The organism is Rhodococcoides fascians A25f (assembly GCF_000760935.2).
Lineage (GTDB): Bacteria > Actinomycetota > Actinomycetes > Mycobacteriales > Mycobacteriaceae > Rhodococcoides.
This window is the reverse complement of the sequence record NZ_CP049744.1, coordinates 1,267,204-1,382,546: the sequence shown is the minus strand read 5'-3', so window position 1 is coordinate 1,382,546 and position 115,343 is coordinate 1,267,204. Positions and strand designations below refer to the sequence as shown.

The window sequence follows — 115,343 nt, the reverse complement described above, 5'->3', positions numbered from 1 at the left end:
CGTGCAGCGCCTCGATGATGGCGTTGGCCGATGCGAGCAGACTTTCGCCGAGCAGTATCAGCGTGAACAGCCCGTAGCGCTCGGTGATGTGATGCGGATGCCACGGCGTCGAGCCGCTGCGTTCGGCGATCACCGGAACCGACATCTCGGCAGCCGCCAGCACGAAGAACATGACGACAGCGGCCGTACCGTCGAGCAGCACCATCCAGAGAATCCACAGAACCTGCACTCCCGCAATGCCTATCGCGTACGACAGTGCGGTCTTCTTGTACTCACTCGAACGAGATGCTCGAACCCACTGCGTCACCATCGCCACGCGCATCACGACGTAGCCGAGTACCACGATCGCGAAATCCTTGTCCACGAACGCCGATTCGATCCCCGCGGCGAGCACCAGTACGCCGGCCATCTGCACGACGGTCAACGCGCGATACAGCCAGTCGTCGGTGTCGAACGACGTGGCGAACCAGGTGAAGTTCATCCACGCCCACCAGATCGCGAAGAACACGAGCGCATAGCTGAGAAGACCGTCGACAAGGTGGTTCTCGGTGAGCGCGTGATGGAGCTGCACCGCTGCGATACTCACGGCAACCACGAACACGAGGTCGAAGAACAACTCGAGCGGACTCGCGGCCCGGTGCGGCTCCTGGGGATCACGCGGTCGCATCGGCACCAGACGAGCAGTGGAGAGATTCACGCTCGCAGACTAAGTCATCCGATTCGCGAATGTTGTCTCGATTGTGTTGCTGCGGTTGTCTTTACGGACATTTCGGGCATGTTCGACGGTATGGCGCGACCATTTTCGGGGACCTCACACCCTTTTTGCCGACCGCGCGCCGGGATTCAGCGCATAACGGGGTGTGAGGTCGAGAGAAGGGGTGTGAGGTTGCGGACCTACTCCCCCAGACCTGCTCCGATACCGCCGATTCGAGCTCCCACACTTTGATCGACCGCTTCGGTGTCGACGAGATAGCGACGAAACACCGATCGCATCAATTCGATGACCTCGATGTGCTGCCTGATTACAGAAGCCGCCGAGCCTTCTTCGCCATCGGCCAGTCGCTTGAACTTCGCACCCAGCAATCGAGCCGACGGAAGGGTGCCATATGCGTCCGTGTCGACCAACCACTTCGTCTTCTCGAGCATCAATTCGAGGTGCAAGACGTAATCTGCGCACACTTTGTCGCACTGAAACCCGACGCCCTCCGGAATTTGCAGCTGCCCCGAGTCGGCCTGCGCAGCCAATCCCCGCCAGGTCAGCATCGCAGCCCCAAGTTCATTCGGCCCTGATTCCACAGCAGCTCCTCACTATCGGCTCGACGGTGGCAACGACGAGCGGAGCGCGCTTCCAACCCGCTCGACCTCGACACATGGATCGCCCTGCGGCTCGCGGGAAGCACGCCCGTCGAGAATGAAATAGACAATTCCCCCAACCACTTCATACGCGACACCACAGCTGACCTCGTCGTAATTCGCGGTTCGCCGAAACTGCACGGCACCAGCATTATCGACTTCGACAAACTCGCCGAACTGATCGTTACCTTTCAGGTAGGCGAGATCGTGGTCCGAGGAGAACACTCCGAGGAAGTACCAGGAGCCTGGATCGGGGTTCCTCCAGGAGCAGATCATCCAATCGGTGGAGATCGGCCTGTCTCCGACCAACGTCGACGTCTTGCTCCCCACATCCAATCCCGCGGCCTCGATGGCATTGTTCGGGATGCTGCATGGATCCCACGGCTCGGCTGCGCTCGGTGCTTCCGACGTCGTGGTCGGCGAATCCGCCACCGGCGCTCCCGACGTCGAATTGCCACATCCGGCGACCAGAACCATCACTCCGACCACGCCTGTCACCCACCACCGCGTCACGCCGCCACTCCCCTCGTCGAACCCACCCCACCCCTTGGACGCGGCGAACGTCGGCTCGGTTCCACAACGACCTCACACCCCTACCGACGACTGCGCGCCCCCGCTCACTTCAGAGCAAGGGCGCGCGGTCGTCAAAAGAGGTGTGAGGTCACTACCGAGACAAGATCAGGCGCAGTTCGACGGTGCCGGCTCACCTCGGAATCGTGCGTCCACGTAGGCGTAGGCCTCGGGCAGTCCGACGAGCGATCCGCTGAAGTGCTCCGCAAACGGGTACGCCCGGAACTGGACGGTGGCACCGGCTGCGCAGTAGCGATCCACGGTTTCTTTCACCGGCGCGAACGGGGTGATGAAGTCGTTGATTCCCTGCCACATGTACACCGGTGCCGTCGGAACGCCTTCGTAGTCGACGAGACTGTTCTTCTTCAACACGGCCTTCGCGGACGGCAGCGATGCGATGTCGACGTTCGACAGATCCCGAGCGCTCTTGAACGCTCCGCCGATGATGATGGGACGCCTGCACTGGTTACTCACCTGATCTCGCAACGCCAGGCCTGCCGCATTCAGGTTCTCCGAAACGGGGAACTCCGTCGGGTATTCACGTTCGAGTCCGAGCGATGCGGCCAGCGCCATTCCGAACGCGGGGTGCGGAATCGGGCTGTAGCCCAGGTTCTTTGCGATCAGTTCGAGGTCGGCAGGGATACCGCCCTGCACGGTGGCGACGATGTTCAGCTCGGGGGCGTAGGTGGGTGCCATGGCACCGGCCCACGATGTTGCCAGCGCACCACCGGAGTAGCCCAGCAGAGCGACCGGACTCTCCTTCAACGGCAGCTGCTCGAAGTTCTGCACGGCGCGAACCCCGTCGAGCGTCAAACGGCCCTCGTATTCGGCAGCGCCGTATGCACCGTTCGGTCCGAGGTAATCGGGCACCGCAACCGCCCAACCGCGGGCGACCATCCCGAGGTACAGACTCGGAGCTTCACCGATCTCGTACGTGAAAAGACCATGCGACGGTGCACATTTCACACCCAGAGCATTGATCACTGCCTGATACGACACGAGCGGCGTGCCCGCACCTCTACCTCGGGGCATCAGCACAGTGGTCACCGCGGCGACGGGAGCACCTGCGGAGTTGGTCGACCGGTACTTGAGTTGCCAGATGTCGGTGTTGGGATACATCCATGCGTCGGCCCGGCGGCTGGCGAGGATGTCACCCGGCGCGTGATCGGCTATGTCCGCCGGCGCCGCGTAGAAGATGTCCGGATCGGGGATCGTCGGCGCAGGAGCCGCCGAAGCTGTTGTCCCCGTGGCGAACAAGGACGCGCAGAGCGCCACCAGAATGGACCCCAGGGCAAAGAATTTTCGGATCACGGTGAGCCTTTCGGAGTAAGCAAATCGAAGTGTCACGGCACTATGGGTAGAGAGAACTGGTTGATCGGATCCGTCGAGGAGAAGGTGACGTCCGCTGGGCCGGGTCCACCGGCGAAGGACGGGTCGGAAGCGGTGATGTCGACTCCGATGCGGTGGCCGCGATCGAATCGATGGACGATGCTGGGCAGCGGGATCGTCACCGGGTCCGCGGATCCGGTGAGGACGGCGGGTGCGACGAGCCCGTGAATCGGACTCCTCACACCGTTCGGTGCGACGTCGAGCACGGTGACGAAGACCGTCGCAGGCCCGGACACCGTGGGACTGATGGACAGCTCCGGTGCGCCAACGACGTCGACCGGTTCGGCCAGCGGCGCGGTTGTCCAGGTCACGGCCGAACCGGGCAGCGAGACCCGAGGAACGGGAACCTCCGCGGCGATGTTCGGCAGCCCCAAGGTGGTGTGCATAGGCGATCCCGCATCCCGAATCGTCTGTGTCCATGCATTGTTCGAGGCGACATCCTCGGACAGCGTGCCGTCTGCCACGTCGAACGTGCGCCTGGTGCCGACAGGAAATGTGTCCGATTCCTCGTAGGCCGGCGACGCGACGCCGGTGTAGGGCACCCAATCCCGGAAGTAGGTGAATGCCGGCCCCGGGTCGACGTCACGATCCTTGAGGTGTCGGTCGAGCCAATTGCCCACCAGTGCCGCTTCGTGCTGATTGAACGGATCGGGGGCCTTGATGTCGAACTCCCCCGGATAGCCCTTGCGATCGTTGTGTCCCCACGAGTGCCAGACCATGGACGTTTCCACTCCGCGCGCCCGCAGAGTCTCGAACGTGGCTGCTGCCTCGTCGAGGCTGAACAGTGAATCCTTCTGGCCCTGCGTGAGCAGAACCGGGACATCGACTCGATCGAGATAGTCCACGGGCGAGACGTGACGCATCGCCGCCAGAGTTCCCGGGTCCGGTTCGCGATTGGCAGAGAAGGCGGACGCGGCGTCGCAGACCCACTGGGCATAGTTCGGGCATCCCTGTGCCCGCGCCGGATCGGCTGCGTACCCTCCGGGGCCGGTCAGGACGGCGCCGGCCGCCAGAAATGCCGAACCGAACACGCTCTTGACGGGGCCGACCGACCTGCGCCCGGCTCCATCCGGTGCCAGCGAGCGAGCCAGATCGTTCCACGTGATCATCGACGCGACTGTATCCAGTCGCGAATCCACCGATGCTGCCGCCAATCCCGTTGCACCGGCATAGGAACCACCGAGATAGCCGACGCGGGGATCCTGCGGAGCATCGAGGCGAACGACGTCCAGAACGGGGGCTTCGACGGAGAGAGCGGCGTCGGTGAACACGCCTTCGCTGTCACCGGCAAGGTAGCCGATGAGGTCCGAGGCAGCCATGCCGTCGTAGTCGGGATCGGCGAAATAGATCTTGCACGTCGAGCCACCGAAACCCAAGGCGGAGTATGACAGAACCACGTAGCCGTGGGTCGCGAATCTCACTGCGGCACCCGCTTGGTCGTCCTTGGATCCGCCGAAACCGTTGCTGGTCAGGATGGCCGGAGCCCGGTTGTCCGGTCCCAGACCATCGGGGACGTAGATGTCACCCACGACGGTGCAGTGCTGATCCCGCTCAGGACCCACCGCGACGTCGAAATATCGAGTCTGTACCGAGAAGTCGCCGAACGATTGCGGGGCCAGCACCGGAAGGTCCGCGGCATGAGCAGGCGCGGTGGCCACGACCAGAGCGGTCGCGGTGACACCGACCACGGTCGAGAACAGTTTCATCGGACGCAGTTCGTCGGCGGAGCGACACCCCGAAACCTGTTGTCCAGGAATGTGAGCGCAGCGGGAAGACCCTCGAAGGCTGCCTGAATGTGCTGCGGGGCATGAACGACGTCGAACTGCAGAGTCGCCCCGTTCGCGCAGTACCGTGCGGCAGTGTCGCGCAGGGCACCGATGGGGATCAAGGGGTCGTTGTCGCTTCCCCACAGCAGCGTGGGTGCGGTGGGAACTCCCGCATACTTCACCAAACTGTTTTCGTCGATGATCTGCTGCGCTTCGGGGCTGTCCACCAAGGACGTCGTGGTCGAGACCGCCAATGCGCTCTTGAAGGCTCCGGTAGCAAGGATCACCGGTGTGCACGCATTCGAGACCTGATCCTTCAACGCCAGACCGGTGGGATTGAGCTGAGCCGTGATCGGTAGACGGTCGGGGTACTCACGTTCGAGTCCGATGGCCGCGGCAAACGCGAGCCCGAATGCCTGATGCGGCTGGAAACCCAACGCGCGAGCGATGTTGTCCAGATCGGCCGGCACCCCTCCGGCTGCGGCACCGACGATGTTCAGCTCGGGTGCATAGCTCGGAGCGAGCGCTGCGGCCCATGCCGTCGCCATTCCACCACCCGAATATCCGGCCATTCCGACCGGACTGGCCGACAGTCCGAGCTCGGGAACCCGCTGCGCGGCGCGAATTCCGTCGAGAGTGATCTGACCGCCGAGCTTGGCTGCGCCATAAGCACTTTTGGGACCGAGGTGGTCCGGGACTGCGACGGACCAGCCACGCATCAGGGCCAGGTTGAGAAATTCACGCTCCTGAACACCGGTCGTCGGATCGGCCCCGAACAGCGATTCCGACGGCGCGCACTGCAACCCGAGCGCGTTGACGAACGGCTGATACGACAGCAGCGGCCCACCGGGTGCGCGGTTCGCCGGCGCGAGAACGGTTGTCACAGCAGCGATCGCGTCACCTCGGGAGTCGGACGATCGATACTGGATCTGCCAGATGTCGGCACCCGGGTACAGGGGGCTCGAGAACCGCCTGTTCGCCACGACGTCACCGTTGTTCTTACCGGTCAGGTCAGCCGCAGCCGCAGCCGCATAGAGCGTGCCGGGCACCGGTGTCGGATCGGTCGGCGCGGCCGACGCGTGTGGCGCAGTGACGAACAGCATCGACATCAGCCCGACGGCGGTCGTCAGGGTCAAGAGGGTGCGGCGCATGATGAAAGCTCTTCTCGATTTTCATTGGGCCCGGGCCATTCGTCGGACCGGGGAAGTCTCGGGTCGATTTTCGGATCGGCACTTGTCGTTCGGGGCCTGCCGGTCATGGTGACCGCTGGGGTGCCGTCAACGGCTCTCGCACGCATTCGGCGGCCGCTCGATCGCCTCGTGGCAGTGCCATCGCGACAGCGGTGGCCACGGCCATCGTCGCTGCCAGTCCGAACAGCACGTTCTGCTGCGAGGCCAGATGATCCGACGCCGCCGGCAGCGCGGGAAGCATCGCGAAATACACGGCACCGGCGGCCGCGGTACCCACCGCCGACCCGACTTGTTGGACCGTCGGGAGGATCCCCGACGCGGAGCCGATGGCATCCGGGTTCACACCGGCGACGATGGTGCTCTGCAGCGGCGCGATCACCGACCCCAGGCCGACCCCGACCAGAACCAGTGGGATGGTCATCGGCCACGGAAAGCCGGGCCGATCGAAGTGATCCACGGCGGCACCGAGGACGAACAGCGCCGCTCCCATCGTCGCCGCACCTACCGCCACCACGCGAGAGTCCCAGCGGTGGAATGCTATCGGCGCGGCCAGCGACGCGACAACAGCCCCGAGGGCGAAGGGGATCGTGATCACTCCCACCGTCGACGCGCTGTCGCCCAGTCCGGTCTGCAGCGTCACCGACATCGTCAGAACGAATGCAGTGAAGGTGCCGTACACCAGAGCCGAGACGACGCACCCACAGGTGAACCCACGCTCCACGAAAATGCGGGTGTCGACCATGACGTGTGCACCCGCCGCGCTCCGGCGCCGTTCCCACATCGCGAAGACGGCCAACAGAATCAGGCCGATGCCGAATGCGGGTACCGCGGCCGTCGGACTCGAGCTGGTCATGATGGGGTACACGATCGACACAGCACCGATCGACCACAGGGCAACCCCGATCGGATCGAACAACCCACCCGACAGCACGTGCCCCGAGCCGGCGGAGACATACCGCCGGGCGAGGACGACTGCCGCCACCGAGATCGGAACGTTGATCAGAAATATTGCACGCCAACCTGTTCCGAGGATATCGAGGTGAAGCAGGACCGCGCCGATGACCGGGCCGGCCAGACCTGCGAGCCCTGCCGTACCGCCGTACAAGGCGAACGCAGTGGTGCGCCGCGCCCCGGAGTAGGTCGCGGTCACGATGGCCACGGTCTGAGCGGACATGGCGGCACCCGCGATTCCCTGCAGGACGCGACAGAGGATCAGTAGTTCGATGGTGGGCGCGTACGCGCACAACACCGACGTCGACGCGAACATCGCAGTGCCGACGACGAACGTGTTTCTACGCCCGAATACCTCACCTGCTCTTGCCATCGTGAGGAGCGCGCACGCAAATGCCAGTAAATACGCCGCTGGTACCCAGACTTGCTGTGCACCTGTCCCGTCGAGGTCCAGGGCGATCGTGGGCAGCGCAACGGTCACGGCCGTGACGTCGATCATCTGCATCGTCACCGCCAGCAAACAGGCGCACAGCGTCATCCACGAGCCGCTGCGTCGGCGTGTCATACCCTGCTGACGTCCGGAAGCTCGTGCGCGAACGTACTCGCGTCGGGGAGCTGCGGTACGTAATCGCCCGATTCGACCACGGCAGTGAAGATCTCGGAGATCTTGGCGAAGTAGAGATCGATCGAGCGATCGGCCTCGTCCGTTCCCGGGTACAGAAATTCCACGCCGGTGTGATCTTCGAATCGGTTGACCCACATGAAGACTTCCTCCGAGCTACCTCGGTTGCCGTACAGCCCGGCCCCGGCCGCGTCGAGTTCGGCTTCACCGGGCAGCTTTCGGACGTCGACGTACGAGATCATCGGCGCGGTCCAACCCGGTTGCGTGGTGATTCCGTGTTCCGGGCCGACCAGTTCGAGGACTCGGTGGTAGGACGTGTTCGCCAGCAGCTTCCCGGAATCGAATGCCTGCTGAGCAAGGACGGCCAAGGTGAGAAACGTCGGCTGCGTGCCCAACTCGAACTGCACGGGAACGAGGCTGGAGAACCAACCGATCGAGGCGAATTCGCCCGGCAGAGTTCGAGTGCTCTTGGGCGTCAGGCCCAGGTAGCTGCTTCGGCCGGCCAGTTCGTATTCCGCCAGGGCTGCCGCGGCGAAGATGCCTCCGATGAATTTTGCTCCCACTCCGGCACATGCGTCGTCGACGGCCCGCGCCTTCGCGCCGTCGAACAGCGGAAACGAATTGTGCGACGTTCGGGTGTAGTCGATACTGTTGCGTCCCAGCGGAAGTGGGAATGTCGGAAGATCGCCACCGTTGTCCGTCACCAGATCGATCCAGGTCCGGACGGCCGCGGACTCCAGAGTCGTGGTGTCGCTCTCGCTGCGCTCGCGCCGGCAGTACTCGATGTAGCTGCCCGGGGTGAACAGTCCATCGGACTCCCCCGTCACCGCGTTGCGATAGAGCTGCCGCAACTCGTAGTACGTCAATGCCTGCGAAATGCCGTCGGTGTCGAGGTGATCGACTGCCGCGTACACCACAAAATGGTCGTCGTGCTCGATCGTCCCGAAGGAGAAGCAGTCCCAACTCTCCGGCCCCGGGGTGGTGTCCTGCACGTGCCGTCGGATATCGGCCGCACTCGAGGGCACACCGTAGGAAGTCGGCTCGAGCACGATGTCGTCGACGTCGACGACGTGGCGCACCGATCCGACCGACGTGGTCTCGAACCAGCTCGAGAACGAATCATGGCGCTTGACAAACGTATTGAACGCTTGCCCCATTGCCGCGCTGTCCAACTTTCCTTCGATGCGGAACGTGACGAGGCACAGTCTGGAGAAGCGAAAGGACGATCCTCGGTTGCGGAATGCGGCCTCGAGGTACGCCTGCTGGATGTGGGACGGACGTGCCGGATGGACGGGTGCCGCTGCAGCCGCGCCCCGTGAGGCGTCGGTAGGCGACCACGTGGTGAGTGGTCCCGGAGCAGGCTTCCACTCGTCGATGAGTCCGAATGCAACCACGACACAACCTTTCGGAGGGGAGAGATACGACGCAGCACAGTGAGGTGCGTCGGAGGGGCCAGTGCATCATTCGAGCGAGACGGAGAACACCCCACGGCCCGGCATTTTGGAAAATCGACAACGATGCGCGAGATATCTGTGTCAGAACTGAAGGATCGTCAAGATTGTGGTGGAGGCCAGACATTCGATCTAACGTCGGACACTCATCGCGCTGACCGACAACCAGGCTCCGCGCTGCCCCCACGATGTCAGGAACGGTAGATGATCGACCGATACCGCCTGCGTGATGCGACCGTTTCGGCTCTGAGTGTGCTCGCGACCGTCGTTGTTCTCACGTCGGGCACAGCAGCAATGGCAACTGCCGAGACAGCATCGTCGGTCGTCGGAGTAGAAGGCATCGGGGAACGCCGCGACGTCGTGCACGTGCATTCCGCGGCGATGGACCGCGACGTCGTCGTCGACATCTTTCGGGCGGAGGAACCCGGTGCGCCCACCCTCTATCTGCTCAACGGCGCAGCCGGCGGAGACGGCGGCAGCAGCTGGTTCGATCAGACCGACATCGCCGGTTTCTTCGGTGACAAGAACGTCAACGTGGTGGTCCCACGGGGTGGCGCTGCGAGTTACTACACCGACTGGTTGCACGACGACCCGGTGCTGGGCCGCAACAAGTGGTCCACGTTTCTCGGTCTCGAACTGCCGCCGTTGATGAACGCACTGCTCGACAGCAACGGCGTCAATTCCGTCGCCGGTATCTCGATGGCCGGGACGTCCGTTCTGCAACTGGCCATCGCCCACCCCTCCGTCTACCGATCCGTGGCCTCGTACAGCGGATGCGCCCGTACCAGCGACCCGGTGGGCGAGATGTACGTCAGATCCGTGGTCGAAGCGCGCGGCGGTGGATCCACCACGAACATGTGGGGGCCTGCAGGCAGTGCCGACTGGATTGCCAACGACCCGTACGTCAACGCCGAAGGCCTGCGTGGTGTCGCGGTGTACATCTCGAGCGGAACGGGAGCGCCAGGCGCGTTCGATGTGCCAGGCGGACCCGGCATCGGTAGCGACTACAGCAAGCTCGCCCAGCAGCTCGCCGTCGGTGCCGTCATCGAGGCGACCACCGATTCGTGCTCGCACCAGATGCAGCAGCGCCTGCAGGAGTTGAACATCCCCGCCACCTACAACTTCCGACCCAACGGAACCCATTCGTGGGCCTATTGGCAACAAGACCTACACGACTCGTGGTCGGTGATCGCGCCGTCGATGGGACTGCCGACCACCTCCTGAGCCGTGACTTCCAGCGATGACGAAGGAAACTCGATGAGCCGAACCGACACCGTGGGCACTCCTGCTCTTGCCGCCACCTGGGCCCGTTCACCCTGGCCGCTCGCCGACATCATCGCGGCCAAACGCGGCCGAACGGTCTCGGTCGTCCTCCCTGCCCTCGACGAGGAAGACACCGTCGCGGACGTCATTGCCTCCATGACTCCCCATCTGGGAAGTCTCGTCGACGAACTGATCGTGCTCGATTCGGGATCGACCGACCGCACGGCTGTCCGGGCGCGCGCCGCCGGGGCCACCGTCGTCTCCAGGGAAGAGGTACTACCAGGCCTGCCCGTCGTCGGCGGAAAGGGCGAGGTCCTGTGGCGAGGTGTAGCAGCCACCTCGGGCGACATCGTGGTGTTCGTCGACTCGGATCTGGTCGATCCGGGGACGCATTTCGTGCCGTCGCTCGTCGGCCCACTGCTCATGCACGAGGGCGTGGAACTGGTCAAAGGCTTCTACCGTCGGCCGCTGACGATCGGTGACAGCACCGACGAGGATGGTGGCGGACGCGTAACTCAGTTGACGGTACGGCCCCTGTTGACCGCACTCCGTCCCGAACTGGCCGGCGTCTTTCAGCCGCTGGGCGGCGAGTACGCCGCCACTCGCCAGTTGCTCGAAACTGTGCCCTTCGCCCCCGGCTACGGAGTCGAGATCGGACTGCTGCTCGACACGTATCACCGCTCGGGTGCGGGCACGATCGGGCAGGTCGGACTCGGAACGCGACGCCATCGAAATCGGCCGACCTCCGAGTTGGCCGTCATGAGTCGACAGATCGTCGCCACCATGTTCTCGCGGCTCGGTCTCGGCGATTCCGGTGCCGGGTTCACCACCTTCTCGACCACGGGGCCTCAGCTCTCGATGAGTGTGGCACCGCTGTCCTTGGTCGACCGTCCCCCGCTGATCACCGTCGACGACTACCTACGTGCCCATCGCCGGCACTCGATGAGCGCGCCGGTCTGACCCGAATACAGACGCACCCTCCACCGTCGAGCACGGTGAAGGGTGCGCTGAGTCGTGCCGAAGAACGAACTACTTGCCTGCAGCTTCCGACGCCCGAAGATCCTTACGGAGAATCTTGCCTGCCGCGGACTTCGGCACTGTGTCGATGAATTCGACGCGTCGAACCTTCTTGTGCGGGGAGACACGCTCGGCGACGAACGCGATGATGCCGTCCTCGTCGATCGTGGCACCCTGCTGCCGGACGACGAATGCCTTGGGGATTTCCTCGCCCTCGTCGTCGAGAACACCGATCACGGCGGCGTCGGCGATCTCCTCGTGAGTGAGCAGCAGGGCCTCGAGCTCGGCCGGCGGCACCTGGTAGCCCTTGTACTTGATCAGTTCCTTGAGGCGGTCGACGATGTAGACGACGCCTTCGTGGTCCGCGACAGCGATGTCACCGGTGTGCAGGTAACCGTCGGAGTCGAGGGTCTCGGCGGTGGCGGAGGGGTTGTTCAGGTACCCGACCATGACGTTCGGTCCCTTGACCCACAGCTCGCCCGGCTTGCTCAATCCCTCTGCGGGAAGCTCGATTTCGTCGCCGGTGGCCGGGTCGACGAGCTTGTTCTCGGTGTTGGCCAGCGGCTGACCAACCGAGCTGAGCGGCATGTCGTCGCGGTCGAACGGGATGGCGTGGCTGACCGGGCTGAGCTCACTCATGCCGTAGCCCTGGCGCACTCGCGTGTTCAAGCGCTTGGCGACGGCCTTGCCGAGCTCCTCGTCCAGCGGTGCGGCGCCGGAGAAGATGGTGTGCACGCTGGAGAGGTCGTACTGATCGATCATCGGGTGCTTGGCGAGGGCGACGGCCACCGGCGGTGCGATGAACAGGTACGTCAGCTTCTGATCCTGAATGATGCGCAGGAATTCGACGAGGTCGAACTTCGGCATCGTCACCAGATGCGCGCGCAGCTTGAGGGCGATGTTGAGCAGCACCGTCAGGCCGTAGATGTGGAAGAACGGCAGCAGCGCCAGGATCGCATCGTCGCTGTCGATGCCCACCCGCGGTTCCATCTGGGCGACGTTCGCGACGAGGTTGCGGTGGGTGAGGATGACGCCCTTCGGGACACCGGTCGTGCCCGAGGAATACGGCAGCACCGCGACGTGCGTGGCCGGATCGAACGAAACCTCGGGAGCAGGCGCGCCCTGGGTGAGTAGATCGCGCAGATTCGGGTGCCCCTCGGCACCGTCGAGCACGATCACGTGATCGGCGTCGATGCCCACCTTGTCCGCGGCCGCCTTCGCCTGCGGGTACAGCGGGGAGACGGTGAACAGGAACTTCGCGCCGGAACCGGTGAGCTGCTTGGCGATGTCCTCGGCGGTGTACAGCGCGTTGATCGTCGTCGCAGTTCCGCCGGCACGCAGAATGCCGTGCAGCACCGACGCGAACGCGGGCACGTTGGGCGAGTGCAGTCCGACGACATCGCCGACCTCGAGCCCGCGAGCCGCGAGTGCCCCGGCGATCGCGTCGACCTGGCCGATCAGGCTCTTGTAGGTGGTGACGTCACCCGAAGTGCCGTCGATGAGAGCTGGCTTGTCCAGATCGGACTCGGCGATGGACCCGAACAAGAAGTCGTAGACGCTCAGATTCGGGATCTCGACGTCGGGAAAGGGACTGCGGAAGCTCATGGCTCTCCTTCGAAGAACTGCGGCAACAATGATCGAACCTTACCGTGAAAGCGGTCACATCGGACAGCGACCCTACCGCTGAGTCAGGTAGGGCGGGCGCTAACTTCGCGACGCGTACGGTTTGCCCGCTGCTGCCGGTCCTCGCACGTGGCCCACCAGCCCTGCGACGGCGAAGATGGTCACCACGTAGGGCAGCATCAACATGAATTCGCTCGGCACCGGAGACCCGATGATGCCCAGCACGTTCTGCAGGTTCGACGCGAATCCGAACAGCAGTGCAGCCAACGTCGCGCGCACCGGATCCCAGCGCCCGAAGATGACTGCAGCGAGTGCGATGTAGCCGGCACCGGCAGTCATTTCCTTGCCGAAGGCTCCGACGGAACCGAGCGTGAAGTACGCACCGCCGAGTCCCGCGATGGCACCGGCGAGGCAGACGTTCCAGAATCGCGTTCGAGCCACGTTGATTCCAACGGTGTCGGCGGCTTGCGGATGCTCACCGACGGCGCGCAGCCGCAGACCCCACTTGGTGTGGAACAGGCCGAAGAACACCAGCGCCACGGCGATGTACATCAGGTACACGATCAGCGTCTGTCGAAACAGCACCGGACCGACGATCGGAATCTGCGAGAGCACCGGAATGTCGATGCGCGCGAAACGCGGTGGCGAATTGAGCGTCTCGGCGTTCTTGGTGAGCACCACCGAGTACAGGAAGCTGGTCAGTCCGACGACCAGGACGTTGAGCACTACACCCACGATGACCTGATTGACGAAGTAGCGAATCGAGAACACTGCCAGCAGCGACGCGGTCAGTGCACCGGCCACCAGAGCGGCGAGCAACGCCACGTAGGTCGACCCGGTGATCGACGCGACGACGGCACTGACGAAAGCGCCTGCGAGCAACTGACCTTCGATGGCGATGTTGATGACACCGACCCGCTCGGAGATCACCCCGCCCATCGCGCCGAAGATCAGGGGTGTGCTCAGAGCGACTGCGCCGATGAGCAATCCGGGCACCGGGATGGTCTCACCGTCGGCTGCCCACGCGAGAAAACCGAACACGAACAACACCGCGAACACGGCGAGCAACCACAGCGGCGTCGAGCGGTAGCGCGAGGCCAGCAGCGCCGCGTAGCCGGTGATGACGGCCAGCAACACGACCACGATCAGACCGGTGCCGTACGACGGCACACCCACGGCCGGAAGTGCGAAGAAGTCGCCCTCCGATGCCAATGCGAATGTGCTTGTGCCCGAACCTTTCTTGACAACGAACAGCGCCAGAGCGAGCAACGTCACGACCCCGAGGATCGACGGCACCTTCCAGCTGCGACCGAGTACTGCCTCGGCGGGGGCGACGACGGGGGCGGTCACAGTGCACCCACCTTCGCGGTCTCGGCCTTCGCCAGTTTCTCTTCGCCTGGTTTGGGCAATCGGAACACCGCTCGCACCAGTGGTGGCGCAGCGATGAACAGCACGATCACCGATTGCACGACGAGCACGATGTCGATGGGTACGCCCTCGGCCGCCTGCATGGCGAACCCGCCGGCTTTGAACGCGCCGAACAGGATTCCCGCGAAGAACACGCCCCACGGTTTCGATCGGCCGAGCAGTGCGACTGTGATGGCGTCGAATCCGATTCCGGCATCGATGTCGGCGCTGAAGCCTGTGGTAACGGTGCCCAGTACTTGGGCAACTCCGGCAAGGCCGACGAGCGCACCGGACATGATCATGGCGTAGAGGTAGATCCGGTTGACGTTCATACCGGCCACCCGTGAGGCGTGTGGGTTCTCGCCCACTGCCCGGAATCGGAATCCGAGGCTGGATCGCTCGAGCAGCCACCACACCGCGACGGTCACGAGGATCACCAGCACGAAACCGAGGTGCAGGCTGTACCGGTCGCCGAACAGCTTGGGGAACACCGCTGTCGACGCGATAGGAGCGGTCTTGGGATTGTTCGATCCCGGAGCCTGCAGCGCTCCAGGGGTTCGCAGAAGGTACGAGATCAGGTAGAACGCGATGTAGTTGAGCATGATGGTGACGATCACCTCGTGAGCACCGGTGCGCGCCTTGAGGAATCCGGCGATACCGCCCCACACCGCGCCGCCGAGAACTCCGGCGACGACGGCCACCAGCAGGTGGATTCCGGCCGGCAGGTTCACTCCGAACCCCACCCAGCCTGCGCATGCCGATGCGATGAGCATCTGGCCTCGACCACCGATGTTGAACATGCCGACACGGAAGGCTAGTGCCACACCGAGTCCCGCGACGATCAGCGGAGTGGCGAAAGTCAGCGTCTCGAGCAGAGGCCGGATGCCGTTCTCGAATCCGGGACGCCGAAAGTTGTACACCGAGCCCTGGAACAACGACGAGTACGCCCCGGCAACGGAATCCCAGATGGCCTTCAGCATGTCCGAGGGACGCGAGAAGAAGTAGCCTGCCGACTCCTGGACGCCGGTGTTGGTGGCGGCGATGAGCACGGCACCGACGATCAGCGCGAGCAGTACGGCGAGAACCGAGATGATGGCACTGCCGGTGAAGATCTGCCGGAGTACTACATGCGAAGCGGACGGCTGCGGAGGTGTCGGGGGCGGCTCAGCGGCCGGGGGCTGCTGGGTCTCACTCACCACGCTCACCGCCCATCATCAATCCGAGTGTTTCGCGGGACGTATCCCCGGGGACGATTCCCACGATTGCTCCTCGATACATGACGGCGATGCGGTCGGCCAGTGCGGCGACCTCATCCAGTTCGCTCGAGACCACGATGACCGGGATCCCCGAATCCCGAGTGGCGACGATGCGCTTGTGCACGAATTCGATGGACCCGACGTCGATTCCGCGAGTCGGCTGGGCCGCGACGAACAGCCGCAGATCGCGGCTCAGTTCGCGTGCGAGCACCACTTTCTGCTGGTTACCACCGGACAGGCGTCCGACGGCGGTCCCGATTCCCGGTGCCCGCACATCGAATTCGCTCAGCTTCTCCGAGGCGAACTTCTCCAGATAGTCGCGCTGCACCGCGCCGCGACGCACGAACGGCATGCTGTTCGAGCGATCGAGCATCAGATTCTCCGCAATCGAGAACTCGCCCACCAAACCGTCGACGGTACGGTCCTCCGGCACGAAGCCGACTCCGGCGTCGAGCACGTCCTGCACCGTCGATCCGACCAGCGAACGGCCGTCAAGGCTGATCTTTCCGGACACGTTGTCCTGCAACCCGAGTAGAGCCTCGACGAATTCGGTCTGCCCGTTGCCCTGCACTCCGGCGACGGCGAGTATCTCCCCCGCCGCGACCTCGAGGCTGACGTCGTCGACGGTCTTGTTGCCCTGGGCGTCGAACACCGACAGATTCTCGATGACCAGCGCCGGCTCTCCAGGAGAGGCGGGATCCTTTGAGACCGTCAGCTGCACATCGCGTCCCACCATCATGGCCGCGAGTTCGGTGTTGGAGGCGGTCGGTTTCGCTTCGCCGACCACCTTGCCGAGCCGGATGACGGTGATCTTGTCTGCCACTTCGCGTACTTCGCGCAACTTGTGGGTGATGAAGACGATGGTGGTGCCCGACGCCGCGAGCTCGCGCATGATCCGCATCAGATCGTCGGTTTCCTGCGGCGTCAGGACGGCCGTCGGCTCGTCGAACACGAGCACCTTGGCCTCACGAGAGAGCGCTTTGACGATCTCCACCCGCTGCTGCACGCCGACGGGTAGGTCGTCGACGAGAGCATCGGGATCGAGATCGAAGCCGAACCTCGCGGAGATCTCTCGTACCAGCTTTCGTGCTGCCACGAGATCGAGTCGTCCACCGAGCGAGGTGGTTTCGTTACCGAGGACGATGTTCTCGGCGACGGTGAACACCGGAATCAGCATGAAGTGCTGATGCACCATGCCGATCCCGGCAGTCATTGCCTCGCCCGGACCGCCGAAATTCTGCTCGACGTCGTCGAGCAGAATCTGGCCCTCCTCGGCGCGATACAGGCCACTGAGCACGTTCATCAACGTGGACTTGCCTGCACCGTTCTCGCCGAGGAGGCAGTGGATCTCGCCGGATTCGACACTCAGATCGATATGGTCGTTGGCGATCAACGAGCCGAATCGTTTGGTGATACCGCGAAGTTCGAGCTTCATATCCCTTTACGACCGCTTGGTGCTACTTGGGTGCCGACGGCGACTCGACGGTGATGGACCCGTCGACGATGCCGGCCTTGATCGTGTCCAGCTCGCCCTGCAGTGCGGGGTCGACCTTGGACTCGAAGTCGTGGAACGGCGCGATGCCGACGCCGTCGTTCTCCAGGGTGCCCACGTAGGGAGCGTTGTCGAACTTGTCGGCACCGGAGTTGGCCACGACCTCGTCGACGCTGGTCTTGAGGCCCTTGGTCACCGAGGTGAGCAGCAGGTCGCCGACCGACGGGTCGGATTCGAAGACGTCGGCGTCCGCACCGATGAGGGCGACCGGACGCGAGGAGTCCCGAATGGCCTGCGCCGCACTCTGATAGATGGGCCCACCGACCGGGAAGATGACGTCGGCGTTCTGGTCGATCAGACCCTGAGCGGTGTTCTTGGCAACTTCGTTGGCAGTGAATCCGCCGGTGAACGAGCCGTTCTGCGAGGGCACGTCCCAGCCGATCACGCGGACTGCCTTGCCCTTCTGCTCGTTGAAGTAGTTCACACCGTCGGCGAAACCGTCCATGAAGATGGTGACGGTCGGCAGCTGGGAGCCGCCGAACGTGCCGACCACTCCGGTGGTGCTGTAGCTCGCGGCCGCGTAACCGGCGAGGAAAGCCGACTGCGAGGCGTCGTACGTCAGCGGCTTGACGTTCGGCAGGTCGATCGTCGAGTCGTCGATGATCGCGAAGTCGATGTCGGAGTTGGCCTCGGCTGCCACCTTGGTGGCGTCGGCCAGATCGAATCCGACGGTGACGATGAGGTTGCAGCCCTGATCGACGAGGTTGTTGATGTTGGGGGCGTAGTCGGTGGGCGACGCGGACTCGACGGTGCGCGGCTCGACGCCGAGCTCCTGGGAGGCTTCGGTCAAACCCTCGAACCCGAGCTGGTTGAACGACTTGTCGTCGAATCCGCCGCTGTCGGAAACCATGCAGGGCAGGAAGTCACTGGATCCGCCTCCACTCGATCCTTCGTCCTCGGGAGCGGATCCACAGCCTGCGATCAGGGCGATGGCACCGAGCGACGCGACGCCGCCGAGTGCTGCCTTCCGCGTACTCGTGCGGGTAACGAATGACAAGATGTCCTCCAATTTAGATGTGCTTCGTCTGGGTCGGGACGCTACTCGCGCGGGCGAGGGTGCGCAGGATTTCACTCAGGAGTCCTTATCGGATGCAGCCTTGTTCGGCACAGCCTTGTTGGGCTCGGCCTTCTCGGGCAAGCTGCCGCCTTCACGGAGTATTCGTGCTTCGTCCTCACGCACCATCACTGCCGGCCCCGCTGCCACCACCGATGGGTTCGGCGGCGTACCGGGTCTGAATACGTTGAAGAATACGTTGAGGACCACTGCCACGATGCTGGCGGCACTGATTCCGGAATGGAAGATGGTGACGAACCAGTCCGGAAATTCGTCCCAGAAGTCGCTCGCGACAACGGGAATGAGGCCGAACGCCAAGGTCACCGCCACGATGACCACATTGGAGTTGTTGTCGTAGTTCACCTTGCCGAGGGTCCGGATGCCGCTGGCGGCGACGGTTCCGAACAGAGCGATGCCTGCCCCGCCGAGTACCGGCAGCGGGACGACACCGACGACTGCGGCAAGAACCGGCGAAAGGCCCAGCAGCGCAAGCACGCCGCCACCCACCGCCACGACGAAGCGGCTCTTGATGCCGGTCATCGCCACCAGACCGACGTTCTGCGCGAAGGCCGTCGCCGGGAAGGTGTTGAAGATCGGGGCGACGGCAGAGGACACCATGTCTGCGCGCAGGCCGTCACCGACGCGCTTGGAGTCGACATCGGTTCCGACGACCTCTCCGACGGCGAGGATGTCGGCCGTGGTCTCGACCATGATCACCAGGATCACGATGGTCATCGAGACGATCGCACCGACGGCGAAGATCGGTGACCCGAACGCGAACGGGGTCGGTACGGCCACCACGGACGCGTCACCGACACCGTCGAAGTCGGTTTTGCCGACGATCAGTGCTGCGATGGTGCCGACGACGAGTCCGAGCAGAATCGACAGCCTCGACAGGCCAGGAATCTTGGTCATCACCAGCACAGCGAGGAGGGTGAACATCGCCAGCCCGATATTGGCGGGATCGAGATAGTTCGGGTTCGGGGCACCGCCCACCATCTCCTGGCCGGTGATCCACCGCGCGGCGACCGGCATCAGCGACAGACCGATGACGGTGATGATGCTGCCGGTCACCAGCGGCGGAAAGAAACGAATGATCTTCGAGAAGAACGGCGCGATGGCCAACCCGATCAGTGCGGCCACCAACACGGCACCGAGGACCGTGCGCAATCCCGTTCGGCCGTCTTCCGCACTGCCGATGATCGTCAGCACCGTCGAGACCGAAGCAAACGAAATGCCCTGCACCAGCGGCAGTTGCGAGCCGAAGAACGGGATACCGATGGTCTGCAGGACGGTGGCCACGCCACTGACGAACAGCGCGCACGAAATCAGCAGGGCTTGGTCGGCGCCGGACAGCCCGGCCGCTCCACCGACGATGATCGGTACGGCGATGACGCCACCGAACATCGAGAGAATGTGTTGCAGACCGTAACCGAACATCTGCAGCACCGGCGGGCGGGCGTCCTCGGGCCTGGTCATGAGAGTCAGGCTATGAACCGGACGTTACGGGCAGCGACACCGACCCATTTCGAGCGAGTTACGCTTGCTCGGCCTTGTCTGCTCCCACCAGATGCTCGAACGCCTTCAGATTCGCCAACGATTCGCCACGCGAGACCCGCCATGCCCATTCACGTTTGATGGACTCCGCGAATCCCAGTTCGAGCAGCACGTTGAAGTCTCCGTCGGCTGCCTCGAGGGTCTGACCGAAGATCCGATCGAGTTCGTCACCGTCGACAGCCCGCAACGACATTCGGCCCACGAGATAGATATCGCCGACCTTGTCGATGGTGTAATGCACCCCGTACAGCCGACGGTTACGACGCAGCAGGTACTTGTACACGCCCTCGAAGTTCTCGTCGGGCTTGCGGCATACGAACGCCTCGATGCGCACCCCGTGATGTCCGACGGTCAACATCGTCGTCGTCTTCAGTTTGCGTTCCCCGGGCAGTTCGACGGTGAACACCTCGCCGCGCCGCGTGTAGTCCAGTTCGCGATCCTTCAGGACCCGGTCGATCAGTTCGGCGGTCTCGCTCATGCAGTCACAGCTCCTGATCTGCGTAGTTTCGACAATCCTCGGACCCGTCGCGGCGAGAACTCGCTCGGTGCCTCACCGCGGTCGAAATGGAATTTGGCCTGTCGGTAACTCTCGATGAGACCGTCCGCAGTGTGCTCCCACGAGAAGTTTTTGGCATGCCGAGGTGCCGCACTTGCCATGTCCGCCAAAGCAGTTCGATCCGAGAGCATCGACGCGAGCGCATCGGCCCAATCCTCGGTGCGGTGCCCCTGCACCAGCCGACCGGTCTCGCCCGATCGCACGGCCACACCGAGACCGCCCACATCGGCTGCCAACACCGGCGTTCCGCACGCCTGAGCTTCGATCGCGACCAGGCCGAACGATTCGTTGTAACTCGGCACCGCAACGACATCCGCGGCGCGGTAGATCTGGGCCAGACGCGACGACGGTTGCGGCGGCAGGAACGTCACCCGCGAGGTGATCCCGAGACTCTCGGCCAGATCGATGAGGCTGTCTGGCCGATCCAACCCGCTGCCCGACGGCCCGCCGACGATGAGGACCCGTAGCGGCGACGACGGATCTCGCTGCAGCACTTCGGCGGCCGCGGCGATGAGCACGTCCGGAGCCTTGAGCGGTTGGATGCGTCCGACGAATGCGACGATCGACTCGTCGGGGTTCAGACCCAGCTCGATGCGGGCCGCGAGCTTGTCCCCCGGATTGTATTGCGCCAGATCGGCTCCCGGCGCAACCACGTCGATCGAGTCCTGCGAGGCCCCGTAGATCTCCACGAGGGACTTCGCTTCCTCGGTCGTGTTGGCGATCAGCCGGTCTGCCTCGGCCACCACTTGCTGCTCGCCGATCTGGCGCGCCGCAGGCTCAGGTGAATCACCATGCGCCAACGAGGCGTTCTTGACAGCGGCGAGGGTGTGCGCGGTGTGTACCAGCGGCACTCCCCAGCGATCGCGCGCGAGCCAGCCCACCTGACCCGAGAGCCAGTAGTGCGAGTGCACCAGATCGTAGTAACCGGGCTCGTGCCGGGCTTCCTCACGCAGTACCCCGGCCGCGAACGCGCACAGCTGGGTGGGCAGGTCGTGTTTGTCCAGCCCCTCGAACGGGCCGGCGACGATGTTGCGGACCAGCACTCCGGGTGCTGCCTCGACGACGGGAGCATCGGTGGACGCCGTGGCCCGGGTGAAGATCTCGACCTCCACACCCCGCTTGGCCAGCTCCTTGGCGCTCTGCAACACGTAGACGTTCATGCCACCCGCGTCACCCGTTCCGGGCTGCGCCAGTGGGGACGTATGCAAGGACAACACAGCGACCCTGCTCAGCTGGTGTCCAGTCACTCCCTCAGTGTGCACGCCTCCACATTACGTCTCGATAACTACCTCTTCAGACGACCGGGCAGACTCAGACCATCCACGAACTCGGTCACCTCGGCGAAGAACCTCTCGGGATCGGCCATGAACGGTCCGTGATCCACGCCCTCCCAATACGACGCCACGGCCGTGGGAATCAACTCCGCTGCGTGACGCCCGGCGGAGACGTCGACGACGGTGTCCTCGGTGCCGTGCAGCACGAATGCCGGCACATCGAGGCTGCGGAGCAGGTCGTCATGCCCGACGGCACGATCGAACAGGGCGGCGCGCACTCGCGGCCGGGTGGACAGGGTCAACCCGAACAGCGCCTGCGCTTCCGTGCCCTTGCCTTCTGTGGGCCCGGTCAACGCGTTGCCGAAGCTACCGAGCGCCTTGATGGCTACGCGGGGCTCCTCGGCCATCGCACCGGGGATCGCCGCCCGCATGGCCGTCCCCACGCGTCCGCCTGCTTCTCCCCTGCCGATGCTGGTGATCGCGCCGACGAGCACGATGCCCGCCACCGCGCCCGTGCCGTGTTCGGCGAGGTAGTCACAGATCACCAGACCACCGTAGGACCAGCCCAGGAGCACCGCGTCGGCGTTGATGCCCTCTGCAGCGAGCACCGCCTCGACGTCCCCGGCCCAGATCTCGGAGTCGGCGTACCCCGTCGCAGGGGCATCGGAGTAGCCGTGACCCCGCAGGTCGACGGCGACAACGCGGTACCGCTCGGCCAAGTTCGCCAACAGTCCCTCGCCCCAGCACGCCGAGCTCTGCGCCCACCCGTGCAGCAGAACCAGTGGCCTCGCCTCGGGGTCACCGCTGACGCGGTAGACGATGTTGGCTCCGTCGATCCCGGTGGCCTGGCGAACCGGTCCTGCTGCAGGGGTGCTCATAGTGGGTGAACCTACGCGGCGGCCCTGCGCATCGACGCCAGCGGATCGGAGTACAGGGAGCTGAGAGAGACCACCGTCGCGGCGTATTCCTGCACCCGGTCGCCGAATCCGGTGACGCGAATATCCCGGCGTGCCAGCGTCGAATGCGCGGTGAATGCCTCGCCCACGTGCGGGATTCCGGCCGGGTACGCAGTGAACGCCTGGCCCCCGAGTACGACGCGATCCGGATTGAACATGTCGCGCAGCAGCGCCACCGTCCGACCCAGTATCCGAGCGCGCTCGACCAGCAGTTCGCGCGCCGCCTCCGAACCGCCCTGCGCTGCCTGGTACACCGCGGCGATACTCGGACGTGGCTGCGCCGCAAGAACTTTACGGTCGACGGCAGCAGCGACCACTGCTCGATCACTGACGGAGGCCTCGAGGCAGCCCCGATTACCGCATCCGCACAGCGCCGATGATCCGGTGGGCAGGTGGGCGATGGACCCGGGGCCGCTCGCCGGGGTGTGGACGCGGCCGTCGATCGTCAGAGCCATGCCTGCGGTCTCGCGAGCGTAGAAGTAGAGGGAGGTTCCGCTCGAGCTCTGCGCTGCCGCGGTGTCCGACAGTCGAGGTGCGAGCAACAATTCCGAGGCTGCCATCGCCTCGACGTGCCCGGAGACCGAGATGGGAAGGCCGAGTCCGCCGCCGATGATGCCGGCGACGCGGCCGTTCTCCCACCCCAGTCGCGGGTGGTCGACGGTGCCGTTCGCGGTGTCGACACGGCCGCCGATGGCTACGCCGACCCACAGCGGTGTGCGGCGGTGCCAGCGTCCGGCAAAGGCACCGGCACTGCGGGTGACGGAAGCCAGCGCCGCGTCGGGGGATCCACCTGGCGTGGGGATCTCGACGGCGCCGAGGATGCGCCCGCGCAGGTCGCTGACGGTGATGCCGGTGACGACGGCACCGATGTGGATGCCGATCGTCGAAAACGGTTCGTGGTTGACCTCGAACGGCACCCGGGGCCGTCCGATCGCGCCCGATGCCGTCAGGTCCGCACGCTCGCGCAACAGCCCGACACCGAGCAGAGCCGATACCTGACGATTGACGGTGGCGATGCTCAATCCTGTTGTGCGAGCTGCGCTGTCGCGTGAGATGGGGCCTTCGACGCAGGCCACTCGCAGCACCGACGCCACGGGGCTGTCGACGATCCGCAGATCGGGTGCAACGAGTTGGACGCGGGATGCGGGAGCGGTGACCCGTCCGGGCGAGCGCAGAGCGGGGCGAACGTGGTGGTGGTGCAGCGTGGTTACGGACATCCGTCGTGGATCCTCAGCAGTGGAGACCTTCGTCGCGAATGAACAGCGACGACGGTGCGAAGTGATGCAGGTCAAGGGGCGAGCACGGTGGTCACGAAAGACCACGACACGCGAATCGACTGCCCGTAGCGCATAAAGGCTAGAGACAGGTTCCTTGGCCGAGACAACACAGTTCCCGAGGGAGCGGCAGGCGAGAACCGAGGGACGCGGTCACATAGGTGACCCGCATCGCGGTGGTCTCGCTGGCGGACATGAGTCCAAAATTAGCACTCGAAGCCCGATTGTCCAATCGGGCCCGTCCAGAAGCGCTGTTTCTCCCGAACTAGAATTTCCCCATGACCTCGCCCGAACACATCGCACCCGATACCCGAATCGCCGTCGTCACCGGAGCGAGTTCCGGCATCGGCGCGGCCACCGCACGCCAACTCGCCGCCGATGGATTCCACGTGGTGATCGGAGCCCGCAGACTCGACCGGCTCGAGGAGTTGGCGTCGGACATCGGCGGTACGGCCCTGGAACTCGATGTCACGGACGAGGATTCGGTAGCGGCCTTCGCCGCGGTGATCCCCCGCGTCGACGTCCTGGTCAACAATGCAGGCGGCGCAAAGGGACTGGCTCCGGTGATCGACGCCGACCTCGACGACTGGCGCTGGATGTGGGAGACCAACGTCCTCGGCACGCTACGTGTCACGAAGTCGTTGCTGCCCAAGCTGATCGACTCCGGCGACGGCCTCATCGTCACGATCACCTCGGTTGCTGCGTTCGAGGCGTACGACAACGGCTCGGGGTACACCTCCGCCAAACACGCGCAGGCCGTGCTGCATCGGACGCTACGCGGCGAACTGCTGGGTAAGCCGGTGCGGTTGACCGAGGTTGCGCCCGGTGCCGTGGAGACCGAATTCTCGCTCGTCCGCTTCGACGGTGACGCCGCCAAGGCCGACGCCGTCTACCAGGGCATCACACCACTGGTGGCGAGCGACATCGCGGAGGTGATCGGCTTCGTGGCCTCCCGCCCGTCGCACGTCAACCTCGATCAGATCATCATCAAGCCGCGCGATCAGGCCGGCCCGGGGCGCTTTTCCCGTAAGTAGCCCATGTGCATGGAACTCGTAGTGCGCTACGAGTTTCCATGCACATGCGCGTAGCGCTCTACCCAGCGGGCGCAGGGGCCGTCGTCGTTGCAGGTGCCGAGGTCGCAGGGGTCGTGGTTGCGGTTGCTCCGCCGGCGGGAAGCGCCGACATCGACTCCCAGGTCGGCCAGTCGATGGCCCAGTCGTACAGGTCACCGTCTGCTGCGGACAGGTCGATACGGGTGCCGGTGACCTCCACCGGGTCGCCGTACATCGCCGTACCGAAATACTGCTGTGCGTCCTCGGTGGAGAGGTTGATACACCCGTTGGTGACGTTGGACGCACCCTGCACGCCGGTGGTCAGCGGATTGGCGTGGATGAACTCACCGTTGTTGGAGATGCGCACGGCCCAGCGTTCGCGCACGTTCTCGTAGAACGGCGGGTTGGACATCAGAAAATCCTCGTGCTTCTCGGTGACGACGTGGATGCCGCTGCGAGTGACGTTGCGGTCCTCGTTACCCTCGCCGTAGCTGACGGGGATGTCCATGATCGTCGCGCCGTCGCGGACCACCTGCATGCGGTGGCTGGTGGCGTCGGCGACGACCACCTGGCTGCGTCCGATACTGAAATTCAAGGTGACGTCGTCGGCTCCGTACGCGCCGTCGCCGTAGTTCACGCCGTAGAGCTTCGCGACCACCGACACCGTCGTACCGGGAGCCCAGTAGTTGGTGGGACGCCAGTGGATGCGTGAGCCGTTGTCGTCGGGGAACCAGGCCCATGCGCCGGGAGTGGGCGGGTTGGTGGTCACCGTCAACGCTTTCTCGACGGCCGCCTTGTCCTCGATCGCCGAGTCGAACTGCAGGATGATCGGCGCGGCGATGCCGACTTCCTGGCCGTCGCCGATGTTGGTGCTCACCGAGGTTCGGCTGTCCGGTTCGACGGTGGTGAACGCACCCTCGATGGGCACGGTCTTGTTGTCGCCGCCGACAGCCGAGCCGGACCACGTGTACTCGACGCCGTACCCCAACGGTTCGGTGACGGCGTACGAGGTCTTGTCCGGTGAGAGTGCGCCCTGGACGACCTTGCCCTCGGGGTTCGTCAGCGCAACGTCGGTGAGCGTTCCGTCGGTCACGGAGACCGAGATGGGCGCGACGGGGCTGATGTCGACGGCACCGTCGGCCGGGTTCGCGGTGACCTTCGCAACGGGCGCGGCCTCGGTGGTGGGGGCTGCAGCTCCCGAGCCTCCGTCGCCGGATCCGACGGTGCAACCTGCCACCAACGCCACCAAGGCGACGAGCACGGCGATCAACCACACCGCGCGCGTCCGTTTTGTCTGTTCTACCTGCTCATGCACGTTATCCAACGTACCTGCGTCTGCGAACTGCCCCACTTTTCCGGGTCATTTTGGGGGCAGTCTCACAGCAGAGTCAGAGCTTCTGCGTGCGGAGCTCGTGGCCCTTCGACGTCAGGCAGCGGCCGGTTTCGAGGTTCCAGTCCCAACCGTGCAGGTTGCAGGTGAGCTTCTTGCCCTCGACGATGCCGAACTTCGTCAGGTCCGCTTTCAGGTGCGGGCAGCGGCGTTGGATCTCGTAGCCGCCCATCGTGATCGTGGCGGTGTCGTCGTGTGCCTCGGAGAACCAGCCGTCGGCGTAGGCGATGCGTTCGTCGGTGAGGCATTTGAAGAACGTGTACAGGAATTCGTTGTAACCGCCGACGCGTCGGGCCCGGAAACGGGTGGACAGGAAGATCGAGTTCACCCAATCGGGCTCCTCATCACGCACTGCGGTGCGGACCAGTTCCGGCGGAATGGTGAAGCTGTAGCGGAACTTCTCGTCCGAGATCGGCTCTCGCACAATTCTTTTCGGAAAGTCCAGCACGACGGTTTCGTCGCCCATCGTGATCCCGACGGGGTAGCCGATGCCGTCGCAGATCAGGTCCGTCTGCGCCATGATCGGCTCGAACAGTCCCCGCAACGGCTCGAGCAGCGGCTCGCCCTCGGCCGTAGCCCAGCCGGCTTTCTCGGCCGCGATGACCGATGCCTGACGCTGGGCGTAGGCCTCGATGTACTCGGCCTTGCCGGTGGTGAAGATGGCCTCCGCCTCGGCGGTGGGAATGGGGTGCTCGTGCGAGAGCAGCTCGGAACCGTCGAACGTTGCGGCGGTGCCCGGCATCATCAACAGACCCTTGTCGTGCCCGTGCAGGCGCATCTGCTCGAGAAACACCATCTGGTCCGGGAACACGTTGGCCGGGTCGCCGTAGACGTCGTTGAGGAAGCGCAGATCGTCGTCGAGGAAACACGGCGGGCCGGCCGACGGAATCACCCAGGTGGAGCCGACCTGTTCGATGTACTGGCGCGCTCGATCCATCTGCCGCTGACGCTTCTGGATGCCGAAGTTCTTCTTGGCCCGCGAGACCATGTCGTAGACCATCGGGTACCAGATCGCGCCCGAGTACTGCAGCATGTGCACATCGACGGGGCCGAAGTTCTCGGTCATCACGTCCAGGTCCACCGGCCGTGCGTCGTTCATGTTGAACGCCACGGTCTTTCCGTCGGAGACGACCAAGCCCGAGTCACCGATCGGACCGTCCGCAGGTGCACGCAGCGCGATGATCATGATGTCGAGATCGCCCTTGGGACCGGAGATCGTGTGTTTGACCGAGTCCGTCGTCTCGTAGAACTTGTGGAAGCCGAGTTTCTCGAGCTCGTGCTTGAGGTCGAGCACCGGGTAGTCCGGCAGCAGCACCGTCGCGTCCTTGTTGACGTGCTCGGCCAGGTTGCGTGGATCGAAGTGGTCCTTGTGCAGGTGCGAGACGTACAGGTAATCGCAATCACCCAACTCGTCCCAGTCCAGGCCCGAGTTGTCGGGGAACGGGAACCACGAGGCGTAGAACGACGGGTTCACCCACGGATCGCACAGGATGCTCCCGGCGTCGGTCCGAATATGGAATCCCGCATGTCCCACGCTGGTGACCTGCACTGATTTACCTCCTACGAGCCGGGCTTTTCAAAGCTCCATCGTATGCGCCGTTTCGGGCGGCTCTAACCCAGCGCGCAGTTGACGAGGTCACACTCGGGCGTGAGCGTGACGCCGAACTTCTCCTGCACACCGTCTCGGACGTGCGCGGCGAGCGCCATGATGTCCGACGCGGTCGCCCCGCCTCTGTTGGTGATGGCCAACACGTGTTTCGACGACAATGCCGCGGTGCCGCGTCCGAATTCGGTGCCGTAGCCGCGCGGGAAGCCTGCGTTCTGGATCAGCCAGGCAGCCGGGATCTTGGTTCCCGCGGGGTCGGGGAAGTTGGGCGCGTGCGCAGCGGCCTCGGGCACCTCGGGCAGTACCGGGTTGAGGAAGAACGATCCGACACTCCACGTGTCGTGATCGCTCGCGTCGAGCACCATCCCCCGCTCGCCGCGCAGAGCCAGTACGGCTGCACGTACGTCCGGCACCGGTACGACGTCGCCGATCTGCACATCGAGACGCTCCGACAGTGCCGCGTAGCGCACCGGTAGCGACTCGGTCGTCTTCTTCAGCGCGAACGTCACGTCCAGAATCACGTACCGCGAGGATCGCTTGAACACCGACGACCGGTGCGTACCGAAACCGCACTGCTCCGGCGTCCATACCGACGTCTCCTGCGTCTGCCGGTCGTACACGGTGAGACTGTGCAACAGCTCCGACGTCGACGCCCCGTACGCACCCACGTTCTGGATCGGCGTCGCGCCGGTGGTGCCGGGAATGCCCGAGAGCGCTTCCATCCCGGACAGACCTGCATCGATCGTCGCCTGCACGACGGCATCCCACTCGACGCCCGCATCGACGGTCACGATCTCGCCGTCGATGTCCAGCCGCGAGCCGGTCACCTGAATCACCCGACCGTCGAACCCGTCATCGCCGACGACCAGGTTGGATCCACCGCCGACGACCAACACGTCGGTTCCGGCCCGATCCGCGTCGCGCACCAGCGAAACCAACTCGTCACCGGTCGTCGCGACACAGAATTCACGGGCCGGGCCACCCACTCGAATAGTGGTGAGCTCCGAAATTGCAGTAGACACGGACTCTCACGCTACCGGTCGCGCATGGCGTGAAGAGTCACCCGGTAACCTGCGGGGATGCCTCGCCCTATTGAGCACAGCTCGACTGTGCCCGCCTCCGCCGACAAGGTCCACGCTGCGCTGACATCCGAGCAGTACTGGAAGGACCGCATCGAGCAGATCGGCGGCCCCGGTGCCAGCTTGAAGAGCGTCACCGTCGGCGACGGCACCATCGACGTCGTCATGACCCAGTCCGTCCCCGAAGAGGAGTTGCCGTCCGCGGTGACCGCCTTCAAGAAGGGCGACCTCATCATCGAACGCACCGAGAGCTGGGGACCGTTCGACGGCACCCACGCCGACGGCACATTCGGAGCCACCGTCGAAGGGGCACCGGCTCGTATCACCGGCACCACCACGCTCGACGGCAAAGGCGATACGACGACCGTCGCACTGGCCGGCACCACCGAGGTCAAGGTCCCCATCTTCGGCGGCAAGATCGAATCGATGATCAGCGAGCAGGTGCTCTCGCTCATCGACAACGAGCAGGACTTCACCGGTAACTGGATCGCCGCACAGGCGAACAGCTAGCCTGGCGCACTATGGCTCGCCGAATGAACTACTCCGCCCGGTTCACCCACTCGACGCAGCAGGTCTATGCAGCGCTGTCCAGTCGCGATCACTGGGACGCGCGCATCGAGGAGATGCGTAAGTACTCGGAGAACGAGCTGAAGAGCTTCGAGGTGTCCGACGCCGGAATCGACATCGTGATGCACCACGTCATCCCGCGTACCGAACTGCCCGACATCGCGCAGACGGTGATGAAGAAAGACATGGTCATCACCCGCAACGTGCACTTCGACGCCTACGAGGAAGTCACCGCGGGCCACTACGACGCGTCGATTCCGGCCGGCCCGGGTTCGTTGAAGGGCACCACGTCGCTCTTCCCCACCAACGGCGGTTCGACGCTGCGCACCTCCTCGGAGGCCAAGGTGTTCCTGCCGTTCATCGGCGGCAAGCTCGAGCAGCTCATGCTGGTCAACCTCATCGACCTGTGGCGCGGTGAAGGCGAAGTGACCGCCGACTGGCTCGAGAAGAACGCCTAGCCCACTGAAGGGGCCTGAAGGCGTCATCACCCGCGGCACCACCGGCATCAATCGGTTGCGTCGTAGCGACCGGTGGCTGATGCACAACCCCGATGTTCGACGCGTCCTGCGCGACTCACCGGATCCCCTCGTCGTCGACCTCGGGTACGGGGCGATGCCGAACACGACTCTCGAACTCGCGGGCCGACTGCGCACCGTCAGGCCCGATATTCGCGTGACGGGCCTCGAGATCGACCCCGCCCGCGTCGTTCCCGGGAGTGACGGCGTGGAGTTCGCCCGTGGCGGATTCGAGTTGGCCGGTCTGCGCCCGAACCTGGTGCGTGCGTTCAACGTACTACGGCAATATCCTGAGGACGCGGTTCCTGCTGCCTGGCAACGCATTCAGTCTCGCCTGGCACCCGGCGGCCTGCTGGTGGACGGTACCTGCGACGAGTTGGGTCGACGCTGCGCGTGGGTATTGCTCGACGCCGACGGCCCGCGGTCACTGACTCTGGCCTGGGATCCGTTCGATGTCGAGATGCCGTCGGACATCGCGGAGCGACTCCCGAAGGTGTTGATACACCGCAACATCGAGGGCGAGCTGATCCATGATCTGCTGCAGCGCGCCGATCGGGCGTGGTCGGTCTCGGCACCACTGGCCCCTTTCGGCCCCCGCCTGCGCTGGCGCGCGGCTCTGAGAATACTTGCCGAACAGGGGCTTCCGATCACTCTCCCCCGCCGCCGCATGCGAGACAACGTGCTCACGGTGCCCTGGGCGACGGTTGCACCGAGATGAACGATCTACCCCTCACGGTCAGACCGTGCGTGCCCGAAGACCTTTCGATACTCGAGCGATGGTCGAGTGCAGATCCGGTCGACTGGGTAGATCGCGCTCGTCTCCACGAGGACATGGCGTCGGGCAATTACCGATACGAGTGGATCTGGCTTGCCGAACGCGCGAGTCGTCCGGTCGGGCGCGCTGTGTGGTGGGGCCGTCCGGGCGCAACCAGCCCCGTCACCCTCGACTGCTTGTCGGTCGTGCCTGCCGAGAAGCGACCGGCCGACGTCGGCGCTGCCCTGATCAGCAGCGCTCGTGCGGCCTTCGCGCATACCGCCGATCTCGAATTCAATGTCGATGTGGCGGTGAACAATTGGAGAGCGGCCTCGTTACCGTCGGCATTGGCGTGGCGCGAATCGGCCGCGCACCGGGGTGGTTTCACCCGCACGACCGAACGCGTTTCTTTCGCCCGGACAGCTGACGATCCGGTGCCCGCGGCCTCGACTCGTCTGCACTTCTCGGCGGGCACCGATGCGCAATTCCTCGCAGTGTTCGAGGCCGTCGCAACCGGAAGCCTCGACTCCCATACCCGCGCCATGGTTGCCGAACACGGAGTAGCCGCACTCGCGGAAGACGATCTTGCCTTTTACGGTTCCCTACCGGGGCGGCGCGAGGCCTGGCAGATCGCGAGCCGACCCGATGGCACGACTGTCGGATTCATCGTGCCGACGAGAAATGCCTACGACGCGGCCATCAGCTATCTCGGAGTGCTTCCCGAGCATCGCGGTCAGGGGTATGTCGACGATCTGCTGTCACAGATGGTCCGGATGCACCACGACGACGGGCAATCACGCATCGTCGGAACCACCGATGCGGTCAATGCCCCCATGCGTTCTGCCTTCGATCGCGCAGGTTTTGCCGTCACCCGTACCCGGATCGTGCACGCGGGCCGGTGATCACGTGCAGGCAGACAAGGCCAGTTCGACGCGTTCGGCCACTCGATCGGTGCTGCTGCCGGCCTCGGAGTACAGCGCCTGCGGGTCGACGCGACCGATCGCCACGGCGTCGCACACCACCTCGTCGAGGGTCAGTTGCGAGATTCCGCCGGCGGCGAGATCGAGCACCGTCCGCACCGGCGTGGTGATGTTGAACGTGCCGGCCGATTCGACGTCACGAGGCTCGAGCCGCAGACGGTGAACCGCAAGTCGGGTATCGCTCAGGCGTAGGTCCCCGAACGCGCACAGGTGCACGAACTGCGGGTGCAGGTGACCGAATCCGTGCAACTCCGCGGCGCTCTGGTGCGAGATCACTGCCTCGCCGCCGAACCAGGCGCACCACATCGCGAACACCTCGAGCTCGCTGTGCGGCCATTGGCCCAGTCGGAACAAGTTGCGCTCGACGCGGGTCCACGTGTTCGTCGCCAGGTTGACGCGCACCATTGCCGAATCGAAGCCGAGCTCCCCGGCCTGCTCGGCGGTGAAATAGCCGTCTTGACGAGTGGCGAGCGAGTGCAGTTCCTGCACACTCGGTCCTGTCGTACCCATGTCGCAAGCGTACGGCAAAATGTGTTACAGATCACAAACTTTGGTACCGGAGACATCTCTTCGGCGAGTTTCACAGAGCTTGCTCAGAATCATCGGGAAGACTGCCGGGAATGTCCTCCACAGCCAAGCGCAGCAGCGTGCCGTTGATTGCAGTCTCCGTCGTTGTAGTCCTCCTCGTCGCCGTCATCGGTGGCGAGTTGTTCGTGCGTCAACAGATCAAATCGTGCCTCGCCGGCCAGCTCGAATCCGAGCTCGGCAGCCAGGTCGAGGTCGGTCTCGGCCTCAAGCCGGTTCTGCTCTCCTTGGTGGACAAAAAGGTCTCATCGGTCACCGTCGACAGCGACGACGCGCGATTCGGGCCGGCCGAGGGCATGGTCGTCCACGCCGAGGCACGGGATCTGAACCTCACCCAGTCCGCGGATTCCGGCGGCACCATCGGCAGCTCGAGTGCCGACATTTCGTGGTCCACCGACGGCATCACCCGCACCCTGCAGAGCCAGGGCATCGGCGCGATCGTCTCGGGCGTCACCTCGGATGCATCGGCGGGCACCCTCGAATTCGCCGTCGGTGCGCTCGCAAAGCTGACCGTCAAGCCGCAGGTCGCCGACGGCAGGGTCGATTTTCAGACCGTCGACGCGTCGATCCTGGGTCTCGGTATCCCCACCGACCTGGTCGACTCCGTCGTCGGGGTGCTGACCGACAGCCTGCAGGCGTATCCGTTGGACATGACCCCGACGTCGCTGACCGTCACCGACTCCGGCATCGAGCTCACTCTCGAAGGCGGGCAGTACACGATTCCCGCGACCCAGGAGAACCAGAATCAGCAGACCCCCGAGGGCTGCTCACTCGTCGCGTAATCCATGTGCGCGGAAACTCGTAGCCCACTACGAGTTTCCGTGCACATGCGACGCAGTCGCTCTAGCCCAATCCGTCGAGCACCGCACGGGTACCCGACAGCCCCAATCGTGTTGCGCCCGCGTCGATCATCGCCAGGGCGGCCTCCGTCGTACGGATGCCGCCGCTGGCCTTGACGCCCAGTCGACCGCCGACGGTCTCCGCCATCAATCGCACGGCTTCGACGCTCGCGCCGCCGGCCGGATGGAAACCGGTGGAGGTCTTGACGAAGTTCGCGCCGGCGGTTTCTGCTGCGCGGCACACCTCGACGATCGCTTCGTCGGACAGCGCTGCCGATTCGATGATCACCTTGAGTACGGCATTGCCGATGCCTTCACGGACGGTCACGATGTCGGCCAGAACGGCGTTGTAGTCACCCGCAATGGCGGCTCCGACATCGATCACCATGTCGACCTCGTCGGCACCCTGCTGCACCGCGAGGCGCGCCTCGGATCCCTTGATCAACGAATGATGCTTGCCCGACGGGAATCCGGCGACGACCGCGGTGAGCATTCCCTCGGCGCGAATCGGCAGCATCGACGGCGAGACGCACACGGCGAGCACTCCGAGCTCACGGCCCTCCTCGATGAGCGCGGTCACGTCGGCGGTCGTGGCTTCGGGCTTGAGCAGCGTGTGATCGACCATTCCGGCGAGGGCGGCGCGGGTGAGTGTCATGTGGTCCAGCTTTTCACAGCTCTGCCATTCGCAGCCCTGTCGGTCTACGATTTGCGGTCATGACCGCAGCGTCGCTCGCCGCCACCTTCAATGCCACCAGCAGGGAGTTCGACGCTGTGACGCCGCAGGTCTGGGGACCTGCCGGGCAGTCGCTCGCCTTCGCACTCGAGCTGGCACCCGGCGACGCCGTTCTGGACGTGTGCTCGGGCACCGGGGCATCGGCAATTCCTGCGGCGGCCGCCGTTGGACCCGACGGCATCGTGCATGCCATCGACCTCGCCGACGATCTGTTGGAAGTGGGCCGGGTGAAGGCCACCGATCGGGCACTGCGCAACATCGACTTCGTCGTCGCCGACGCCACCGAGTGGCAATCCCCGTCGACCGTTCCCGCCGCCGGATACGACGCCCTGGCCTGCTCGTACGGCATCTTCTTCCTTCCCGATCCAGAGCAGGATTTTGCGCGACTCGTCTCGTTGGTTCGCCCAGGCGGACGCGTCGGAGTGACGGTGTGGCGCAAGGGCTCGGTCAGGGAGTACTCGGGTGCGTTCTTCGACGTGATCGGCAGACACTGGCCGCCGAGCGCGGGCCCGGCTCCCGACCCGACGGCCGAAGTCGACGATCACCCGATCCGCAGGATGGAGACAGCGGATCTCCTCGGTGCCTGGCTCACCGCCGCCGGCACCTCGGACGTCCGGGTCGTCGCGCTGTCCAATCATGTTCCGGCGACACAGTCGTTCGTCTGGGATTTTGTGCTGGGCAGTGCACTGCGCGGTGCGTTGACTCCGTTCGACGACGCAACCCGCGCGCAGATCCGGGCCGAGTTCTCGGCTCTGTTGACCGAGCGCGGGATCGATTCGATCGATCTCGGGACACTGGTGGCAACCGGGGTCCACACGCCCTGAGAGAATCGTCGGCATGAGTTCTTCCGTATCCGAGGACCGCCGCTACGTTCTGTCTCTCGGTTGCCCCGACAAGACGGGCATCGTCGCCCGCATCTCGACCTTCCTCGCCGACGTCGGTGGTTGGATCGTCGAGGCCGCGTATCACGCCGATCCCGACACCGGTTGGTTCTTCACCCGGCAGGCCGTGCGGGCGTCGTCGGTGGACATGAGCATCGATGATCTACGCACCCGCTTCGCTGCGGTGGCCGCCGAGCTCGGTCCGGAAACCGAATGGGCACTGCATGATTCGGGCGAACCCAAGCGCGTGGTACTGCTCGTCAGCAAAGAAGCGCACTGCCTGCACGATCTGCTCGGACGGGCGGCGGGCGGCGAACTGCCCGCGCAGATCTCCGCGGTGATCGGCAATCACAAGTCGCTCGAGCCGATTGCCGCCGCGCACGGCACACCGTTCCATCACGTGGAGTTCGCGAAGGATCCGGCCGAGCGCGGGCCCGCCTTCGAGAAGGTGCGCTCGCTGGTCGATTCCTACGACCCCCACGCAGTGGTGCTGGCGCGCTTCATGCAGGTTCTGCCGGAATCGCTGTGCGCACATTGGGCGGGCCGGGCCATCAACATCCACCACAGCTTCCTGCCGTCGTTCGTCGGTGCCCGGCCCTACCACCAGGCCTTCGCGCGGGGCGTCAAACTGATCGGTGCGACGTGCCATTACGTCACCGCCGAGCTCGACGCGGGTCCCATCATCGAGCAGGACGTCATCCGCGTCGACCATTCCGACGAGGTCACCGACATGGTGCGTCAGGGCCGCGACATCGAGAAGCTGGTGCTCTCCCGTGGTCTGCGTTGGCACCTGGAGGATCGGGTGTTGGTGCACGGCCGCAAGACCGTGGTGTTCAGCTAAAGATTTCTCAGCCGAACCACTTCGGTGTTGAATTCGTCGATTGCTTCCACCGAGCTCATGTGTCCGATGCCGGGGATCACGATCAATCGGCTCAGATGGTCGTGATCGTCCAGGGCGCGGGCGAGTTTGCGGGCGTGCACCGGCGGGGTCAGTCGGTCGGCAGATCCGACCAGGACGCTGGTGGGGACGGACATGTTCGCCAGTGCCTCGCGGATGTCGAGGTCGCTGATGGCCGCGCCCCAGATGCCGCGAGTGCGCGGGGCGCATTCGAGCACGATCTTCTCGCAGAAGGCCACCTCGGCTGCGGTGGCTCCGGGAGCCATCGAGATGTATTTGATGGCTTGGCGCGTGACCGGCGACGGCCGCAAGGGTAGCGCCGAGCTCAGCACGGCTCGACCGACCGGTGCCGGAACGCGTGGGAAGCGCTGCGGCAACGGGATGACGGTGGTCTCTCGGACGAGAGAGTCGGTCGCGGTGCTGGCGAGGAGCACAGCGCTGACGAGTCGATCGACCTGGTCGGGGTAGTTACCGGCCCACGCCATGATCGACATACCGCCCATGCTGTGCCCCACCAGGACGGCCTTGTTGTCTTCGACGACAGTCGCGGCGAGCACCGCAGCGAGGTCGTCGGCCAGCACGTCCGGGCTCAGAGGCCGCGTTCCGACGTCGCTGCGGCCGTGGCCGCGCTGGTCGTACGCGATGACGCGGTATCGGCCGGCGAGGGCGTTGATCTGCGGAAACCAGTAGTCGGCCGAGCAGGTCCACCCGTGGCTGAAGACGATCGGTTCTGCATCGGGATCACCGTAGCTACGGACGTGCAGGTGAGCGCCGTCGTCGGTGACCACCTCGGTGATGTGCGGCTCGATCGTGGGGGGCTGCAGAAGCTCGTCCGGCCGAACGTCCGTCGTCTTGGTGAACGAATGCAGGCGACGCCGGCGGACGACGAATGCACCGACCGATGCCGCCGCGGCCGCGCCGCCGATTCCGAACAGCACACGTTCGACTACCTTGCGTGAAACCACAGAAAATCCCCTCTACCTCGACCCCCTGGCGGGTTCGGTAGACGGTACGCCCACAATCCCGTGGGCGTCGATGCTGCCTGCCTACCAGCGGGGTCCGCGCTGAATGCTGTCGATCTTGGGTCGGACGTCGACAAGGTAAACGCACACCGCGACGACGCCGATGATGCCCAGGAATCCGATCACTCCGGAGACCAGGATAAGGAGCAGACCCACGAACAGGATGGCCAGCCAGGCGGTCTTGGTGAGCTTGTCCACGGCAGGAAAGGCGTCGGCGCGCTGACGCAGCGCGTGGAAGATCGCGAATCCTGCGCCTACCACTCCGAGGATCTGCAGAAAGGTAAGGATGTAGTAGCTGAAGCTGCCGGCGATGCTCACGCGGTCAGTGTACGAGAAACGACCCCCGCACCGCGCGGCGCAGGGGTCGTTTTCTTTACGAATGCTTTAGCGAGTGGTCTTCTTCGCCGGAGCCTTCTTGGCCGGAGCCGGGGTGGCCTTCTTCGCAGCCGGTGCCGGTGCCGTCTTCTTGGCCGGTGCCGGGGTCTTCTTGATGGGCGAGCTCGCGCTGCTGCGGGTCTTGGCCTCGACCTTGCCCGCCACGCCGCTCACCTTGTCGGAAGCCTCGACGGCCTTGTCCTTGGCCTCGTCGCCTGCTTCGTCGATGTTCTCGGCGAGCTCGTCGGCTGCGTCGGAGATTTCTTCGGCACCCTCACGAACCTTGTCCGACGCGATGCCGGCCAGAGCTGCGGCGCGCTCGCCCACTGCGCGAGTCTGCGAAGCAACGGTTCCGAGAGCCTGCTCGGTGAGGTCGACGACGTCGTTGGCTGCCGAGTTGGCGCGCTCGAGGCCCTCTTCGACGGCAGGCGTACGGCGGATGCGCTCGACGGCCTCTTCGCCGCGCTCGGCGAGGGAGGTGTACAGATCGGAGGCAACCTTGAGGTACGCCTCGGCAACCTTGCGCAGCTCTTCCGGGGTGAAGCGCTCACGCAGTTCGGCGATCTCGTCGGGGAGTTCCGCAGGCAGGGCAGCGAGGCGCTCGCGCAGGTTCTCCACGCCCTCGGTGACCTCTTCGGAGATGTCGGCGAGCCGAGCGTTGACCTCGCTGGTGCGGCTCTCGGCGCGCGAGCGCACCTGAGCGACGACGTCGGCTACGGCCTGGACGACAGCGTCGCCGGCACCGACGGCTGCGAAGATGGGGGTCTTGACGTTCTCGAAGTTCTTGGAATCAGACATCGGGTGTCTCCTGTTCGTCGGGTTCGGGCTCTTGCGTCGACTCGTTCTCACGACAGAACGAGTCGTAGATCTCGATCAGCACTTGCTTCTGCCGTTCGGTGATGTGCTCATCGCCGAGCAGAGCTTCGCGCACCGGACCGTGGGGACGCGCTTCCAAGATCCCGGCCCGGACGTACAGCACCTCCGAGGAGACGCGCAGACCCTTGGCTATCTGCGCTAGTACTTCTGCGGACGGGTTGCGCAGTCCGCGTTCGATCTGGCTCAGGTAGGGGTTGCTCACTCCGGCCCGACTGGCGAGTTGCCGCATGGATACCTGAGCGGCTTCCCGCTGCGACCGGATGTAGCTCCCGATGTCCTGCGCTGCAGTCGTTACGACTGAAGCGACAAGATCCCCCGCCTCGGCGACAACCTGCGTCGCCTCGGTCGCCTTGGCGACCAGATCCCCCTCGTTCTCGGCCATCTCGGCCTCCTGTTTTCGGTGTCCTACTGGACGGTACCGAAGGGTGCTAACTATTGCAAGCACTCTGCTAGCACTAGTGCCCGAAGATCAGATCCGAGATCGTGTAGATGGCCAGTCCGGCGATGGATCCGACGACGGTTCCGTTGATTCGAATGAACTGAAGATCACGTCCGACCTGCAGTTCGATCTTCTTGCTCGCTTCCTCTGCATCCCACCGAGCAACGGTGTCGCCGATGATCGTGGTGATCTCGTCCGCATAGTTCGCAGCGATGTACCGCGCTCCGCCGAGCAGCCAACCGTCGGCCTTCCCGCGCAATTCGTCATCATCACGGAGACGAATTCCGAAGTTGACGGTGTTCTCCTTGATCTTGGTGCGCAACGTACTCGTGGGATCGTCGACCGACTCGGTGATCAGACGCTTGGCGACCTTCCAGGTGGCCGCAGCCAGACCGGTGATCTCCTCGCGGCCCATGATCTGCGCCTTGAGCTTCTCGGCCTTCTCGATGGTGGTCGGGTCGTGCTGCAGATCGTTGGCGTAGTCGATCAGGAACTTGTTGGCGGCAAGACGCACGTCGTGCTCGGGGTTGGACCTGATCTTCCAGGTGAACTCGACGAGCTCCTTGTAGACCTTCTCGCCGAGCAAGGTGTCGACGAACTTCGGCGACCAGTTCGGGGAGTCCCGGGCCACGACGCGATCGATCATTTCCTGGCTGCCCAGAGCCCACTGATGAGCCCGCTCGGCCAGCATGTCGATCAGCGGCAATTGGCGGTTCTCGCGGAGCAACTCGTCGAGAATGCGGCCGATGGGCGGCCCCCACTGCGGATCGGCGAGTCGGCGCACGATGGTGCTGTCGATCACCGCGGTGATGTCCTCGTCGTTGAGCACGTCGACCACACCGTGCAGCACCGTCGCCGCCTCCGCCGCAACACGTTCGGCATTGTCGGGCTGGGCGAGCCAGGTACCCAACCGCAACGGAACCTGCGCCGACGCAACCTTCTCCGACACCACCTCGGGCGCAAGGAAATTACTGCCGACGAACGAGCTCAGGCTTGCACCCAGCTGGTCCTTCTTCTTCTTGATCAACGCCGTGTGGGGAATCGGGATGCCCAGCGGATGCTTGAACAGTGCGGTCACCGCGAACCAGTCCGCGAGCGCGCCCACCATTCCCGCCTCGGACGCCGCGCGTACGTACCCCACCCACGCGCCCGCACCCGTCGACTCCTGCCACCGACAGAACAGGTAGACGATGGATGCGAAGACGAGAAAGCCCGTCGCGACCGTTTTCATCTTGCGGAGGTCGCGACGCTTGGTGTCGTCATCGAAGTTCATGAGCTGCACAACCGACATTGTGCCCAGAAATGTGTCGGATCAACCGGACACGGCCTGCAATGGTGTCGGAGAAGGCGCATAGGGTGGAGTTGTGGCGAGAAATACGACGGAGGCAAAGCTGGGCGAGTCCGAGCCGAACGAGGAGAAGCCCAAGGCCGAGAAGCCGGACGGCCGCAAACGTCGGTGGCGCGAACACAAGATCGCTCGACGCGAGGAACTCGTCGACGGCACGTTGGCCGCGATCCGGTTGCGCGGCCGCGAGATCGGAATGGACGAGATCGCGTCGGAGATCGGTATCTCGAAGACGGTGCTCTACCGGTACTTCACCGACAAGAACGATCTGACCAGCGCCACCATGTCGCGGTACGTCGAGACGACGCTCGCCCCGCGGATCTACGCCGCCATCTCGCACGAACTCGACGAGTACGAGCTCACCCGTGTGGTGGTGACCGCCTACGTCGAGACCGTCGCCACCGATCCCGAGGTGTACCTCTACGTCATGGCGAACAACGCGGGCAACAACCGCGACGTCGTCGCCGAGTCCGAGCGGATGATCGCCGAACTGCTCTCCACCGTCCTCGGTGAGCGACTCCGTCAGCGCGAGATGGATTCCGGCGGATCGGTGCCGTGGGCCTTCGCCATCGTCGGCGCGGTCCAGTTGGCAACACACTGGTGGATTTCCAACAAATCCATGTCGGCGGACGATCTGATCGATTACCTCTGCATGATGATGTGGGGCGGAATCCACGGGGTCGCGATGGCCGACGGCTCCCCCGCCAAATTCAAATCACAACCGCACCCGCTGGTCGACGAGCCGAACGAGTCCTGACGCTCGTCAGTTTGAGAATCGGCTCGGTCGGACATTCGAACAGATATGACTACCGATACCTTGACCGGACGCCGCATCGCCATTCTCGCTACCGACGGCGTCGAGCAAGTCGAGCTGGTGCAGCCGCGTGAAGCCGTCGAAAATGCCGGAGCCACAGTCACATTGGTTTCACTGGACCACGGCGACATCCAAGCGATGGAGAGCGACGTCCATGCCGCCGACACCTTCACGGTCGATCGCGTCGTCGCCGACGTCTCGGCCAATGACTTCGATGCGCTGATCCTGCCCGGCGGAACCACCAACCCCGATCAACTCCGCGTCGACGCCGAGGCGGTTGCCTTCGTGCGTGATCTCGTCGCCGCAGGCAAGCCGGTGGGCGTGATCTGCCACGGAGCCTGGACGCTCGTCGAAGCCGACGTGCTGAAGGGACGAACGTTGACGTCCTACCCGAGCATCCGCACCGACATCCGCAACGCAGGCGGGACGGTCGTCGACGAGGAAGTAGTCGTGGACGGCAACCTGGTCTCGAGCCGGAACCCGGACGACCTACCGGCCTTCTGCGCGAAGATTGTGGAGCATTTCGCCGCTTGATAGGTTAGCGTGCCCTATGCGCATTTCTCGTTCGTTGGCTCTGCCTGCGGCAGCCCTCGCCTTCGCTCTCGCCCTGACCGCATGCAGCTCCGACGCCGGTGACGGCGACAGCGCCGATCCCTCCGAGGCCGGCGGAATCGTCGTCACCGACATGTTCGGCGACGTCGAAGTGCCGGCAAACCCCCAGCGCGTGGTGGCGCTCGGTTGGTCCGATGCCGAAACAGCTCTGGCTCTGGGTGTACAACCTGTCGGAGCCAGCGACTGGCTCGGCGTCGGCGGAAACGGCTTGGGCCCGTGGGTCGACGAGTCCTACGACACCGACCCCACGATCGTCGGCACCTTCGACGTCGACATGGAATCGGTCGCGGCTCTGGCACCGGACCTGATCCTCTGGACGCGCAGCACCAACGACAAGGCCGTGTACGACCAGCTGTCCGACATCGCACCCACCGTCGCGGCACCACCGGGAACCGACGTCGCCTACGGCACCACCTGGGACGGGCAGACCGACATCGTCGCCCAAGCGCTCGGCAAGGTCGACGAGGGCAAGAAACTCGTCGACGACACCAAGGCGCTCTTCGACGACACCGTGTCCGCCAACCCGGAGTTCGCGAACAAGACCGTCGCCGTGGGCACGCTCTACAGCGGACAGATCGGTGCCTACGTGCGCGGCGACACCCGCGTCGACTTCCTCGAGTCCCTCGGCCTGACGAACACCCCGGCCGTCCAGGATCTCGCCAAGCCGGGAGCGTTCAGCATCGAACTGTCCGAGGAGAACGTCGCCGCCCTCGACGCCGACCTCACCGTCATGTTCCCCATCGGCACCGGACCCGAGGTGATCACCGACAACCCGTCCATCCAGGGCCTGCCGTCCGCACGCGACGGACGCCTCGTCGTACTCGGCGACCAGAACCTGTCCAACGCATTCTCGGCCGCCTCGGTCGCGGGCACCCGATACGCACTGGAAAACGCCGTACCACTGTTCGCAGCACCACTGAAGGGCTAGATCACAAGCCCCCGGGGATCGTCACACCCTCCCCGGGGGGGTGCTTGTCACACCCTCCCTGGCGGGCTTGTCACACTCTTCCCGGGGGCTTGTCACACTCTCCCTGGCGGGAAGCCACCCGCGGCGATCGGGCCCCAGGTGTCGATCACGATGCGTATCAACGACTTTCCCTGCTTCACCATCGCCGCGCGGTACTCGTCCCAATCCGAGTGCTCGCCGGCGATGCTGCGGAAGTACTCCACCAGTGGCTCGACGGCGTCGGGTAGATCGATGATCTCGGCCGTACCGTCGACCTGCACGTAGTCGCCGTTCCAATCGTCGCTGTGCACCAACACCGTGACGGCCGAATTGCGGCGAATGTTCAGCACTTTCGCACGCTCGGGATACGTGGCGATCACTATGCGGCCCTCGGAGTCCACTCCCGCGGACACCGGTGAGACCTGCAGACCGTCGTCGCGTTTGCGGGTGATCAACGTGTGGTGATGACGCGGAGAGACGAACTCGAGTAGCTGCTCACGCGTTGCGGATTCAGCTTTTGCAATCGTAGGGGCCATGCATTCCATCGTAGAGAAGTAGTCTCATCGGTCATGGCCGACAAGTCGAAATTGTGGACGCAATCTCCCGTCGATGTGCTGCGCGCCAGTGCCTCTCCACGCGTGGAGGACATCGATTTCACGGCTACACCGGGTTTCGACGGCAAGAAGGCACACGGCAACGACGTCCTCGAAGAGCGCGGCGCGGTCCTGGCCGCGCTGCAGGAGAAGCTCTACGCACACGGCCGAACCGGTGACAGTCGATCGGTTCTGTTGGTGCTGCAGGGCATGGATACCGCGGGCAAGGGCGGGATGGTCAAGCACGTCATCGGAATGGTCGATCCGCAAGGCGTGGACCTGGCGTCGTTCGGAGTTCCGACGCAGCAGGAGAAGCAACACCATTACCTGTGGCGCATCCGAAAGGCACTGCCGCGGGCCGGACGGATCGGGGTGTTCGATCGCTCCCACTACGAGGACGTACTCGTCGTCGCGGTCCACGATCTGGTGCCACGAGAGGTGTGGGAGAAGCGGTTCGACGAGATCAACGCTTTCGAGAAAGAGTTGACCGACGAGGGGACCATCGTGGTCAAGGTCGCGTTGTTCGTCTCGGCGGACGAGCAGAAGAAGCGTTTGCAAGAACGGCTCGATCGGCCGGACAAGTACTGGAAGTACAACCCGGGTGACGTCACCGAGCGTGGTTTCCTACCGCAGTACCGGACGGCGTATCAGCGGGTTCTCGATCGCACGGATACCGATCACGCACCCTGGTATGTCGTGCCGGCCGACCGTAAGTGGTACAGCCGCTTGGCTGTCACCGAGATCTTGATCGACGCACTCGAGCAGCTCGATCTCGATTGGCCCGCACCCGATTTCGACGTCGAGCTCGAGAAGAAGCGTCTCGCCGAGAGCTGAAAGAGAAGGGCCCGCGACGTATGGTCGCGGGCCCTTCTTTTCATGCTCGGTAGAACGTGACGTGGATCAGAACGTCGCTGCGTCGATCACGAAGCGGTAGCGCACGTCGGACTTGACGACGCGGTCGTATGCCTCGTTGATCTTCTCGGCCGGAATGACCTCGATCTCGGCACCGATGTGGTGCTCGGCGCAGAAGTCCAGCATTTCCTGGGTCTCGGCGATGCCGCCGACCATGGAGCCTGCGAACGACCGGCGGTTGGCCAGCAGGTTGAATGCGGGCACCTCGAGGGGCTTCTCGGGAACGCCGAGCTCGACGAGGGTGCCGTTGCGGGCCAGCAGTCCCAGGTACTTGCCCATGGGCAGGTTCGCGGACACGGTGTTGAGGATCAGGTCGAACTTGCCCTGCAGATCCTTGAGCGCGGAGGTGTCCTTGGTGGCGTAGTACTCGTCGGCACCGTAGGCCTTGCCGTCGGCTTCCTTCGCGTCCGTCTGGCTCAGCACGGTGACGTGTGCACCCATGGCGTGGGCGATCTTGACGCCGATGTGTCCGAGGCCGCCCATGCCGATGATGGCGACCTTCTTGTCGGGGCCCGCTCCCCAGTGCTTGAGCGGCGAGTACAGCGTGATGCCTGCGCACAGCAGTGGTGCCGCGACATCGAGCTCGACGCCCTCGGGGATGCCGAGCACGAACTTCTCCGTGACGACGATCTGGGTGGAGTAACCACCGTTGGTGAACTCACCCTCGTAGGTCGTCGAGTTGTAGGTCTGGACGACGCCCTTGGTGCAGTACTGCTCGTCGCCGTCCTTGCATGCCTCGCACTCGCCGCAGGAGTCCACGAAACAGCCGACGCCGACGCGGTCGCCCACCTTGCGGCTGGTCACATCGGTGCCGACCTCGGCAACGATGCCGGCGATCTCGTGCCCGGGAACGACCGGGTACGTGGTGCCGCCCCACTCGTTGCGAGCGGTGTGGATGTCGGAGTGGCAGATGCCGGCGAACTTGACGTCGATGAGGATGTCGTTGGGGCCGAGAGCGCGTCGCTCGATCGTCGCCTTCTCGAGCGGAGCGTCAGGAGCGGTGGCCTGGTAAGCGGTAGCTGAAGTCATAACTACATTGCTACCTACGCATCTGTGTAAGCGCAACACAGCTACCGCTTCGACCAGGCTATTCCTGGGCTAAACGAGTCGTTCGCAACAGTAACGTCAGCCGTTCTTGGCGATGTTCGCTCCGAGCCACAGACCGTAAGCACCCAGACCGATCAGTCCGATCTTGCGAGTCTTGGGGTACGCGATCGCGACGCCGACTGCCAATTCGGTGGCACCGTTGCGACTGATCCAGGTTCGCGTGTCCTTCGGGAACGGGAGCTTGGTGATTCCCTCGAAGGCCTCGGGGACCACGAAGTGGGCGGCGCCGGTGGCGGCCAATCCGATTCCGAATGCCTTGGTGACCAGACCGTTCGACTTCTTGGACTTGCTCACTGACGCGCTCCCTGCGATCGACGTGGTTGAACTGGCAAAACGACAATAGCGCTACGAGACGGCGGCTACTTTGCGACCCGGCCGTTCTCGTAGCGATAGAACCCGGCTCCGGACTTCTTGCCCACCTGCCCTGCCTCCACCATGCGCAACAGCAGCGAAGGGGCGGCGAACAACGGCTCCGCGAACTCGGAGTGCATCGAATCTGCAATGGCTTTCACGGTGTCGAGGCCGATCAGATCGGCGAGTGCAAGCGGCCCCATCGGGTGTGCGAGTCCCAGCACGGTTGCCTTGTCGACGTCTTCTTTGGTGGCGAATCCGGATTCGACCATCCGAATGGCCGAGAGCAGATACGGCACGAGCAGTGCATTGACGACAAAGCCCGAGCGGTCTGCGGAGCGCACCACCTGCTTGCCGAGGATGTCGCCGGCGAACCTTTCGGCGCGGTCGGCAACTGCCTCGGAGGTCGCATCGGTGGTGACGAGCTCGACGAGCGGCAGTACCGGTACCGGGTTGAAGAAATGCAGTCCGACGATTCGGTTCGGGGCCGTGGTGGCAGATCCGAGCGTCGTGATGGGAATGGAGGAGGTGTTCGAGGCAAGTACGGCACCGGGATCAATCACCACGGCGTCGAGCTCGGCGAAAATGTCGGCCTTGATCTTCTCGTCCTCGAGTACCGCTTCGACGACGAGTTGACGGTCGGCGAAGTCTGCGAGATCGGAGGTGAAACGCAGGCTGCAAGCTGCTTGCTCACGTTCACGTTCGGTGATCTTGCCGCTGCTGACACCACGGTCGAGCGATTGCAGGATGCGGCTGCGACCGGCCGACGCGAGTTCGCGAGTCTGCTCGTACACCAACACGTCGACGTGTGCGCGGGCGCAGACCTCCGCGATTCCTGCCCCCATCTGCCCGGCTCCGACGATCCCCACCCTCTCGACCGTCACAGCAAACTCCTAGCCAATAATGTTGCAGCACAACAGCTTTTAGTGAGATGAGGGTAACTCTGATCGGGTACGCCCAAAACCTTCGTTGTACAGAACAGGCGGCCCGCAACGAAAGTTGCGGACCGCCTGACTAGTGCGCTGAAGATCCGGGGAGGCGGTACCTCTAGTGGAACTGGCCTTCTTCGGTCGAGCCCTTCAGTGCAGCCGTCGAGGTGTTGGGGTCGACGGTGGTGGCGATGCGGTCGAAGTAGCCTGCGCCGACCTCACGCTGGTGCTTGATGGCGGTGAAGCCGCGCTCTTCGGCAGCCTTGAACTCGCGCTCCTGCAGGTCGACGAACGCGGTCATGCCTTCGCGGGCGTAGCCGTGAGCCAGGTCGAACATGCCGTAGTTGAGCGAGTGGAAGCCTGCAAGGGTGATGAACTGGAACTTGAAGCCCATCGCGCCGAGCTCCTTCTGGAACTTCGCGATGGTGGCGTCGTCCAGGTGTGCCTTCCAGTTGAACGAAGGCGAGCAGTTGTAGGCGAGGAGCTGGTCCGGGAACTCGCTGCGAACCGACTCGGAGAACTTCTTGGCGACCTCGAGGTCCGGCACGCCGGTCTCCATCCAGATGAGGTCTGCGTACGGTGCGTAGGCCTTGGCGCGAGCGATGCAGGGCTCGATGCCGTTCTTGACGCCGAAGAAGCCTTCTGCGGTGCGGGTTCCGTCGAGGAACTCACGGTCGCGCTCGTCGACGTCGGAGGTGATCAGCGTGGCTGCCTCGGCGTCGGTGCGGGCGATGATGACCGACGGCACGTCGGCGACGTCCGATGCCAGACGTGCGGAGGTCAGGGTGCGGATGTGCTGCTGGGTGGGGATGAGCACCTTGCCACCGAGGTGGCCGCACTTCTTCTCCGACGCGAGCTGATCTTCCCAGTGCACACCTGCGGCGCCGGCCACGATCATGGCCTTCTGCAGCTCGTAGGCGTTCAGTGCGCCACCGAAGCCGGCTTCGGCGTCGGCGACGATCGGTGCGACCCAGTTCTTGACGGACGTGTCGCCCTCGATCTTGGCGATCTCGTCGGCGCGCAGGAGTGCGTTGTTGATGCGACGGACGACCGACGGCACCGAGTTGGCCGGGTAGAGGCTCTGGTCCGGGTACGTGTGGCCCGAGAGGTTCGCGTCGCCGGCAACCTGCCAGCCGGAGAGGTAGATCGCCTGGAGGCCGGCGCGAATCTGCTGCACGGCCTGGTTGCCGGTGAGGGCACCGAGCGAGTTGATGTAGTCCTCGTTGTTCACGAGGTCCCAGAGGATCTCGCTGCCGCGGCGAGCGAGTGTCGCTTCTTCGACGACGGTGCCCTGGAGGTCGGAGACCTGCTGTGCGGTGAAGTTACGGGTGACGCCCTTCCAGCGGGGGTTGGTGTCCCAATCCTGCTGGATCTCGGCGGTGGTCTTCGGGGTGCCGGTGGTCGACATCTTCAGCTCCAGTCTCTTCTGCTTCTCGGCCTGCCTCGAGACGAATCTTCACATCGTTGCCAGGCCCTTCTGGTGTACTCCAAAACAATGGCACAACCGAAAACATGCGTCTACCAGTTGTTAGTGCCAATCTTGGCTAGCTTTCCCGGCACCCTTGCTAAGTTTGCAAATTTTCGACTGCCACAAACCTCGCCGATCGGACGGCCGTGTTACTCGCCGGTAGCGACGAATCCCCAGTTGATGAACGCAATGCACAAAAACTCATACAGGACGCTTGTACGGTTTGGCGACGGCGTCTGAATCGAGTCAGAACTGCAGCGTGATGTGATCGACATCACAGCTGCTTCATCCCACGATGTGAGCATGGCACGGGTTGCTCCCCTCGACACCACTTTCGCTGGGATCCCCCGACCGAGGCCACCGAGTGGAGTAGAAGTTGCACTCATCCACAGGCAGGCACGTGTCCACAGGGCATTCGATCTCCCCAGGTCGAGCATCGGAGACCACCCACGCCATCGCCGACGCTGCACCCATGGCAACCAACTCCACTCCCGGCCAATCTGGTCATTCCGCAGGCTCCACTCCCGTTACCCTCCGAGAGCTCGTCTCCTCCGGACTCCATCCCAGCACCGTCTCGCGTCGCTTCACTCGTGTTCTGCCGACGGTCCACATTCGCGGGGAACCGTCGACGATGGATCGGTGTCGGGCCATCTCGCTGTGGCGACCCGACGCCGTGCTCAGTCACCGATCGGCCGCGTACCTGCGCGGTTGGACGACCGAGCCGTCCACTCTCGATGCAACCGTCCCTCGCACTGCCCGGTTGCGACCGCCGCCGTGGCTTCGGCTGCACCGTCGCGCACTCGATTCCCGGCTCGTCGACGAGGTCGAGTCTCTGCCCTGCACCTCGCCCGCCCAGACGATGCTCGATTGCCTGGCGGTACTCCCCCGCGAAGAGGCCGAGTTGCTGATCGACGAGCGTCTGAAGTTCGGACTCGACCCTGCGTCGCTCTTCTGCCTACTCGAGCGATTCCCGGGTCGGCGCGGCAACGCAGAGTTGGCCCGTCAGGTCCGGTTGGCAGTGACGAGGTTCGCCTCGGAACCGGAGCGGGCCCTCGGGCGGGCATTGCATCGGATCGGCCTGTATCTGGAGATGAATGCGGCGGTCGGCTCGTTCGTCTGCGACCTCGTCGACCGTCGCAGCCGAACGATCATCGAGGTGGACGGACGCGAATTCCACAGTGCAGCAGAGGTGTTCAGCAAGGATCGACGTAGACAGAACGCCCTGGTACTCGGTGGCTGGCTGGTGCTGCGCTACTCGGCGTTCGATGTGCTCGCCGCGCCGGACGTCGTGGCAGCCGAAATCGCGTCGGTTGTCAGGCGGCGTCGGGAATCGCGGCGATGAGAGCACACACTGCTCCACTCGCCGGGCCGCACGAGGGATTTACCGGATCCACCGCGCCGAGTGGAGCACCCATTGCATCAGGTGCCGCGATGAACCCACAGAGCAGAAAATGCTCCACTCCCGTGCCCGCGTACGAGATTCATCGCACGCGCCCACGGGAGTGGAGCATCAGTTGCAGGGAAGGATCAGATGCGGACGCCGGCGTGCTCGTCGCTGGACGCGACCACCCGCGAGGTGATCGGGGCCCGACGCGACGCAACTACTCCGAGCGCGCCCATGGCTGCGATCACGAGTCCGCCGACGATGGCGAACAGGTCCGCTGCCAACAGTCCGGACGGGAACACCATCAATGCGGGAGACACCGCGAGCAGCAGACCGAGGCCCACGTGAGTCCAGTGGCTCTGCCTCGACGAGGATCCGATGGCCCACAGAGCCGATGATGCCGCGAGTATGCCGAGTACGAGGATGGCACCGGTGACTTCTTGGTCTCCCTGAACCGGGAGCCAGACGGTGGATGCGACGAGAACTGCTCCGGTGACGAAGACGACGACGTCCCTGACGATTTCCGATGTGCGTTGACGGTTGGACATGACCGCTCCTCGAGGTGCGTGGTGAATAGCTCGTATACCGGTATACGCCTTTACTTCGGCTAATGTTCCCGATGATCACCGAATTGTGATCCAGCAGCTAGTTGCGAACGGTGTTAAGGCCTTTCTTCGCAGGCGTAGCCTGGCGATGTGTCCAAGACCTTCGTCGGCGTGCGGCTACGGCAGCTCCGCAGCGAACGCAGCATGAGCCAGGTATCGCTTGCACAGAAGCTGGGGATCTCCGCCAGTTACCTCAACCAGATCGAGCACGATGTGCGTCCACTGACGGTGCCGGTGCTACTCCGGATCTCCGAAGTGTTCGGCGTCGACACGTCGTTCTTCTCCTCCGAGGACGACACCAGGTTGGTCGCCGAACTCCGTGAAGTAGCGCTCGATCAGGACATGGGCATCGACGCCGACGCACACGAGATCGCCCAGATGGTCAGCTCGCACCCACAGTTGGCGCGGGCCATGGTCAACATGCACCGCCGATACCGCAATACGACGGCTCAGCTGCTGGCCGCGACCGAGGAACGCTTCTCCGACGGCAGTGGCAGTGGTTCGATCAGCAAGCCTCACGAGGAAGTGCGCGACTACTTCTATCAGCGACAGAACTATCTTCACGATCTGGACACTGCGGCGGAGGCACTGACCTCGCGGATCCGATTCCATCGCGCCGACGTGGGCGGTGAGATCGCCAAGCGGCTCCGAACGGTGCACGACGTGCAGATAGTCAATCGCATCGACCTCGGCGAGAACGTGCTGCACCGTTTCGACCCGCAGACCAGAGTGTTGGAGATTTCACCACACCTGTCCGGTGGGCAGAAGGTGTTCAGGTACGCCGCCGAACTGGCCTACCTCGAATGCGGAGATCTGCTGAACAAGATGGCCGAGGAAGGCAATTTCTCGAGCGAGTCGTCGAAGAAGCTGGCGGTGCTCGGTTTTGCGAACTACTTCGCTGCCGCGACGGTGTTGCCGTATCACCACTTCCACGACGTAGCCGAGGATTTCCGATACGACATCGAGCGACTCTCGGCCTTTTTCTCGGTCAGTTACGAGACCATCTGCCATCGACTCTCCACCCTCCAGAGACCGGAGTTGCGGGGCGTGCCGTTCTCGTTCGTCCGGGTGGATCGCGCGGGCAATATGTCGAAACGGCAGTCCGCCACCGGCTTTCACTTCTCCTCGAGCGGCGGCACGTGCCCACTGTGGAATGTGTACGAGACATTCGCGTATCCCGGCAAGATCATGACGCAGATCGCCGAGATGCCCGACGGCCGCAGCTATTTGTGGATCGCACGCACCGTGGAGCGTCGAGCCGCGCGTTACGGCCAGCCGGGCAAGACCTTCGCCATCGGCCTCGGTTGCGAACTCCGCCACGCCGGGAGGCTGGTGTACGCCGACGGGCTGGACGTGCAGGGCTCGGCGGCGGCCACACCGATCGGAGCGGGCTGCCGGGTCTGCGAACGCTCGAACTGCCCACAACGCGCCTTCCCACCACTGGGCAAGGACCTCGACATCGACGAGCACCGAAGTTCGGTGTCCCCGTACCTCGTTCGCTGAGAAGAAGGAGAATTCCAATGACGCGAATCGGCGTTGTAATCAGACCGGAAATTGCTCCGGAGGCATTGGTCGAAGCGGCCCGCGCAGCCGACGCCGCGGGCGTCGACGAAGTGTGGTTGTGGGAGGACTGCTTCTTCTCCGGCGGACTGTCCACTGCTGCACTGATTCTCGCGAACACCGATCGCGTGAACGTCGGCATCGGAGTGTTGCCCACTCCGATGCGGAACGTGGCGTCGACAGCGATGGAGATTGCCACCATTGCTCGGGTCCACCCGGGTCGGCTCCGTGTGGGACTCGGCCACGGCGTCCAGTCGTGGATGGGCCAGATCGGCGCGCGGGTGCAGTCTCCTCTGACGTTGCTGAGCGAGCAGATGGCCGCGCTGACGAGTCTGCTGGCGGGCGACATGGTCACTGTGCAGGGCCGTTATGTCTCGCTCGACGAGGTGAAGTTGAACTGGCCGCCGCTGCAACCACCGCCCCTTCTCGTCGGTGCGACCGGGCCGAAGACGCTCGCCCTGAGCGGTCGACACAGTGTTGGAACAATTCTCACCAGCGAGACCACACCGGAACAGCTTCGTACAGCCATCGACCACATCGACGGTGGGCCCGACCACGACGTGGTCGTCTACGTGTCGGTCGGATCCGATTCGGATGCAGCCACGATCGATATCCAACGCTGGATCGATGCCGGTGCCACCACCGTCGTACTCGAACCCTCTGCGGACGCAGCCGATCCGACCACGTTGTTCGCACACGCGGCGTCTGCGACGGCGCGGTTCAGCTCGCAGTGAATCCCCGGGCGCGGTCCTTGTCCTCGGTCGTCCACAGCGTGGTCGTCACCTCGGCCCGCACCAAGGGAATCACTTCCTCGGCGAACTGTCGTAACGTGTCCTTCTGACGCTCGAAGTCCAGGACGTGGTTGATCGAAACCGACTGCAGATCATGCCCGTACGCATCGTGATAATCGAGGATCTTCGCTGCGACCCGTTCCGAGGAACCCACCAGGGCCGGCCCCCGCGCGACGGCGTCGTCGATGGTCCGAAAGCTCGTGACCTTGCCCTTGGCCGACGGGTCGTGGGTGCGTTTGTCCTGCTGCGCGACGATGCCCTCGTAGATCGGCCGATATTCGGCAACGGCAGCCTCGGTCGTCGTACCGAGGAACAGTCCTCCGGAGCCCGAACCCACGTAGGCCTTGTCCGGGTCGTGCCCGTGACGAAGGTACTGCTCGCGGTAGCGGTCGATCAGAACCTTGTAGTTCTCCCTGGGCTGCAATGCATTTGCCGTGAAGATGGGATCCCCCCACTCGGCGGCCAGATCGACCGCCTCCACCGAGGTGGCCGAGCCGTGCCAGATCCGGAAGGGGCCGTCGAAAGGTCTGGGCAGTGTCGTGGCGTCGGACAGCGGATGTCGATGCCGGCCGGTCCAATCCACGTGCTCCTCGCGGATGAGTCTGCGGAGCAGTTCGTAGTTTTCGGTGAGATACTCGTACTGGCGCGCGATGTCGAGTCCGAACAGCGGGTATTGCAGGACTTCGTTGCCTTTGCCGATCACGACTTCGAGGCGACCTCGACTCAGTTGGTCGATGGTACCGAGGTCTTCGGCAACGCGGATCGGATCCAACACCGACAGTACGGTGACGCCGGTGGACAACAGGATGCGTTGCGTGGCCTGGGCGAGCGCGCCGAGAATGACCGTCGGGGAGGACGAGAGCACGTCTCCCGCGTGCCGTTCTCCCACGGAAAACGAATCGATGCCCAGTTCTTCTGCGAGAACGGCAAGTTCGATCAACCGGTCGAATCTGTCGGCCGGAGTCACCACTGCACCGGTGACCGGATGGGGAGGGTTGAACACGATGTCGAGGACCTGAAAGCGCACAGTGCTACCGAGACTTCCAGCCGAGGGATTCGAACGACTTTCTGAGTGTCACGCGCGGGCCGATTGCCTCGCCGCTCCGCAAGCGGGACAACACCGACGCGGTCCAGGATGCCGTACGGCCCTGCGTTGCATAGTATTCCGCAAGTCGTTGCTCGTAGACGGACACGGCCGCGTCCGCTGCCTGAGGGTCGTACAGTTCGTGGTGGAGCACCGAGGAGATGGGCAACCGCGGCTTCACCCCGGCGGTCTCGTCGGCCGCCCGGCCGATGGCCAAGCCCACCACCGGGATCGACTGTTCGGCCAGCCCCAACTCAGCAGCAATCTCGTCGGGTGCATTGCGCACCGCCCCGACGTAGACGGTGCCCCATCCGAGCGACTCCGCGGCGACGACGGCGTTCTGCGCGGCAAGCGCTGCATCGATGGCACCGAGAATCGTACTGTCGAAGTAATCGGCACCACCGAGCTCGGCGTCGTGCCCGGCGGCGAGGCGTCGGGCACGCCCGAGATCGGCCACGAACACCAGGAACACCGCGGCATCGGCGATGAACGCCTGATTCGCGGCCAGCGCCGCAAGGCGCTTCTTGCGCGCCGGGTTCTGTACCGCGATCACACTCCAGGCCTGCAGGTTCGACGACGTCGGCGCGGATTGGGCTGCAGCGACGATTGTCTCGATCGTCGCGTTGTCGATCGGATCCCCGGTGAACGTCCGCACCGAATGATGCGACAGCAGAACGTCGATGGTCTCGTTCGTGTGCGCCAACGCAGTCAGAGCAGGATCGCGGTAGCGCTGCTGAACCCACGAGGCCGAAGAGGAGGTCACGTGCTCAAGAGTGGCCCTGCCATCGCCGACGCGCCACAGTTGCGCTCGGCATGATTCGAAAGCTAATGCTCTCGCAAGAACCGCCCCGCATCCGCGAACGCCCGTGCTCGACGCGTCAGCGTGGGTGGCGCTGGCGGCTCGCCTCGCCACAGGCGGTAGAGGGTGCTCATGCTCAAGATGAGTCGTTCCGGTGAGTCCCAGTGGGCGTACTGCCCGAATTCGCCTGATTTCAGCAGGTTCAGAGCGGCCTCGGTCGATCCGAGCCCGGCGTCGAAGCAGCGGCGTCCGGCCTCCCCCACCCAACTCCAGTAGTTCCGCACGGCGCGTATCTCGTCGATGCCGCACAGAGGGCCGTGGCCGGGAACGTAGACGGCTGCATCGAGTTCGAGGAGGTGGTCGAGGGCATCGATCCAGTTCTGCAGCGGTCCGTGCCAGAGCACCGGTGTGGCGTCGATGAACAGCAGATCGCCGGCGAACACGACTCCCACATCGGGTAGGTGAGCAATGAGGTCGCCCTCGGTGTGCGCCGGTCCCAGGTAGCGCAGGTGGACGGATCGCCCTGCGACGTCGATGGTTTCGGTGGTTTCGAAGGTGTGGTCGGGCAGCCGCGGCAGTGCGCTGGGGAAGGTGGCATCACCCCGGACCCGGTTCATGTACGAGCCCATTGCTCCGACCGGTCCCGGTATCCACCCGATCTTGCCACCGAAGGAGGCGAACGCGTCCACCCCTTTGGGTGGTGTCTCTTCCTTCATCGCGTGCAACGACGCGGCGCTGGTGGTGATGCGCGCAGAGGTGGGAACCGAATCGTTTCCCCACCAGTGATCGCCGTCGGAATGGGTGTTGAGCACTTCGGTGATCGGCGCATCGACGATCAGTTCGGCAGTATCGGCGGCAACGCGCGCTGCCCAATTAGTGTCCCAGACGGTGTCGATCAACATCGACGCGCCACCGGGCCCCACGATCAGTCCGGTGTTGGTCTGTCCCCAACTGCCGGGCGGCCGCATGAAAGCCCAGGTCCCGTCGGCGATCTGCCGGTATCCCACCTCTGTGTCCGTCACCGCCTCAGGCTAGCCGGTGAGCAGCTCCCGCACGTGAGAGTCCCACTGTCGTTCGGGGAAGCATCTGTTCAGCACCTCGATCATGATGGGTACGGCCGTCGATGCGCCCGGTGACGCACCGAGTACAGATGCGATCGTGCCGTCCTGCGAGGCGACCACTTCGGTGCCGAACCGCAGTTCGCCGTTCTTTACGATCTGGGCACGCTGACCGGCACTGACGATCGACCAGTCTGCCGAATCGGCACTCGGCACGAACTCGCGTAACGCGGCAATCTTCTTCCCTCGGGTGGCGGTCAACTCGGAGAGCAGCAGCCTGATCAGCGGCGTGTTGGCCCAGGCCATCGACAACAGCGATCCAACATTGTCTCGGCTGATCGAACGCGGAAGGTCCAGCACCGATCCGTGTTTCAGTAATTTCGGGTTCGCGCCTGCGTACGGGCCGAAAAGGATGGAGCGCTGCCCGTCGACGATGCGAGTGTCCAGGTGTGGAACCGACATCGGTGGCGCGCCGATGGGCGGCGTCCCGTACACCTTGGCGTCGTGGCGATCGACCACCTCGCTCCGGTCGCAGCGCAGAAATTGTCCGCTGATCGGCAACAGCCCGAAGCCACGCGCATCGGGAATTCCGGCTCTGCGCAGTAACTTCAGGGCCCAACCCCCGGCACCGAGGAACACGAATCGGGCGCGCTCCACCGGTCGACCACCTCGGACGTCGAGTCGCCAGGATCCATCCCGATCCTGCGAAAGCCCACGTACTTCCCGTCCGGTCTCCACGCTGGCCCCTGCCGAAGTCATGGCGTCGAACAGCTGCCGCGTCGCTGCGCCGAAGTCCACGTCGGTACCCGTCACGTCTCGGGTCGCAGCCCAGCTGCCGGTGCGGCCCTCGGCAACCAGCGGTGACCACTGCTGCAGCACCGCAGCGTCTTCGGTGTACTCCATCGCCTCGAACATCGGGTGACCGCTCAGCGCGTGATGCCGAGCGCGGAGAAACTCGACGTTGTCGGAACCCTGGACCAGAGTCATGTGCGGCACGGGGCGCACGAAGTCGGCCTGGGGCAACGTCGCCCAGAAACGCCGAGTCGTTGCGAACTGCTCGGCGATCCGCACGGCACGGTCGATGTCGACGGAACCGTCGGATCGCATTGTCGTGTAGTTGGTTTCGCACAGACCGGCATGTCCGGTCCCGGCGTTGTTCCACCCGTCGGATGCTTCCGCGGCCACCCGAGGAAGGCGCTCGAGCACCCGAATGGACCAGGTTGGTTCCAGTTTCTGCAGCAGCGTCCCGAGCGTTGCGCTCATGATTCCGCCGCCGACAAGAATGACGTCGTCCACCGTCCACCCCCTTCTCGTACTAAGTACAAGCCACGCTAGCACCGACTCGTACACCTGTATAGTTCGATCGATGCCGCGCCTGAGCAGGACTGCCGTCGTCGACGCCGCTCTCGACGTCGCATATCGCCACGGATTGGACTCGCTCACCATCCGCAAGATCGCGACCGAACTCGGCGTCTCCCCCATGGCGATCTACTGGCATGTCAAGAACAAGGACGAGCTACTCGATGCCATGGGCGACCGCGTCTGCCAGGACCTCGAGCTCACCGTTGATCCCGCCGCCCCGTGGTGGCAGCAGCTACGCACGGTGCTCGAGGACTTCATGCGCGCCTTGCGCGCCCACCCGGGCGCAGCCGACATCGTTGTTCCTCGAATGTTGTTCTCTCCCAACAGTAGGGAGGCCATGGAGTTGGCACTGAAGGCTCTCGGCGAGGCCGGCTTCACCCTTCCCGACGCCACCCAACTCGCCCGCCATGGCGTCCGGGTCGCCATCTCGCTCATCACCGAGCCCTTGTTCACCGGTGTCGAGGTCGAGCCGGAGCGTCGGGCACACGTCGAGCGGGAGGTGGCATCGACGATGGAATCTCTCGATCCCGAGGAGTTCCCACACATCCTGGCCTCGGCCCACCATCTCGGCGATCCCACCTCCCGTCCGGCGTTCGAGAAGCTCGGTCTCGAGACGTATATCGCCGGCGTCAGAGCTCTTGCCGACAACCGTGACATTTCGTCCTGATCCTTCGCCGGATGTTGGACATGTTGTCGGGTGGCGAAGTCTCGTCCGTAGGTGCAGGCTTTGCAGAACCGAAATATTGGTGGAGTGACGACGCTAGGGGTTGTGAGATGACGGTGCCTGTCCTGCAGAACTACATCGACGGGGCGTTCGTCACGCCCTCGGGCACCGAGATGCTCGAGGTGATCAGCCCGGTGGACGAGACGGTCGTCGCCCACTCACCCATCTCCGACGCGGCCGACGTCGAGGCCGCAATGTCGGCTGCCGCCAGCGCATTCGAGACCTGGGGCAAAACGACGCCGAGTGAGCGACAGAAGGTGTTGCTGAAGCTCGCCGACGCCATCGAGGCGCACAGCGACGAGATCGTCGAAGCGCAGAGCCGCAACACCGGCCAGCCCAAGGCCACCATCGCCGCCGAGGAGGTGACGGTCGGAGCGGATCAGATCCGATTCTTCGCCGGCGCCGCCCGGATGCTCGAGGGCAAGTCCGCAGGTGAGTACATGGACGGCTTCACCTCGTACGTGCGCCGCGAACCGATCGGCGTCGTCGGCCAGGTGACCCCGTGGAACTACCCGTTCATGATGGCGATCTGGAAGATCGGGCCCGCACTGGCCGCCGGCAACACGATCGTGCTCAAGCCCAGTGACACCACCCCCGAGAGCACGTTGGTGTTGGCGAAGCTCTCCAAGGGCATTGTTCCGGACGGCGTTCTCAACGTCGTCCTCGGCAACGGCGGCACCGGTGCGGCGATCGTCGAGCACAAGATGCCCGGCCTGGTGTCGATCACCGGATCCGTGCGCGCCGGCATCGCGGTGGCGGTGGCCGCCGCCAAGCAGCTCAAGCGCGCGCACCTCGAACTCGGCGGTAAGGCACCGGCGATCGTCTTCGACGACGTCGACATCGCCAAGGCAGCCGACGGCATCGCGGAGGCCGCGTTCTTCAACGCCGGTCAGGACTGCACCGCTGTCACCCGCGTACTGGTGCACGAGTCGGTACACGACACCCTCGTCGATGCCCTTGTGGCCAAGGCGAAGACACTGAAAGTCGGCCTCCCCGACGACCCCGATACCTTCCTCGGGCCACTGAACAACGTCAACCACTTCGGTCAGGTCAGCGCCAAGGTCGACGGAATCGGCGCACATGCCACCATCGTCACCGGCGGCAAGCGCATCGGCGACAAGGGTTTCTTCTTCGAGCCCACCATCATCACGGGCGTGCAGCAGTCCGATCCCATCGTGCAGGAGGAGACGTTCGGCCCGGTGCTCACGGTGCAGAAGTTCACCGACGAGGCCGAGGCGATCGCTCTCGCCAACGATGTGGACTTCGGCCTTGCATCGAGCGTGTGGACCTCTGATCACGCACGCACACTACGCATCTCGGCAGCTCTGGACTTCGGTGCCGTCTGGGTCAACTGCCACATCCCGTTGGTCGCGGAAATGCCGCACGGCGGATTCAAATACTCCGGCTACGGCAAGGACCTCTCGGCCTATGGTGTCGAGGACTACACCCGCATCAAGCACGTCATGAGCTCGACGGAGACCATCGCATGACCTCTCATCCCCTCGATCCCCTGTCCAGCGACGAATTCGCCACCGTAGCCGAGATTCTCGGCCGCGATCACGGCGTCGGCGACGGTTGGCGTTACGCCTCCATCGAAATGATCGAACCGGCCAAGCCCGAGATCGCCGCATTCGACGCGGACGGGACCGTGCCTGCACGTCGGGCGGTGTCAGTGGTGCTGAACCGCAACGAGAACACGACCTTCAAGGCCGTGGTGTCGCTGGACGATCGCACCACCGAATCGTGGACGCATATCCCGGACGTGCAGCCCAACTTCACCGTCGACGAGTGGGAGGAGGCCGACGAGGCCCTACGCGCCCACCCCGATGTGATTGCCGCCCTTGCCGATAGAGGCATCACCGATCTGAATCTGGTGTTCATGGACACCTGGACCTACGGCGAGGCGGTGACGCCGGAGAAGTACAAGGGTCGACGCCTCGGCTGGTCGGATACCTGGGTGAAGGCCGCGGCGGGTGCCAATCCCTACGCCGGACCGGTCGGTGGGTTCCACTGCGTCATCGACGTGAACACGATGGAATTGCTCGAGATCGAGGACACGTATCGCGTCGAGCGGCCGGAGATCATGGGCGAGTACGTCCCTCGCCACATCCCGGAGCGAATCAGGAACGCCAGCACGCGTCCGCCGCTGAAGCCCCTCGAGATCACTCAATCCGACGGGCCGTCGTTCGAGCTCGACGGCAACAAGTTGACGTGGCAGAACTGGTCGCTGCGCGTGGGATTCAACTACCGCGAGGGCATGACACTGCATGCCGTCAGCTACAACGACAACGGAAATGTGCGCTCCGTTGCGAATCGAATGTCGTTCGCGGAGATGGTCGTTCCCTATCGCGATCACACCGAGGATCACTATCGGCGCACCGCGTTCGACATCGGCGAGTGGGGCCTGGGTTTCATGACCACCTCGCTCGAGCTCGGTTGCGACTGCCTGGGCGAGATCCGCTACCTCGACGCGGTGCTGCACAACAGCAAGGGTGAGCCGTACACGATCACCAACGCGATCTGCATCCACGAGGAAGACAACGCCGTGCTGTGGAAGCACGTCGATCACGACGCCGGAGCCGAGGTACGGCGTATGCGCCGGCTCACGGTCAGCTTCCACGCAACGGTCGCCAACTACGAGTACCTCGTCTACTGGCGGTTCTACCAGGACGGCAACATCGAGTGCGAGGTGCGCGCAACGGGCATCATGGTCGTCACGCACTTCGACGAGGGTGGCACGCACCCGTCGGGCACGCTGGTCGACAACCGTACGTACGCGCCGTATCACCAGCACTTTCTCGTCGCCCGGCTCGATCTGGACATCGACGGCACGGAGAACACCGTGTATGCCAGTGAGACTCAACGGGTTCCGATGGGCCCCGACAATCCGTACGGCCTCGCCCTCACTCAGGTCAACACTCCCCTGACCACCGAGTCGGAGGGCAGACAGGATTACGACTGGAACACCCAGAAGGCATGGAAGGTCGTCAACGACAACGTCACCAACGGTCTCGGCACCCGTCCCGCCTACAAGTTGGTTCCGGGCGCGGCGATTCCGTCGATGTTCGATCCGGCGTCGCCGATCTTCCAGCGCGCCCAGGTGATCGGCCACACCGTGTGGGTCACCCCCAACTCGCCCGACGAGCGTTGGCCCAGTGGTGAATTCGTCAACCAGAGCGGTATCGATCACGGCCTGCCGGAGTGGACCGAAAAGGATCGCAGCATCGAGAACACCGATGTCGTCGTCTGGTACACCTTCGGGATCCACCACATCACTCGCCCGGAGGACTGGCCGGTGATGCCCGCGGACACGGTCTCGTTCTGGCTCAAGCCGTTCGGGTTCTTCGATCGCAATCCCTCGCTCGACGTCGTGGCGTCGGAGCAGAAGTCGTGCCATACCGATCCCGGTAGCACCTGTCATTAGCTCGCCCGAACTCAGGGAAGGTCCGCCCATGCGTCTGATCGTGGGGTACCAGGCAACACCGAGTGGCGCGGACGGAATCGCCCTGGGCGCAACGCTCGCGCGTTCGCTGCAGGCCTCGCTGGACATCTGTCTGGTGCTGCCTCAGGAGCGTCCGGTGCCGTCCAAGGCACCGGTCGAGGCGGCCTACGACGACATCTTGATCGACCAGGCCACCGAGTGGCTGGACGAGGCCCTGAAATTGGTGCCCGAGGACGTCGAGGCTCGTACTCACCTGCTGTTCGACGAGTCGTTCGCACAGGGCCTGCTCGACTGTGTGGACGAGTGTGACGCCTACATGATCGTCGTCGGCGCGGCCGGTGACGGTTTGCTCGGACGCCACTCGATCGGCACCGTCACCAGCGATTTGTTGCACGTCGCGCACGTGCCCCTCGCGCTGGCTCCACGCGGGTATCGGCACTCTCCCCCGCAGCGCATTCGCGAGATCACCTGCGCCATCGGAAATCGTCCGGGGGCAGCCGAACTTGTCGAGGCGGCCACCGACCTCTCTGCCACCGCCGAGTTGCCACTGCGCCTGCTCTCCCTCGTTTCCGCAGATGAGCGATCAGCACCGGGGCCAGGAGGTCTCGCCAAGGCCGAGGACGTGCTGCGCACCGTACAAGCCGGACTGCCCGACGGTTCGGAGGTGCAGTTGACGGTGGCCGAGGGTTCCGGCATCGAGAAGGCCGCCTCCTCCCTGGACTGGCACGGCGGTGACGTGTTGATGGTGGGCTCGTCTCGACTCGCGCAGCCTCACCGGCTCTTCCTGGGATCGGTTGCCGCCAAGATGCTTCGGGTCGTCCCCGTTCCGATGATCGTTGTTCCGAGAGAGGCCGGCGATGAATGAGCACAAGGTAGTGGACGTCGAGTCCAAGGGCCTGTCGGCCGGCCAGCTCGGGCTGCTCGCGAGTGTCGTGCTGGGCATTTCGACCATCGCGCCCGCGTACGCGCTGACGGCATCGCTCGGGCCGACGGTCACCGAGGTCGGGGTGCACCTGCCGGCGATTTTCATCGTGGGCTTCATCCCGATGTTGTTGGTGGCGTTGGGCTATCGCGAGCTCAACGCGGCCGAACCCGACAGCGGTACGTCCTTCACGTGGGCGTCCAAGGCCTTCGGCCCCTACGTCGGCTGGATGGGCGGGTGGGGTCTGATCGCGGCCACCATCATCGTGCTCTCCAACCTCGCCGGAGTGGCCGTCGACTTCTTCTATCTCTTTCTCGCGCAGGTCACCAGCAACGATTCGGTGGCCGACCTCACCGGCAACAAGCTCGTCAACATCGTCACCTGCCTGGTGTTCATGGCGCTGTCGGCGTGGCTGTGTTATCGCGGTATGCAGGAGACAAAGCGCGTTCAATACACGATGCTCGGCTTCCAGTTGCTGGTGATGGCCTGGTTCATCGTTGCCGCGTTCGTCAAGGTCGGGGCAGGCGACGGGGCCGACGACATCTCGTTCAGCCTGGATTGGTTCGATCCGTTCGGCATTCCGAGCTTCTCGGCATTCACGGCCGGCCTGTCGCTGTCGATCTTCATGTACTGGGGCTGGGACGTCTGTCTGACGGTCAACGAGGAAACGTCCGGTAGCGCAAAGATTCCCGGCCGCGCCGCTCTGGTGACGGTGTTCTTCATCATCGTGTTGTACTTGCTCACCGCGGTCGCCACGCTGCTGTTCGCCGGCACCGGGGACACCGGGAACGGACTGCAGAATCCCGACACCACCGACAACGTGTTCGCGGCTCTCGCCGGGCCGGTGATGGGACCGTTCGCGGTTCTGCTCTCGCTCGCCGTGCTGAGCAGCTCGGCCAGTTCGTTGCAGGCCACGTTCATCTCACCGGCGCGCACTCTGCTGGCGATGGGCCACTATCAGGCACTGCCGAAGCGGTTCGCTTCCATCACACCGCGATTCAGCACTCCAGGCTTCGCGACGCTGGTGGCGGGCGGCGCGTCGGCCGGCTTCTACGCCGTGATGCGAGTGGTGAGCGACAACGTACTCACCGACACCATCGCCGCACTCGGACTGATGATCTGCTTCTATTACGGCATCACGGCGTTCGCCTGCGTCTGGTACTTCCGCGAGGAATTGTTCACCAGCACCCGCAACGTGTTCTTCAAGTTCCTCGCGCCGCTACTCGGCGGGGTCGGGATGGCCGTGGTGTTCGTGCAGACCTCGGTCGATGCGTGGGATCCCGAGTTCGGTAGCGGCTCATCATTGTTCGGTATCGGGATGGTCTTCCTCATCGGCGTGGGGATCATCGTTCTCGGCATCGTCATCATGTTGGTGGTGGCACTGCGCAAGCCGGAGTTCTTCAAGGGCGACATTCTCCGCCGCGATACTCCGTCACTGATCGTCGAAGACTGACGATCCCTCTGGCCTTCGTCAGGGTGGGGAATGCTCGATGCCGCGCTCCTGCAGACCTTGCATGATCAGCTCGGTGACGCGCACCCAGGCAGGCCGGTCGGCCCACTGCTCCGCGAGTAGTGCGTTGGCCGCAGGGTCGTCGAGACCGCGCTCGAACGACCATTCGCGGGCGTCACTGGCCCAGGTGTCGATCATCCATTCGACCGTGTCGTCCGCGAGCTCCTGGATCCGTGGGTCCTCGGGTTCGAGCTCGGCTGCTCGAAAAGAGCGCACCATGAGTGCCAGATAGCCCGGGTCCCTGAGCATGACGGCACCGAACTCCTTCAGCCAGGGATCGAGCCGGGGCCGGTAGACGGCATACGTCAGTATCCAGGCGTCGCGATAGTGATCGACCACTCCGGTATCGATGCCCGCGTCGCGCAGGTGCTGGATCAGGCCGACGATCAGATCGGGAAGGACCAGCGCGTCGCCCGCGCGCAACAGCCCCAGTCTGTCGCGATCTTTCTCCAGACGTTCGATCCTGCTGTTCAGGTCGGCGTGGATCTCGAGCAAGGCGAGGTCGAGTGTTTCCTGCGAGGCGTCGAGTAGCTCGTGGACGCGCGCCAGTGGCACACCGGCCGAGGCAAGAGCAACAACACGTGACAGCCGCAGCACGGCCTCCCCGTCGTAGAGACGGTAACCCGACGTGTCGCGTCGTGGCTCGTCCAACAGCCCCTGCTGGTGGTAGAACCGCACGGTTCGGGTCGTCACTCCCACATAGGAAGCCAGCTCACCGATACGAAGCATGGCGACCATTGTTGCCGATCAACCGTCCACTCCGGCAGAGTGCTGCACCGGTTCGGTCAGCTCACGCGCACCCGGACTCAGCACCGCATAGGCAGCAACAGCTGTCCATCCGACTCCCATGACGACGGCCCCGAGACCGAGATCGCCGCCGAGGAGCACCACCGACATCAGTCCCAACCCCATCGGACCGGCCACGAGCCCGCTCATGTTCAACCAGCCGAGGACGCGCCCCCGAACATCTGCGGGGACCTGTTCGGCCACGTAGACATTCCAGATCGGACCGAACAGCCCGGATCCGAGACCCATCACGAGCATCCCGGCCGCGACGATCCAGAACCCCTGCAGCTGTGCGAACAGCCAGATACCGATCGTCATCGCAGCCATTCCCGTCACGAACGTGGCCCGTCGCGATCGGGCGGCCACAAGAGCGAACAAGGCCGACCCCGCCAAGGCACCGACGGCGTACGCCGACATGGCCAGGCCGAGCTGCCCGGGTTCGCCGATCTCGTTGAAGTGACCGGGCAACAGCAGGCTGATCATCGGCGGGGTGACCAGACTCGCGAGAAACGCGAACAACAGCATCGCGCGCAGCGCGGGCGTGCGACGGATCAGGTCCAGCGCACTCCCCGACCCCGCGGCACCGGCCGCGAACGCCTGCCCCACAACCGGAACCAACGCAGTCAGCACCGCAGCGGCCGCCGACGAGGCGGCCGTGACGGCCACGACGTCGATCGGATCCAGCATGCTCAACAGCAGACCCGCCAGAGCCGGTCCGGCCAGGAACGCCAGCGAGAAACCGGTCTGAAAGAACCCGGCCACCGCCGTGACCGACGTCCCCGAGATCGACGCGACGTCGGCGAGCATCGCCTGACGAGCCGTCATCCCCGGCACATCGAAGACAGCGCCTGCCACTCCGAGCACCACGAACCAAGGCACCGACAACCCAACCGTCGCACTCACCACGATCAGGCCGAATACCGCAGTCGCGCTACCGAGGTCGGAGACGACGGCCACGTTGCGTGCCCCGAATCGGTCGATCAGTCGACCACCGGCGAACGTTGCCGGCACCGCTGCGATGCCCGCTGCCGCAGCGATCAGACCTGCCGACGCCAGGCTTCCTGTCGTGGCCAGCACCAACCAGGGCAGGACGATAGTGATGGCCGAGTTGCCGAAAAGCGACAACGACGCGCCACCGATGTACAGCGGAACAGCAAGACGGATGCGACTCATGCTTCGATGATCTGCATTGACGTTGCGTCAAGGTCAAGCTGTGCGTGCACACCGGGCCACGATGCCGACACGAGGGCAGCACGTGACGGACCTCGACGCTGAGTCGCGACCCGTCGACGACCGACCCAGGACTGCTGCTCAGATTTCCTCGGCCTCGAATCGCGCGTTGCGCTTACGCATCTGCCAGATGATCAGTGCGACGACGCCGCCCCCGACCACCGCACCCACGGCTGCGCCTGCCCACGAGCTCACCTGCGAGTAGACGTCCGGCTGCAGTCTGACGAGGACTCCGACGTAGCCGACTGCTGCGATCACACCGACAATGATCCCTCGGAGCCGTCCGGCCTTTGCTGCGGTGTAGATGTTCACCCCGCGGACCGCCGAATAGCCGATCGTGGCGAAGCTGATCAGCGTGGAGACGACGAGAATCCCGAGCGCAATCCACGCTCCGGTCGTGTTCGCCGCCCATGGCAGAATTGCACCGCCGATGAGGCCGGCCCAGAGGAACAGTTGAAACCCTATGGCGGAGGCCTCGTTCCACACATCGCGCTGGCGTTCGTCGTCGTAGAATTCGTCGTCCAGATCGCCTACGATTCGCATGGTCTTGATGAATGTGCTCATGTCACTCCTCGTTTCCGAACAATGTTTCGACAGTGGTGTTCAGTGCCCCGGCCAGCTTCAGTGCCAGGTAGACGCTCGGTGCGTAGTCGCCGCCTTCGACGGAGACGATGCTCTGCCGGGAAACACCGCAGGCTTTACCGAGCTCCGCCTGGGTCAGCCGCGCAGCTTTGCGGTGTTCACGCACCGCATTGGTTCTCAGCGCGTTGTTCATACCAAAAGTCAAGCCGACTTGTCAGAAAATGTCAAGCCTTCTTGTCATCGACAATGGTGCGGCGTCGCTACCGCGGCTCGAGGCCCATCAGGAGAGCCTGCAGCCCGAACTCGAAGGCATCCTCGGACCGCTCGTGCAGTTCCCCCGCAGCGTCCAGTGCAGCTTTCAGTTCCGGTTCCACGTCGCGGCTACTGAGCCACGGTGCTTCGGGAGCTGCCAGATCCAAGGCCGAACCCAACACGAAACTGTCGAGCACGGTGATGATGCGGAGCACGTCGGCGGGCGCGAAGCCGGCATCTGTCAGCACCCGCGCCAACGTGTTGTACATCCCGAACGCAGCGCTGCTGTTCACGGCCTGAGCCGTCAGCAGTGGGATCAACCGTGGGTAGCGCCCGTAGCTGTTTCGGTACCCGCGCGCGATCCAGGCGAGCGCCTCACGCCACGGCGTACCGGCCTCCGGCATCTCCACCTCGGACATCGCCCGACCCCGCAGCAACTCGATGATCTCGTCACGTCCGGACACGTGGTTGTAGAGCGAGGACGGACTGACCTTCAGCTTCTTGGCCAGCTGAGGCATGGTGAATCCACCCGACTCTTCGACGAGAGTCAGGGCCGCCGTCGTGATGCGATCGACGTCGAGAAGGGGTGCCGACGGTCTTCCCACAGCATTTCTCCCGTATCCGTTGCGTTCGGGGCAGACATCAACGATACTTAACGAATCACATTCGTTTTAACAGGAGATCGGCATGCTGACCCTCACGAACCTCACGCCACCCGAGGCGCTGACCCGGACCACCCCGACCGATCGGCCGCCACTGCGGGTCGGCCTGGTGCAGCATCGCTGGAATCCCGATGCAGCCGCATCGAAAGGCGAACTGCTCGAGGCCATTTCCACAGCCGCAGGCCTCGGGGCGCAGGTCGTCTTCCTGCCCGAGATCACCCTGCTGCGCTACCCGGCCGACACCCCCGCCGGTGCGAACCCCGGCAGCGCGGCCGAGGATCTGACGACCGGGCCCACATTCGGTATGGCCGCCGAGGCCGCCGCCGCCAACGGCATCGTGGTCCATGCCTCGCTGTACGAGAAGTCCGAGGCAGCAGACGGATTGGGCTTCAACACCTCCATCATGGTCTCCCCTTCCGGCGAACTTCTGGCCAGAACCCGCAAGCTGCACATCCCCATCTCGGCCGGCTACTACGAAGACACCTACTTCCGCCCCGGCCCGGCCGACGACCCGTACCCCGTCTACTCACCGGAGCAACTCGGTGGTGCCCGGGTGGGTCTACCCACCTGCTGGGACGAGTGGTTTCCCGAGGTCGCACGCAGCTACGCACTCGGCGGCGCCGAGATACTCGCGTATCCGACGGCCATCGGGTCCGAGCCGTCGTTCCCGGCGTTCGACACCCAACCGCTGTGGCAGCACGTCATCGTCGGACACGGAATTTCCAACGGCCTGTTCATGGTGGTGCCCAACCGGTGCGGCGACGAGGGCGAGATCACGTTCTACGGATCGTCGTTCATCTCCGATCCCTACGGCCGCATCCTGGTACAGGCACCGCGCGACGAACCAGCCGTGCTCGTCGCAGATCTCGACCTCGATCAGCGTCGAGAATGGTTGGAGCTCTTTCCTTTTCTGCTCACCCGCAGACCGGACACCTACTCACGCCTGACCGAGCCGGTGCGCTCGGACGCCCCCTACGGCGACGGACACGCTGCGACGCCGGTGATCAAGTGAGCACGGCCGCAACGCAATACACGATGCCGTCCGAGACGGCACCGCAGGACAAGGTATGGATGGCGTTCCCGTGCGAGGGCTACTCCCTCGGCGACGATCCGGAAGCCAAGCACGAGGCCCGCTCCACCTGGGCTGCCGTCGCGCATGCGGTAGCGGAGTTCGAGCCGGTGACCGTCGTCGTCGATCCAGCCGAGCGCGCGGTGGCCGCGACGTACCTCTCTCGCGATATCGACATCGTCGAGGCACCGCTGAACGACGCATGGATGCGCGACATCGGCCCTACATTCGTTCATGCGGACGACGGTTCGGTTGCTGCCGTCGACTGGATCTTCAACGGTTGGGGCGCACAGGACTGGGCGCAGTGGGACAAGGACTGCCGCATCGGCGAGTTCGTCGCCGATCAGGCTGCAGTACAGAGGATTACGTCACCCATCGTCAACGAGGGCGGCGGCATTGCGGTCGACGGCGCGGGCACGGTACTGGTCACCGAAACCGTGCAACTCGATCCCGGTCGCAATCCGAGCCTGACGAAAGCCGACATCGAGGCGGAGCTGGCGCGGACCATCGGTGCGCAGCACGTCATCTGGCTGCCACGCGGATTGACGCGTGATTCCATGCGGTTCGGCACCCGTGGCCACGTCGACATCGTCGCGGCCATCCCGTCTCCTGGAACCGTTCTGGTGCACAGTCAACGAGACCGGGCTCACCCCGATCACGAGGTCAGCGCGCTGATCATCGACACTCTGCGCGCCACGCACAGTGGCTCGGGTGAAGAGTGGAACATCGTCGAGGTGCCGGCTCCGCAGACGTTGCGGGATGCGGATGGATTCGTCGACTACAGCTACATCAATCATCTCGTCGTCAACGGCGGCGTGATCGCCTGCAGCTACGACGACCCGGCCGACGTTGAGGCAGCGGCGGTATTGCGAGACGCCTATCCGGGAAGGAAGGTGGTGAGCGTGGACGCGAGGTTACTGTTCGAGAGAGGCGGTGGCATCCACTGCATCACCCAGCACCAACCGTCGGCGCGCGATCGCGGCTGACGGTCGGCGTTCGGAACTCCTACGAGCTGCGTCGAACTTCCAACTGCTCGCCGACGACGACGGTCTGCGCCTCGGTCACGCAGTCCAAGCGTCCGTCGAGACGGAGTGACACGTTGTATTCGCCCGGCTTGAGGGCGAACGTGGTGATGTCGATGCTCGAGATGTTGTCACCGACGGTGACGCGGTGGCTCAGCGACAGCATGCCGTTGTGCAGGATCTCGCACATCTGACCCGGCAGAACGTTGTCGACGTGAACGGTGATGGTCTTGGGTCCGCCGTGAACCTCGATGGTGGGCTGCGGCGTGCTCGATCCAACGAGTCTGAGGTAGCTCTTGTCTCTGCGCACGGCCTCGACTTCCCTGTTAGCGTGCTCCACCGTGAGGTGAACGTCCGACGTGGTCTCGTTGGTACTTCGTGGCACGACGAAGGGCGGATTGGTAGTGCACATCGTCATCGGCCTCGAACCGAGCCTCTCTTATCATCGGGCGCACGCTCGGCCACGTTACGAACCCGCGTCCGACCAGCCCTGCAACAGCCGCTGACACCGAACGATCGTGATGTCATCGGACAGAACATACCTCCCGGACGGCAGATCTGCGAACGGACTGATCGAAACCGATACCTTTACGTATCCTTACGCCCTGTAACCCCAGGTCTAGGGACGATTCACAGTATCGACGTCACTTGTTCGGGTCGAACCCGAGCAGTTCGGCCTTCTCGGCGGCGCACTCGGCCTCCTGCACCCGACGCCGCCGATTCTTGATACCCACCACTCCAGCCGCGAGCCCCACCGGCGCACCGATCGCAGCCCCGATCCACAAGGACTGAAGATTGCCGCCTCCGTAGTGAGCCAGGAGGCGAAGCGCCGCTCCTGCACCGGCGAGAAAGAAGAGCAGTCCGGCGAACGCTATCCGCGAGCGTCGAAGTTTCTGCGAGGCGTACATGTCGATCCCTCGCTGCCTGGCGTATCCCAACACCGCGAAGGACACGGAGATCAGCACGAAGAACAGGCCGAGCGCCATCCACGCTCCGGTGACACCCGCCGCGTAGGGCAGGACCGCGCCACTGATCAGTCCGATCCACAGCAGAGACTGAAATCCGACGGCCGAGGCCTCGTTCCAGATGTCGCGTTGCAGCTCGTCGGCATAGAACTCGTCGTCGAGGTCTCCGACGAATCGGGCTGCTGTGACGAATGCACTCATGATCGACCCATTCTTTGGGCTACGGATTACCCAAAAGTCAACTCCGCTTGTCAAAAAATGTCAAGGATGATTGTCACTTGGCTGCTTTTACGTCGACGTAACGCGGGAAACAGACTCGTCACCGCGCAACATACCGGCGCAATAACTTCCCTTTACTGTTCGCAATCGCGAATACACCTCTGTATACAAACTCCGAAAGGGCCGTAGATGCCTGCTGTCTCGAAGCGCATGTCCGTCAAGCGCGTCATGGTCGTTCCCGCGGCTCTGGCTGCATTGAGCCTGGTCGCCACCGCCTGCGGCAGCAAGGCGAGCGACACCACCTCCGCGGACGGCGGCGGCAGTACCGCCACCTCGTGCGTGGACACCTCGGGTGACACCATCAAGGTGGGCTCGCTCAACTCCCTGTCCGGCACCATGGCGATCAGCGAAGTGACGGTGCGTGATTCGATCGCGCTGGCCGTCGAGCAGATCAACGCAGCGGGCGGCGTCAACGGCAAGCAGATCGAGGTCGTCGCCGAGGACGGCGCGTCCGAGCCCACCGTGTTCGCCGAGAAGGCCGAGAAACTGATCAGCAGCGATTGTGTCGCAGCAGTTTTCGGTGGTTGGACCTCGTCGTCGCGCAAGGCGATGCTGCCCGTGTTCGAGGACAACGACGCTCTCCTCTACTACCCCGTTCAGTACGAGGGCCTCGAGGCGTCCAAGAACATCTTCTACACCGGTGCCACCACCAACCAGCAGATCATTCCGGCCCTGGACTACCTGAAAGAGAAGGGCGTCAAGTCGCTCTACTTGGTCGGTAGCGACTACGTCTTCCCGCAGACGGCCAACCGCGAGATCAAGGCCTACGCCGCGGCCAACGGAATCGAGATCAAGGGCGAGGACTACACCCCGCTCGGCTCGACCGATTTCTCCACCATCGTCAACAAGGTTCGCTCCGCCGACGCCGACGCGGTGTTCAACACTCTCAACGGCGACTCCAACGTCGCGTTCTTCCGCGAGTACACCAACGCCGGCCTCAAAGCTGCTGACATGCCGGTCATCTCGGTGTCCATCGCCGAGGAGGAAGTGGCGGGCATCGGAGCCGCGAACATCGAGGGCCAGCTGACCGCCTGGAACTACTACCAGACCGTCGACTCCCCGGAGAACACCAAGTTCGTCGCCGACTACAAGGCGAAGTACGGTGCCGACAAGCCCACCTCGGATCCCATGGAAGCCGCCTACACGTCGGTCTACCTGTGGAAGAACACCGTGGAGAAGGCCGATTCCTTTGCGGTGGCCGACATTCAGGCCGCGGCCGACGGCGTCAGCTTCGCCGCTCCCGAGGGTGAGGTCGTCATCGACGGCGAGAACCACCACATCTCCAAGACCGCCCGCATCGGTGAGATCCGCCCCGACGGACTGATCTACACGGTGTGGGAGTCGCCCGAAGCAATTGCACCCGACCCGTTCCTCGAGACCTACGACTGGGCCTCCGACCTCAACTGACCACCACCCATGTGAGTGGAACTTCGTAGCCTGCTACGAGGTTCCACTCACATGCTCCGAAGGAGCTCCCCCATGGACGTCGTGATCGGACAGTTGTTCACCGGCCTGTCGATCGGATCCATTCTTCTGCTCGCCGCCCTCGGGCTCTCACTGACGTTCGGTCAGATGGGCGTCATCAACATGGCGCACGGCGAGTTCATCATGGCCGGTTCGTACACGGCCTACGTTGTGCAGCAGATCGTCTCGACCGGCGGCGCATCACTGTTCATCTCGCTGATCGTCGGCTTCCTCGTCGGCGGCGCGATGGGTGTGCTGCTCGAGGTGACGCTGATCCAGCGCATGTACCACCGTCCACTGGACACCCTGCTCGTCACGTTCGGCGTCGGGCTCATCCTGCAGCAGCTCGCTCGCGACATCTTCGGCGCTCCGGCGGTCAACGTCGTCTCCCCGGAATGGCTGAGCGGCGGCGTCGACATTCTCGGTGCCGTGGTGCCCAAGACCAGAATCTTCATTCTCGTCCTCGCGGTCGTCGCCGTCGTCGCGCTGTCGATCGCACTGAAGAAGACCGCGATGGGTCGACGCATCCGCGCGGTGGTGCAGAACCGCGATCTCGCGGAGACCTCGGGCATCTCGAGCCGCAGGACCGACATCTCGACGTTCTTCCTCGGCTCCGGTTTGGCGGGCGTCGCGGGCGTGGCACTGACTCTGATCGGTTCCACCAGTTCCACTGTGGGACAGAGCTATCTGATCGACGCCTTCCTCGTGGTCGTCGTCGGCGGACTCGGCCAGATCAAGGGCGCGGTGATCGCCGCCTTCGCTCTGGGAATTCTCAACTCGTTCATCGAATACAGCACCACGGCCTCGATCGCCAAGGTCATCGTGTTCGTCCTCATCGTGATCTTCCTGCAGGCCCGCCCGCAGGGCTTGTTCGCCGTCAAGACAAGGAGCCTGGTATGAGCGAATTCATCGCCAAGCGCGGCGCTCTACTGGGATTCGCCCTCGCCGCGATCCTGCTGTTCGCCGTTGCTCCGGCCGTCCTCAGCGACTTCCGGTTGAATTTGCTGGGCAAGTTCATCTGCTACGCGATCGTGGCCGTCGGAATCGGATTGGCCTGGGGTCGTGGCGGAATGCTGACTCTCGGCCAGGGCGTGTTCTTCGGCATCGGTGCCTACATCATGGCCATGCACCTGAAGATCTCCGACGCAGATCTGCGCGGCGACGACGTACCGGACTTCATGTCCATCGCCGGTATTCGTGAATTGCCCTCGTACTGGGTGCCGTTCACCTCACCCATCTCGACGATCCTGGGCATCCTGTTCGTGCCGGCCCTGGTGGCATTGGTTCTCGGCCTCGGCGTGTTCAAGCGCCGAGTCAAGGGCGCATACTTCGCGATCCTGAGCCAGGCCCTGGCCGCGGCCTTCGCCATCCTGCTCATCGGACAGCAGAGCACCGGCGGCTCCAACGGGCTCAACAGGTTCCGGACGTTCTTCGGGTTCAATCTCAACGACCCCGCGAACAAGCAGATGCTCTTCTTCATCGCCGCAGGGGTACTGCTCGTCGTCGTCGCCATCACCCGCCAGCTGATGTACTCGCGCTACGGCGAGCTGTTGGTGGCGGTGCGTGATCAGGAGGAGCGCGTCCGCTTCCTCGGTTACGACCCGGCCAACGTCAAGATCGTGGCGTACGTGGCCGCGGCGTTCTTCGCGGGACTGGCCGGGGCACTGTTCGTTCCGATCGTCGGCATCATCTCCCCCAACGACGTCGGTATCGTCCCGTCCATCGCGTTCCTCATCGGCGTCGCCATCGGCGGCCGCACCACCCTTCTCGGCCCCGTCCTCGGTGCCCTCGGAGTCGCGTGGGCTCAGACCACGCTGTCCGAGCAGTTCCCGTCCGGCTGGACGTACGCGCAGGGTCTGCTGTTCGTGGTGGTCGTCGGATTCTTCCCCGCCGGCATCGCCGGACTCTTCGCCTTGCGCAAGCGAAAGCAGGAAGCCGAATCGGTCCCCGAATCGAGCGCAGAACCAGAGAAGGAACTCGCACGATGATTCATGTCGAAGGCCCGCAGCCCACGTTCGGCGGCAACGCCGGCATGTCCAGTCAGTACCTCGAAGTCCGCGATCTGACGGTCAGTTTCGACGGTTTCAAGGCCAACACCAGCGTCGATCTGACGCTGATGCAGGGCGATCTGCGCTTCCTCATCGGGCCAAACGGTGCAGGCAAGACCACGCTGATCGACGCCATTACCGGTCTCGTCCCGGCTACCGGATCGGTCACCAAGTCCGGGGTGGAACTGCTGGGCAAGAAGGTGCATCAGATCGCTCGCCTTGGCATCGGTCGAACCTTCCAGACCGCCAGCATCTTCGAGAATCTGACGGTGCTGCAGAACCTGGACATCGCCGCCGGATCCGGACGATCGGTACTGACGATGCTGCGTCGTCGCGGATCGGTGCTGCCTGCCATCGAGGAGGCCCTCGAGACCATCGGTCTGACGGCCGAACGAGACAAGGCGGCCGGAATCCTCGCGCACGGCCAGAAGCAGTGGCTCGAGATCGGAATGTTGTTGGTGCAGAACGCCGATGTGCTCCTGCTCGACGAGCCGGTCGCCGGTATGAGCCACGAGGAACGCGAGGAGACGGGCCAGCTGCTGCAACGCATCGGCGGTGAGCGGACCGTGGTGGTCGTGGAGCACGACATGGACTTCATGCGCATGTTCGCCACCTCGGTGACGGTGTTGGCTGCCGGGCGCGTTCTGGCCGAGGGCACAGTGGCCGAGGTACAGGCCGATCCGAAGGTCCAGGAGGTCTACCTCGGCACCGCAGCGGCGGGCGAGGAACTCGAACAGATCGCAGAAGAGGGAGCCGGTCATGCTTGAACTGGTCGATGTGCGTACCGGTTACGGCCGCAGCGAAGTGATTCACGGTGCTTCGCTGACGGTTCCGGCCGACGGTGTGGCCGCGGTGATGGGCCACAACGGCGCGGGCAAGACGACGCTGTTGCGCGCAGCGGTCGGATTGTTGAAAGTGAACTCCGGCAAGGTCATGTTCGACGGTGAGGACGTCAGTGCGTTGCGACCCAGCGCTCGCGTCGCCAGGGGACTCGCCTACGTGCCGCAGGGTCAGCAGTCGTTCGGTCAGTTGACGACGGCCGAGAACCTACAGGTGGTGGCCGACGGCCGCAAGCGCGGCAAGGCACTGATCGACGAGGCACTCGACCTGTTCCCGGCGTTGAAGGAATTGCTCGGCCGCAGAGCAGGATTGCTCTCGGGCGGGCAGCGCCAGCAACTTGCCATCGCGCGAGCGCTGATCACCGAACCTCGGATGCTGATTCTCGACGAGCCGACCGAGGGCATCCAGCCGTCGGTGGTCGCCGAGATCGAACGCACCATCCTCGAGCTCACTCGCCGCGGTGGTCTCGGAGTGCTACTGGTGGAGCAGCACATCGGCTTTGCACTCGAGTCCGCGCAGAACTATTACATCCTCGAGGCCGGCCGCATCACCTCGACCGGTGTCGGCGGTAGCGAGTCCGAGGCCGACGTGCGCGCAGCCATGGCGATCTGACCGGACGTATCGTGCCGCGCAGTGACCTTCGCGAGAAGGTCTATTCGTCACTGCGCCGGGATCTGATCTCCGGTGCCATCAGCTCCACCGCGCGGCTCGGCGAGGAACGTCTCGCCGAGTTGTACGGGGTCTCACGCACTCCCGTGCGGGAGGCTCTGGCACGGCTGCAGGCCGACGGGCTCGTCACCCGCGACGAGGCCGGCCTGCACGCCTATCGCCCTCGGCTCGGCGACCTGCCCGATCTCTACGAGCTACGGGCCACACTCGAGGCCCGCGGCATCACACGTTCGACGTCGCAGTCCTTCGATCGGGCAGCACTGTCGACTCTGTCGGCCACCTGGGTCGCGCTACGCACCGACCCGCCCGACACCACCGACGACCTGGTGGCGCTGGACGAGAACTTCCACGTCACATTGCTTGCGGCGTCCGGCAATTCGGCACTCACCGATGCGCTGTGCGCCGTCAATGCCAAGGTACGTCCGGTACGGATACTCGGCGGACTCGATGCGTCGGCCGTCGTCTCGGCGATCGATCAGCACATCGACATCGTCGAGCACGTGTTGGCGGGGACCCTCGATACGGCCCTGGAACTACTTCTCGCCCACATCGATTCCTCGCGCGATCGAGTGGTCGAGCGAGCCCAGCAGGCCGCGGCCCTGGCGGGTGCCGTCCGGATCTGAAGGTGTCAACCGCGCCCCGCCAGGAGTGGAGCCTGCGGAACGACCCAACTAGTCCGACAGGATTCGATCGATGTCGTCGAGTACGGCCTGTCCGCCCTTGGGCCCGACGCCGGTGATCCAGTAGGACAGATCCACCGCATGGGGATTGGGCAGCGCGGCTGCATTGGCGGTGATCGACGCCGGAATCGCCGCCGGGTCCGACGGATCGGTGGCGGTGACGACGATCAAGTCCGCTGCCGCCTGGGCTGCCAGTTCTGGTGAGAGGTCGACCGAGATCTCGTCCGCCCATTCCGGCCGCGGCGGAGTGGTGAACCCTGCGCACTCGAGGGTGCTGCCTGCGAACGAGGACGGTCCGTACAGGGTCAGCTCGCCGCTACGAGGCCGGATGAGTTGCGCTGTCTTCCCTTCGGTTCCGAACTTTTCGGCTATCTCGCCGCACCGGTCGTCGTATGCGGTGAGCAATTCCTCCGCCTTCGATTCCCTGCCGAGAATGCGCCCGACGAACCGGACACTCTCGCGCCACGGATCGGACTGGGAGGCGATGAACACCGTCGGCGCAAGGGCGGAGAGTTGGTCGTAGTACTCGGCGTGCCGAGTCTCGGTGCCGAGAATGAGGTCGGGTTGCAGGGCCGCGATGTCCTCGATGGTCGGTTCGGCCACCGTGCCGACGGTCGCGATGTCCGCCGCTTCAGCGCCGAGATACGACGGCACACCGCTCACCTCACTGAGCACCGCGGTGCCGACGGGTACGACACCGAGGGCGACGGAAGTGTCGAGCTCGACCGGCTCGAGTGTCACCACACGCAGTGGGGTCTCCGGAACGTCGACCGTTCCCCGGACGGTCTCGATCGATCGCGTTGCGCTGCCTGCCCCGTCGGAGGTGGCCTCGGTGGACGAACACGCCGTCGCAGTCACACCGAAGGCGGCGACGGTGAGGGCGAGCGCCGTGATGCGGGCATGGAACTTCGTCAAGGGTCCTCCATGGGAACATTGTTCGGAATCACAAATAGGGTAGCCTACCCTCCCACTATCCGGTGACGTTCGGCCAGCCAGTCGGTACGGTGTGGCTGTGACCACTCCACGCATTCCGTCCGGTACCGCCAAAACTCTCGGGCCCATCAACTGGGTCATCTGCAAGGTGATCGCCAAGGGTGCAGGCGTGCCGAATCCCCATCTGTTCACCACCCTCGGTCGCACCGGCGGCCTGTTCCGAGCGTGGCTGTTCTACAGCGGGCACCTGATGCCCGGCGGCAAGATCTCGCGCAAGGAATCCGAGATGGTGATCCTGCGTGTGGCGCACCTCCGAGAATCCGCGTACGAGATGGACCACCACGTTCGGCTCGGCAGGCGCGCAGGCATCGACCGCGACCTACTGGAGTCGATCAAGACCGGACCCGATGCACCGGGTCTGTCTTCGCGCTACCGCGCAATTCTGACCGCCGTCGACGAGCTCGTTGCCACCAAGACCCTCGCCGACGCCACCTGGGCGGAGCTCGCGACGCAGTTCGACGAACGTCGACTCCTCGAGTTCATGCTGTTGGTCACCCAATACGACGGCCTGGCAACCACTCTCGGGACCCTGCGCGTCGAACGCGACTACACCGAACGCTGAAGATGCCCACCGATCGTCCGATACCCACCTCGCGGGCCGCGCGGGGAAGCGCCCTCGGCCGCGCGGTGGCCGGTCAGGCCATCCGCGGCGCCGGAGCCAGGATGTCGATGATCGGTCGGTCCGAGGAACTGCGAGAACGGATCTCGGAGAAGCGATCGCTTCAGGCAGCCGATCAACTCGTGACAGTGCTCGGCAGCATGAAGGGCGCGGCGATGAAGCTGGGCCAGATGCTCTCGGTACTCGACCTCGCCCTGGTACCCGAGCAGCATCGACAACGCTTCCAGGACAAGCTCTCCGCACTGCGCGATCGCGCACCGGAAGTCGATGTCGAGGTGATGCTGTCCGTCATCGAGGACGACCTGGGCGAGACCGTGGAGAGCCTCTTCGCAGACTTCGATCGACAGCCCATTGCCGCAGCCTCGATCGGCCAGGTCTATCGCGCCCGCCTGCACGACGGCCGAGCCGTTGCCGTCAAGATCCAATACCCCGGAGTCGACGCGGCCGTGCGCGCGGACCTGAAGAACCTGGCACTGTTCCTCAAGTTCTGGCGCAACGCATTGCCGACAGTGGCGGCACCGGAGCTGATCGAAGAACTACGACAGAATTTCGAGCGGGAGCTCGACTACATCGAGGAAGCCCGCACCCAATCGGTCTTGGCTCGACGATTTCGCGGTCACCCGTTCGTCGCCGTTCCCGACGCGATCGAGCAACTGTGCACACGGCGGGTACTCGTCACCGAGTTCTTCGACGGCGTCTCGTTCGATCACATCCGCTCGCTACCGGTTGCCGAGCGTGATCGCATCGGCGAGATCGTCTACCGCTTCTACATCGGTTCGCTCTACCTGTACGACGAATTCTGCGGGGACCCACATCCGGGAAACCTCCTGCTCGGCAACGACGGCCGCGTGGGATTCATCGACTTCGGTCTGTTCAACCGGATGCGAGCCGAACACGTCGCGTTCGAGATCGACTGCTTGCGGATGGCTTCGGAGGAACGCGGTGAGGATCTGCTCGCCGCAATGATCGCCCGCGGCATAGTCGACGCGTCCGCCGGGGTCACCCCAGACGAGTGTCTCGAGTACGTCTACGCGGCGTCCGAATGGAACCTCGTGGACCGGGCGATGACGGTGACACCGTCGCTGGCGTCGAGTGGTCTGATGCTCGCGATCGATCCGCGCGGCGCGCAATTCACCGGCATGAAGCGACAGAACCTGCCTCCCGAGCACCTGTTCTCACGTCGCGCAGATTTTCTGACGTTCGGCGTTCTCGGCCAGCTGGGGGCAACGGCCAACTGGCACAGGATCGCTCGGGAATGGATCTACGGAGACTCCCCCGCCACCGAACTCGGCGTCGCCGAGCAGCAGTGGCGAGACCGGGCTCAATAGTCGTTCCGCAGGCTCCACTCCCGGGATAGATGATGCACTACTGGGTGACGCGAAATTTCTTGCCCGCTGCGGTGCCGAGTCGATTGAGGGGAGCCATGATGTCTTGATAGCGCGGGCCGATGATGCGAGGAATGGCGTCGAAACCACGTGCGTCCGGGCCGATGAGCACTCGTGGCTTGTTCTTCTCCACGCCCGCGAGAATGACCTGCGCCGCGCGAGTGGGTGTTGTTCTGGCGATCCGCTGGAACGCTTCGGACACCTTGTCGGCGTCGCCCAGGCTGTCCATGCCTCGGGCGTTGGCCACGATGTTGGTCTTGATGCCGCCCGGGTGCACGCACGTCACGCCGACGGGGTGTCGCGCGATCTTCAGCTCCTGACGCAAGGCCTCGGTGAATCCGCGAACAGCGAACTTGGCGGAATTGTAGGCACTTTGGCCCGGGATACCCATCAGACCGAACACGCTCGAAATGTTCACCAGATGCCCCTCGCCGGAGTCGATCAACGCGGGCAGGAAGGCCTTGGTGCCATTCGCAACTCCCCAGAAGTCGACGTTCATGACCCACTCGAAGTCATCCCAACTCATCTCGAGCACATCCGCATTCAGCGCCACTCCGGCGTTGTTGACCACGAGGTTGACCCGGCCGAAATCGCTGACAACCGAGTCTGCGTGGAAGTACATAGCGGCGCGGTCGGACACGTCCAACTCGTACGAGCGGGTCTTGGCCCCGGCCTTCTCGCACGCAGCCACCGTGTCGGCGAGTCCGCTTGTGTCGACATCGGACAGCGCGAGTTCCGCACCCCGGCCGGCCAGGTCGATCGCCAGTGCTCGTCCGATGCCCGAGCCGGCTCCGGTGACGACGGCGACCTTGTTTCCGAGATTCTTCATACGTTCACGTTCTCTTTCGCTTGCAGCAGTTCGTATTCGGTGGGATCGATCGTGCGGGTACGCAGCCAGTACTGCCAGGTGAAACCCGGCCAGACGGTTCGGTTCACACCGGTGCTGTCGAGATACCAACTGGTGCAACCGCCGGTGCTCCACACCCCGTTTCTCAGTTTGCTCTGTATCTCGGTGTCGAAGCGGTCCTGTACCTGCTCACGAACGGCGATCGCATCCGCGTCGCTCCGCTCGACCAGTTCCACTGCCCGCAGCACGTACTTGATCTGTTGCTCGATCATGAACACCACCGAGTTGTGACCGAGGCCGGTGTTCGGCCCGAGTAGGAAGAACGCATTGGGATATCCCGCTGCGGTGATACCCAGGTGGGTTGCAATGCCGTTTTTCTGCCAGTGCTGCACAAGCTTTCGACCGCCGACGCCGGCGACGTTCATGCTGTCGAAGCCGTCGGTGACGTGGAAGCCCGTCGCATAGACGATGACGTCGACCTCGCGTTCGGTGCCGCCACGGTCGACGATCGAGCGTTCGCGAACCTCGGCGATGCCGTCGGTGATCACCTCGGCACGTGCGGAATTCAGCGCCTTGTAGTACGTGTTGGAGCCGAGGATTCGCTTACAGCCGATTCGGTAGCTCGGGGTGAGCTTCGCGCGCAGTGTCGGGTCCGAGATCTCTCTGCGGATGAAGCGTCTGCCCGCAAACTCGACGGGACGCAACAGCGAGGAGTGGCCGTTGAGGCCGACGGCCAACGCCTCCGCGCTCCAGTACACCGAGTTCCGAAAAGCTTTCCGTAGCAGCGGTACCCGTGCGAACACTCGTTGCACCACCGGCGGCACCGAGAAGTTCCGACGCGGCAGTACCCACGCGGGTGTGCGTTGATACAACTGCAACTGCGCCACTCGTCCGGCGATTTCCGGCACGAATTGCACTGCGCTCGCACCGGTTCCGATCACGGCCACTCGCTTGCCCGTGAGATCGACCTCGTGGTCCCACCGGGCCGAGTGGAACACCTTGCCGGTGAAGTTCTCGATGCCGGGGAGCGTCGGAATGTTCGGTATGTGGAGCGCACCGACGCCCGAGACCAGGAACTGTGCAATGTACTCGTCTCCCTCGGCGGTGCTCACGTGCCAGCGCGCCTGCCTCTCGTCCCAGTACCCGCCGGAGCAGGTGCTGCCGAAACGGACGCTCCGGCGCACGTCGTACTTGTCGGCGAGGGACCTCAGGTACGCGAAAATCTCGGGCTGACCCGACCACATCTTCGACCAGTACGGATTCGGCTCCCCCGACAGCGAATACAGGTGCGACGGCACATCGCAGGCGCATCCGGGGTAGGTGTTCTCGCGCCAGGTTCCGCCGACCTCGTCTGCCTTCTCCAGCACCAGGAAGTCCTCGCGCCCGCGCTTACGGAGTTCGATCGCCATGCCGAGCCCGGAGAACCCCGTTCCGACGATCAGCACACCCGTGCGGTGCACCGTCATCGTCGACCGTTCGATGGCACTACACCGGTCAGTCTCCACAGCGCTGCGGTGATGGTGCCGTCGAGCATCCCGGCCGAATCGAGGAAGGCAACGGTGTTCTCCGCGTCCCGCCGCCTGATCTCGGATCGCCGACGCCGCGACGCGAACGCGCCCCGAGCAGGACTGATGCCGATGGATCGGTACACCTCGAACGACACTCCGAGACGGAGAATCACGTTGGCCAGCAGAGCGAGCAGCACACGGTTGTACGCGCGAGCCACCGCATTCGAGTTACTCTGAGCGGCAACCACTTCCGATCGAGCGGACGCAAAACGATCGGCGCTCCCGAGCCCATGGATCTTGACGGCCTGTCGAACGTGGGGCTCGATACCGGGGTCGGTCACCGCACCGGCCATCGACCGAGCGAAGGTCTCCTCGACCAACAGGACGGACGCACGCGATGCTGCACCCAGCGGTAGAAAGCCCAACAGCTTGACGGCTGTGGTCGTGCCCCGCGGCGGCTTGTAGGGTGCCACTTCCGTGGCGCGAACCAGCCGTCCGAAAGTGATCGTGGTCCGCGAACCGCCTGCGACCTCGTCGAGAGCATTGCGAGAATCGGCGCTGTTGAGCCCCTCCTCCGCTACTCGCCTGAGCTGGGTTCCGATCAGCATGGCCGACAGATACGACACCGTGCTCCATCTGCTCACCGCCTCGTGCAGAGCCAAGGTACGCCGGTCCTGCTCGGCCAACCTGCCCCACAGGCGAGTCCCGTACAACGTCACCGAGTCTCGCGGCAACGCCGACGCCTCACTCTGCCAGGGTGATTCCCAGTCGATGTCGACGTGCGGATCGTACTGGACCGCCGACGAGCGTGGGCTCATGCCAGATCGTCCGGCATTGCCCGCGTCATCTTCCACAGGCGACGGGTCACGAATCCATCGCACATGCCGGCATCGGCGAAGAATCGGATCATGGGTTCGGAGAAGAACTGCATGTTGGTCTTGTAGGTGGGGCTGGCCATCGCGGTGACGATTCCGCGAATCGGATTGATACCGACGGATCTGTACACGCGCGGATTGATCAGTGCGAGGTACGTGAAGTTGGCGATCGTCGCAAGGATGACGCGGTGGACCGCACGGTTGACCCGATTGGTCGATTGCATCGCGCGCACCATTTCCTCACGGGCGTAGGTGATGTGGCGCGACTCCTCGATCACGTGGATGCGCATCATCTGGCGCAGGTGCGGCTGCATCTCGGGATCGTTCTGAGCTTCTCGCTGCGCCCGATCGAGAACCTCCTCGATGAGAAGCGTCCCGCCGTAGGTCGCCGGCCCGAGCGGAAGAAACTGACCGATCTTCGCGATGATCAGACCCGCTCTCGGCATGAGGTACGGCTTCAGGCCCGCCTTCTCGATCAGCTTTCCGAACATGATCGAGTGGCGCGATTCCTCGCCCACCTCGGCTATCGAGTACATCGAATGGTCGGAGAACGTCCCTTTTCCGAACACCCGTAGCAGGTTTGCGCTGAGAAAACCCTCTGCGTAGATACCGAACGAGAGAATGCTGACGATCTCGTGCCGACCCAGTTCACGACGCTGCTCTTCGGAGAGCTTGTGCCACAGCTTGGTTCGGTACAGCGAGACTCGATGCTCTGGCATCCACCGCATACCGTCGACCACCGGAGCAGCCCAGTCGATGTCGACTTCGCCATCGTAGAACTTGTTGGCAGTCGACTTCAGCAAGCGACTCGCGGTTTTCTCACGAGGCCCGACGGACCGCGCCCGCGAGACCGCGAGGTCCTCGGTCGTCAGCGGTGTATGCACCGCCGATTCCGCCCCGACCGATACCGCAACACTGTCGATTCCCCTTGCAGGCTTCACAACCGATCCCCCCTCGCGATCGACCACACCCCGAGACTTCGCGTACCCGAAACTCGCGGTAGCCAGTACCGGCGGTAGTAGGTACTGTACGAGTGTGGTTCAAGTCACCGGACGTGTCAACCCCGAGAAGGGGCGGCAGCCGACTCCGTGCAAGAAGATCGATGCGCGCACCGAGCGGTGGCGTGAGCATCGCCTCCAAGTGCGCCGGGAAATCGTCGCGGCCGCACTGATCGCGATCGATGTGCACGGCCCGAACGTCAGCATGGGAGATATAGCGAAGGTGGCCGGGACGGCCAAGCCCAAGCTGTATCGACATTTCGCAGACCGTTCCGATCTGCATACGGCAATAGTCCAGAACGTCCAGGACATGTTGTGGGACCGGATCATGGACACCGTCAACCTGTTCGAGGATTCCGTCACCGATCTCATCGATCGCAGCGTCGCCGGTTATGCGGCCGTCGTCGGAGAACATCCCAATCTGTTCCGGTTTCTCGTTCACGGCCACTTCCTGACTCGCACCACGGACCGTGGAACTTCGAAAGGCGTTGCCGGTGACCCGGCGTTGGATTCGGCTCGCGCCGCGTCCGACACGGTGGCCCGCGTACTGGCCGACGCCATACAGGGCCCCGCAGTGGACCGTTCGACCGTCGAGATGGTCTCCTACTCGACGTTCGGGGCGGTGGCCACTGCGACGGACTGGTGGCTCGGCAGTTCCGAAGACCATGAATCCACCATGTCCACCGAGGCGTTCGTTGCGCATCTGGCCGCCATAGTGCGGGGCCTCGTCGAATCCTCGTGCGCACTTGCCGGCGTCCGTCTCGAATCCGATCGACCCATGCATCTCGCGTTCGTTCGCGACCAGGAGGAAGAAACCTGTGAGTGATCTATCCGGTAAGCCCGACTACCGCGGCCCGGCAACTCTGACTTTCGAGGCCCCTCCTGCCGAGTTCGAGGTGCAGATCGATCTGCGCGGACACTCCCAACCCATCGACGGCGTCTTCCGGTGGTACGGGCGAGTACGGCCACACGAAGCACTTCAGGGGTTCATGGAGGCCGCAGGCAGCAGCCGCAAGGGCAGACTCAGCACCGACAGCGGGGATGTGCCCGTTCTGGTGAGCGACGTGGACCTCTGGGGCCGATACCGCTTGCAGGGCACCGGGATGCCGCCGTATCCACTCGAACCCGACGTAGATCCGGACGGTGAGGCCGAGACTGCTGCCACGCCGTCTCCCGAGACCCGGGCCCTCGACCGCGCCGCAGCATTGCTCGAACCCGAATTTCGCGCGGGTGCCGTCACCACCGACGGCTATGTGGAACTGCTCGGCGGCACGCCTGCACCGTCACCCACGGCAGCCAGCCGAGCCATGAACAACCCTCTGGTCGCCTCGATCTACGAAAAGCTGTGGCGTCCCGCTGGTGTCGCCATGATGGGAGTGGGCGGCCTGTCCATGTCCGCCGAACGAGCCAAGGCCGTCGCAGACCTACGCCTGTCAGGAGCCATGAGTGTGTTGGACGTGGCATCGGGACCGGGGAATTTCACCAGGTACCTCTCCGACCACCTGAGCGGTGATGGCATCGCCCTCGGGTTCGACATTTCCGAGCAGATGATCAGGCGTGCCGTCCGCGACAATCGCGGTCCTCACGCCGCCTACATGCGAGGTGATGCGCAATCACTTCCGTTCGCCGACAACACGTTCGACGCCGTCTGCTGTTTCGCCGCCCTGTACCTGATGCCCAACCCGCTGACAGTGGTCGACGAACTGATCCGCGTCCTGCGCCCTGGCGGCCGGATTGCGATCATGACGAGTTACGGCCGCAGCGCCGCGCCGGTGAAGTCGATTCTGGGTGCGGTGTCGGGGCGTATCGGGATCCGCATGTTCGACAAGAATCAGTTCACGTCGATCTTCGAGACGCACGGCATGACCGAGATCGAGCAGGAGGTGCGCGGCCTCGCGCAGTTCGTCAGCGCTACCAACGCCCGCTGAACCGACGGACCTAAGTCTTGGGTCCGTAGTCACTCACGATCCACTGCCCGTCCTGATCGGTGACCGTCACCAACAGAAGGTTGGGCACCTTGCCTGGGTCGGGCTGTTGCACGTTCTGCGTCGTCTGCTGAGCGAAGACCGCAACCTTGTACTCGCCTCCGGACTCGGAATCGATTGCTGCCGACAGAACTTCGCCGGTTGCCACCACCTGTGACTCGTTCATGATCGCCGTGAGCGCCTCGCGGACACCGTCGTACCTGTCTTGCAGGGACTGCGACGCCCCCTGATCGACACCCTCGAAGAAAGCGTCGAGATTGCGGTAGTCGTACGTCAACGACCGCGCGGTGTATTCGGTCGCCGTGTTCACCGCCATCTGCCGGTCCTGATCATGGGTACGCTCGTCGGCCAGATCGCCTGCTGCCGAACGCCACAGCACCCCGAATACCACCGCGAGCGCAATGCCCGGTACCGCGGCAGCGACCACCGCCCAGCGAATTCGCCGGCGTCGGGTGGAGTTCTCGGGCACTGCTGCTTTCTCCTCGGGTACAGCTGCCTTCGCCTCGGATGCTTCTGTCTCGACCATGAGGGGGTGACTCCTGTCAGTTCGGAATTTCTACGGAGAGTTTCGCCGGGCCGCCGGGAGGAAACACCGTCTGCAATACGTCCACGATGGATCCCGCATCTACCCGCATCGGCTTGATGGGTTCGGTGTACGGCTTGAGAAGCGTTGCGATCAGCGCCAAGTCGGGCGACAGAGGCGTGAGATATTGGTCGATCTTCGGTCCGATCTTTCCGAGTGGATCGTCCCAGACGTCCGCGCCGACGTAGGAGTACTGGTTGAATCCCTCGAGCAGATTCGCCACACCCGCGCCCGTCGCACCCACGTACGGTGCGGCGTCGGTCATCACCGGGCCGTATCCGTAGGCGTTGCGTCCCGCCTGCTGAGCGTTGTCGTACAGGCGTCGAATTTCGCCGCTCTTGTCGCGCAGGGTCGCCGCCAGGAATCGGAAGGCTTCCACCAGACGGTCGACATCGCCTTCACGACCGTCGATCGCCGCCGACGCGGTCTCCGTCAATCCCGTCAACGCGTTCGTATCCAGTTGTGATGCAAGGGAATCACCCAGGCTCAGCGCTTCGCTGACGGTGACCGACGCGCGTACGTGATCGCTGCCGATCACGTCCCCGTCCGTGAGGTACGGCCCGCCTGTCCCTCGTGGGCGTAGATCCATGTATTGCTCGCCCGCGGCAGACAGGTTGGCGACTACCACCTCCGAGTCCTTCGGAATGCGGTGGGCGGCGTCGAGCGCGAGCGTGACGTCCAAACCACCCGGCACCACGTCGATCGACTCGACTCGGCCGACCTGGATTCCGCGGGATGTCACCTGCGAGGTATCCATCAGTCCGCCGGAGGACTCCATGTGGACCACCACGTGGTCGGTCGTTCGGGTCGGATCGATGTCGAGTACACCGACAACCAGGTACCCGACGCTGGCCACCGTCATCACCACCAGCGCAACGAGCGAGACCACTGTGCCCGGCTTCATCGGACGATCCCGATGCCGCGCAGAATCCCGATCATGCTGTCGGCGAGGGCACTCGGACCTCGGTCGGTCGACACCGACCGAACTGCAATGTTGGGCGTGGACTCGAAGTACGGAATCAAGCGCTCTCGCAACAGGGTATTGACCTTGTCCACGTTCATCGGCACCGTGGTGTCTGCGTTCGAGATCGTGATCAGAGCCGGTGCGATGATGTCGACGGCATCCTTGAGTTCCGGATATGGGCCCGCGAGAACGTCACCGATATTCTGCGACATGTATCCCAGCATGAAGATCATGTGTACAACGCTGAACAGGACCTCGGACAGGCCCTCCGATCGCTTCGGACCGAGCTCGAGCACGCGTTCGACACCGTCGCGCTGTGACACAACGGTATTGGAGACTCCCTCCGCAGCTGCGAGTATCCGATCGATCTCGCCGGTGTTGTCACCGATATCGGTCAGCGCAGTCCGAGCGGCCAGATTGATCTTGTCGACCTCGGCCGGATCCGGAGGGACAGCGGCGTTGACATTGTTGACCGCCTCCTGCAATTGCACGTAATGACCGCCGGTCACGATGTTCGACAGTCCTCGCAACACGTCCTCGACGTTGTCGGCCGGCACTGTCCGCTCCATGGGAATCACGTCACCATCTCGAAGGTACGGTCCCTCCGAGCCCGAGCCCGAGCCCGAGCCCGAGCCCGAACTCGAGCCCGAGCTCACCGCGGGATCGGCCGGTGGCTGCAACGAGATGTAGATCTCTCCCAGAATCGACGACTGCCGAAGCTCGGCGACGGTGTCGGTGGGTAGCTGAACGTCGGCCGACAGGTCGACCGTCGCCACAGCAGTGGACCCCACGAGGTCGACCTTGTCGAGAACGCCCGCATCGACGCCTTCGACGATGACCTTCGCCTTCTCGGGAAGATTGAGGACACTGGCGAATTCGATCTTCAGGGAGTACTTGTCTCCGGACACGTAGCTACCGGGAATCGGAAGGTCTGCCGGGTCGACGCTGCACGCCGACAGCAGCGCAACACAGCACAGCCCGGCGGCGACGCGCCTCATCGCCATCCCGCCGAACCGAGGACCAGCTGCACCAATCCGACGTCGATGACATCGCCGCGCTGCTGGTTCGCCGAACACGTCGGTGCGTACTTGTTGAGCAGCGCACAGACCTCGTTGGGCGAGTTCGTGTCGATCTCGAACTGCGGCGGGTGATAGATCACGCGACCACTCTTGGAGTCGTTGTCGTACATCGTCATCAAGTTCTGCCCTATGGTCGGCACCTGTTCCAGAATGTCCTTGATATCGCCCACCCGTCCGAGCAGCACATCGACCACGGGGGCCGCCTGGTCGAGAAATGCGTAGACCTTGTCGTCGTACTTGGCGACGTTGCGCGCAAGTGGCGGAATGAATTCGGTCGTGAGGGCGACAGTGGTGCCGAACGACTGGGTGAACTCCGACAGCGTGATCATTCCTCGTTTGAGGTTGTCGAGCAGCTTCGCCACCTCGGGCCAGCTCACCACGAACGTATCGATCAGACCGTCGAGGTTGTCGATCAGTCGCCGCACGGTCGTGTCACGGTCGGCCGGATCGCCGACCAGTTGGGCCAGTTGGCGCAGGCTGTCGTTGAGCTGGGCGCCGGATCCTCGTAGCGAACCATCGACCGAACGAAGTGTGTCGCCCAGGATTTCCTCGTGCTTGCCGTCGGCGTCGGCCGGACCCAGCAGGTCCGACGCCAGCCCCGATACGGCGTCGAGGGTGTCGCTGATCCCCAGCGGGGTTCGAGTGCGTTCCAACGGAATACAGTTCGCACGATCGAGCTCGGGTCCGTCGGTGTACGGCTTCGTGAATTCCACGTGCCGATCGGTGACGATCGAGCTCGACAGTGTCACGGCCCCGACGTCGGCGGGGAGCCTGAGACCGTCGTCGACATCCATCGTGACCACCACTGCGCCGTCGGTGTTCTCGATATTTTTCACCGTTCCGACGGTCACGCCGAGCATCGTCACCGAATTGCCCTCGTACAACCCGACCGTATCGCCGAACTCGGCACACAGCGAGGAACTGGTCGAGGCGGTGTCGATGACCGCGGTCGCCGATGCGACCGAACCGACGAGCGTGACCACCACTGCTGCCGCCACGGCGATCCGCACGGTTCTGCGTCTCATCAGCACACTCTCCCCGGCAATGGAATGCACACGCCGACACCGACGACCGTGTCCTGTGACTGATCGATCACGGGGCCTTCGCCCCCGCCGATCAGGGCGGCGAGGCCGTCGGTGCTTTGCTGCATGGTCGTGATCGCTCCGTCGAAGTCACCGAGCTGTGCGAAGAGCTTCTGGGTGATCTCTTCGAGTTGGACGATCGACGGCTCCAACCCCTTTTCGAACGCGACCACGGGTCGGTGGAAGAGCTTGAACATTCGCCCCAGAAGGTCGAAGGCGCTGACCACTTCTGCGCGCTTGTCACCGAATCCCTTTGTCAGGGTGCCGAGTTCACGTACCAGCTCGGTGAGCATCACGCGATCGGCTGCCAACGCGCCGACGTACTCGTCCGATACGACGAGTCCGCGTTCGAGTTGGTCCGAGCGAGTGGCGATCACGTCGGTCAGGGAGGACAGATTGTCCACGATGGCGCGCGTCGATTGTGGCTGCGTGCTGACGGCCTCGTCCAACTCGGCCACGGTCTGGCGCAGCGTCGATCCGTCGATATCGCGGACCAGCGGTGTTGCCTGCTGGATCGCGTCGGACAGCTCGTACGGAAGTTCGACTCGTTCCGGAGGGATCGGCGTCGAGCCGAGTTCGCCGTCGCCGTGCGACGTGAGCATCACGTAGTGACCACCGATCGGCGTCAGCAACTTCACTGTCATCGTCGACGCATCACCCACAAAAACGTCCGAGTGCACGCTGAATTCGACGTCGACATGATCACCGGCCAGCTCGACCGAGCGCACCGAACCGACGGAGATACCGGCGATTCGGACTTCGTCACCGGGCTTCACCCCTGCTGCCGAACCGAACTCTGCAGTGTAGGTCTGCTCGCCGAACGGGATCGTGTACAGCGCAGCCGCGGCGAGAAGGAGCACCACAGCGAACGCGACACCGACCGTGCCCCAGAAGAAATGGGTCTTGTTCTCCGATTGCTCGTCGCGAACACCCTTGCGAACCACGCGTGTCATTTGCACACCACCAAATTTTGTCCGCCGAGCACTATCTGGCCGATGCCCGGGATGTCTTGTTGCCCATGACTGCAGGTGTAGGTCCGGCTGCCCGGCTTGGGGATGCTTGCGTTCAGTCCCGTCAACAGGGATGGTGTGAGCGCGAGCAACTCGGTGACCTGATCGGTCTGAGGAAGCAACCGACGCAGCGCACCGTCGACCGGTGCGTAACTGTTGTCGTATGCATCTTGCAAGCTCTCCAGCAGACCGACGAACGGGGCGAGCCCGTAGTTGGCCTGGTCCAACGAGGCCAGTACCCCGTCCATCTGGGTACTGAGCTTCGACACCAGACCGTGCAGTTGTTCGAGAAGGTCTGCAACGGAGGAGGACTGACCACCGATCGAATCGGAGATCTGGCCGAGATTGTCGATCAGCAGTCCGATGATCGACTCGCGCTGAACCGCGAACTGGGTGATGCGGTCCACGTCCCGGAGCACCGGCCCCAGGCCGGAACCATCACCCTGGACCATGCGGAGAATGTTCTCCGTGAACTGATTGAGCTGCGCGGTGTCGAGGGTGTCGAAGATCGGTTTGAAACCGTTGAACAGTGTGGATATATCGAACGACGGAATCGAGTGATCCAGCGGTATCGTCTCGTCGGCAGCCAGCGGGGCACCTGCGGCGGCGTCCTTCTGGATCAGCTCGACATACCGCTGCCCGAGGAGGTTCTGATAGCGGACAGCGGCCTGCGTGTTGGCGAAGATCGGCCGCTGGCCTTCGATCTCGAACTCGACTCGCGCGATGGCTCCGTCGAGTTCGACCGACGAGACCTTGCCGATCTGCACCCCGGACATGCGCACGTCGTCACCGGCGTACAACCCCGATACGTCTTCGAACTCTGCGCCGTAGGACGACAGCGGCCCGGCGACCGGAGTACGAAGGGCGGCAACGATGATCACCGCACACAGCGCGGTCACCGTGAAGAAGACGAGCAGTTTGATCGCTGGGCCGGCTACCTTCTTCACCTGTTCGCCTCCTCGTGTGCCGCAACGGCTCCGGCCAGATTGGGCATGGTCCTGACAATCAGATCGAGTTGCAACTGCGGCTTGCCGTCGACGATGGGGAATGCGTCGGAGATGCCGTCGAGCACCTGTGGCACCCGGTTGTAGCTGGGTGCGAACGTGCCGATCGATGCCGTGATGGGCACGAGAAGATCGAGCGTCGTCGACAGCAGTCGGGTCAGGTCCGGATTGTTCTTCTTCAGCAAGTCGCCCACCGGAACCATCAACTGATCGCTCAGGCCGTCGTTGGCAGCGATGGTCCTGGCCCGATCTTCGGGGGCCTCCACGTACACGCTCTTGTCCACCACTCCCACCACCAGGTCGAGCAGGGGCGGAATCAGGTTCGCAATTCCATCACCCAGTTCTGCCCCTCGATGCAGCTTCCAGGCCAGCGGATCGATCTGGTGGTCCGCCATCATCTGTGCAGTATCGAAGTACGGCTTCAGATTTCGACTCACCTCGACAGAGGTGTTGGAGATGACGTCCAGCAGATGCTGCACTTGATCGGTGTCGAGAACTGCGGTGAGGTCGGCTACTCGCCGGAACACACCGGTGACAGTTGCACCCCGCTGGTTCCCGGATATCTCGAGCGTCGAGTCCGCGGCGAGGGGATTTCCCGTCCCGTCCGACACCAATTCGATTGCAGTGGAACCGAACACATTCGACGACGAGAACTGCGCCTGCATGGTGTCGGTCAGCTCACCCGCCTGGCTCGGATCGATCTCCAATTGCAGTCTCTGACGTCCGAACCCGACGGTCTCGATGTTGTCCACCGTTCCGATCGACACACCGCGGAACTTCACCTCCGACCCGGGCGTCAGACCGTCCCCGACCGACGCTGCGTCCAGAGTCAGCCCGAACGGCGAGTCGAAGGCACCCTGCGCATACGCCGTGAGGCCGCCGGCCAGCACAGCCGCCGCAACCGCAACCGCCAGGCCTCGCAGTCGAAGCGCAGCGGGACCTGCCGATCGTCCCGTCAGATCGTCGAACACTGCCATCTCTACCCCGAAATCCTTATGCCCGAGTCGAATCCCCACAGAACCAACGTCATGATCATGTCCAGTACCACCACCGCGACGAGGCTGGCTCTGATCGCGCGACCCGAGGCGCGGCCGACACCTTCCGGACCACCCGAGGCGTAGTACCCCTGATAGCCATGGATCAGGATGATCGTCACGACGAAGACAGCTGCCTTGAGCAGTGAGAACAGCACATCCATCGGCTGCAGGAATGCGCTGAAGTAATGGTCGTACGTGCCGGACGACTGGCCGCCGAACACTCGAACCACCACGGCGCACGATACGTAGCTGAGAATGAGTGTCAGCAGGTAGAGCGGCACGATCGTGACGATTCCCGCGATCACTCGGGTGGTGACGACGAACGGCATCGACTGTATGCCTTGAGCTTCGAGGGCGTCGATCTCTTCCGAGATACGCATCGCACCGATCTCGGCCGTCATTCGACATCCTGCCTGCGTCGCGAATCCGATGGCCGCGATCATCGGGGCCAGTTCGCGAGTGCTGGCGTACGCCGAGATGAAACCGGTCAACGGCTCCATGCCCACCATGCCGAGGGAATTGAATCCTTCGATTCCGACCGACGCACCCACCGCAACACCCAGTACGACGAGCACCGACACCGTCCCGCCACCGACGATCAATTTTCCACTGCCCCAGGTGATGTCACTGAGTATCAGCAGCATCTGACGCTGGTAGGAGCGAACGGTATGCGGTATCGCGGTGAGAACCTTGACGCAGAACGTCAGTTGATGGCCCAGCATCTCGAGCACCGCGAACGGCTTACGCCCGAGGTACCTGGCACCGCGGGTGAGGTGAGCGGTGCCGTGCACGGTGTAGCGCGAAGGAGTTGCCATCTCAGCCCAACTTCTGTGGCATGAACATCGCAACCACCTGGGTGATCACGACGTTGACGGTGAACGCGGACACCACACCGAGAACCACGGAGGCGTTGACCGCGTTGGCTACCCCGCGCGGTCCGTGGGCGGCGGACAACCCACGGTGGCAGGCGACGACGATGACGATGATCCCGAATATCTCGGTCTTCACCAGAGCTACGACGAGGTCCGCCACCGAGGCGAACGACGCGAACGAGCTGATGTAACTGCCGGGCGTCCCGCTCTGAAAGCCGACGTTGATCGCATAGCCCGCAGCCAAGCCCATGAAGATGATGAGGATGCACAAGAACGGTGCCACCAGAAGGATGGCCGCCAACCGCGGCGCGACAAGCCTGCGCACCGGGTCGATTCCCATCGTCGACAACGCGTCGATCTCGTCCCGGATCGTCCGCGCCCCCAGATCGGCAGCGACCGCCGAGCCTGCGGCACCGCCCAACAACAGTGCCGCAACGATCGGGGCACCTTGGCGGATCACCCCGAGCCCGCCCGCTGCTCCTGCGATGGACGTCGCGCCGATCTGATCGGTGAGACTGCCGACCTGCACGGAGACGATGACGCCGAACGGGATCGACACCAATATTGCTGGAACCACCGTGACGGTGACGACGAACCAGGCCTGGTCGATGGTGTCGCGCCACGGATGACGCAGCGTGACGACATCGCGAAAGAGGTGAACGAAGGCCAGTACGCCCAGTTCCAGGGTTTGCCCGAATGTTCTGAATCCACCGGACACCCCGTCGCTGACGCGCGCGAGTGTCGATGTTCGCGACGACAATTCCCCACCCCCCAGGCTTTACGAGAAGCGCGACTCCCCCGCGCAGAATCGAAAGCTACCAGCATGCGCTCGACCAAGTGACGTTTTCATCAGTCGCTGAGCTATGAGTGTTCACAGAATCGGTAGCACTGCTTCATGATCCGAGTTCGGACCACTCACCCCGCTTTACTGATACTTTAATTTTCCACCGACTACTGGGAGAAACAGATTGACCACCCCTCCGGATCGCACTCGCATCGAATTCCCCGATATCTCCTCTCGCACGTGGGAGCACCCGTCGGACCGAGCTGCCCTGGTCACACTGCGCACCCTCAAAGGGTTCGACACCGTTCTGCGCACGCTGTCGGGTCTGTTGCGCGAACGACAGCATCGCCTGATGTACCTCGCCACCGCGGTGCGCGTCGACGAACGCCAATTCAAGGACTTGAACGACCTGCGCACCGACTGCGTGCAGATTCTCGGGGCCGAGGAGACACCCGAACTGTTCGTGGTTCAGTCGCCGATGGTCAACGCGTTCACCATCGGCATGGACCGCCCGTTCATCGTCCTGACCACCGGCATGCTCGACATCATGACCTACGAGGAGCAGCGATTCGTCGTCGGCCACGAACTGGGCCACGCGCTGTCCGGTCACGCGGTGTATCGCACCGTGCTGATGCATCTGATGCGCCTCGCCGGCACCGTCGGCTGGGTTCCGGTGGGCGGCTGGGCCCTGCGCGCGGTCATTGCAGGATTGATGGAATGGCAGCGCAAATCCGAATTATCCGGCGACAGAGCAGGATTGCTGTGCGGACAGGATGTGCACACCGCGATCCGCGTGCAGCTCAAGTTGGCGGGCGGCGCACGCATCAGCGAGATCGACGTCGACGCATTCCTCCAGCAAGCTGCCGAGTACGAGTCCAGTGGGGATCTGCGTGACGGCGTGCTCAAGCTGCTCAATCTCGAACTCCTCTCGCATCCCTTCTCCGTTCTGCGCGCCGCCGAGCTGAAGAAGTGGGTCGACAGCGGCGAGTACGCGACCGTACTGCGGGGCGACTACCCGCGCAGGTCCACCGACCACGAGGCCAAGGTGGCGGAGGAGTTCCGTAACGCGGCGCGCACCTACAAGAACAACTTCGACACCTCGGAGGACCCGCTGATCAAGACGGTTCGCGACATCGGAAGTGGCTTCACCGGTGCCGTCGACGCCGTCGGCAACGGAATCGGCGACGTGGCGTCGGACATCAAGGGCCGCTTCGATCACTGGCGAAAGTCGTAGGCAGAGCACACAGAACGAACGGCGGCGACCACCGAAGTGGTCGCCGCCGTTGTGTTCCGGGGAGAGGATCAGAAGTTGATCATGTGGCCTGCGAGGCCGTGGATCGCTTCCTGCAGTGCCTCCGACAGAGTCGGGTGCGTGTGGACGTTGCGGGCCAGCTCGTTGACCGTCAGATCCCACTTCTGAGCCAGGGTCAGCTCGGGCAGCAGCTCGGAGACGTCCGGTCCGATGAGGTGGCCGCCGAGCAGCTCGCCGTGCTCGGTGTCGGCGATGAGCTTGACGAAGCCCGTCGCGTCGCCCAGGCCGTGGGCCTTGCCGTTGGCGGCGAACGGGAAGTTCGCGACCTTGATGTCGGATCCACGAGCCTGCGCTTCTTCGCGGGCCTGGTCCTCGGTGAGACCGAAGCTGGCGACCTGCGGCTGGCAGAACGTGGCGCGCGGCATCATCCGGTAGTCGTCGATCGGCAATGTCTCTGCGCCGCCGATGGTTTCGGCAGCCACGACGGCCTGCGCCTCCGCCACGTGGGCGAGCTGGAGCTTGGCGGTGACGTCGCCGATGGCGTAGATGTGCGGGACGTTGGTCTGCATCGTGTTCGTGATGCCGATGGCACCGCGATCGGTGAGCTCGACACCGGTCTTCTCGAGGCCGAATCCTTCGACTCGAGGGGCGAATCCGACGGACTGCATCACCTTGTCGACGGTGAAGGTCTCGCTCTCACCGGACTTGTTGTGCTTGATCTCGACGGTGACCTTGGAGCCGTCGTCGTCGATGCTCTGCACGCCTGCACCGGTGATGACCTTGACGCCGAGCTTCTTGTACTGCTTCTCGATTTCCTTCGAGACGTCCTTGTCCTCGTTCGGGAGCGCCCGATCGAGGAACTCGACGATGGTGACGTCGACGCCGTAGTTCTTGAGCACGTAGCCGAACTCCATGCCGATGGCACCGGCACCGACGATCAGGATCGAACCCGGCAGATCCTTGGTCATGATCTGCTCTTCGTACGTGACGACGTTCTTGCTCAGCTCGGTTCCGGGGAGCAGCTTGGTGGTGCTACCGGTGGCGATGATCGCGTTGTCGAACGTGATCGTCTCGGTGCCACCCTTGGTCAGCTCGACCTCGATGGTGTTGGCATCGGTGAACGTGCCCTGGCCGTCGTACTCGGGGATCTTGTTCTTCTTCATCAAGAAGTGGATGCCCTTGACGCGGCCGTCGGCGACCTTGCGGCTGCGGTCGAATGCCGCGCCGAAGTCGAAGGACGCTTCACCGGAAATACCGAACAGCTTGGCCTCTTTGGTGAAGAGATGCGCCAACTCGGCGTTACGGAGAAGGGCTTTGGAGGGGATGCAGCCGACGTTCAGGCACACACCGCCCCAGTACTTCTTCTCGATGATGGCAGTGCTGAGTCCGAGTTGTGCCGCGCGGATAGCAGCGACGTACCCACCGGGACCGGCTCCGAGGACAACGACGTCATAGTGTGAGGTCACGAGGCCCCAGCGTAGTCGTGCTCTGCCGCACTGTCTCGACCTGGTCTTCGTTACCCGTCGGTAGCCTCTCGATCACCGGCCGACCCGAGGACGCGTCTGCTGCTAGAACTGTGGAATGGCAATTTCGGACGACCCGTACCTCTGGCTCGAAGACGTCACCGGCGACGCTGCGCTCGCGTGGGTGCGCGAGAAGAACGAGGTGACGGTCGAGGCGCTGAGCGGTCCGGCCTTCGAGGCCACCGAGGCGAGCATCCGAGAGATTCTCGACACCGACGCCCGCATTCCGTACGCCCGACGCCGCGGGCAGTTCCTGTACAACTTCTGGCGCGACGGCGAGCACGTCCGCGGTCTCTGGCGTCGAACCACGATGGACGAATACCGAACCGAGAATCCGGTGTGGGACGTGCTGCTCGATCTCGACGCGCTGGCCGAGAGCGAGGGTGAGAACTGGGTCTGGGGCGGTGCCCAGGTGCTGCGGCCCGATCAGCGGCTGGCGCTGGTCACTCTTTCGCGCGGCGGAGCCGACGCGACGGTGGTCCGTGAGTTCGATCTCGACTCCCGCACGTTCCGCGCCCCGGAAGACGGCGGATTCGCGCTACCCGAGGCCAAGACCGACATCGGCTGGATCGATGCCGACACCGTCTTCGTCGGAACCGATTTCGGACCCGGTTCACTGACCGAATCGGGTTACCCGCGGATCACCAAGCGGTGGCGGCGCGGCACTCCCCTCGTCGAGGCCGAGACCGTCTTCGAGGGTGAAGCACAGGACATCTCGATCTCCGCCTGGCACGACCGCACCCCCGGCTTCGAACGCGACTTCGTCCAGCGGGCCACCGACTTCTACAACTCCGAGACCTACCTGCTCGATGGGTCCGATCTGACGCTGATCTCGACGCCGACCGATGCGTCGACCTCGGTGCACGAGAGGTGGTTGCTGGTTCGGACCATGACGCCGTGGACCGTCGGCGACACCACCTACCCGGCCGGTGCACTGCTCGCTGCAGATTTCGACGAGTTCATGTCCGGCACAGCATCTTTGACAGTTCTGTTCGCCCCGGACGAGCATACTTCGTTACATCAGTACGCCTGGACCGAGAACTACCTGCTGTTGGTGACGCTGCAGGACGTACGAACGCAGTTGCACGTCCTCACCCCTCGTGCGCGTTTTGCGTACCTGGAAGGACGCAAAACGCGCACGAGGGAGTGGGACACGACCACCATCGACGGGTTGTCGGACCTGACGTCCACCGAGATCGTCGGCACCGACGCCGAGGAGAACGGTGACGAGTTCTTTCTCTCCTCCTCCGGCTATCTCACTCCGGCGACGCTCCTGCTCGGCACGGTGGGAGCAGAACTCGAGATCCTCAAGCAGGCCCCGGGGTTCTTCGACGCCGACGGTATGACGGTGGAGCAGTTCTTCGCCCGCTCGGACGACGGAACACAGATCCCCTACTTCGTCGTCCGCCGCGCCGATTCCGGGCCCGGTCCCACGCTGCTGTACGGCTACGGCGGCTTCGAGATCTCGATGACCCCCGGCTACAGCGGCGCAACCGGACGGGCGTGGCTCGAACGTGGTGGCACCTACGTCGTGGCCAACATCCGCGGCGGCGGTGAGTACGGGCCGTCCTGGCACACCCAGGTACTGCGCGCCGGACGCCATCTGGTGCACGAGGACTTCGCCGCTGTCGCACGCGATCTCGTCACCCGAGGCATCACCACCACCGATCGGCTGGCCGCGCAGGGCGGTAGCAATGGCGGCCTGTTGATGGGCATCATGGTGACGAAGTACCCGGAACTGTTCGGAGCGTTGGTATGCCAGGTCCCGCTACTGGACATGAAGCGGTACCACCTGCTGCTCGCGGGCGCGTCCTGGGTGGCCGAGTACGGCGACCCGGACGACCCGGACGAGTGGGAGTTCATCTCGCAGTACTCCCCGTATCAGAACGTGGTGCCCGCGTCGGAGCGCCGGTACCCACCGATCTTGATCGCGACGTCGACGAGGGACGACCGCGTCCACCCCGGACACGCTCGCAAGATGGCCGCATCACTGGCCGAACTCGGCCACGACGTGAGCTACTACGAGAACATCGAAGGTGGGCACGGCGGGGCGTCGGACAATGCGCAGTTGGCCTTCAAGACGGCGTTGACCTACGAGTTTCTGTGGCGACACCTAGGGGGAGACCGCTGATCACCCGGCGAGAGCGGCCTCGAACATCGGCCACGAGTTGTGCAGGTCGGTCTGCCAGTAACCCCACGAGTGGGTACCCCGGTCACGGAGCTCGAAATGAGCCGGAATGTCGAGCCGTTCGAGGGCGGTCTTCAAACGCCGAGTGCAGTCGCCGGTGGCTACCTCGATAGCACCGCCCACGACCATCTGGTTGAGCAGCACGAAGCCCGGTCCGTTGGGATTGGTCCCGTCCAGAGTGTCCGACGCACCGGCCAGACCACTGCCGTTGGAGACGTACAGCGCTGTGCCACGCAGACTTTCGGCATTGACCACAGCGTCGTTGCGAATCCAATCCGGGTCGTTGTCCGGTCCCCACATGTTCGCCACGTTCGCACCGAGCGCCATGGACACGACCGTTTTGACGTACGCCTTGCCCAACGCATCGGTCGTCGAAGCACAGCCGCTGTACGAGCCGACGGCCTTGTAGAGCCCCGGATTCCGAATCGCCAGATTCAGTACCGATGTCGCCGCCATCGAGATACCGGCAATAGCATTGCGCCCATCGGTGTCCAGCAGGTCGTCGATGAGCGGGGGCAGTTCGTCCGCCAGGAACGTCGCCCACTTGTTGCGGCCGAGGACGGGATCGTCGTGCTGCCAGTCCGTGTAGTAGGAGTAGGCCCCACCCACCGGCGTCACCACGTTGACGTTCTTGTCGGCGAAGAAGGATACGACGTCGGTTTGGGTGTACCAGTCCATTCCGTCGGTTCCGCCGCCCGCACCGTTGAGCAGGTACAGCGTGGGACTCGGTGCCGTCCGGTCGGGTGAGCGCAGAATCTCGAGGGGAATCGTTCGATCCATCGCCGCCGAGTGGACGAACGCGGTCATGGCCACGTCGTCGGTCGCCTCGGTGCGCACCACGTAGGACGATGTGGACGGAATCGACAGCGGGTCGATCGGCGTCGCGTTCGCGAGAGGGTGCACCACTGCCGTCATGCAGGCGGCCACACACAGAACTGCCAGTCTGCGCCCTCTGGACGACCGGACGACCCTCGTCCCACCCCTGCGTCGACGAATAGAATCCCCCACGCCGTTCATAGTCGTGCTCACTAACGTCGTCGAACAATTGTTGGTTCAAAAGCTTTCTACACCAAAACGAACCGAAAGTATGTAGAAGTGACGACTAGTGGGTGAAAAACCAAAAGTTAATTCGAGTGATCTACTTGTGCATCCACTCGGCGACGAGGTCGGCCACCGCGGTGGGGTTACGGATCCAGCCGTTGTGACCGAGCGGCTCGTCCACGTGCTTCGAAGTGACGTCGGCACTAACGAGCTTGCGGACGAGGTTGTCCATCGAGCCGCGCGGTGCGAGGTCGTCACCTTCGATGGTCACCGCGAGCACCGGAAGCGTCAGCCGGCCCATGCGCTCCTCGTAGTCCATGTCCGCCCCCGCCGGCTCGATCGATCCGGTGCGCGCGAATCGGGACCAATCGTCGATGAGGACACGCGATTGACGACCGAAACCGCCGATACCGATTCGGTCCCCGGGCCAGAATCCGGCGATGCTGCTGGTGATCGCCATGGCGGCCGCGCCCACGTACAGCGGCACGCCGCGGGTCGTGCCGAAGCCACGGTGATACGGCGACCCGGACGCCACCAGAATCAACCCGCCGAGCCTGCCGCGGATACGGGCGGCGTACATCGACCCGAGCTGCCCACCCATGCTGTGACCGAGAAGGTAGGGCGTCGCCTCCGGGAACTGCTCCCGAACCACCTCGAAGATCGCCGGAAAATCGACCGACACCAATTCTTGGTAGCCGTACCGACTCGCCGAACTCGGTTTCGGGACACTGTCGCCCTGACCGCGTAGGTCGCCTATCGCGGCATGGAACCCGCGCGCGACGAGCGCCTCGGCGAACAAACGGTAGTAACCCCCGGGAATACCAAGGCCGGGAAGGACGACGATCACAGGCGCATCGTCACGTCCTTCGCCGGGGAACAGCGACACCGGCACCGTCGAACCGTCGGGCATCTGAATCGGAACCGTCTGCATCGGCCCACCCTATGACGGAGCGGGATTTCGACTGTCCATCCCCCGAGGGTCTACCTCACCGAATGATCGGCCGGGAGTTACCGGCCGCAGCGACGATAGGGCTCAGGACTACCGGATCGCTGGTGAATCATCGAGTCGTACAGATCTTTTCGATCGAACGCATGACGCCTCGAACGACGAGAGCCGGGTCCGACGGTACGTCGGGCCCGGCTCGAAGCCGTTGGTCGGGAAGCCGTGAATCAGGAGGGCAGGCCGGGGACCTCGAGGGCCGAGCCGGTACCTTCCGAGCTACCGAGGGCGAGCAACTGCAGCAGGATTGCGAGCAATTCCATGAAAACTCCTTCGAGAGAGGGCGATTCGATGCCGACACAGCATCGTGAACCGTTGCAAGTTCGTCGGACGAGAGACTGCGGTCAGCCGTTCGGGCCTTCAGGCCCACGGCGCGGCGGTCGGTCAGTCCGAGGAAGAACTGATACCCGAGAAGAGCTGGAGGAGGATTGTGAAGAGGTCACCGAGTTCAGCGGACATGCGACAGACTCCTTGATAGAGGGGGATGTGCAGATCGAACGTGACGGTCGTCACTCGATTACCTCTGCAAGAAGATTTCTACCCGACCAGATAACGTTCTGTATACGCATTCGGGACTAAAAGTCGAAAATCTTAGTGAGCCATCACAAAACGGTCACGACGTCGCCGATGCCGCGGCCGCCCCCCCGACGGCGACCGCGGCACGTCACGCACTGTTTAAGCGGCGCTACCCGACGTCAGCACGCCGACGATCTGGTCGACGATCGCATCGACGATGCCGTCGTAGACTCCGGTGGCAATGTCGGAAATGAACTGCGCTGCTGAACCCATGGGATCTCCTGATGCTCGTGTGTACGTACAGCCGTAGGTGATACGACCTACCTCGTTCCTACCGCACACGCACCTCCGGTGCAGTACCCGGTACCAACTCGAGATCCCGAAGAGTCGGTACCGCAACGTTTTGCCGGAAAGCGCACCGCGTTCCGGTCGAAAACTATTCGCCGATCACGTCTTTCGCGCGCCCCACGAGCAATGGGTCTGTTTCACCGACGATTTCGGGGTCCTTGTTGGCATAGTCGAATTTGTTGAGCACAAAACGCATCGCGTTGATGCGGGCGCGCTTCTTGTCGTTGCTCTTGACGACCGTCCACGGTGCGACGTCGGTGTCGGTAGCGCGAAAGCTCTCTTCCTTCGCAGCGGTGTACGCGTCCCACTTGTCCAGCGATGCAAGGTCCATGGGCGAGAGTTTCCATTGCCGCACCGGGTCGACCTGCCGAATGGCGAAGCGGGTGCGCTGCTCGTGCTGCGACACCGAGAACCAGAACTTGGTCAAACTGATGCCCTCGTCCACGAGCATCTGCTCGAACAGTGGAGCCTGCCGGACGAACTGAGCGTGCTGCTCGTCGGTGCAGAAACCCATGACGCGCTCCACACCTGCCCGGTTGTACCAAGACCTGTCGAACATGACTATCTCGCCTGCGGCGGGCAGATGCGCGATGTACCGCTGGAAGTACCATTCCGTCGACTCACGGGCCGACGGCTTCTCCAGGGCGACGACGCTGGCACCGCGGGGGTTCAGGTGCTCCATGAAACGCTTGATCGTGCCACCCTTACCGGCAGCATCACGACCCTCGAAGATGATGACGTGACGTCGACCGGTCTCTTTGGTCCACATCTGCAGCTTGAGCAGTTCGATCTGCAGCAGGCGCTTCTCCAGGTCGTATTCCGCCCGGGTCATGCGCTCGTCGTACGGGTAGTTCTCCCGCCAGGTATCGACGACGTGCCCGTCGGGAACCGTCAGCAGAACCGGGTCGTCGTCATCGGAGTCGTCGACAGTGAAACCCGACGTATCGGCAAGATCCACGGCCGTGGTGACGTCGAGCAGTTCGCTCAGGTCGGTGCGCGAAGCCTCACCGTTGCGAAGATCGTTGGCGGTCATGGGCCGAAAGTTAGTGCTCCTCGGTGACCAATCCATGGCGATTCGGTGAACAGCTGACACCTGCGGCACGCAACGCGTCGCCCCGGCCCGCAAGGGGGACGGGCCGGGCACGCGCGCGTCCGATCAGGTGCGACCGTAACCCTCGCCGAAGCCTCCGGTCCAGGGCTCGACCGGGAAAAGTCGAGAATCTTGTTCGCGCTGCGTTTTCGGACCATCCGTATATCGGGGTCGATATGGGTGAAACCCCCGATGTGCCGAAAGCCGTTGATGACGCAGACTTTTCACCATGACATTCGAGAGCGGTTCACCCAGAGAATTCACCCTGTCCAGTTCACAGAAGATGATCGGAGGTGTGTGCGGCGGCATCGCCGAATATTTCGGCTGGGACGTCAATGTCGTCCGACTCGCCACCGTCGCCGGAGCGGTCCTGACCGGCGGTACCGTCGTGCTGATCTACCTCGCGGCCCTGATGCTGGTGCCGCGTCATGCATGACAGCGCAGCCCGAACACGACGAAGCCCCGGACCCGAACGAACCGGGCCGGGGCTTTGCGGCTAGCTGGCGCTGGAGATTCCCTCGGCGCTACCGGTGAACAGACCGGTGATCGCGTCGGAGATGCCTGCGGCGATGCCGTCGGTGATGATTCCGCCGAGGCCGCCGCCGTCGGTGCCGCCGCCGAGCAGACCGGTGATGAGATCGAGAAGCATGTGAATGGTTACCTTTCGAAGGCAGGACTGAGGCCCGGTCCGGACGTGTGACCAGGCGGTGTGAAACATAACGTTCCGAACACAGCCTGGTCCACGGTTTCGGACAAAAAGGACCTGCGGACTGTTTGGCGACACGAAACCTACTCGCTGGAGCAGAATCCGATCGGTCGTCGTCACTTTCCGGTGATCAACCACCCGCACGGTGCCGTGAGTTCGTCGGCCGCGGCAGGACCCATCGAACCGGGCGCATAACTCTGCACCGCGGGCGGGTCGTTCAGCAACGGCGCAGCCACGTCCCATACGTGCGCCAAACCGTCGGGCCGGGTGAACAGCGATCGGTCGCCGCCCAGCACGTCGAGAATCAGGCGCGCGTACGGGCTGAGCGGCTCGGCATCGGGCACCGACTCGAGAGGCAGCGCAAGGTGTCCGACCGACAGGTCGAAATCCGGACCCGGCTCCTTGACCGTCATGGCGATGTCGATGCTGCCGTCGCCGGAGAGGTCGAACGAGAGCACCGCGCCGTCCTCCGGCAGCTCGCCCAGCGGACTGTCGGCCGGCTTGCGGAACACCAACGAGACGCGCTGTTCGCTGACACCCAACATCTTTCCCGTGCGGAGCAGAAACGGAACCCCACGCCAGCGGTCGGTGTCGACCCACAACGTGGCCGCGACGAACGTGTCGACGTTCGAGTTCTCGTCGACGCCCTCGACGTCGCGGTAACCGTCGTATTGACCCAGAACCACTTCGGCCGTGTCGAGCGGCCGGAACTGGCCGATCACCGTCTCGCGAGCCGATTGCAGATCATCGGCCTTCAGCGATGCGGGCGGTTCCATCGCCACCTCGGCCGCGACCTGGAACAGATGCGTGACGAGCATGTCCAGCACGGCACCGGTGGCGTCGTAGAACTCGGCGCGGTCGTCGATGTCGAGCGTCTCGGGGACGTCGATCTGTACCTGCGCCACGTGCTCGGCGTTCCAGATGCCACTGATCATTCCGTTGGCGAACCGCGCCACGTGCAGGTTCTGCGTCGCTTCCTTACCGAGGAAGTGGTCGATTCGATAGACCTGCTTTTCGTCGACCACCTCGTGGACGGCCTTGTCGAGTTCCTCGAAGTTGCTCTGCGACGTGCCGAAGGGCTTCTCGTAGACCACCCGGGCACCGTCGGCCAGGTCGTGTGCACCGAGGGCCTTCGTGTAGTCGACGAAGGTGCTCGGCGGCAACGCGATGTAGTGCACCAACTGGGCGTCGTCGCCGATGTCCTTCTTCACCTCGGCCACGACCTCGGGCAGCTTGCCGGGATCGTCGACGGTGAAGCCGTTGCCCGCGAAGCGGATTCGCTCGGAGAATGCCGACCAATCGTCCTCGGCCACGTTCTCGACGAACTCGTCGAGCACGCTGCGGACATGATCGCGGAACTCGTCGTCGGACGAGTCCTTACGCCCGTTGCCGATCAGGACCCACTTCTCGGGCAGCAGGCCTTCGACGTGAAGTTGGTAGAACGACGGCAGGACCATTCGCTTCGCGAGGTCTCCGGTTGCGCCGAACAGGACGAATACAGTGGGTTGAGAGGACGCCATGACCTCCACTATGCACCGCACAGTTTGGGAGCGCACAGTGCTGACGAGGTAAGGGTGCACGATGACAAGATCACGGTTTCACGGTGAGATCTACGGGGTAGGCACAGCGTCGGGTGTGCGAATCGTCGTCGGACATTGGACTCGATCGCCACTCGGCGAGTTCACCGACGTCATGATCCAATTCGCCGACGGGAGACGCCTGCTCGTCGCGCCCGACGAGGACGTTCGAGAGTTCGTCACCGCCACATACACCTTCGACTCCACCGAGATCGTGCCGGTGACATTCGCCGCTCAGCCCGACAACTGGCGGTCGGTACAGGCCGGTGATCTGTCGGTGAGAATCCGCGTTGCCGGACCCACCCTGCTCGGGCGCGCGCTGAGCCTCGTTCCCGACGCGGTGTCCACGGCGCCGTGGTTCTGCGCGATCAGCGACCCCATCGCCCGAGTGATCCTGCGGGGAGTACGCACCCGCGGCAGCGCAGGCGGCGGCCGACGCGAGTACTACGGTGCGCGAGGGCAACACCGCGTCACCGACGTCTCGGCATCCTGGCAGGGCGAGGACCTCGGGACACTCACCCCGGTCACTCCCCCGGTGACCTTCGGCTTCGGAAGCACCCCCGCCGCACCGTCGGTCACCCTCATCACCACGACGATCGACGGTTAGACCACCGCCGCACCGGACGCCCGCAGATCGTCGAGGGCCGCAGCGGAGGTCTCGGGCGCAACTCCCGCAACGAGGTCGGTGAGAACGCGGACGTCGAGCTTCTCGGTCACAGCGTCCTTCGCCGACGCCAGCACGCAGTAGTCGGTCGCAAGTCCGACGACGTCGATGGCAGTGACCTCGTTGGCGGCGAGTACCTCGGCCAGAGGTGTCCCGTCCTCGGTGACGCCCTCGAACGCGGAGTACGACGGCTTCCCCTGCCCCTTGTAGACGTGCACGTCGACCGAACCGGTCGCGTAGTCCGGGTGATACTCGGCTCCGACCGTGCCCGCCACACAGTGCACCGGCCAGGTGGTGACGAAATCCGGGGCGGCATCGGTAGCGAAGTGTCCGCCGTTGTCGCCCTCCGCATCGTGCCAATCGCGCGAGGACACCACGAGGTCGTACTCGTCGCCGTGGCGCGCCAGGTACGCGCTGACCTTGCGCGCCACCTCCGCACCGCCGGTCACCGCGAGCGCGCCGCCCTCGGTGAAATCGTTCTGCACATCCACTACCAACAGAGCACGTGTCATGGAGCCCAGTATCCTCGACGCGTGCGCATCTCGTCTCTGGTCACCTACCCCGTCAAGGGATGCGCAGGTGTCGCACTGAATTCGGCCTCGGTGAGTGCCACCGGGCTCGAACACGATCGAGCGTTCATGATCGTCGACGACGACGGCGCTTTTCGCAGTCAGCGCAGCGATCCCGTTCTCGCGGTCGTTCGGTGCTCGATGACGGACGGGGCGTTGACTCTCGAACACGCATCGGCAGGTTCGATGACCGTGTCCGTCGATCGCGACTCCGCGCCGCGCGACATCACGATGTTCCGCGCACCCATGCGAGGTATCGATCAGGGCGACGAGGTTGCCGCCTGGCTCACCGAGGTGATCGGAGAACCGTCGAGGCTGGTCGCCGCTCCACGCGACCACGGCCGAGTCACCGATGGAATCTCGCCCGGGTCAGCACAATTCGCCGACAGCGCCGCCGTGCACATCCTCTCGACCGCCACGCTGGCCGGTCTCAACTCCCGACTCGACGTCGCACTGCCGATGGATCGATTTCGCCCGAACATCGTCGTCGACGGCTGGGAAGAACCGCATCGGGAAGACGAGGTTCGCGAGGTCGGGATCGGGTCCGCTCGCCTCACCTACACCAAACTGGCCATCCGGTGTGCGGTGACCACGGTCGAGCAGACCACCGGTGAGCGGGGCGGCCCCGAACCCCTGCGCACTCTGGCCACCTACCGCCGCGCGCGGCAGAAGGGCGTCGCCTTCGGAGCGAAGTTCTCGGTGCTGCAGAACGGCACCGTGTCGATCGGTGACGAACTACTCGTCGAGACCTGGGGCGCGTCGGAGCTCTAGCTCGAACGGCATATGATTGGCCCAGCCGTTGCGAGCGCACATCGAAACCTGTTGCCCTGCTTGCACAGTCACCGTTCGACGGCCGGTTCCCAGTGCAGCGTTCGTGCCGCGGTATCGGATGAACGACGTCACCTCGTGGGCACCTGGCTCGACTGCATACGTCGACGACTCGGTCCACGACTGCCGATGCTCGACGCCGTCGATCGTGACGAACGGCCGTGCCAGCGTGCGCACCAGCGCCGCGTTCACCCAATGCGGAGCGAATTCGATCTCGATCGCGGCGACCATAGTTACCTAGGGTAACGGTATAGCGCGGGTGTGGTGCGCTGAGTGTCCACTATTTGCCTCCGCAGACGGTTTTCCGCCTACGAGAACGAATTGTGGACGACCACGTCACTTGCTCCGGTGGCAACGAGCGCCGCCAACTGAATGCGTGCCTGCCCCGCGCGCAGTTCCCGCGAGAACACCGCACCTGCATCGAGCAGATCGTGTCCACCTCCGCCGCCGCCGTACGTCGGTGAGGTCTCACCGAACGGCACCCGCGTCGTGACGACCACGTGCACCCCGGCCGCCACCGCCTCCTTCACTGCGTGCACGACTCCGGCATTGGTGTTGCCCGAGCCCAGCGCCTCGAGCACGATCCCCGACGCCCCGGCTTCACGGGCGGCGTCGATCTGCATACCGTCGGCACCGGGGTACAGGGCGACGATGTCGACCCGAATCCCGGCAACGGGCTTCCACTGCAGGGGTTTCGGCCGACGAAGCGCCGCAGACCGAAACGCATCGAGCTCGGTGGTGTGCGTCTTGATGGCACCGCGGGCAGGCAGCACCCGTCCGCCGAAGGCGATCAGGACACCCTGCTCGGACTGCGCTGCCGCCACCGCTGCAGCGATATTGTTCGGACCGTCCGGATCGGGATGATCCGAGGTGCGCTGCGCACCGGTGAACACCACCGGACGCTCGTCGTCGTGGAACAGATCGACGTACAACGCCGACTCCTCCATCGTGTCGGTGCCGTGCAGCACCACCACTCCGACGCAGCCGTCCTCGGCCAGAGCGTCGGCCGTTGCCGTGCGAATGGTGTCGAGATCCGTGAAGTCCAGGGCGGAGCTGTCCTTCGACATCACCTCGCGCACTCGCACACCGTCGAGTTCGATCCCCGCGCCGGCAACCGGACGAGAGACCCCGTGCTCGTCTCGACTGCTGGCAATCGTCCCGCCGGTGGTCAACAAGGCGACATGCTCACTCACTGCGCGCCGCCACCTCTCGAATTCTGTTGCGGCACAGGTACCAACCGCCGATCAGCATCGGCGCGATGAGCAGGATCGACGCCACCGTCCAGGTTCCCACCGGTTTGTCGAAGGCCATCAGCACGAGTACACACGCCAGAAAGCCTAGCGTTGCGTATCCGGTGTACGGAGCACCGAACAGTCGGAATGCAGGTCGGGTGACCGCGCCGGTCTTGGACAGCGACCAGAACTTCAGCTGACACGCCACGATGACGGCCCAGGCGCTGATGATGCCGAGTGCAGCGAGGTTGAGCACGATCTCGAATGCCTGCGCCGGCACAACGGCGTTGAGGACGACGCCGAGCAATGTCACCACCGACGTCAGCGCGATGCCGCCGTACGGTACACCCGACTTGTTCATCCGTGCAGCGAATTTCGGCGCCGAGCCGGCGACGGCCATCGAATGCAGGATACGCCCGGTGGAGTACAGCCCGGCGTTGAGTGAGGACAGCGCCGCAGTGAGGACCACCAGATTCATGATCGCGTCGGCACCTTCGACGTCGATGGCTCCGAAGAACGTCACGAACGGACTCTCACCGGCCTGATAGGCGGTGTACGGCAACAACAGTGACAGCAGCAGAACCGAGCCGACGTAGAACACGACGATGCGGACGATGACGGTGTTGATCGCCTTGGGGATGACCTTCTCCGGGTTCTGCGTCTCCCCGGCTGCGGTGCCGACGAGCTCGATCGAGGCGTAGGCGAACACGACACCCTGGATCACGACGATCGCCGGCAGCAGTCCGTTGGGGATGAGACCGCCGTTGTCGGTGAGGACGCTCAGACCCGGTTCCTGCCCGTCGATGGGGGTTCCGAAGATGACGTAGTAGGTACCGATCGCCAAGAAGGTCACCAGCGCAACGACTTTGATGAGCGCGAACCAGAACTCCAGCTCGCCGAACACCTTGACCGACACCAGATTCAAGCCGAGTACCAGCACCAAGCCTGCGAGCGCGAACACCCATTGGTCGACGTTGCCCAGTGGGGCCCAGTACTTCTTGAAGAAGTTCATGTACAGCGCGACGGCCGTGACGTCCACGACGGCCGTCATCGCCCAGTTCATCCAATAGAGCCAGCCGGCGGCGAACGCGACCTTCTCCCCGAAGAACTCGCGGGAGTACGAGACGAACGATCCCGACGACGGGCGGTGCATCACCAGCTCGCCCAGTGCGCGCAGGATCAAGAACGCGAAGAAGCCGCACAGCGCGTACACGAGCACCAGGGCCGGCCCAGCGTCGTGCAGTCGGCCGCCGGCACCCATGAAGAGGCCCGTGCCGATCGCGCCGCCGATGGCGATCATCTGAATCTGGCGCGGGGCCAGCTCTTTTCGATACCCCAGGTCCTCTTCGCTGAAGGCCTGCTTGGTTGTCGGGTTCTCGGTGCTCATCGTGTCACCTCGTCGACGTCTCGGGAGCAACGGCATGCTCGGTGGGAGCCACCCGCAGGTTCGCGAGATGCTCGGGGCTCAGCAGTCGATCCAGCTCCTCGCGCGCCAGCAGGCCCTTTTCGAGTACGAGATCCACGACGTTGCGGCCACTGACCAGTGCTTCCTGCGCAATGGCAGTCGATTCCACGTATCCGAGGTACGGGCTGAGCGCGGTCACCAGACCGATGGAGTTCTCCACGCGCTCACGCAACAGATCGACATTGGCGGTGATGCCGTCGACACATCGATGCGCGACGGTTCGGCATGCGGCGCTCAGATGCGCCATGCCGTCGGACAGGGATTTGACGATGATCGGCTCGAATGCGTTGAGCTGCAGCTGTCCTGCCTCGGCGGCCATCGTGATGGTGACGTCGTGGCCGATCACTTCGTAGGCAACCTGATTGAGAACCTCGGGGATGACGGGGTTGACCTTGCCGGGCATGATCGACGAACCCGCCTGCATCGGAGGGAGATTGATCTCGTTGAAGCCGGCTCGCGGTCCGGAGGACAGCAGCCGCAGATCGTTGCAGATCTTCGACAGCTTCACTGCGACTCGCTTGAGCACACCGGAGAGGTGCACGAACTGCCCGACGTCCTGGGTGGCCTCGATGAGGTCCGTCGCGGTGACGAGCGGCAGGCCGGTGATGGTGCGCAGATGCGCGACGGCCGATTCGGTGTAGCCGGCGGGTGCATTGAGGCCGGTGCCGATTGCGGTGGCCCCGAGGTTGATCTCGTGGACCAGCAGCGCTGCTTCCTCGAGCCGCGAGCAGTCCTCGTCGATCATGATCGCGTAGGTGCCGAACTCCTGGCCGAGGGTCATCGGCACCGCGTCCTGCAGCTGGGTGCGGCCCATCTTGACGACGGTAGCGAACTCGCTTGCCTTGCGGGAGAACGCGTCTCGCAACACCTTCATCGAGGCGATCAGCTCGTGGACGGCGAAAATGGTCGCGATGTTGACCGACGTCGGGTACACGTCGTTGGTGGACTGCGAAGCGTTCACGTGCTCGTTGGGGTGCAGCATGCTGTAGTCGCCGTGCGGATGCCCGAGGATCTCCAGGGCGCGATTGGCGATGACCTCGTTGGCGTTCATGTTGGTCGAGGTGCCCGCGCCGCCCTGAATGACGTCGACGACGAACTCCTCGTGCCACTGGCCGTCGAGGATCTCCTGGCACGCCGTGCGGATCGCTTCCCCGCGGGTGGCGTCGAGAATTCCGAGATCTTGATTGGCCGACGCGGCCGCCCACTTCACCGCCGCGAGTCCGCGAACGAGGTGCGCGTTGGTGGAGATCGGACGCCCGGTGATGGGGAAGTTCTCCAGGGCTCGCAGAGTGTGGATTCCCCAATACACGCTCGTCGGGATGTCACGTTCCCCGAGAAGATCCTTCTCGATACGGGTATCGGCCACAGTGCGCTCCTAGGTGGGGGTGTCCAGCTGTCCGGCTGTCTGACAGGTATAGTGTGGCGCAGAACACCTCATCGGTCAACCCCACGCTAGGATCACGTTATGAACCTGTCGGACAGCTGGGCGGTCAGGCAGCCCACCACTGCGCGCATGAGCGCGGCCGAGGCGGTGTTCGCCGATCTGCGCGCGGCTATCTCGTCGGGAGATCTCTCCGTCGGCCAGAAGTTGCCGTCCGAGGCGGCCCTTGCCGCCAGGCACAGCGTCAGCCGTTCCGTCATCCGCGAGGCCCTGCGCTCGTGCCATGCCCTCGGTCTGACCGAAACCAAGACGGGCCTCGGCACTTTTGTCGTCCGCGATCGGGTCGGCAGCGACCTCGACATCGGCAACTACGCCGCCCGTGAACTGATGGAGGCCCGCCCGCACGTCGAGATCCCCGCAGCCGGCTGGGCCGCGGAGCGTCGCACCGAGGAGGAGCTGACGGTGCTCGCCGGCCTGGCCGACGAGATGCGCTCCGAGGACGACCACGAGGCCTGGGTGCTGCTGGACGCGCAGTTCCATACCGCCATCGCGCGGGCCAGCAAGAACCGCGTGTTCGAGGCGATCATCGTCGACATCCGGGATGCGTTGACGCGGCAATCGGAGACGCTCAATCTCGTCGCCCACCGCCAGCAGCAGTCCAACATCGAGCACGATGCGATCGTCGACGGCATCCGATCAGGCCGGTACGACGACGCTGCCCGTGCCATGACCGCGCACCTAGATGCCGTCCGGGGTGCAGTGGAGTCGCTCGCCGATCACCCATAACAGCCCGAGTAGCCCGTCCGACTAGGCTGCTTGCCGTGACGAAGGTATTGAACTCCCTCCCGGTCGGCGAACGAATCGGCATTGCATTCTCCGGCGGTCTCGACACCTCGGTGGCCGTGGCATGGATGCGCGAGCACGGCGCGATTCCGTATGCCTACACCGCCGACATCGGCCAGTACGACGAGCCGGATCTGTCCGATGTGCCCGAGCGCGGCCTGGCATACGGGGCCGAGCAGGCGCGGCTCATCGACTGCCGTGAGCCGCTCGTCGAGGAGGGCCTGGCTGCGCTGACCTGCGGTGCATTCCACATTCGCTCGTCGCTGCAGACGTACTTCAACACCACCCCGCTCGGCCGTGCAGTGACCGGCACGATGCTGGTTCGCGCGATGGCCGAAGACGGCGTCTCGATCTGGGGCGACGGTTCGACGTACAAGGGCAACGACATCGAGCGGTTCTACCGCTACGGTCTGCTCGCCAATCCGCAGCTGCGAATCTACAAGCCCTGGCTCGACGAGGCGTTCGTCGCCGAGCTCGGCGGCCGCCACGAGATGTCGCAGTGGCTCACCCAGCGCACCCTCCCCTACCGCGACTCCGCAGAGAAGGCGTACTCAACCGACGCCAACATCTGGGGCGCCACCCACGAGGCGAAGAAGCTCGAGTACCTGGACACGTCCCTCGAGATCGTCAGCCCCATCATGGGCGTCAGGTTCTGGGACCCCGAGGTGGAGATCGCTCCCGAGGAGGTCACCGTCGAGTTCGAGCGCGGCCGCCCGGTGCGGATCAACGGCAAGAGCTTCGACAGCCCTGTCGACCTCGTCATGGAAGCCAACGCCATCGGCGGACGCCACGGCCTCGGCATGAGCGACCAGATCGAGAACCGCATCATCGAAGCCAAGAGCCGCGGCATCTACGAGGCCCCCGGAATGGCGTTGCTGCACATCACCTACGAGCGCCTCGTCAACGCCATCCACAACGAGGACACCGTCGCCTCGTACCACAACGAGGGCCGTCGACTGGGGCGCTTGCTGTACGAGGGACGTTGGTTCGACCCGCAGGCACTGATGCTGCGCGAGGGTCTGCAGCGCTGGGTCGGCAACGTCGTCAGCGGCAGTGTGACGGTGCGTCTGCGCCGCGGCCAGGACTTCACCATCGTCGACACCCAGGGCACCAACTTCAGCTACCACCCCGAGAAGCTGTCGATGGAACGGAGCCAGGGCCAGGCGTTCTTCCCCGGCGACCGCATCGGCCAGCTGACGATGCGCAACCTCGACATAGCCGATTCTCGCAGCAAACTCGAGCAGTACGCCGCGCAGAATCAGCTCACGGCCTGGGGCGACCTGATCGGCGAACTGCCTGCGGGCGGAGCCGACGCCATCGCCGCAAGCAGCCCCGGGAGCTCCGTGGACTCCTCTGCACTGGACCACGCCGCCATCGAGTCCGGCACCGACTAGCTGTCTGGTTGCCGCCGAACTCGAAGTTGTGGACGGATTTCCGCTGATTTCCGTCCACAACTTCGAGTTCGGCTACTCCTCGGGCTCCGTCAAACCCTGGTGCTCGTCCCGCTCAGCCCATTCGAGTAACTCGTCGATGGCGAACACCGCGTCATCGATGCCGGCGTGCAGGTCTCCCAGATCGGCGAATCGGGCAGGCACTGTGAAGATCGTGAATTCGCGCGGATCGACGTCGGCAATCTCGTCCCAGGAGATCGGCGTCGACACCGTCGCCTGCTGATTTCCGCGAACCGAATACGCGCTGGCGATGGTGTGATCACGGGCATTCTGGTTGTAGTCCACGAACAGTTTCGCCGGATCGCGGTCCTTGCGCCACCACGTGGTGGTGACGTCCTCCGGTGCGCGACGCTCGACCTCACGCGCGAAAGCCAGTGCCGCCCTTCGCAAGTCCTTGAATCCGTAGGCCGGGTCGATCCGAACGTAGATGTGCAGCCCGTGCCCGCCGGAGGTCTTGGGCCATCCGACGGCACCGAGATCTCCCAGAACCTCCTGCACCACCCCGGCGACGCGTCGTACCCGGTCGAAGGAACAGTCGGGCATCGGATCGAGGTCGATACGCCACTCGTCGGGCATCTCCACGTCGGCGCGGCGACTGTTCCACGGATGGAATTCGACGGTCGACATCTGCACCGCCCAGGCCACGTGCGCCAGTTCGGTCACGCACAGCTCGTCCGCCGTGCGGTTGTAGCGGGGAAACGTGACCTGCACCGTCTCGAGCCACGGCGGCGCTCCGTTGGGCACGCGCTTCTGGTGCACCTTGTCGCCGGCGAGGCCCTTGGGAAAACGATGCATCATGCACGGGCGCTCCCGCAGCGCACGCACTATGCCGTCGCCGACGCTCAGGTAGTAGTTCACCAGGTCCAACTTCGTGGCCCCGCTCTCGGGGAAGTACACCCGATCGGGATTGGAGATGCGAACGATGCGGTCACCGACCGGTAACTCGATCGACGGAGAGCTACTGGCCATGAGGTCGAGGGTAAGCGATCAAGAACGCAGCGTGATGCCGTAACGGTCTCTTTTGCGGTAGATGGTCGCGCGGCTCATGCCCAGCTCCTCCGCCGCCTCGCTCATCGTGATGCCGGGGCGCGTGAGCACGCGGATCATCTCGTCGCGCTCGAACGTCTCGATGCGGGTGAGCCGATGGGTGGTGTGCGAGAGCACCTCCGGCGGTAAATGTTCGACGCCGATGACATCGGCTCGAATCGCGGCGTGATGCATCACCGTCGCCACTTCCGCCACGTTGCCCGGCCAGGCATATTCACGCAATGCCCGCTGGGCCGCGCCGGTCAGCGTGACTGCCCGGCCGCGCACCCGGCCCGCCAGGTGCAGTGCGAGAGGCGCGATGTCGTCGGGTCGATGCCGAAGTGCAGGCAATTCGACGACCGTGCGCAGCAATCCGGCCAGTGCATGCGGCACGTCGTCGTAGTTCGACGCCGTCACGGTCACCGGCACGCCTGCTCCCGCGCGGCGCAATAGCTCGGCCAACGTGTCCGCCGCGCGGGCGGGCAGCCTGTCTACGTCACGAATGACCACGGCGGTATCGGGTTTCGGCAATTCGGGCGTCCACAGGTCGAGCCAGGCTTCGGCGTCACGGGCAGCGGGTGCACCGGCACTGAGGATCCGGCCACGGGGGCGCGATGCCCGCAGCGCTCGGGCAAGGACGGTGGCTCGACCCGATCCTGCCTCGCCGACCATCAAGACCGAACCATGATCGGCCAGAGCCGATCTCGCGGTGCCGAACGCGCTGCGCCACGCCGGCGAGAGGTCGTCGACGATGCCGGATCCCGCTCCGCTGTGCGCGGTCTCGACCCGGAACACCTCACCGCGCGGAGCCGGCCGAGGCTGCTGGCCCTGCGACCGTGCGAGCATCATGGCCGAGGTGTTCCCGGCCGCCGATTGAGCAAGGGCCAGAAGCAGATCCGACGACGACTGCGACCACGTCGTGAGGTTGACGCACCCCTCGACCCGGCCGGTCAGTGGATCGAGCACCGGAGCGGCCGCACACGTGTACCCGGCCAACGACAGCGAGTAGTGTTCGTCGGCTCTGACCACCGCGGGCACCCGATCCGCGAGCGCCAGCGCGAGTCCGTTGGTCCCCGTCTGATCCTCGGCATACGAGAACCCGGGTGCCAGATGGACGCGATCGAGAGCGGCGAGCAACTCACGGTCGGCGCTCACCCGATCCAGCACGAGGCCGTCGGCATCGGTGAGCATCATCGACACCGGCTCGTTCGCCAACGTGTCGCGCAGACCGTCGAGCACTTCCCGGCCGCACCGGTAGAACAGGGATTCACCGTCGTAGGTTCCCGAGAACACGGGAGCAACCTCGTCCAGCGAAACGCCGTACCGCTGACTGCGGTGCCAGGATGCGAGAAGACGGTGCGAGACGGCAGCGAGGGGCTCCGAGTGGAGTCGGGCTCGCGCGAGGCCCTCCGATTCAGCCATGTGACCCACGTTACATTCGCATGTCGCAATCCCAGTCTGCCGATCGTCTCGAATTGAG

113 protein-coding genes (1 of these 113 running past the window's edge) are annotated in these 115,343 nt (G+C 64.1%); 41 read left to right on the top strand and 72 right to left on the bottom strand.

What is annotated here, in order from left to right; genetic code table 11:
• The 8 genes from BH93_RS06615 to BH93_RS06580 form a co-directional block, all read right to left on the bottom strand.
• Window positions 1–667, bottom strand: partial view of a low temperature requirement protein A gene (locus tag BH93_RS06615; protein WP_052064906.1) — the 5' portion only. 497 nt of this gene lie to the left of the window's left edge; 667 of the gene's 1,164 nt are visible here — the first part of the coding sequence; its start codon is at window positions 665–667; the stop codon falls past the left edge of the window.
• Between the two features lie 227 nt (window positions 668–894).
• On the bottom strand, window positions 895–1,263 hold the full coding sequence (locus BH93_RS06610; RefSeq protein ID WP_037171858.1) for a hypothetical protein: 369 nt from the start codon (window positions 1,261–1,263) through the stop codon (window positions 895–897).
• Window positions 1,264–1,308: 45 nt separating this feature from the next.
• On the bottom strand, window positions 1,309–1,866 hold the full coding sequence (locus tag BH93_RS06605; protein WP_155290865.1) for a DUF3558 domain-containing protein: 558 nt from the start codon (window positions 1,864–1,866) through the stop codon (window positions 1,309–1,311).
• 165 nt (window positions 1,867–2,031) lie between these two features.
• Window positions 2,032–3,231 carry a lipase family protein gene (locus BH93_RS06600; RefSeq protein ID WP_442981234.1) on the bottom strand — a complete coding sequence of 400 codons (1,200 nt, stop codon included), beginning with the start codon at window positions 3,229–3,231 and terminating at the stop codon, window positions 2,032–2,034.
• A gap of 35 nt (window positions 3,232–3,266) precedes the next feature.
• Window positions 3,267–5,018, bottom strand: coding sequence for a CocE/NonD family hydrolase (locus tag BH93_RS06595; protein ID WP_037171864.1), 1,752 nt, complete (start codon window positions 5,016–5,018; stop codon window positions 3,267–3,269).
• Complete coding sequence (locus BH93_RS06590) at window positions 5,015–6,229, bottom strand: lipase family protein (RefSeq protein ID WP_037171867.1); 1,215 nt, start codon at window positions 6,227–6,229, stop codon at window positions 5,015–5,017. The genes BH93_RS06595 and BH93_RS06590 overlap by 4 nt, the downstream gene beginning before the upstream one ends.
• A 103-nt stretch (window positions 6,230–6,332) precedes the next feature.
• Window positions 6,333–7,784: an MFS transporter gene (locus BH93_RS06585; protein ID WP_080738915.1), complete on the bottom strand. Its 1,452-nt coding sequence runs from the start codon at window positions 7,782–7,784 to the stop codon at window positions 6,333–6,335.
• Window positions 7,781–9,235 carry a condensation domain-containing protein gene (locus BH93_RS06580; protein WP_037171870.1) on the bottom strand — a complete coding sequence of 485 codons (1,455 nt, stop codon included), beginning with the start codon at window positions 9,233–9,235 and terminating at the stop codon, window positions 7,781–7,783. Before BH93_RS06580 ends, BH93_RS06585 begins: the two co-directional genes overlap by 4 nt.
• A gap of 261 nt (window positions 9,236–9,496) precedes the next feature.
• Here BH93_RS06580 and BH93_RS06575 point away from each other — a divergent pair, with 261 nt between their 5' ends.
• Together BH93_RS06575 and BH93_RS06570 are read left to right on the top strand one after the other, a co-directional pair.
• Window positions 9,497–10,516, top strand: a complete 1,020-nt coding sequence (locus BH93_RS06575; RefSeq protein WP_052064862.1) for an alpha/beta hydrolase — start codon at window positions 9,497–9,499, stop codon at window positions 10,514–10,516.
• Between the two features lie 33 nt (window positions 10,517–10,549).
• Window positions 10,550–11,515 carry a glucosyl-3-phosphoglycerate synthase gene (locus BH93_RS06570; protein WP_037172210.1) on the top strand — a complete coding sequence of 322 codons (966 nt, stop codon included), beginning with the start codon at window positions 10,550–10,552 and terminating at the stop codon, window positions 11,513–11,515.
• A gap of 69 nt (window positions 11,516–11,584) precedes the next feature.
• On the opposite strand, the gene BH93_RS06565 is transcribed toward BH93_RS06570, so the two are convergent.
• From BH93_RS06565 to BH93_RS06520, 10 genes are all read right to left on the bottom strand, one after another.
• Complete coding sequence (locus tag BH93_RS06565) at window positions 11,585–13,177, bottom strand: 4-coumarate--CoA ligase family protein (RefSeq protein WP_037171871.1); 1,593 nt, start codon at window positions 13,175–13,177, stop codon at window positions 11,585–11,587.
• A 99-nt stretch (window positions 13,178–13,276) separates the two neighbouring features.
• Window positions 13,277–14,545: an ABC transporter permease gene (locus tag BH93_RS06560; RefSeq protein ID WP_037171873.1), complete on the bottom strand. Its 1,269-nt coding sequence runs from the start codon at window positions 14,543–14,545 to the stop codon at window positions 13,277–13,279.
• The gene (locus tag BH93_RS06555; protein ID WP_080730777.1) at window positions 14,542–15,798 is read right to left on the bottom strand and encodes an ABC transporter permease; all 1,257 of its coding nucleotides are present in this window, start codon (window positions 15,796–15,798) and stop codon (window positions 14,542–14,544) included. Before BH93_RS06555 ends, BH93_RS06560 begins: the two co-directional genes overlap by 4 nt.
• Window positions 15,791–17,293, bottom strand: a complete 1,503-nt coding sequence (locus BH93_RS06550; RefSeq protein WP_037171874.1) for an ABC transporter ATP-binding protein — start codon at window positions 17,291–17,293, stop codon at window positions 15,791–15,793. The genes BH93_RS06555 and BH93_RS06550 overlap by 8 nt, the downstream gene beginning before the upstream one ends.
• A 22-nt stretch (window positions 17,294–17,315) precedes the next feature.
• Window positions 17,316–18,407 carry a BMP family lipoprotein gene (locus BH93_RS06545; protein WP_242459136.1) on the bottom strand — a complete coding sequence of 364 codons (1,092 nt, stop codon included), beginning with the start codon at window positions 18,405–18,407 and terminating at the stop codon, window positions 17,316–17,318.
• 75 nt (window positions 18,408–18,482) lie between these two features.
• Window positions 18,483–19,943, bottom strand: a complete 1,461-nt coding sequence (locus BH93_RS06540; RefSeq protein ID WP_037171878.1) for a nucleobase:cation symporter-2 family protein — start codon at window positions 19,941–19,943, stop codon at window positions 18,483–18,485.
• A gap of 58 nt (window positions 19,944–20,001) precedes the next feature.
• Window positions 20,002–20,499, bottom strand: coding sequence for a YbjN domain-containing protein (locus BH93_RS06535; RefSeq protein WP_032380356.1), 498 nt, complete (start codon window positions 20,497–20,499; stop codon window positions 20,002–20,004).
• Window positions 20,496–21,824: a D-inositol-3-phosphate glycosyltransferase gene (gene mshA / locus BH93_RS06530; protein ID WP_037171880.1), complete on the bottom strand. Its 1,329-nt coding sequence runs from the start codon at window positions 21,822–21,824 to the stop codon at window positions 20,496–20,498. Before mshA ends, BH93_RS06535 begins: the two co-directional genes overlap by 4 nt.
• Window positions 21,825–21,862: 38 nt before the next feature.
• On the bottom strand, window positions 21,863–22,729 hold the full coding sequence (locus tag BH93_RS06525) for an alpha/beta fold hydrolase (protein WP_037171881.1): 867 nt from the start codon (window positions 22,727–22,729) through the stop codon (window positions 21,863–21,865).
• A gap of 11 nt (window positions 22,730–22,740) precedes the next feature.
• Complete coding sequence (locus BH93_RS06520) at window positions 22,741–24,024, bottom strand: ROK family protein (protein ID WP_197914559.1); 1,284 nt, start codon at window positions 24,022–24,024, stop codon at window positions 22,741–22,743.
• A 335-nt stretch (window positions 24,025–24,359) separates the two neighbouring features.
• Between BH93_RS06520 and BH93_RS06515 the strand changes: the two genes are divergently transcribed.
• Window positions 24,360–25,115 (top strand): SDR family NAD(P)-dependent oxidoreductase, encoded by a 756-nt coding sequence (locus BH93_RS06515; RefSeq protein ID WP_032380354.1) that lies wholly within the window; start codon window positions 24,360–24,362, stop codon window positions 25,113–25,115.
• 58 nt (window positions 25,116–25,173) lie between these two features.
• On the opposite strand, the gene BH93_RS06510 is transcribed toward BH93_RS06515, so the two are convergent.
• The 3 genes from BH93_RS06510 to BH93_RS06500 all read right to left on the bottom strand — a co-directional run bounded on the left by BH93_RS06510 (window position 25,174) and on the right by BH93_RS06500 (window position 29,151).
• The gene (locus BH93_RS06510; protein ID WP_052064907.1) at window positions 25,174–26,448 is read right to left on the bottom strand and encodes a L,D-transpeptidase; all 1,275 of its coding nucleotides are present in this window, start codon (window positions 26,446–26,448) and stop codon (window positions 25,174–25,176) included.
• Window positions 26,449–26,521: 73 nt separating this feature from the next.
• Window positions 26,522–28,072 (bottom strand): MBL fold metallo-hydrolase, encoded by a 1,551-nt coding sequence (locus tag BH93_RS06505; protein WP_037171883.1) that lies wholly within the window; start codon window positions 28,070–28,072, stop codon window positions 26,522–26,524.
• A gap of 62 nt (window positions 28,073–28,134) precedes the next feature.
• Complete coding sequence (locus BH93_RS06500; protein WP_037171884.1) at window positions 28,135–29,151, bottom strand: UDP-N-acetylmuramate dehydrogenase; 1,017 nt, start codon at window positions 29,149–29,151, stop codon at window positions 28,135–28,137.
• Between the two features lie 57 nt (window positions 29,152–29,208).
• Between BH93_RS06500 and BH93_RS06495 the strand changes: the two genes are divergently transcribed.
• From BH93_RS06495 to BH93_RS06480, 4 genes are all read left to right on the top strand, one after another.
• Window positions 29,209–29,718 carry a DUF2505 domain-containing protein gene (locus BH93_RS06495; RefSeq protein ID WP_037171885.1) on the top strand — a complete coding sequence of 170 codons (510 nt, stop codon included), beginning with the start codon at window positions 29,209–29,211 and terminating at the stop codon, window positions 29,716–29,718.
• Window positions 29,719–29,729: 11 nt separating this feature from the next.
• Entirely contained in the window at window positions 29,730–30,233 is a 504-nt protein-coding gene (locus BH93_RS06490; RefSeq protein ID WP_032380350.1) for a DUF2505 domain-containing protein, read from the top strand.
• A 79-nt stretch (window positions 30,234–30,312) separates the two neighbouring features.
• On the top strand, window positions 30,313–31,008 hold the full coding sequence (locus tag BH93_RS06485) for a class I SAM-dependent methyltransferase (protein WP_037171887.1): 696 nt from the start codon (window positions 30,313–30,315) through the stop codon (window positions 31,006–31,008).
• Window positions 31,009–31,037: 29 nt separating this feature from the next.
• Window positions 31,038–31,946 (top strand): GNAT family N-acetyltransferase, encoded by a 909-nt coding sequence (locus tag BH93_RS06480; RefSeq protein ID WP_037172212.1) that lies wholly within the window; start codon window positions 31,038–31,040, stop codon window positions 31,944–31,946.
• On the opposite strand, the gene BH93_RS06475 is transcribed toward BH93_RS06480, so the two are convergent.
• Complete coding sequence (locus BH93_RS06475) at window positions 31,947–32,534, bottom strand: type IV toxin-antitoxin system AbiEi family antitoxin domain-containing protein (RefSeq protein ID WP_032380348.1); 588 nt, start codon at window positions 32,532–32,534, stop codon at window positions 31,947–31,949.
• A 110-nt stretch (window positions 32,535–32,644) separates the two neighbouring features.
• On the opposite strand from BH93_RS06475, the gene BH93_RS06470 reads away from it, so the two are divergent.
• On the top strand, window positions 32,645–33,391 hold the full coding sequence (locus BH93_RS06470) for an LmeA family phospholipid-binding protein (protein WP_037171890.1): 747 nt from the start codon (window positions 32,645–32,647) through the stop codon (window positions 33,389–33,391).
• 61 nt (window positions 33,392–33,452) lie between these two features.
• On the opposite strand, the gene deoC is transcribed toward BH93_RS06470, so the two are convergent.
• Window positions 33,453–34,103, bottom strand: a complete 651-nt coding sequence (gene deoC / locus BH93_RS06465; RefSeq protein ID WP_037171891.1) for a deoxyribose-phosphate aldolase — start codon at window positions 34,101–34,103, stop codon at window positions 33,453–33,455.
• A 59-nt stretch (window positions 34,104–34,162) separates the two neighbouring features.
• Between deoC and BH93_RS06460 the strand changes: the two genes are divergently transcribed.
• On the top strand, window positions 34,163–35,005 hold the full coding sequence (locus BH93_RS06460) for a class I SAM-dependent methyltransferase (protein ID WP_037171894.1): 843 nt from the start codon (window positions 34,163–34,165) through the stop codon (window positions 35,003–35,005).
• A gap of 13 nt (window positions 35,006–35,018) precedes the next feature.
• Window positions 35,019–35,903 (top strand): formyltetrahydrofolate deformylase, encoded by an 885-nt coding sequence (gene purU, locus BH93_RS06455; protein ID WP_032380344.1) that lies wholly within the window; start codon window positions 35,019–35,021, stop codon window positions 35,901–35,903.
• On the opposite strand, the gene BH93_RS06450 is transcribed toward purU, so the two are convergent.
• The 5 genes from BH93_RS06450 to BH93_RS06430 all read right to left on the bottom strand — a co-directional run bounded on the left by BH93_RS06450 (window position 35,900) and on the right by BH93_RS06430 (window position 39,963).
• A complete protein-coding gene (locus tag BH93_RS06450) occupies window positions 35,900–36,925 on the bottom strand; it encodes an alpha/beta fold hydrolase (RefSeq protein ID WP_037171895.1) in 1,026 nt (341 codons plus the stop codon). The two genes, purU and BH93_RS06450, sit on opposite strands and share 4 nt — an antisense overlap.
• Before the next feature lie 81 nt (window positions 36,926–37,006).
• Entirely contained in the window at window positions 37,007–37,294 is a 288-nt protein-coding gene (locus BH93_RS06445) for a DUF2516 family protein (RefSeq protein ID WP_371828244.1), read from the bottom strand.
• Between the two features lie 72 nt (window positions 37,295–37,366).
• The gene (locus BH93_RS06440) at window positions 37,367–38,155 is read right to left on the bottom strand and encodes a heparin-binding hemagglutinin (protein ID WP_037171897.1); all 789 of its coding nucleotides are present in this window, start codon (window positions 38,153–38,155) and stop codon (window positions 37,367–37,369) included.
• Window positions 38,148–38,615 (bottom strand): helix-turn-helix domain-containing protein, encoded by a 468-nt coding sequence (locus BH93_RS06435; RefSeq protein WP_052058177.1) that lies wholly within the window; start codon window positions 38,613–38,615, stop codon window positions 38,148–38,150. Before BH93_RS06435 ends, BH93_RS06440 begins: the two co-directional genes overlap by 8 nt.
• A gap of 73 nt (window positions 38,616–38,688) precedes the next feature.
• Complete coding sequence (locus tag BH93_RS06430) at window positions 38,689–39,963, bottom strand: DUF445 domain-containing protein (protein WP_032380340.1); 1,275 nt, start codon at window positions 39,961–39,963, stop codon at window positions 38,689–38,691.
• A 73-nt stretch (window positions 39,964–40,036) separates the two neighbouring features.
• On the opposite strand from BH93_RS06430, the gene BH93_RS06425 reads away from it, so the two are divergent.
• From BH93_RS06425 to BH93_RS06415, 3 genes are read left to right on the top strand one after another with little or no spacing between them, the layout of a single operon-like run.
• Window positions 40,037–40,774, top strand: a complete 738-nt coding sequence (locus tag BH93_RS06425; protein WP_052064864.1) for a TetR/AcrR family transcriptional regulator — start codon at window positions 40,037–40,039, stop codon at window positions 40,772–40,774.
• Between the two features lie 45 nt (window positions 40,775–40,819).
• The gene (locus tag BH93_RS06420) at window positions 40,820–41,365 is read left to right on the top strand and encodes a type 1 glutamine amidotransferase domain-containing protein (RefSeq protein WP_037171898.1); all 546 of its coding nucleotides are present in this window, start codon (window positions 40,820–40,822) and stop codon (window positions 41,363–41,365) included.
• Between the two features lie 16 nt (window positions 41,366–41,381).
• Window positions 41,382–42,371: an iron-siderophore ABC transporter substrate-binding protein gene (locus BH93_RS06415; protein ID WP_037171901.1), complete on the top strand. Its 990-nt coding sequence runs from the start codon at window positions 41,382–41,384 to the stop codon at window positions 42,369–42,371.
• A gap of 92 nt (window positions 42,372–42,463) precedes the next feature.
• Here BH93_RS06415 and BH93_RS06410 read toward each other — a convergent pair whose 3' ends face one another.
• Entirely contained in the window at window positions 42,464–42,925 is a 462-nt protein-coding gene (locus BH93_RS06410; RefSeq protein WP_032380785.1) for a PPOX class F420-dependent oxidoreductase, read from the bottom strand.
• 33 nt (window positions 42,926–42,958) lie between these two features.
• Here BH93_RS06410 and BH93_RS06405 point away from each other — a divergent pair, with 33 nt between their 5' ends.
• Complete coding sequence (locus BH93_RS06405) at window positions 42,959–43,816, top strand: polyphosphate kinase 2 family protein (RefSeq protein ID WP_032380337.1); 858 nt, start codon at window positions 42,959–42,961, stop codon at window positions 43,814–43,816.
• A gap of 66 nt (window positions 43,817–43,882) precedes the next feature.
• On the opposite strand, the gene BH93_RS06400 is transcribed toward BH93_RS06405, so the two are convergent.
• The 4 genes from BH93_RS06400 to aceA all read right to left on the bottom strand — a co-directional run bounded on the left by BH93_RS06400 (window position 43,883) and on the right by aceA (window position 47,689).
• Complete coding sequence (locus BH93_RS06400; protein WP_032401829.1) at window positions 43,883–44,923, bottom strand: NAD(P)-dependent alcohol dehydrogenase; 1,041 nt, start codon at window positions 44,921–44,923, stop codon at window positions 43,883–43,885.
• Between the two features lie 96 nt (window positions 44,924–45,019).
• The gene (locus BH93_RS06395; protein ID WP_032380335.1) at window positions 45,020–45,295 is read right to left on the bottom strand and encodes a hypothetical protein; all 276 of its coding nucleotides are present in this window, start codon (window positions 45,293–45,295) and stop codon (window positions 45,020–45,022) included.
• A gap of 65 nt (window positions 45,296–45,360) precedes the next feature.
• Window positions 45,361–46,197 (bottom strand): 3-hydroxybutyryl-CoA dehydrogenase, encoded by an 837-nt coding sequence (locus BH93_RS06390; RefSeq protein WP_052064908.1) that lies wholly within the window; start codon window positions 46,195–46,197, stop codon window positions 45,361–45,363.
• A 202-nt stretch (window positions 46,198–46,399) separates the two neighbouring features.
• The gene (aceA, locus tag BH93_RS06385) at window positions 46,400–47,689 is read right to left on the bottom strand and encodes an isocitrate lyase (protein ID WP_027498404.1); all 1,290 of its coding nucleotides are present in this window, start codon (window positions 47,687–47,689) and stop codon (window positions 46,400–46,402) included.
• 460 nt (window positions 47,690–48,149) lie between these two features.
• Between aceA and BH93_RS06380 the strand changes: the two genes are divergently transcribed.
• Window positions 48,150–49,091 (top strand): DUF559 domain-containing protein, encoded by a 942-nt coding sequence (locus tag BH93_RS06380; RefSeq protein WP_155290867.1) that lies wholly within the window; start codon window positions 48,150–48,152, stop codon window positions 49,089–49,091.
• Between the two features lie 185 nt (window positions 49,092–49,276).
• On the opposite strand, the gene BH93_RS06375 is transcribed toward BH93_RS06380, so the two are convergent.
• The gene (locus tag BH93_RS06375; RefSeq protein ID WP_037171905.1) at window positions 49,277–49,681 is read right to left on the bottom strand and encodes an SPW repeat domain-containing protein; all 405 of its coding nucleotides are present in this window, start codon (window positions 49,679–49,681) and stop codon (window positions 49,277–49,279) included.
• A gap of 147 nt (window positions 49,682–49,828) precedes the next feature.
• Here BH93_RS06375 and ramB point away from each other — a divergent pair, with 147 nt between their 5' ends.
• A complete protein-coding gene (gene ramB / locus BH93_RS06370) occupies window positions 49,829–51,241 on the top strand; it encodes an acetate metabolism transcriptional regulator RamB (protein WP_032380332.1) in 1,413 nt (470 codons plus the stop codon).
• 17 nt (window positions 51,242–51,258) lie between these two features.
• Window positions 51,259–52,032 carry an LLM class flavin-dependent oxidoreductase gene (locus BH93_RS06365; protein ID WP_037171907.1) on the top strand — a complete coding sequence of 258 codons (774 nt, stop codon included), beginning with the start codon at window positions 51,259–51,261 and terminating at the stop codon, window positions 52,030–52,032.
• Here BH93_RS06365 and BH93_RS06360 read toward each other — a convergent pair.
• The 4 genes from BH93_RS06360 to mqo all read right to left on the bottom strand — a co-directional run bounded on the left by BH93_RS06360 (window position 52,019) and on the right by mqo (window position 56,326).
• Window positions 52,019–53,116 carry an LLM class flavin-dependent oxidoreductase gene (locus BH93_RS06360; protein WP_037171909.1) on the bottom strand — a complete coding sequence of 366 codons (1,098 nt, stop codon included), beginning with the start codon at window positions 53,114–53,116 and terminating at the stop codon, window positions 52,019–52,021. The two genes, BH93_RS06365 and BH93_RS06360, sit on opposite strands and share 14 nt — an antisense overlap.
• A 4-nt stretch (window positions 53,117–53,120) precedes the next feature.
• Window positions 53,121–53,936, bottom strand: coding sequence for an NADPH-dependent oxidoreductase (locus BH93_RS06355; protein ID WP_037171911.1), 816 nt, complete (start codon window positions 53,934–53,936; stop codon window positions 53,121–53,123).
• A gap of 62 nt (window positions 53,937–53,998) precedes the next feature.
• On the bottom strand, window positions 53,999–54,994 hold the full coding sequence (locus BH93_RS06350) for an MBL fold metallo-hydrolase (RefSeq protein WP_242459135.1): 996 nt from the start codon (window positions 54,992–54,994) through the stop codon (window positions 53,999–54,001).
• A 9-nt stretch (window positions 54,995–55,003) separates the two neighbouring features.
• Window positions 55,004–56,326: a malate dehydrogenase (quinone) gene (gene mqo / locus BH93_RS06345; protein ID WP_197914558.1), complete on the bottom strand. Its 1,323-nt coding sequence runs from the start codon at window positions 56,324–56,326 to the stop codon at window positions 55,004–55,006.
• Between the two features lie 70 nt (window positions 56,327–56,396).
• Between mqo and BH93_RS06340 the strand changes: the two genes are divergently transcribed.
• The 5 genes from BH93_RS06340 to BH93_RS06320 all read left to right on the top strand — a co-directional run bounded on the left by BH93_RS06340 (window position 56,397) and on the right by BH93_RS06320 (window position 62,933).
• Complete coding sequence (locus BH93_RS06340; protein ID WP_052064865.1) at window positions 56,397–57,059, top strand: TetR family transcriptional regulator; 663 nt, start codon at window positions 56,397–56,399, stop codon at window positions 57,057–57,059.
• Window positions 57,060–57,166: 107 nt separating this feature from the next.
• The gene (locus BH93_RS06335) at window positions 57,167–58,606 is read left to right on the top strand and encodes a gamma-aminobutyraldehyde dehydrogenase (RefSeq protein WP_037171913.1); all 1,440 of its coding nucleotides are present in this window, start codon (window positions 57,167–57,169) and stop codon (window positions 58,604–58,606) included.
• Window positions 58,603–60,540 (top strand): primary-amine oxidase, encoded by a 1,938-nt coding sequence (locus BH93_RS06330; protein ID WP_037171914.1) that lies wholly within the window; start codon window positions 58,603–58,605, stop codon window positions 60,538–60,540. Before BH93_RS06335 ends, BH93_RS06330 begins: the two co-directional genes overlap by 4 nt.
• Before the next feature lie 28 nt (window positions 60,541–60,568).
• A complete protein-coding gene (locus tag BH93_RS06325) occupies window positions 60,569–61,423 on the top strand; it encodes a universal stress protein (RefSeq protein ID WP_037171916.1) in 855 nt (284 codons plus the stop codon).
• Window positions 61,416–62,933: an APC family permease gene (locus BH93_RS06320; protein WP_032380325.1), complete on the top strand. Its 1,518-nt coding sequence runs from the start codon at window positions 61,416–61,418 to the stop codon at window positions 62,931–62,933. Before BH93_RS06325 ends, BH93_RS06320 begins: the two co-directional genes overlap by 8 nt.
• 18 nt (window positions 62,934–62,951) lie before the next feature.
• Here BH93_RS06320 and BH93_RS06315 read toward each other — a convergent pair whose 3' ends face one another.
• From BH93_RS06315 to BH93_RS06295, 5 genes are all read right to left on the bottom strand, one after another.
• On the bottom strand, window positions 62,952–63,719 hold the full coding sequence (locus BH93_RS06315; RefSeq protein WP_165712651.1) for a MerR family transcriptional regulator: 768 nt from the start codon (window positions 63,717–63,719) through the stop codon (window positions 62,952–62,954).
• An 18-nt stretch (window positions 63,720–63,737) separates the two neighbouring features.
• Entirely contained in the window at window positions 63,738–64,949 is a 1,212-nt protein-coding gene (locus tag BH93_RS06310) for an MFS transporter (protein ID WP_052064867.1), read from the bottom strand.
• A 138-nt stretch (window positions 64,950–65,087) separates the two neighbouring features.
• On the bottom strand, window positions 65,088–65,570 hold the full coding sequence (locus BH93_RS06305) for a hypothetical protein (protein ID WP_037171918.1): 483 nt from the start codon (window positions 65,568–65,570) through the stop codon (window positions 65,088–65,090).
• Between the two features lies 1 nt (window position 65,571).
• Window positions 65,572–65,781, bottom strand: coding sequence for a helix-turn-helix transcriptional regulator (locus BH93_RS06300; RefSeq protein WP_037171921.1), 210 nt, complete (start codon window positions 65,779–65,781; stop codon window positions 65,572–65,574).
• 67 nt (window positions 65,782–65,848) lie between these two features.
• Window positions 65,849–66,445 carry a TetR/AcrR family transcriptional regulator C-terminal domain-containing protein gene (locus tag BH93_RS06295; RefSeq protein WP_037171923.1) on the bottom strand — a complete coding sequence of 199 codons (597 nt, stop codon included), beginning with the start codon at window positions 66,443–66,445 and terminating at the stop codon, window positions 65,849–65,851.
• 82 nt (window positions 66,446–66,527) lie between these two features.
• Here BH93_RS06295 and BH93_RS06290 point away from each other — a divergent pair, with 82 nt between their 5' ends.
• Window positions 66,528–67,514 (top strand): nitrilase-related carbon-nitrogen hydrolase, encoded by a 987-nt coding sequence (locus BH93_RS06290; RefSeq protein WP_037171924.1) that lies wholly within the window; start codon window positions 66,528–66,530, stop codon window positions 67,512–67,514.
• 23 nt (window positions 67,515–67,537) lie between these two features.
• Window positions 67,538–68,557: an agmatine deiminase family protein gene (locus BH93_RS06285; protein WP_037172220.1), complete on the top strand. Its 1,020-nt coding sequence runs from the start codon at window positions 67,538–67,540 to the stop codon at window positions 68,555–68,557.
• A 19-nt stretch (window positions 68,558–68,576) separates the two neighbouring features.
• On the opposite strand, the gene BH93_RS06280 is transcribed toward BH93_RS06285, so the two are convergent.
• A complete protein-coding gene (locus tag BH93_RS06280) occupies window positions 68,577–69,011 on the bottom strand; it encodes a hypothetical protein (protein ID WP_052064868.1) in 435 nt (144 codons plus the stop codon).
• 226 nt (window positions 69,012–69,237) lie between these two features.
• Complete coding sequence (locus BH93_RS06275) at window positions 69,238–69,759, bottom strand: hypothetical protein (RefSeq protein ID WP_037171926.1); 522 nt, start codon at window positions 69,757–69,759, stop codon at window positions 69,238–69,240.
• A gap of 207 nt (window positions 69,760–69,966) precedes the next feature.
• Between BH93_RS06275 and urtA the strand changes: the two genes are divergently transcribed.
• The 6 genes from urtA (at window position 69,967) to BH93_RS06245 (ending at window position 75,481) form a co-directional block, all read left to right on the top strand.
• Window positions 69,967–71,244, top strand: a complete 1,278-nt coding sequence (gene urtA / locus BH93_RS06270) for an urea ABC transporter substrate-binding protein (protein WP_037171927.1) — start codon at window positions 69,967–69,969, stop codon at window positions 71,242–71,244.
• Window positions 71,245–71,316: 72 nt separating this feature from the next.
• Window positions 71,317–72,201, top strand: coding sequence for an urea ABC transporter permease subunit UrtB (urtB, locus tag BH93_RS06265; RefSeq protein WP_027498414.1), 885 nt, complete (start codon window positions 71,317–71,319; stop codon window positions 72,199–72,201).
• Window positions 72,198–73,289: an urea ABC transporter permease subunit UrtC gene (gene urtC / locus BH93_RS06260; RefSeq protein ID WP_032380316.1), complete on the top strand. Its 1,092-nt coding sequence runs from the start codon at window positions 72,198–72,200 to the stop codon at window positions 73,287–73,289. Before urtB ends, urtC begins: the two co-directional genes overlap by 4 nt.
• Window positions 73,286–74,116, top strand: coding sequence for an urea ABC transporter ATP-binding protein UrtD (gene urtD / locus BH93_RS06255; protein ID WP_037171929.1), 831 nt, complete (start codon window positions 73,286–73,288; stop codon window positions 74,114–74,116). The genes urtC and urtD overlap by 4 nt, the downstream gene beginning before the upstream one ends.
• A complete protein-coding gene (gene urtE, locus BH93_RS06250; RefSeq protein WP_032401810.1) occupies window positions 74,109–74,801 on the top strand; it encodes an urea ABC transporter ATP-binding subunit UrtE in 693 nt (230 codons plus the stop codon). Before urtD ends, urtE begins: the two co-directional genes overlap by 8 nt.
• Before the next feature lie 11 nt (window positions 74,802–74,812).
• A complete protein-coding gene (locus BH93_RS06245) occupies window positions 74,813–75,481 on the top strand; it encodes a GntR family transcriptional regulator (RefSeq protein WP_037171931.1) in 669 nt (222 codons plus the stop codon).
• A gap of 48 nt (window positions 75,482–75,529) precedes the next feature.
• Here the strand turns inward: BH93_RS06245 and BH93_RS06240 are convergent, their stop codons facing one another.
• On the bottom strand, window positions 75,530–76,453 hold the full coding sequence (locus tag BH93_RS06240) for an ABC transporter substrate-binding protein (RefSeq protein ID WP_037171933.1): 924 nt from the start codon (window positions 76,451–76,453) through the stop codon (window positions 75,530–75,532).
• Window positions 76,454–76,544: 91 nt separating this feature from the next.
• Between BH93_RS06240 and BH93_RS06235 the strand changes: the two genes are divergently transcribed.
• Complete coding sequence (locus BH93_RS06235) at window positions 76,545–77,093, top strand: carboxymuconolactone decarboxylase family protein (RefSeq protein WP_080738919.1); 549 nt, start codon at window positions 76,545–76,547, stop codon at window positions 77,091–77,093.
• A 2-nt stretch (window positions 77,094–77,095) separates the two neighbouring features.
• The gene (locus BH93_RS06230) at window positions 77,096–78,478 is read left to right on the top strand and encodes an ABC1 kinase family protein (protein WP_037171935.1); all 1,383 of its coding nucleotides are present in this window, start codon (window positions 77,096–77,098) and stop codon (window positions 78,476–78,478) included.
• A gap of 37 nt (window positions 78,479–78,515) precedes the next feature.
• Here BH93_RS06230 and BH93_RS06225 read toward each other — a convergent pair whose 3' ends face one another.
• From BH93_RS06225 to BH93_RS06210, 4 genes are read right to left on the bottom strand one after another with little or no spacing between them, the layout of a single operon-like run.
• Window positions 78,516–79,364, bottom strand: coding sequence for an SDR family NAD(P)-dependent oxidoreductase (locus tag BH93_RS06225; protein WP_037171936.1), 849 nt, complete (start codon window positions 79,362–79,364; stop codon window positions 78,516–78,518).
• On the bottom strand, window positions 79,361–80,848 hold the full coding sequence (locus BH93_RS06220) for a flavin-containing monooxygenase (RefSeq protein ID WP_037171937.1): 1,488 nt from the start codon (window positions 80,846–80,848) through the stop codon (window positions 79,361–79,363). Before BH93_RS06220 ends, BH93_RS06225 begins: the two co-directional genes overlap by 4 nt.
• Entirely contained in the window at window positions 80,845–81,708 is an 864-nt protein-coding gene (locus BH93_RS06215) for a diiron oxygenase (RefSeq protein WP_037171939.1), read from the bottom strand. Before BH93_RS06215 ends, BH93_RS06220 begins: the two co-directional genes overlap by 4 nt.
• On the bottom strand, window positions 81,705–82,649 hold the full coding sequence (locus BH93_RS06210; protein WP_052064912.1) for an AurF N-oxygenase family protein: 945 nt from the start codon (window positions 82,647–82,649) through the stop codon (window positions 81,705–81,707). The genes BH93_RS06215 and BH93_RS06210 overlap by 4 nt, the downstream gene beginning before the upstream one ends.
• A gap of 151 nt (window positions 82,650–82,800) precedes the next feature.
• Between BH93_RS06210 and BH93_RS06205 the strand changes: the two genes are divergently transcribed.
• Both BH93_RS06205 and BH93_RS06200 read left to right on the top strand, forming a co-directional pair.
• Window positions 82,801–83,589 carry a TetR/AcrR family transcriptional regulator gene (locus BH93_RS06205; protein WP_052064869.1) on the top strand — a complete coding sequence of 263 codons (789 nt, stop codon included), beginning with the start codon at window positions 82,801–82,803 and terminating at the stop codon, window positions 83,587–83,589.
• Window positions 83,582–84,691, top strand: coding sequence for a DUF4873 domain-containing protein (locus BH93_RS06200; RefSeq protein WP_165712647.1), 1,110 nt, complete (start codon window positions 83,582–83,584; stop codon window positions 84,689–84,691). The genes BH93_RS06205 and BH93_RS06200 overlap by 8 nt, the downstream gene beginning before the upstream one ends.
• Before the next feature lie 10 nt (window positions 84,692–84,701).
• On the opposite strand, the gene BH93_RS06195 is transcribed toward BH93_RS06200, so the two are convergent.
• The 9 genes from BH93_RS06195 to BH93_RS06155 form a co-directional block, all read right to left on the bottom strand.
• On the bottom strand, window positions 84,702–85,274 hold the full coding sequence (locus BH93_RS06195; RefSeq protein WP_052064870.1) for a hypothetical protein: 573 nt from the start codon (window positions 85,272–85,274) through the stop codon (window positions 84,702–84,704).
• 16 nt (window positions 85,275–85,290) lie between these two features.
• A complete protein-coding gene (locus tag BH93_RS06190; RefSeq protein WP_032380305.1) occupies window positions 85,291–86,235 on the bottom strand; it encodes an MlaD family protein in 945 nt (314 codons plus the stop codon).
• Window positions 86,232–87,299 (bottom strand): MlaD family protein, encoded by a 1,068-nt coding sequence (locus tag BH93_RS06185; protein WP_052064871.1) that lies wholly within the window; start codon window positions 87,297–87,299, stop codon window positions 86,232–86,234. The genes BH93_RS06190 and BH93_RS06185 overlap by 4 nt, the downstream gene beginning before the upstream one ends.
• Complete coding sequence (locus BH93_RS06180) at window positions 87,290–88,399, bottom strand: MCE family protein (RefSeq protein ID WP_155290871.1); 1,110 nt, start codon at window positions 88,397–88,399, stop codon at window positions 87,290–87,292. Before BH93_RS06180 ends, BH93_RS06185 begins: the two co-directional genes overlap by 10 nt.
• Complete coding sequence (locus BH93_RS06175; protein ID WP_037171940.1) at window positions 88,399–89,409, bottom strand: MlaD family protein; 1,011 nt, start codon at window positions 89,407–89,409, stop codon at window positions 88,399–88,401. Before BH93_RS06175 ends, BH93_RS06180 begins: the two co-directional genes overlap by 1 nt.
• Window positions 89,406–90,413, bottom strand: coding sequence for an MCE family protein (locus BH93_RS06170; RefSeq protein ID WP_037171941.1), 1,008 nt, complete (start codon window positions 90,411–90,413; stop codon window positions 89,406–89,408). Before BH93_RS06170 ends, BH93_RS06175 begins: the two co-directional genes overlap by 4 nt.
• A complete protein-coding gene (locus BH93_RS06165; RefSeq protein ID WP_037171944.1) occupies window positions 90,410–91,447 on the bottom strand; it encodes an MlaD family protein in 1,038 nt (345 codons plus the stop codon). Before BH93_RS06165 ends, BH93_RS06170 begins: the two co-directional genes overlap by 4 nt.
• Before the next feature lie 2 nt (window positions 91,448–91,449).
• Complete coding sequence (locus BH93_RS06160; RefSeq protein WP_242459217.1) at window positions 91,450–92,229, bottom strand: ABC transporter permease; 780 nt, start codon at window positions 92,227–92,229, stop codon at window positions 91,450–91,452.
• A 94-nt stretch (window positions 92,230–92,323) separates the two neighbouring features.
• Window positions 92,324–93,064, bottom strand: a complete 741-nt coding sequence (locus tag BH93_RS06155) for an MlaE family ABC transporter permease (RefSeq protein ID WP_371832095.1) — start codon at window positions 93,062–93,064, stop codon at window positions 92,324–92,326.
• Window positions 93,065–93,347: 283 nt separating this feature from the next.
• On the opposite strand from BH93_RS06155, the gene BH93_RS06150 reads away from it, so the two are divergent.
• Window positions 93,348–94,397 carry a M48 family metallopeptidase gene (locus BH93_RS06150; RefSeq protein WP_037171952.1) on the top strand — a complete coding sequence of 350 codons (1,050 nt, stop codon included), beginning with the start codon at window positions 93,348–93,350 and terminating at the stop codon, window positions 94,395–94,397.
• 68 nt (window positions 94,398–94,465) lie between these two features.
• Here BH93_RS06150 and lpdA read toward each other — a convergent pair whose 3' ends face one another.
• Window positions 94,466–95,881 (bottom strand): dihydrolipoyl dehydrogenase, encoded by a 1,416-nt coding sequence (lpdA, locus tag BH93_RS06145; protein WP_027498423.1) that lies wholly within the window; start codon window positions 95,879–95,881, stop codon window positions 94,466–94,468.
• A 115-nt stretch (window positions 95,882–95,996) separates the two neighbouring features.
• Between lpdA and BH93_RS06140 the strand changes: the two genes are divergently transcribed.
• The gene (locus BH93_RS06140; protein WP_037171954.1) at window positions 95,997–98,069 is read left to right on the top strand and encodes a prolyl oligopeptidase family serine peptidase; all 2,073 of its coding nucleotides are present in this window, start codon (window positions 95,997–95,999) and stop codon (window positions 98,067–98,069) included.
• On the opposite strand, the gene BH93_RS06135 is transcribed toward BH93_RS06140, so the two are convergent.
• The 3 genes from BH93_RS06135 to ppk2 form a co-directional block, all read right to left on the bottom strand.
• Entirely contained in the window at window positions 98,070–99,041 is a 972-nt protein-coding gene (locus BH93_RS06135; protein ID WP_165430232.1) for an alpha/beta hydrolase, read from the bottom strand.
• Between the two features lie 223 nt (window positions 99,042–99,264).
• On the bottom strand, window positions 99,265–100,098 hold the full coding sequence (locus BH93_RS06130) for an alpha/beta hydrolase family protein (RefSeq protein WP_037171956.1): 834 nt from the start codon (window positions 100,096–100,098) through the stop codon (window positions 99,265–99,267).
• A 1,021-nt stretch (window positions 100,099–101,119) separates the two neighbouring features.
• Complete coding sequence (ppk2, locus tag BH93_RS06125) at window positions 101,120–102,064, bottom strand: polyphosphate kinase 2 (RefSeq protein ID WP_052064875.1); 945 nt, start codon at window positions 102,062–102,064, stop codon at window positions 101,120–101,122.
• Window positions 102,065–102,350: 286 nt separating this feature from the next.
• On the opposite strand from ppk2, the gene BH93_RS06120 reads away from it, so the two are divergent.
• Window positions 102,351–102,557, top strand: a complete 207-nt coding sequence (locus BH93_RS06120) for a PspC domain-containing protein (protein WP_037171957.1) — start codon at window positions 102,351–102,353, stop codon at window positions 102,555–102,557.
• A gap of 60 nt (window positions 102,558–102,617) precedes the next feature.
• Here the strand turns inward: BH93_RS06120 and BH93_RS06115 are convergent, their stop codons facing one another.
• Window positions 102,618–102,770, bottom strand: coding sequence for a hypothetical protein (locus BH93_RS06115; protein ID WP_155290872.1), 153 nt, complete (start codon window positions 102,768–102,770; stop codon window positions 102,618–102,620).
• Between the two features lie 173 nt (window positions 102,771–102,943).
• Window positions 102,944–104,347, bottom strand: a complete 1,404-nt coding sequence (locus tag BH93_RS06110; RefSeq protein WP_037172230.1) for a glucose-6-phosphate dehydrogenase — start codon at window positions 104,345–104,347, stop codon at window positions 102,944–102,946.
• A gap of 61 nt (window positions 104,348–104,408) precedes the next feature.
• On the opposite strand from BH93_RS06110, the gene BH93_RS06105 reads away from it, so the two are divergent.
• Window positions 104,409–105,011, top strand: a complete 603-nt coding sequence (locus BH93_RS06105; RefSeq protein ID WP_037171958.1) for a hypothetical protein — start codon at window positions 104,409–104,411, stop codon at window positions 105,009–105,011.
• Here the strand turns inward: BH93_RS06105 and BH93_RS06100 are convergent.
• Entirely contained in the window at window positions 105,008–105,580 is a 573-nt protein-coding gene (locus tag BH93_RS06100; protein WP_032380294.1) for an isochorismatase family protein, read from the bottom strand. The genes BH93_RS06105 and BH93_RS06100 overlap by 4 nt on opposite strands.
• A gap of 21 nt (window positions 105,581–105,601) precedes the next feature.
• Between BH93_RS06100 and BH93_RS06095 the strand changes: the two genes are divergently transcribed.
• The gene (locus BH93_RS06095) at window positions 105,602–106,408 is read left to right on the top strand and encodes an MOSC domain-containing protein (protein WP_037171960.1); all 807 of its coding nucleotides are present in this window, start codon (window positions 105,602–105,604) and stop codon (window positions 106,406–106,408) included.
• Here BH93_RS06095 and BH93_RS06090 read toward each other — a convergent pair.
• The 4 genes from BH93_RS06090 to aspA all read right to left on the bottom strand — a co-directional run bounded on the left by BH93_RS06090 (window position 106,373) and on the right by aspA (window position 110,528).
• Entirely contained in the window at window positions 106,373–106,696 is a 324-nt protein-coding gene (locus BH93_RS06090) for a hypothetical protein (protein WP_037171963.1), read from the bottom strand. The two genes, BH93_RS06095 and BH93_RS06090, sit on opposite strands and share 36 nt — an antisense overlap.
• 77 nt (window positions 106,697–106,773) lie before the next feature.
• A complete protein-coding gene (locus BH93_RS06085; protein ID WP_037171965.1) occupies window positions 106,774–107,658 on the bottom strand; it encodes an asparaginase in 885 nt (294 codons plus the stop codon).
• Window positions 107,651–109,084 (bottom strand): amino acid permease, encoded by a 1,434-nt coding sequence (locus BH93_RS06080; RefSeq protein WP_037171967.1) that lies wholly within the window; start codon window positions 109,082–109,084, stop codon window positions 107,651–107,653. Before BH93_RS06080 ends, BH93_RS06085 begins: the two co-directional genes overlap by 8 nt.
• 4 nt (window positions 109,085–109,088) lie before the next feature.
• The gene (aspA, locus tag BH93_RS06075; RefSeq protein WP_037171968.1) at window positions 109,089–110,528 is read right to left on the bottom strand and encodes an aspartate ammonia-lyase; all 1,440 of its coding nucleotides are present in this window, start codon (window positions 110,526–110,528) and stop codon (window positions 109,089–109,091) included.
• Between the two features lie 99 nt (window positions 110,529–110,627).
• Between aspA and BH93_RS06070 the strand changes: the two genes are divergently transcribed.
• Window positions 110,628–111,329, top strand: a complete 702-nt coding sequence (locus tag BH93_RS06070) for a FadR/GntR family transcriptional regulator (RefSeq protein ID WP_037171970.1) — start codon at window positions 110,628–110,630, stop codon at window positions 111,327–111,329.
• A gap of 35 nt (window positions 111,330–111,364) precedes the next feature.
• Entirely contained in the window at window positions 111,365–112,780 is a 1,416-nt protein-coding gene (gene argG, locus BH93_RS06065) for an argininosuccinate synthase (RefSeq protein WP_032401789.1), read from the top strand.
• A gap of 72 nt (window positions 112,781–112,852) precedes the next feature.
• Here the strand turns inward: argG and ligD are convergent, their stop codons facing one another.
• Entirely contained in the window at window positions 112,853–113,806 is a 954-nt protein-coding gene (gene ligD, locus BH93_RS06060; protein WP_037171972.1) for a non-homologous end-joining DNA ligase, read from the bottom strand.
• An 18-nt stretch (window positions 113,807–113,824) separates the two neighbouring features.
• On the bottom strand, window positions 113,825–115,285 hold the full coding sequence (locus BH93_RS06055; protein ID WP_032380285.1) for a helix-turn-helix domain-containing protein: 1,461 nt from the start codon (window positions 115,283–115,285) through the stop codon (window positions 113,825–113,827).
• Window positions 115,286–115,343: the final 58 nt, after the last annotated feature.

Excerpts from the sequence above, each read along its gene's own strand:
- BH93_RS06365 (WP_037171907.1), top strand. The coding sequence starts at position 51,259 with ATGACGCGAATCGGCGTTGTAATCAGACCGGAAATTGCTCCGGAGGCA.
- BH93_RS06550 (WP_037171874.1), bottom strand. The coding sequence starts at position 17,293 with ATGAAGCTCGAACTTCGCGGTATCACCAAACGATTCGGCTCGTTGATC.
- BH93_RS06475 (WP_032380348.1), bottom strand. The coding sequence starts at position 32,534 with ATGGGTACGACAGGACCGAGTGTGCAGGAACTGCACTCGCTCGCCACT.
- BH93_RS06315 (WP_165712651.1), bottom strand. The coding sequence starts at position 63,719 with ATGCTTCGTATCGGTGAGCTGGCTTCCTATGTGGGAGTGACGACCCGA.
- BH93_RS06110 (WP_037172230.1), bottom strand. The coding sequence starts at position 104,347 with ATGGCGTCCTCTCAACCCACTGTATTCGTCCTGTTCGGCGCAACCGGA.
- BH93_RS06405 (WP_032380337.1), top strand. The coding sequence starts at position 42,959 with ATGGCCGACAAGTCGAAATTGTGGACGCAATCTCCCGTCGATGTGCTG.
- BH93_RS06590 (WP_037171867.1), bottom strand. The coding sequence starts at position 6,229 with ATGCGCCGCACCCTCTTGACCCTGACGACCGCCGTCGGGCTGATGTCG.
- BH93_RS06460 (WP_037171894.1), top strand. The coding sequence starts at position 34,163 with ATGACCGCAGCGTCGCTCGCCGCCACCTTCAATGCCACCAGCAGGGAG.
- BH93_RS06330 (WP_037171914.1), top strand. The coding sequence starts at position 58,603 with ATGACCTCTCATCCCCTCGATCCCCTGTCCAGCGACGAATTCGCCACC.
- BH93_RS06120 (WP_037171957.1), top strand. The coding sequence starts at position 102,351 with ATGACATTCGAGAGCGGTTCACCCAGAGAATTCACCCTGTCCAGTTCA.
- BH93_RS06140 (WP_037171954.1), top strand. The coding sequence starts at position 95,997 with ATGGCAATTTCGGACGACCCGTACCTCTGGCTCGAAGACGTCACCGGC.
- BH93_RS06175 (WP_037171940.1), bottom strand. The coding sequence starts at position 89,409 with ATGACACGCGTGGTTCGCAAGGGTGTTCGCGACGAGCAATCGGAGAAC.
- urtB (WP_027498414.1), top strand. The coding sequence starts at position 71,317 with ATGGACGTCGTGATCGGACAGTTGTTCACCGGCCTGTCGATCGGATCC.
- BH93_RS06275 (WP_037171926.1), bottom strand. The coding sequence starts at position 69,759 with ATGAGTGCATTCGTCACAGCAGCCCGATTCGTCGGAGACCTCGACGAC.
- BH93_RS06490 (WP_032380350.1), top strand. The coding sequence starts at position 29,730 with ATGGCTCGCCGAATGAACTACTCCGCCCGGTTCACCCACTCGACGCAG.
- purU (WP_032380344.1), top strand. The coding sequence starts at position 35,019 with ATGAGTTCTTCCGTATCCGAGGACCGCCGCTACGTTCTGTCTCTCGGT.
- BH93_RS06160 (WP_242459217.1), bottom strand. The coding sequence starts at position 92,229 with ATGCTGGGCCATCAACTGACGTTCTGCGTCAAGGTTCTCACCGCGATA.
- BH93_RS06230 (WP_037171935.1), top strand. The coding sequence starts at position 77,096 with ATGCCCACCGATCGTCCGATACCCACCTCGCGGGCCGCGCGGGGAAGC.
- BH93_RS06440 (WP_037171897.1), bottom strand. The coding sequence starts at position 38,155 with ATGTCTGATTCCAAGAACTTCGAGAACGTCAAGACCCCCATCTTCGCA.
- BH93_RS06515 (WP_032380354.1), top strand. The coding sequence starts at position 24,360 with ATGACCTCGCCCGAACACATCGCACCCGATACCCGAATCGCCGTCGTC.
- BH93_RS06495 (WP_037171885.1), top strand. The coding sequence starts at position 29,209 with ATGCCTCGCCCTATTGAGCACAGCTCGACTGTGCCCGCCTCCGCCGAC.
- BH93_RS06570 (WP_037172210.1), top strand. The coding sequence starts at position 10,550 with ATGAGCCGAACCGACACCGTGGGCACTCCTGCTCTTGCCGCCACCTGG.
- aceA (WP_027498404.1), bottom strand. The coding sequence starts at position 47,689 with ATGTCGACCACCGGCACCCCGAAGACCACCGCCGAGATCCAGCAGGAT.
- BH93_RS06220 (WP_037171937.1), bottom strand. The coding sequence starts at position 80,848 with ATGACGGTGCACCGCACGGGTGTGCTGATCGTCGGAACGGGGTTCTCC.
- BH93_RS06335 (WP_037171913.1), top strand. The coding sequence starts at position 57,167 with ATGACGGTGCCTGTCCTGCAGAACTACATCGACGGGGCGTTCGTCACG.
- urtC (WP_032380316.1), top strand. The coding sequence starts at position 72,198 with ATGAGCGAATTCATCGCCAAGCGCGGCGCTCTACTGGGATTCGCCCTC.
- BH93_RS06115 (WP_155290872.1), bottom strand. The coding sequence starts at position 102,770 with ATGCTTCTCGATCTCATCACCGGTCTGCTCGGCGGCGGCACCGACGGC.
- BH93_RS06285 (WP_037172220.1), top strand. The coding sequence starts at position 67,538 with ATGCCGTCCGAGACGGCACCGCAGGACAAGGTATGGATGGCGTTCCCG.
- BH93_RS06190 (WP_032380305.1), bottom strand. The coding sequence starts at position 86,235 with ATGAAGCCGGGCACAGTGGTCTCGCTCGTTGCGCTGGTGGTGATGACG.
- BH93_RS06390 (WP_052064908.1), bottom strand. The coding sequence starts at position 46,197 with ATGGGGGCAGGAATCGCGGAGGTCTGCGCCCGCGCACACGTCGACGTG.
- BH93_RS06435 (WP_052058177.1), bottom strand. The coding sequence starts at position 38,615 with ATGGCCGAGAACGAGGGGGATCTGGTCGCCAAGGCGACCGAGGCGACG.
- urtE (WP_032401810.1), top strand. The coding sequence starts at position 74,109 with ATGCTTGAACTGGTCGATGTGCGTACCGGTTACGGCCGCAGCGAAGTG.
- BH93_RS06310 (WP_052064867.1), bottom strand. The coding sequence starts at position 64,949 with ATGAGTCGCATCCGTCTTGCTGTTCCGCTGTACATCGGTGGCGCGTCG.
- BH93_RS06185 (WP_052064871.1), bottom strand. The coding sequence starts at position 87,299 with ATGGCGATGAGGCGCGTCGCCGCCGGGCTGTGCTGTGTTGCGCTGCTG.
- BH93_RS06055 (WP_032380285.1), bottom strand. The coding sequence starts at position 115,285 with ATGGCTGAATCGGAGGGCCTCGCGCGAGCCCGACTCCACTCGGAGCCC.
- BH93_RS06410 (WP_032380785.1), bottom strand. The coding sequence starts at position 42,925 with ATGGCCCCTACGATTGCAAAAGCTGAATCCGCAACGCGTGAGCAGCTA.
- BH93_RS06420 (WP_037171898.1), top strand. The coding sequence starts at position 40,820 with ATGACTACCGATACCTTGACCGGACGCCGCATCGCCATTCTCGCTACC.
- urtD (WP_037171929.1), top strand. The coding sequence starts at position 73,286 with ATGATTCATGTCGAAGGCCCGCAGCCCACGTTCGGCGGCAACGCCGGC.
- BH93_RS06525 (WP_037171881.1), bottom strand. The coding sequence starts at position 22,729 with ATGAGCACCCCTGCAGCAGGACCGGTTCGCCAGGCCACCGGGATCGAC.
- BH93_RS06070 (WP_037171970.1), top strand. The coding sequence starts at position 110,628 with ATGAACCTGTCGGACAGCTGGGCGGTCAGGCAGCCCACCACTGCGCGC.
- BH93_RS06565 (WP_037171871.1), bottom strand. The coding sequence starts at position 13,177 with ATGAGCTTCCGCAGTCCCTTTCCCGACGTCGAGATCCCGAATCTGAGC.
- deoC (WP_037171891.1), bottom strand. The coding sequence starts at position 34,103 with ATGACACTCACCCGCGCCGCCCTCGCCGGAATGGTCGATCACACGCTG.
- BH93_RS06215 (WP_037171939.1), bottom strand. The coding sequence starts at position 81,708 with ATGAGCCCACGCTCGTCGGCGGTCCAGTACGATCCGCACGTCGACATC.
- BH93_RS06535 (WP_032380356.1), bottom strand. The coding sequence starts at position 20,499 with ATGAGCGAGACCGCCGAACTGATCGACCGGGTCCTGAAGGATCGCGAA.
- BH93_RS06100 (WP_032380294.1), bottom strand. The coding sequence starts at position 105,580 with ATGACACGTGCTCTGTTGGTAGTGGATGTGCAGAACGATTTCACCGAG.
- BH93_RS06180 (WP_155290871.1), bottom strand. The coding sequence starts at position 88,399 with ATGAGACGCAGAACCGTGCGGATCGCCGTGGCGGCAGCAGTGGTGGTC.
- BH93_RS06290 (WP_037171924.1), top strand. The coding sequence starts at position 66,528 with ATGCTGACCCTCACGAACCTCACGCCACCCGAGGCGCTGACCCGGACC.
- ppk2 (WP_052064875.1), bottom strand. The coding sequence starts at position 102,064 with ATGACCGCCAACGATCTTCGCAACGGTGAGGCTTCGCGCACCGACCTG.
- BH93_RS06375 (WP_037171905.1), bottom strand. The coding sequence starts at position 49,681 with ATGTCCAACCGTCAACGCACATCGGAAATCGTCAGGGACGTCGTCGTC.
- BH93_RS06165 (WP_037171944.1), bottom strand. The coding sequence starts at position 91,447 with ATGGCAGTGTTCGACGATCTGACGGGACGATCGGCAGGTCCCGCTGCG.
- BH93_RS06320 (WP_032380325.1), top strand. The coding sequence starts at position 61,416 with ATGAATGAGCACAAGGTAGTGGACGTCGAGTCCAAGGGCCTGTCGGCC.
- BH93_RS06520 (WP_197914559.1), bottom strand. The coding sequence starts at position 24,024 with ATGTCCGTAACCACGCTGCACCACCACCACGTTCGCCCCGCTCTGCGC.
- BH93_RS06540 (WP_037171878.1), bottom strand. The coding sequence starts at position 19,943 with ATGACCAGGCCCGAGGACGCCCGCCCGCCGGTGCTGCAGATGTTCGGT.
- BH93_RS06130 (WP_037171956.1), bottom strand. The coding sequence starts at position 100,098 with ATGCAGACGGTTCCGATTCAGATGCCCGACGGTTCGACGGTGCCGGTG.
- BH93_RS06305 (WP_037171918.1), bottom strand. The coding sequence starts at position 65,570 with ATGAGCACATTCATCAAGACCATGCGAATCGTAGGCGATCTGGACGAC.
- BH93_RS06585 (WP_080738915.1), bottom strand. The coding sequence starts at position 7,784 with ATGACACGCCGACGCAGCGGCTCGTGGATGACGCTGTGCGCCTGTTTG.
- BH93_RS06225 (WP_037171936.1), bottom strand. The coding sequence starts at position 79,364 with ATGAAGAATCTCGGAAACAAGGTCGCCGTCGTCACCGGAGCCGGCTCG.
- BH93_RS06300 (WP_037171921.1), bottom strand. The coding sequence starts at position 65,781 with ATGAACAACGCGCTGAGAACCAATGCGGTGCGTGAACACCGCAAAGCT.
- BH93_RS06430 (WP_032380340.1), bottom strand. The coding sequence starts at position 39,963 with ATGTCGGTTGTGCAGCTCATGAACTTCGATGACGACACCAAGCGTCGC.
- BH93_RS06340 (WP_052064865.1), top strand. The coding sequence starts at position 56,397 with ATGCCGCGCCTGAGCAGGACTGCCGTCGTCGACGCCGCTCTCGACGTC.
- ligD (WP_037171972.1), bottom strand. The coding sequence starts at position 113,806 with ATGGCCAGTAGCTCTCCGTCGATCGAGTTACCGGTCGGTGACCGCATC.
- BH93_RS06135 (WP_165430232.1), bottom strand. The coding sequence starts at position 99,041 with ATGACGGCAGTGGTGCACCCTCTCGCGAACGCGACGCCGATCGACCCG.
- BH93_RS06280 (WP_052064868.1), bottom strand. The coding sequence starts at position 69,011 with ATGACGATGTGCACTACCAATCCGCCCTTCGTCGTGCCACGAAGTACC.
- BH93_RS06575 (WP_052064862.1), top strand. The coding sequence starts at position 9,497 with ATGATCGACCGATACCGCCTGCGTGATGCGACCGTTTCGGCTCTGAGT.
- BH93_RS06080 (WP_037171967.1), bottom strand. The coding sequence starts at position 109,084 with ATGAGCACCGAGAACCCGACAACCAAGCAGGCCTTCAGCGAAGAGGAC.
- BH93_RS06325 (WP_037171916.1), top strand. The coding sequence starts at position 60,569 with ATGCGTCTGATCGTGGGGTACCAGGCAACACCGAGTGGCGCGGACGGA.
- BH93_RS06195 (WP_052064870.1), bottom strand. The coding sequence starts at position 85,274 with ATGGTCGAGACAGAAGCATCCGAGGCGAAGGCAGCTGTACCCGAGGAG.
- BH93_RS06415 (WP_037171901.1), top strand. The coding sequence starts at position 41,382 with ATGCGCATTTCTCGTTCGTTGGCTCTGCCTGCGGCAGCCCTCGCCTTC.
- BH93_RS06105 (WP_037171958.1), top strand. The coding sequence starts at position 104,409 with ATGACAAGATCACGGTTTCACGGTGAGATCTACGGGGTAGGCACAGCG.
- BH93_RS06400 (WP_032401829.1), bottom strand. The coding sequence starts at position 44,923 with ATGACTTCAGCTACCGCTTACCAGGCCACCGCTCCTGACGCTCCGCTC.
- BH93_RS06470 (WP_037171890.1), top strand. The coding sequence starts at position 32,645 with ATGTCCTCCACAGCCAAGCGCAGCAGCGTGCCGTTGATTGCAGTCTCC.
- urtA (WP_037171927.1), top strand. The coding sequence starts at position 69,967 with ATGCCTGCTGTCTCGAAGCGCATGTCCGTCAAGCGCGTCATGGTCGTT.
- BH93_RS06090 (WP_037171963.1), bottom strand. The coding sequence starts at position 106,696 with ATGGTCGCCGCGATCGAGATCGAATTCGCTCCGCATTGGGTGAACGCG.
- BH93_RS06595 (WP_037171864.1), bottom strand. The coding sequence starts at position 5,018 with ATGAAACTGTTCTCGACCGTGGTCGGTGTCACCGCGACCGCTCTGGTC.
- BH93_RS06610 (WP_037171858.1), bottom strand. The coding sequence starts at position 1,263 with ATGCTGACCTGGCGGGGATTGGCTGCGCAGGCCGACTCGGGGCAGCTG.
- BH93_RS06485 (WP_037171887.1), top strand. The coding sequence starts at position 30,313 with ATGCACAACCCCGATGTTCGACGCGTCCTGCGCGACTCACCGGATCCC.